Source organism: Butyrivibrio sp. AD3002, from assembly GCF_000420905.1.
Lineage (GTDB): Bacteria > Bacillota > Clostridia > Lachnospirales > Lachnospiraceae > Butyrivibrio.
Window position 1 is genome coordinate 1 of sequence record NZ_ATVV01000007.1, and the last position, 115,343, is coordinate 115,343.

Consider the following 115,343-nt stretch of genomic DNA (forward strand, 5'->3'; position numbering starts at 1 on the left):
ACCACAATATTTGATTTTAAAGAGCGATAGACGGGGCTCGAACCCGCGGTCTCCACCTTGGCAAGGTGGCGCTTTACCAACTAAGCTACTATCGCATATATATTAAGTCGCATCTGCAACGCAAGTTATATAATACACAAGGATATATGTATTGTCAACAAGAAATTTGATATTATATGCATAATATGAAAATACGCAAAAAGAAGAGTGTTGATAATGGCTATCAGGTTATCCGATTATTTGAAAAATAAATATGGCGAGAAGGTTTACAGATTATCTCTGACTTCAGGTTGTACATGTCCGAACAGAGACGGAAGCATAGTTTTGCCTGACGGGACACATCTTACCGGGGGCTGTACCTTTTGCTCGGAGGGCGGCTCCGGAGAATTTGCAGCTGACATTGCTTCTGTGGATGAACAGATAGAAGATGCTAAAAGACGAATACAAAATAAAACCGATGCGAGGAAGTTCATAGCATATTTTCAGTCATATACCAATACCTATGGAGATGTAGACAGACTAAAAAAGCTGTATCTTGAGACAATCCAAAGAGAAGACATTGAGATTCTCTCTATAGGGACAAGGCCTGATTGTCTTGAAAGAGAAGTGCTTCAAATGCTGAGGGAGCTAAGGGAGATAAAACCAGTGTGGATTGAGCTTGGCCTTCAGACGATTCACGAGGAAACTGCTGAGCATTTTCACAGGGGATATACTATCGAGGTATTTGAGGAAGCATATAAAAATCTTAAAGAAGCAGGGATAGAAGTAATTGTTCATGTGATTTTCGGATTACCCGGTGAGACTAAGGAGGATATGCTGGAAACTGTAGGCTATCTTTCAGATTTGGAGCCTTCGCTTGATGGAATAAAGTTGCAGAATCTGCAGATACTGAAAGGAACTCAGATGTATGAGGAGTACAAAGAGAATCCTTTTCATATTTTGACACTGGATGAACATGCAGAATTAATTATGGAAAGTCTGAAAATGCTTCCCGGAGATACGGTAATCCACAGAATGACCGGAGATGGTCCAAGGCGACTACTTGTAGAGCCGCTTTGGAGTCTTGATAAAAAGAATGTGCTAAATACCTTAAACAGAAGGACAAAGGGGCTGCTTTAACGAGACAGAGCCCAGAATGCTACAGCACTGGCAGCAGCAACGTTGAGGGAATCAACGTCATGTGACATAGGAATTTTCACACAATAATCGCAGGCATCTATGGTCTCAGGTAAGAGTCCGTCTCCCTCAGCACCGAGGAATACAGCAAGTTTTTCGGAAGCGGTTATCTCCGGATCGTCTATGGATCTGGAATTATCACGAAGAGCCATGGCCACGGTTGAATAGCCAAGAGCTTTCAAGACCTCCATGCTTCCTGTTTCCGGAAGAAACGTCCAGGGAATCTGGAATATCGTACCCATGCTTACGCGTATTGCGCGGCGATATAAGGGATCCGTACAGCCATGAGAAAAGAGAACAGCATCCATGGAAAGTGCAGCGGCGCTTCTAACAATTGCACCTGCGTTGGTGGGATTTGTCACATTTTCAAGAACGGCTACTCTTCGCGCATTTTTGCAAACATCGTCTACAGACGGAAGAGGCCTTCTTTTCATAGCACAAAGCACACCGCGTGTGAGGTGGAAACCGGTAATGGATGTGAGAATACTGTCACTTGCAGAAAATACAGGAACTTTAAAGGGAAGAGACGCAAGTTTTTCTAAAACCAAAGAGGCTTCACCTCTGATCTGATTATTTTCGATCAGCACAGAAATCGGCTCATAGCCGGCGATCAATGCGCGCTCTATTACCTTCGGACTCTCAGCAATAAAAATGCCCGGAGCAGGTTCATTTATGCGGTATAGCTGTACTTCGGACTGCTCGCTGTAAACTGAAAGCCCGGCTGATTCAAGATTGGTTGTTTCAATTATTTGGATCATCTTTTTCTCCCTGACCAATAATAAAAAAGTATAGCACAAATTGGAAATGGCGGAATTCATCTGATAAAATAAAGAAGTTAATAAGTAATTTGAGGAGACTTTTTCTTATGGGGAATACTTTTTATTTTGGTTTTGAGCCACAGCTGATGGAATGGCTTCAAAATTTATTAGGAGAGGCCGGAGCCGGTTTTATTTCGCACTTTTCAGCACTTGGAGAAGAGACGGTCCTTCTTTTTATATTGGGATTTCTTTACTGGTGCTATGACAAGCAGTTTGGAATCTATATCGGGACAAATGCGGTATTAGGAGGGGTGCTCAATCCTCTGATAAAAAATATTGCACTAAGGCTAAGGCCCTATATGGTTCATGAAAATATTAAGTGCTTCAGGCCTGTGGAAAAATCGGGAGCTCTGGATGATATTTCTGCGCAGGGTTACTCTTTTCCGAGTGCTCATTCAATGAATTCGGCAACAGTGTACGGATCACTTGCAGGGTATCTGAAAAACCGATTTGTTCTAATAATTGCTATTATAATTCCTTTTCTTGTAGGAATATCTAGAGTAGTTGTCGGAGTTCATTATCCTACGGATGTTTTGACGGGATGGGCCACCGGTATTGCCATTGTATTCATCGTTCCTCTTATCTACGAAAAGGTCGGGGAAGAGAGACGCTCACTGTTAAATCTTATATTCTTTGCGGTATCTTCAATTGGATTTTTCTATTGCAAAACATCGGATTACTATACAGCTATGGGAGTTATGGCCGGCTTTTATCTGGCTATAGAATTTGAGAAAAGATTTGTTAATTTTGAAGAGACAAGAAAACCGCTTGAAATAATTATAAGGCTTGTGGGAGGAGCGGCTGTTTATCTGGTACTAAATACTGCTCTTAAGCTTCCTTTTTCAAAGGAATTTCTTGCATCCAACACCACGGGTGCTTTTATGGTGAGATTCATCAGGTACACAATAGTTGTGTTTGTGATGCTTGGTGTTTATCCAATTCTTTTCAAGTTCTTTAAGAAAAAAGAAAACTGAAGCCGGAGATATAAATGAGAGAGTCTGATTATACTTTTGAATCGGAATCAAAATATATATTCAAATGCTGCTTGCTGACCATAATCATGTTGGCACTTATTGTTCCGGTTATCTATATTGCAAGGTATGCCTTTCCCTGGGCAGATGATTTTACTTACGGTGCGCTGCCTCATAGGGCATTTGTTCATACAGGTTCTGTGCTTAAGGCTATAGGGGCAGCTTTTGAAGATACATTTGATACATATTTTGGATGGCAGGGGACGTATACCTCCTGTTTTCTGATGGAGCTTCAGCCTGCGGTTTTCAAGACAAAGTTCTATCACCTGACCGCATTTATTATGCTTGGAGCGATGTTTTTATCGTACTTTGCGCTTTTTAAGGTGATAGGGAAAGATGTCTTAAAAACAAACAGGATGAATTATCCGCTGTTTTTATTGACATTTCTTATCACTGTTGAACTTGTGGATGGAAAGGCAGAGGGTTTTACCTGGTATAACAGCGCCGTTCATTATACCTTTGGACATGCTTTATTTGTGCTTTTTCTGGCACTTCTTCTGAAGAATTCCTTTATTCGTGAAAAATCCATGCTATTAACAGTGCTTTCATCTCTTGCGGGATTTCTGGCTGCAGGAGTTAATAATATAACTGTTTTTGGCGGACTTCTTTTTATCATCATGGTAGTTTTGTTTGCGCTGTTAAGCCAGCTCCTGTCTGGTGACAAGGACTGCTCACATATTAAAAGAGCGATTATCCCTTCACTGAATTATTTTGTGGGGACAGCCCTGAATCTTCTTTCGCCGGGTAATAAAAACCGCATGGCAATGGCAAACTCCGTAAAAAACAGCGTATTTGTCACAGTAAGGAATTCTTTTGTACTGGGATTTCATTTTGTTCTTCGTCATATAAGTATTGAAGTTCTGGGATTTGCGATTCTCGCAGGAATCCTTATATGGAGAACTTTTCTGGAGCTGCAGAAAAAGGATGCGGTAAAGTTTAAGTTTCCTTTGCCCGGTGTGATTACAGTACTTAGTTATTGCCTGATTTCAGCTCTGTATTCGCCTTTTGCATATATTGGAAACTCAGAGATTTCAAAAGTGTACATAGAGGAGCAGCTCTCTGTTAACAGGGTATCGAATTCGGTCTTCTATGTTTTCATATTGCTTATAGTTCTGAATGTGTTTTATTTCACTGGATGGATTTTTGCAAGAAAAGAGCAGGGATATAATAGAACTCTGGTAAGAGCGTTAAGTGCGGCAACAGTTTTCGTGATAGTTGCAGCGTGTATCCGAGTGATAATTCTGTTTCCCGGAAGGTATCTTACATCCGCGGCGATTACGAGTTTGAAGGATAATACAGCGCAGCAGTACGGGGAGATTATGCAGGAAAATACGAGAAGACTTACGGGTGATGAGCAGAATGTCGAGATTTTGCCTATAACAGTCGATCCTGATATTCTTTATCCCCATGACGGCTCACCTTATAAAGACGGGGCAGTTTTATTCTATGAAAAGGAAAGCGTTTATTATAATGAATAAAATCTATACATCCTATTGACTTTTTTTAATACTATGAATAAAATATTTTTTAATTGTATAGAAAAAGCTGTGACGAAGACAGTATATATTTATAGAAAGCTTCAGAGAGCCTGCGGATGGTGCGAGCAGGTGCAAGTACAGAATATAGAAAATCACTTCTGAGCTGCATGACTGAACTACAGTAAGTCATGACGGAGTCTCCCCGTTACGGAGAATCATATAAAACCGTAAATTCGGGGAGTATGCGTAAACAGGTGGTACAGCGAGTTCAGACTCGTCCTTTTTACAGGACGGGTCTTTTTTAATCGAAAGGAGTCTCAAATGTATAAGAAGGTTGACACTGATATGAATTTTGTCGCCCGTGAAAAAGAGATCGAGAAATTCTGGAAAGATCAGGATATTTTCCAGAAGAGCGTAGATACTCGCAGCAAGGGTGAGATGTATATGTTCTATGACGGACCGCCGACTGCAAACGGTAAGCCGCATATCGGACACGTGCTCACACGTGCTATCAAGGACATGATCCCGAGATACCGCACAATGAAGGGTTACACTGTTCCCCGTAAGGCAGGCTGGGATACTCACGGTCTTCCGGTTGAGCTTGAGGTAGAGAAGCTCCTCGGTCTTGACGGAAAAGAGCAGATTGAAGAATACGGTATGGAGCCCTTCATCAAGAAGTGTAAGGAATCCGTATGGAAATATAAGGGAATGTGGGAAGATTTCTCTGGAACAGTTGGTTTCTGGGCAGACATGGATCATCCCTACATCACCTATGATGATAACTTCATCGAGTCCGAGTGGTGGGCTCTTAATGAGATCTGGAAGAAGGGTCTTCTTTACAAGGGCTTCAAGGTAGTTCCTTACTGCCCTCGCTGTGGTACACCTCTTTCATCACACGAGGTTGCACAGGGCTATAAAGTGCTCAAAGAGCGCACAGCTGTTGTTCGCTTCAAGGTTAAGGATGAGGATGCATATTTCCTTGCATGGACAACCACACCCTGGACACTTCCTTCAAACATCGGTCTTTGCGTAAACCCTGATGAGAAGTATATCAAGGTTAAGGCAGCAGATGGCTATACATATTACCTCGCTGAGGCACTTGCTGATACAGTACTTGGATCACTTGCCAAGGAAGAGGGTGAGAAGGCTTACGAAGTTCTTGAGACTTATGTAGGTACTGACCTCGAGTATAAGGAATACGAGCCTCTTTACCAGTGTGCAAAGGATGAAGCAGACAAACAGCACAAGAAGGCGTTCTTCATATACTGCGATAACTATGTAACGATGTCAGATGGTACAGGTATCGTACATATCGCTCCTGCATTCGGTGAAGATGATGCTCGTGTCGGAAGAAAATACGATGCTCCTCTTGTACAGATGGTTGACGGCGAAGGTAAGCTTAAGCCTGAGACACCTTTTGCCGGAATGCGCTGCAAACCCACACAGAAGGAAATGGATGAGGGTGCTATCAGTGCGGATCCTGAAGTACTTAAGGATCTCGATAAGAGAAGTCTTCTCTTCTCAGCACCTAAGATGGAGCATGATTATCCTCACTGCTGGAGATGTAATACACCCCTTCTTTACTTTGCACGTTCCTCATGGTTTATCAAGGTAACAGAGGTTAAGGATGATCTCATCAGAAACAACCAGGAGATCAACTGGGTTCCCGAATCAATCGGTAAGGGACGTTTCGGTGACTGGCTTGAGAATATTCAGGACTGGGGTATCTCCCGTGACAGATACTGGGGAACACCTCTCAATATCTGGGAGTGCGATGACTGTGGCCACCAGCTTTCAGTAGGATCAAGAAAAGAGCTTGCTGAACTTTCAGGAGATCCTTCTGCTGAGACTACAGAGCTTCACAGGCCTTATATCGATAAGTTTGAGATCACCTGCCCTAAGTGCGGCAAGAAGATGCACAGAGTTAAGGAAGTTATCGACTGTTGGTTCGATTCAGGTGCAATGCCTTTCGCTCAGCTCCACTATCCTTTTGAAAATAAGGAGCTCTTCGAGAAGCAGTTCCCTGCTCAGTTCATCTCTGAGGCTGTAGACCAGACAAGAGGTTGGTTCTACTCACTCCACGCAGAGGCAACACTTCTTTTCAATAAGCCTGCATTTAAAAATGTTATAGTACTCGGCCTTGTGCAGGATGAGAACGGACAGAAGATGAGTAAGTCAAAGGGCAATGCGGTTGATCCGTTTGAGGCTCTTGAGAAATACGGCGCAGATGCAATCAGATGGTACTTCTATACAAACTCTGCTCCCTGGCTTCCTTCAAGATTCGCAGGTAAGACAGTTCAGGAAGGACAGAGAAAGTTCCTCGGAACACTTTGGAATACCTATGCATTCTTCGTGCTTTATGCAAATATCGACGGATTTGATGCTTCCAAGTACACACTTGAGAAGGACAAGCTCACTGTAATGGATAAGTGGATTCTTTCCAAGATGAACACCATGATCGGTGAGGTTGATAAGAACCTTGAGAATTACAGAATTCCTGAAGCAGGAAAGGCACTTGATGCATTTGTTGATGATCTTTCCAACTGGTATGTAAGAAGATGCCGTGAGCGTTTCTGGGCTAAGGGAATGGAGCAGGATAAGATTTCTGCTTACATGACTCTTTACACAGCACTTGTAAACGTATGTAAGGCAGCAGCTCCCATGGTTCCTTTCATGACAGAGTCTATTTACCAGAACCTTGTAAGAACAAGTGATGCTTCAGCTCCTGAGTCAATCCATCTCTGCGATTTCCCTGAGGTTGACAGCAGCTTCATCGATAAGGAACTCGAGGAGAACATGGATGAAGTACTTCAGATCGTAGTTCTTGGCCGTGCTTGCAGAAATGCAGCTGCAATCAAGAACCGTCAGCCTATCGGACAGATGTATGTTAAGGCTGAGAAGACAGTTTCTGAGTTCTATCAGGAGATCATCGAGGATGAGCTGAATGTTAAGAAGGTAGTCTTTGCGGATGATGTAAGAGATTTCACAACATACACCTTCAAGCCTCAGCTTAAGACAGTAGGACCTAAATACGGTAAGGTACTCGGCGGAATTAAGGAGTATTTGGGATCACTCGACGGAAATAATGCAATGGATGAGCTTAAGGCTAACGGAGCTCTTAAATTTGAAGTTAACGGAACAGCAGTTGAGCTTACTGAGGAAGATCTCCTCATCGATATGGCTCAGAAGGAAGGCTTCGAGAGTACAGAGGATCATGGCATCACAGTAGTTCTTGATACCAATCTTTCAGAGGAGCTTCTTAACGAGGGCTTCATGTATGAGGTTATCAGTAAGGTTCAGACAATGCGTAAGGATTCAGGCTTTGAAGTTATGGATCACATCAAGCTGTCTGTAAACGGTAATGACAAGATTGCTCAGATCGTTAAGGATAATGCTGATTCTATTTCAACCAAGGTTCTTGCTACTGAAATCGTATATGACAATGATGTAGCAAACGCTAAAGAATGGGATATCAACGGCGAGAAAGTAACTATCGGTGTTGAGAAACTGTAAATAAAAAAGCCCCCGGCAGTGTGGTTTCCACAAAAAGCGATTATGCGTATTTTGCAACGAGCTTTTTGTGGGAATTACACCGTCGGGGGGCTTTTTTATGTCGGGTTATTATATCAGGTTTTCGTCCTTTACAATCTTAACGATTCTGCTGGTTCCAAGTCTGTCAGCGCCAAGCTCCATGAACTTTTCAGCATCAGCAATACTTCCAATTCCGCCTGCAGCCTTCATTTTTACGTCAGGACCAACATGCTTGGCAAAGAGTGCGATGTCATCAAATGTAGCACCTGCAGTAGAGAAGCCAGTGGAAGTCTTGATGTAATCAGCCTTAGCCTCTGTAACAAGCTCGCACATCTTAATCTTTTCTTCATCTGTAAGGAGGCAGGTCTCGATGATAACTTTAAGGATGTGGTCACCGCAGGCAGCTTTGATTGCCTTGATTTCATTCAGAACATAGTCATAATTCTTAGCTTTAAGTTCACCGATATTGATAACCATATCGATCTCATTTGCGCCTTTTTCAATAGCATCCTTTGTCTCGAATACCTTTGTCTCGGTTGTCATGTTTCCGTTGGGGAAACCGATAACTGTGCAGATATTGAGCTTTCCGTTTGTGTAGTCATGAACGCGCTTGATGTAGCAGGGAGGAATGCAGATAGAAGCTGTCTCGTATTTCATGCCGTCATCAGCAATCTCTTTTATCTGATCCCAGGTTGCTTCCTGCTTTAAAAGTGTGTGATCACAGTGATTTAAAATTGTTTTGATATCCATTTCATATCCTTCTTTCTTTATTGATAATCCTTCAAAAAACTCATATTTTTAGGACCAAAGCCCAGGGGCAGTAATTCAGCAAGCTTGAATATTTTGTAGTTTTTTGGATCGTTTGTACCAAGTATTACCTCAAAGGTCTCGGGATCAACAAATTCATTGAGCGCCTGTCTGCATACTCCGCAGGGAGCGCAGATCGGAAGTTCTTCCTGATTATCGGGACCACCTACAATAGCGATTGCTGTAAAATCCCGCTCTCCTTCACTTACTGCTTTGAACAGTGCTGTTCTTTCTGCGCAATTAGTTGGTGTGTATGCAGCATTTTCAATGTTACAGCCAAGATAAACCTTTCCGTCCTTCGTAAGGAGGGCGGCACCTACGGCGTGGTGCGAATAGGGTGTATAGGCCATTTTTCTGGCCTCAAGAGCCTTTGAGATAAGGTCTTCATGTGTCATGTCAGTACCTCTGCATTATGTTATTTAATGTCACATCCCTAAATTATTGGGACATAACAGCTGGCATCAGCGCTGTCCCTTATCGTAAGGGATACCTTCAGCCTTAGGAGCTCTGGAGTTCTTGGAAGTAAATGCAAGAACGAGCAGTGAAATCACGTAAGGCATAATGTTATAAACTGTTCCTGAAATCGGAAGTGCGTGCAGGAAACCGATACCCATGTATACGTTTGATAAGGATCTGAAAACAGCAAACAGAATTGCTGACCATGCTATTCTCTCGGGCTTCCATTGACCAAAGATCATAACCGCAAGAGAAAGGAAGCCGGCACCTGCAACACCGTAATCAAAATGCCAGGTTGAGTTAGCGGCAGCGATGTAGATGATACCGCCGATTCCTGCAAGGAATCCGGAAATGATTACACCGGCATATCTCATTTTGTATACATTAATACCAACTGAATCTGCTGCATGAGGATGCTCACCGCAGGCACGAAGTCTTAACGCAAACTTGGTCTTGTAAAAGACAACTATAGCAATTACAAGAAGTAATGCGGCTACAACAACAAACCATGATAGCTGCAAAGGTCCAATGCTAAACATGAAGGCATCATGTCCTCTTACATAGTCAAGTTTTGCTGAGAAATCAGAACCGTTTGATCTTGCAGTATTAAATGCCTTGATAATAACTGTTGCAGCGGCTGTAGCAAGCATGTTAAGCGCTGTACCGATAAGAGTCTGGTCCGCATTAAAGTTAATACAAGCGACAGCTATAAGCAGTGATGAAACCATGCCGGCTAATGCAGCGGCGATAAGGGTAAGTGATATTATGGTGAACTTCGATGCATCGGAAGGGAGAAGCACCATTACCATAGCACCTGCCATGGCACCGAATACCATGATACCCTCAAGACCCAGGTTGATTATACCGCTTCGTTCTGAGAACATACCGCCAAGAGCAACAAGAATCAAAACGGCGGAGAATATAAGTGTGTACTGAATAAGTAATGCCATATCCTTACACCTCCTTCTTGCTAGTCTTTTTTGCGGGCTTATTGAGTATTGTCTTGAAGAACAGTACGAAGCCGCACAGGTAAATGATTATTGCTATCATCAGATCTGCAACCTGAGGGTTGTAATAATTTGTATTAAGATACTGTCCGCCCTGAGTTATATAGGTTACGAACAGACCGGCAAATATTGTTCCTATAGGATGAAGACCGCCGAGGAAAGCAACAGCTATTCCTGAAAAGCCCATTCCGGGAACTGAGGAAGCAATCTTGTAATGCTCAATGCCTGTGAGATAGTAAAGTCCTGCAGCAAGTCCGGCGATGGCACCTGAAATCATAAGGCTAAGGATGATATTTCTCTTAGCATTCATTCCGGCATATTTAGCAGCATCCTTGCTGTGACCTGTTGCCTTGAGCTCATAGCCGAAGGTGGTCTTGTTGAGAACAAAGAGAATCAGAATGGCTATGATAATTGTGAGAGGAACGGCAATTGTCATATATTTGTTTTTACCGAAAAATCCGCTCATAAAGGCAGGCAGGAGACTTGCCCCCTTAACGTTATGGGTCTCTGATTTAGTAGTATCCATAACGGTCTTATTGCCGAGAATAATGTTGCATATATAGAGTGCAATCCAGTTCAGCATGATACCGGCGATAACCTCGTTGACATTGCAATATGCTTTGAAGAAACCGCAGATACAACCCCATACAGCTCCTGCAAGAATTGAACAGAGTATGCATAAAAACCAGTTCCAATGAAGGGCAAGCGCGGTGTACAGGCAGGCAATTATGCCAACTGTATACTGACCGGCGCATCCTATATTGAAAAGACCTGTCTTGAATGCGAACAGAATAGCTTCAGCACAGAGGATTACAGGTACGGATTTTACCAGCACCGATCCCAGTGCACTCATCAGTTTCTTCTGGTTACCGGCAAATTTAAAGAAATTTCGAAGGATTGCAAACATTCCTTCTGCCGCATGCTCGGGATTCATCAGAAGAAGAATTATATATCCGAGAAAAATACCGAGTATTGCACATAGAACGGATGCAAGCAGAGTCTGAAATCCGGGTTTTTTAAATATACTTGTCTTTTCGTCCACGATTATGCCTCCTTTCTTGTGTCACGCTTAGCGCCGGACATGTAAAGTCCGAGTTCCTGAAGGGTCGTAGTCTTGGGATCGACTTCACCGACTATTTCACCTTCGTATATAACAAGGATTCTGTCAGAGAGATTCATGACTTCATCCAGTTCCAAAGAAACAAGAAGGATAGCAGTTCCTGCATCGCGTTCCTTTACGATTTCTTCATGTATTGTCTCAATAGCACCTACGTCAAGACCTCTGGTGGGCTGAACCGCTATAAGAAGCTTGTGGTCTTTATCCATCTCACGGGCTATGATGGCTTTCTGCTGGTTACCACCTGACATGGATCTTACGATAGTTGAAGAACCCTGTCCGGAGCGAATATCAAATTCCTCGGAAAGTTTATCCGAATATTTTCTCATCTCAGCCTTCTTTAAAAGACCGTTCTGAGAAAACTTCGGCTCGAAGTATCTCTGGAGGATCATGTTCTCCTCAAGGGTATAATCGAGGATTAATCCGTGTTTATGTCTGTCCTCCGGAATATGGCTCATACCATGTGTGTTTTTGTAACGAATGGACTTGTCGGTGATATCCTCGCCAAGAAGAGTGATCTTACCGCTGGAGATATTATCGAGTCCCGTGAGGGCACCAACAAATTCTGTCTGTCCGTTACCGTCGATACCGGCAATACAAACAATCTCACCGGCGCGAACGTTGAAGGATACATTGTGCACAGAGTCGTTGGAGTGGAGTTTACTTTTTACACAAACATTTTCAACCTTAAGTACTTCTTCTGCAGGCTTTGCTTCGCTCTTTTCAACAGCAAATTTGACGTCGCGGCCAACCATCATGGAAGAGAGTTCTTCCTTAGTAGTGCTCTTAACGTCTACAGTTCCGATATATTTACCTTTTCTGAGAATCGAGCAGCGATCTGCTACCTGCATGATCTCATTGAGCTTGTGGGTGATGAAAAGAATGGACTTTCCTTCAGCGGCAAGTTCCTTCATGATTTTCATCAGCTCGTCGATCTCCTGAGGAGTCAGAACAGCAGTGGGCTCATCGAAGATCAGAATCTCATTGTCCCTGTAGAGCATCTTCAGAATTTCAACTCTTTGCTGCATTCCTACGGTAATATCCTCAATAAGGGCATCGGGATCAACCTTAAGATTATATTTATTCGAGAGTTCGAGAACCTTTTTTCTGGCATCCGCTTTTGTCAGAAAACCAAATTTGCTTGGCTCGGACCCAAGAATGATATTGTCTAAAACAGAGAAAATCTCAACCAGCATGAAGTGCTGATGAACCATTCCGATGCCGAGAGCAGTAGCATCGTTGGGATTGGCAATTTTAACTTCCTTGCCGTCTTTTTTGATCACACCTTTTTCAGGTGTGTAGAGACCAAAAAGAACACTCATAAGTGTTGACTTTCCGGCGCCGTTTTCCCCCAAAAGTGCATGGATTTCGCCGCGCTTTAGCTGCAGAGTAATATCGTCGTTAGCTATTATGCCGGGAAATTCCTTCGTGATATGCAACATTTCAATTACATAATCTTCCATAAGTAGCACACCTTTCTGTATTTTTTGCATGAAAAACATGAATTCCGACCGGAATCCGTTCTTAAAATATAGTTTATCATTTTTTAGTGTGCGAAAAAAGAGTTTTGGCGTCCTTTGGGCAATAAAAAAGCGCCTTTCCCAAAACGGGAAAGACGCCTTAAATTAGTGCTTATTCAATTAGTGGATGTTGTCAAACTCGTTTACAGTGATGTCTGTAGCGGGCATAGCATCGATATCGCTTGAAACTGTGATATCACCTGCATACATAGAAGCTACAAGAGTGTTGTAATCATCAACTGTGAAGTTTTTCATTGACCATGTATCTGTAGGAAGCTGTACATAGTTGAGAGATGCATCATCACCTGATACAAGACCAAGGTTCTCGATCTTGCCTGCGTATGAATCCCACTTACCTGCGAAGAGGTCTGTAAGAGTTGAGTTAACTGTTGCAGCAAGACCCTTCATAGCAGATGTTACGCAAACACCATCGCCATAGAGACCATCGATTGTTCCGGGCTGATCAACGTCAACACCAACAACCTTGCCGCCTGTCTTCTTAGCAGCTTCGCCTGCAGATGTGAAGATACCGCCGCCGCATGCGAATACGATCTCTGTGCCGCCCTGATACCATGTATCCATAACAGCTGTTACAGACTCGTCACCGAAGAACTGTCCGCCGTATACATAGTTAACTTCTACGTCAGATGTGTTGCCAAGATCCTTTGCAGCATCGTTAGCACCCTGAACGAAACCGTAACCGTAACGGATAACTGCAGGAACTGCCATACCGCCAAGGAAACCAAGCTTTGTGTAGCCTTCCTTAACTACAGCGTAGCCAGCCATGTAACCAGCAAGCTCTTCCTGGTATGTGAATGAGCAAACGTTTGAAGGAAGCTCGTCCATGCCAGCGCCTTCGAAATCACCTGCGCTGCAGTCAAGAGCGATGATTGTTACATCGGGGTTCTCTTCAGCAACAGTTGCGATCATCTCAGCAAAAAGATAACCGGGAACGATGATTACGTTGTAACCGTCAGCTACAGCGTTGTCGAAAGCAGCAACACGTGCTTCGTTTGAATCTTCTGTGGGTTTGTAGTACTGATAGTCAACACCCTGAGCCTCAGCGAATGCCTTTGAAGCCTCGTATGTTGTCTGGTTGAATGACATATCTGTGATGTCACCGGAGTCTGTGATCATAGCGATCGAATAGTCTCCTGAAGCCTCTGTAGCTGCATCAGCTGCCTCTTCAACAGCGTCTGTACCCTCTTCAGCTGCCTCTTCAACAGCGTCTGTACCCTCTTCAGCTGCCTCTTCAACAGCGTCAGTAGCTTCTTCAACTACCTCTTCTGCAGTATCAGCAACTTCCTCAGCGGCTGACTGTGCTGTGTCTGCTGCGTCATTTGCGGATGAGCCGCCACAAGCAACAAGGCTGAACGTGAGTGATGCTGTAAGCATCATAGCAAGTAACTTTTTCATAATGTTTTTCTCCCTTTCTTTTTAAAATAATTAAACATTATAAACGTGTAACTGTGAAATAAAATCACAGCTAAATTCATTATAAGCAAATATCTTATTTTTCTCAAGTTATAATAATTTTTGTATAAATACAGTGTTTATATGATGTTTATTTTTCCTTAACTAGTAAGATGTATGATTTTGCGATACAATAAGTGGGTAATGACATCTATCAGAGGAGGGTGTTTTATGAAGAAAAAGCAATTATCTTTTGACAAGGAACTGTTCAAACGAAGTGTTTTATATAATGTAAAAACACTTTATCGTAAAACTATCGAAGAGGCTTCACCTCAGGAGATATTCCAGGCTTCGGCTTATGCAATAAAGGATGCGATTGTTGATCACTGGATGACAACACAGAAGGCTGCCAATGAGCAGGATCCCAAGATTGTATATTACATGTCCATGGAATTCCTGATGGGACGTGCGCTTGGCAACAACCTGATAAACCTGCAGGCATATAAGCCCGTAAAGGAAGCACTCGATGAACTTGGCGTAGATATAAATGTGATAGAGGATCAGGAGCCGGATCCCGCGCTCGGAAACGGTGGTCTCGGAAGACTTGCCGCATGTTTCCTTGATTCGCTGGCTTCTCTCGGATACATGGCATACGGCTGCGGTATCAGATACAAATATGGAATGTTCAAGCAGAAGATAAGAGACGGCTACCAGGTTGAGGTGCCCGATAACTGGCTTGAGTTTGGTAATCCCTTCGAACTTCGCCGCCCGGAGTATGCTAAGGAAGTTAAGTTCGGCGGTTATGTCAATGTATTTGTGGATGACAGGGGACGAAATGTATTCCGCCAGGAAGGCTATCAGTCCGTAAGGGCTATTCCCTATGACCTTCCTATCGTAGGCTATGGAAACGGCGTGGTTGATACTCTCAGAATCTGGGATGCGGAGCCAATCAACTGCTTCGAGCTGGATTCCTTTGATAAAGGTGATTATCAGAAGGCTGTAGAGCAGGAAAACCTTGCCAGCCAGCTTTGCGAGGTTCTTTATCCCAATGATAATCATATTGCGGGAAAAGAGCTAAGACTTAAACAGCAGTATTTCTTCATTTCAGCTTCTGTGCAGACCGCCCTTAAGAGATATTTAAGACACCATGATGATATAAGTAAGTTCTATGAGAAAGCAGTTTTCCAGCTTAATGATACACACCCGACGGTTGCGGTAGCAGAGCTGATGAGACTTCTTATGGATGAGTATTATCTGCCCTGGGATACGGCATGGGATGTAACCATGAAGACCTGCTGCTACACCAACCATACGATTATGGCAGAGGCTCTTGAAAAGTGGCCGATAGATCTCTTCCAGAGACTTCTTCCCAGAATTTACCAGATTGTTGACGAGATCAACAGAAGATTTGTTGACCAGATCATGCGTCAGTATTCAAATCTTCCCAGCATAGATGTGCAGGGAAAGATCCGCAGTATGGCTATCCTTTATGATAATCAGGTAAAAATGGCTCATCTTGCAATTGTCGGTGGTCATTCAGTTAACGGCGTTGCAAGGCTCCACACAGAGATTCTTAAGAAGAGAGAACTTAAGGATTTCTACGAGATGTATCCTGAAAAGTTCAACAACAAGACCAACGGTATTACCCAGAGACGTTTCCTTATGCATGCAAATCCTCTTCTTGCCGATTGGGTTACAGAGCATGTGGGTGAGGACTGGATCACCGATCTGTCACTTATCGGCGGACTTAAGAGTATCGCCGGTGATAAGAAGGCTCAAAAGGAGTTCATGGATATTAAGTTCCAGAACAAGAAGCGTCTTGCAGCATATATCAAGGAACATAATGGTGTTGATGTAGATCCGAAGTCAATTTTCGATGTTCAGGTTAAGAGACTTCATGAGTATAAGCGACAGTTCCTGAATATACTTCATGTAATGTATATATATGACATGATTAAAGCTCATCCCGAGATGGATTATACGCCCAAGACCTATATTTTCGGTGCAAAGGCGGCAGCAGGATATCAGACAGCAAAGCTCACAATCAAGCTTATAAATTCCGTTGCCGATGTGATCAATAATGATCCTTCCATTAATGGAAAGCTGAAGGTTGTATTTATAGAAGATTACAAGGTATCAAACGCCGAGCTGATTTTTGCTGCAGCGGACATTTCCGAGCAGATTTCCACAGCTAGTAAGGAGGCTTCCGGAACGGGTAACATGAAGATGATGCTTAACGGAGCAATCACACTTGGAACCCTTGACGGAGCAAATGTGGAGATGCTTGAGGAGGTTGGAGAGGAAAATATGTTTATCTTCGGACTGACCTCTGAGGAAGTAATAGCATATGAAAAGAACGGCGGATATAATCCCGGTGAGATTTATGACAGGGATCCAAATGTTAAAAAGACGCTTGATCACCTTGTAGACGGAACCTATTCCAAGGATAGGGAACTTTTCAGACCGCTTTACAACATGCTTCTTAATACCATCAATTCCAATAAGGCAGATCAGTACTTCATCTTGAAGGATTTTGAGCCCTACATTGAAGCACAGAGAGCTGTATCGGAAGCCTACAGAGATTCCAAGAAGTGGGCTAAGATGGCAATTATGAACACTGCATCTTGCGGTAAGTTCTCATCAGACAGAACCATTCAGGAATATGTTGATGAGATATGGCATATAGATAAACTGGATATGTCAAAAGTCTGAATAAATATTCACACCGACTGGCTAAATCTTGGCCAGTCGGTTTTTAATGTAATTAAATATACCCAAAAGGTGCATTCTAGTGGTACAATGGTTCAAAATCTAAGAGATAAATGGCTATGTTAAAAGGAAAGGCAGGAACGGGAATGATCAAGACGTACGATGGCGGTGCTTATCTGGTTGGCGGAACAGAGCTTATTGCTGATGATGCCGAGGCTTTAAAAAGCGTTGCAGCTAAGACCGGAAAAGAAACTGACAAAAATGAAGCAAGAAAAAATACAATTGCTTACGGAATTTTAAGTAATCATAATACATCAGGCAATATGGATAAGCTTGAGATAAAGTTTGATAAGCTTACCAGCCACGATATTACTTATGTAGGTATTATCCAGACAGCACGTGCATCGGGACTTGAAAAGTTTCCTATTCCCTATGTACTTACAAACTGTCACAATTCGCTTTGTGCGGTTGGCGGTACAATTAATGAAGATGACCACATGTACGGTCTCACCGCAGCTCAGAAATACGGCGGAATATATGTACCTCCTCATCAGGCGGTTATCCATCAGTTCGCAAGAGAAATGCTTGCAACAGGCGGCGGAATGATTCTTGGATCCGATTCGCACACAAGATACGGTGCTCTCGGAACCATGGCTATGGGTGAAGGCGGACCTGAGCTCGTAAAACAGCTCCTTAATCAGACCTATGATATAAATATGCCCGGAGTAGTGGCAATTTACCTTAAGGGCGAGCCCATGCATGGCGTGGGACCTCAGGATGTGGCACTCGCAATTATCGGCAAGGTATTCGGCGATGGCTATGTAAAGAATAAGGTAATGGAGTTTGTGGGTCCCGGAGTTGCATCTCTTTCAGCTGATTTCCGTATTGGAATCGATGTAATGACCACAGAGACCACATGCCTGTCTTCAATCTGGCAGACAGATGATGAGATAAAGAATTTCTATGATATTCACGGCAGAAGCGGAGATTACAAGGAGCTTAAGCCCGGTGATGTTGCTTATTATGACGGCGTGGTAGAGGTTGATCTCAGCACTATAAAGCCCATGATCGCTATGCCTTTCCATCCCAGCAACACCTATGAGATTGAGGAAGTAAATGCTAATCTGGCTGACATTATTGCGGATGTTGAGAAGCGCGCAAAGGTAAGCTTTGGAGATAAGATAGAATATTCTCTTAAGGAAAAGATAAAAGATGGTAAGTTTATGGTAGACCAGGGTGTCATCGCAGGCTGTGCCGGCGGCGGATTTGAAAACATCTGTGCTGCAGCTGATATTCTTGAGGGAAGATATACAGGTAACGACAGATTTACACTTAGCGTATATCCTGCATCAACCCCGATTTTCATGGAGATTGTGAAGAACGGAGTAGCAGCTAAGATCCTTGAGACAGGAGCAATACTTAAGACTGCGTTCTGCGGTCCTTGCTTTGGTGCCGGAGATACACCCGCAAATAATGCGTTCAGTATCAGACACTCCACCAGAAACTTCCCCAACAGAGAAGGTTCTAAGGTTCAGAACGGCCAGATTGCTTCGGTTGCACTTATGGATGCAAGATCAATTGCTGCAACAGCTGCTAACCAGGGTGTACTTACACCTGCTACAGCATTTGACGGTAAGTTCAATAAATATACATATCACTTTGATAAGGAAATATATGCAAACCGTGTATTTGATTCAAAGGGTAAGGCTGATCCCAGTGCAGAGCTTCAGTTTGGTCCCAATATCAAGGACTGGCCGAAGATGACAGCACTTCCGGAGAACCTTGTTCTTCGAGTTGTTTCCGAGATCCACGATCCGGTTACCACAACTGACGAGCTCATCCCTTCAGGTGAGACAAGTTCTTACCGTTCAAATCCTCTTGGACTTGCTGAGTTCACACTCTCAAGAAAGGATCCTGCATACGTAGGACTTGCCAAGGAAATCAGAGAAGCTCAGACCGCACTTATGGAGGGCAGTGATCCCGAGGCAGCATGGCCTGAGCTCAAGGAGGTTATGGCTTCTATAGTAAAAGAGTATGCTGATGTAAATAACTCTAACGTCGGCTTTGGCTCAACAATTTTTGCAGTTAAACCCGGCGATGGTTCCGCAAGAGAACAGGCAGCTTCCTGCCAGAAGGTTCTCGGAGGTTGGGCTAACGTTGCCAATGAGTATGCGACAAAACGCTATCGCTCAAACCTTATCAACTGGGGTATGCTTCCGCTTGTTATTGACAAGGGAGAGCTTCCGTTTAAAAATAAGGATTACATCTTCCTTCCCGGTATCAGAACCGCTGTTGAGAACAAGGCTGATACAATCAAGGCTGTTGCCGTGTCCGGTGGAAAGCTTACTGAGTTTACAATGACACTTGGTGATCTCACCGACAATGAGAGAGAGATAATTTTAGACGGATGTCTTATAAACTATAACCGTGCAGGAAAGAAATAATGAATTGTTTTAGAAGACTTACCGCGATAGTCATGAGTGTCTCACTGGCGTTCATGGCTGTTGGATGCGGGAGTACTAAAAATACAAATAACGTTAAACCGGAGCAGGAAGCGCAAAGCAGCGACCCTGCTCCAAATGTCGTATATGATGTTCCCACTATAGTACCAAGCGCCCTGGTGGATCAGAACGGGTACAGAACCGGCGCTGAAAAAGTCGTGACCTTTAAAGGCAGCGATTTGCCTGAATTGTTCTATATATATAATCTTGAAACCGACGAACTTGCCTATACGGGGCAGATGCGTGACACAAACTATGAAGAAGACGGTGAGGAGATAAAAGAAGGTTATTTTACGGATCTGGTTGAGGACGGAACATACTATATTTATGCTGATAATATAGGAAGTTCCTACTCTTTCAGGATTAAGAATGACCTATATGGTGACATTTTTCGTCAGGCTTTAAGAACGTACTACACCAACAGATGTGGTATGTCACTTTCGGAGGAACTTGCGGGAGAGGATGCACATGCTGCCTGTCACACCAAAGAGGCTCATCTTCAGGAGGATCCGGATAAAACACTGGACGTATCGGGGGGATGGCACCTCAATGCCGAGGCAGACAGAGAGGTTGAACTTGGCTGTAAAATTGCTCAGAATCTTCTGCTTGCCTACGAGATGAAGCCTGAATCCATTCCGGATGATATCGGAATACCGGAGAGCGGGAATGGTATTCCCGACATTCTTGATGAAGTGAGGTATGAAATCGAGTGGCTCATGAAAATGCAGGATGAGCGCACCGGAGGCGTTTATGGTGCCGCGCTTACCGTAAGAAATGAGTCTGAAGATCTGATGCAGGCGCAGGTTGAGGTTACCCCTGTAACCATGGATGCAACTATCAGATTTGCTACATTGCTTGCTGAATTCAGCTTTTTATATCAGAGCTATGATTCTGATTTTGCAACCAAATGTCTGAAGTGTGCCGACAGAGCCTACAGCCTGTATGCAGGGACAGAGAATGTCAGGGAAAAAACCGAAGGCTTCTATGCTGCGGCTCAGTTGTATCGTGCTACCGGAAGTTCGGATTATGAGCAGGTTTTGACATCATATTTTGAAAGCGGGAAATACTCATCTTTATTTGAGGAGAATGAGGATATTTTCCTTGGATGTATCACATATATTTCAACCAATCAGAAAGTAAATGTGGATATTTGCTCAAAAATAATGAAGCTCCTTATGAAAAAGACAACAAGTATAGTTGATGCAGCAAGGAGTTCCGGATTCATGGTCACAAGCAGGGACCATGCACAGCTTCTCGATGATATGAGAACGATAACAATTACCGACCATATAATATATAATTATGAGTATACTACTATCATTGAGAACCACGCCCATTACCTTATGGGACGCAATCCCGAGGCGGTGAATTATATTACTGACACGACGGAGCGTACTTATCTGAACACGGATGAGGGCATGGGAATCATGAACCAGCCGCTTTTAAATGCGATGTTTATATTTATGCTCAATGTTATAAAAGAGTAAAAGCATGAGGATTTTATGAATACAGAAATTGACGGATTAAATATTAATTACCGCGATGAGGGCGAGGGTCCTCTTCTTATCCTTCTCCACGGATGGGGCTCCAATGTGGATCTTTTTGATGGTATTTTCAAGTTTGCTTCCAAGAAGTACCATGTAGTCGGCATGGACATGCCGGGGTTCGGAAAAAGCGATGAGCCTGCTGAGCCCTGGGAAGTAAGTGATTTTGTCACCTTTGTTATACATTTTGTTAAGAAGCTTTTTCCCGATGAAAAGGAGATAATGTTCCTCGGACATTCAATGGGTGGCAGAGTTATCATAAAAATGATAGGCACTAAGAGTGAGGAGGAGCTTGGATTTAAGATTCCCAGGGTTATTCTCACGGACAGTGCGGGAATAAAGCCTGTGCCGTCAGGAAAACAGTCGGCAAAAACAAGGAGATACAAGTTTTACAAGAACTTACTTATAAAGACAGGAATAGCAAAGATATCTCCTGGTACACTTGAGAACCTTAAGAAGAAATTCGGCTCGGCGGATTATGCTGCGGCATCGCCCGTAATGAGGAACAGTCTGGTAAAGGTTGTAAACGAGGATCTTGCGCCCTACATGCCCAAGGTGACTATGCCGGCACTTCTTATATGGGGAGATCAGGACACGGCAACCCCGCTTTCTGACGGACAACAGATGGAGAAGCTTATGCCGGAGGCCGGACTTGCAGTTATTCAGGGAGCAGGACATTATTCTTTCCTTGATAATCAGTATTTATTTAATAAGATTCTGGGAAGTTTTTTGAAAATTGAGATGTAAATAACACTTGCCGATAAAACCGGCGGATGAGGGGTTATATGAATACATTTTTACTTATTCTATATTTTGCAGCATATATTGCGGTAACGGTTTTGGGTCTTAGATATTATACCCACATGTTACAGCTTTCATCATATCAGTTTCAGGGATATTTCAGGTTCCTCAGATCAAAGCCCCACAGATACGGACTTCATGTGGGCTTTTTATGTGTGACAATAATAGGCGGAATGCTTGGAAGTAATAAGGCAGGAAGCGCTTTCAGAATTCTTTCCCTGCTATTTCTTATTTTCCTGATCTTTCAGTATATTCCAAAGCCTGCAAAGAAGAAGTTTGTGGTAACAAAGAGGGTACAGAGACTTTTTGTGACCTATGCGGTGCTTTTCCTGATTTTGGGAGTGATAGCGGTATATCTTTATTTTACCGGGGTACAGACTATATCCTCTATTTTTATAGCAACATCAAAAAGTGTATCCAATTTTACTGTTGAAGGCAGTAAAAAGAGGATTGCTGCAGGTATCATTTTTGCGTCATTTGTAGGACTTCTTCCTCTCGTTACGGCCCTGTGTAATCTGATAAATAAGCCTATTGAGAAAAGAGTTAATGACTGGTTTATTCATGATGCTCAGAGAATGCTTCAGGAGCATCCCGGATTAAGGATAATCGGAATTACCGGAAGCTATGGAAAAACCAGCGTAAAATACTATCTCTGGACTCTTCTTTCAGAGGGCTTTCGTGTTTTAATGACGCCGGAGAGCTTTAATACGCCTATGGGAGTCGTTCGTACAATAAGAGAACAACTCACACCTATGCACGAGATTTTCATTTGCGAGATGGGAGCAAGACATGTGTATGATATTAAGGAGATAACCGATATTGTACATCCCGATGACGGAATATTGACTTCAATAGGGCCACAGCACCTTGAGACCTTCCATTCAATTGAGAATATAATTGATACAAAATATGAACTGTTTGACGCTGTTCAGGAAAAGAGCAGACAGGGACTTAAGTTTGCAAACGGCGACAATGAGCTTATCAGAAATAATATGCGTCATGAGAATGTCGTGCTTTACGGCGTGAGTGAAGGCTGTGATTACAGAGCCACAGAGGTTAAATATTCACCTGACGGAGCATCGTTTAAAGTGACTGCACCTAACGGAGAAGAAGCAGAATTTTCGATGAAGCTTCTAGGAGAGCACAATGTTACCAATGTTGTCGGAGCGATAGCCATGGCTCATACAATGGGTATTCCGATGACAAAGCTCAAGATGGCGGTGAGAAGAATTACTCCTGCTCCGCACAGACAGGAGCTACTTAAGCATGGAAACGTATCGATTATTGATGATGCGTATAACTCAAATCCCATGGGAGCGAAAATGGCTCTTGATACACTTTCAAAATTTGAGGGAAGTGTTAGGATTCTTGTGACACCGGGTATGGTTGAACTTGGAGAGAAGGAAGCCGAGTATAACAAGGAATTCGGCAGACAGGCAGCAGATGCAGCGGACTATATTATTCTTGTCGGAGCGGATCATGTAAAACCCATAAAAGAGGGTGCGCTCGAAGCCGGTTTTTCAGAGGACAGACTTTTTGTGAAGACTACCTTAAAAGAGGCTACTGATCTGATGTATGAGATTGATGCCGGAAAACCCAAGGTAATCCTTCTTGAGAATGACCTTCCGGATAATTACACCTGATGGATTTGCAATATTTTCTCAAGTCTATATAATGATTTAGAGTGTTAATTGGATTTTTGAAAGGAAGTGTTAATTTTGAAATTAAAGCTGGCAGTTCTCTTTGGAGGAAAAAGTACGGAGCATGAGATTTCAATCATCTCTGCAATCCAGGCTATAGGCTATATGAACAGGGATAAGTATGATATTGTGCCTGTTTATATGACAAAAGAGAACGATTTTTATATTGGTGAGGATATTGATAAGATCGAGGAATATACACATATTCCGGAGCTTTTGAAGAAGAGCACAAGGGTAGTTTGGATTAAGGATGGCAATAAGATCAATCTTGTCCGTTACCCCATGAAGAAGTTTGGTAACAACGTTATTACAAGTGTTGATATCGCGTTCCCCATTGTGCACGGAACCAATGTTGAGGATGGCGTTCTTACCGGATTTTTGCAGACACTTGGTCTGCCGGTTGTAGGATGTGATGTTCTTTCATCCGCTGTCGGCATGAATAAGTACGTTATGAAAACCGTTCTTAAGGACAACGGTATATCTGTTCTTGATTGTAAATGCTATACATGGACTGACTATGAGGATCCCGATGCCCTTATGAACAGGATTGAGGGTGTATTCAAGTATCCCGTTATTGTAAAGCCCATTAACCTTGGATCAAGTATCGGTATTTCCAAAGCGAGCAACAGAGAAGAGCTTACAGAAGCACTGGAGCTGGCTTTTGAGTTTTCAAAGAAGATTCTTGTTGAGCCCGCAATAGTGAAGCTTAAGGAGATAAACTGTTCAGTTCTCGGTGACTACGAGGAGGCAGAGGCTTCAGAGTGTGAGGAGCCTGTAAACTCAGACGAGATTCTTTCATTTGAGGATAAATATATCGGTGGCTCAGGAGCAAAAGGCGCAAAGAGCGGCGGAGCAAAGAGTGGCGGTTCCAAGGGAATGGCCAGCCTTAAGAGAAAGATCCCCGCTGAGATTACCAATGAACAGAGAAGTGAAGTTCGCAAGATGGCAGTTGATGCATTTAAGTGCCTTGGATGCAGCGGAGTTTCCAGAATAGACTTTATGCTTGACGAAGAGACAGGAAAAATCTATCTCAATGAGATAAATACTATCCCGGGATCATTATCATTTTATCTTTGGGAGCCTCTTGGCAAGAAGTATTCCCAGCTTCTTGACGACATGATCGACATAGCGATCAAACAGGATAGAGAGAATCACAAGCTTGTATTCTCCTTTGAGACGAATGTTCTTGAGGGTGTTAAGCTTGGCGGCGGTTCCAAGGGAAGCAAAACCTCATAATGAATAAAAAAAGATAAGACGCTTTATACAAGCGCCTTATTTTTTTCATATGTTTGTTTAATTATGTTGTAGCAGTAGGTCTCGATGTTCTTTTTATCATTGGGATCGAGCTTATCCAGATAGATGGGCTCACCATATTCCAGAACGACATGCGACTTTCTTAAAAAAGGAATGTGGTCTTCAAAGATCGCATTTGAGTTGTTGATTGTCATAGGAACTATGGGGCATCCGGTTTTCTGAGCGATCTTAAAGCTTCCCTTGTGGAAGGGGAGCATCTCGTCGGTGCCGTTTCTGGTGCCTTCGGGATAAATCGTTATTGATATGCCGTTTTTCACCTTATCAATTGCAGAAAGAATTACCTGAAGGCCCTGTCTTATGTCGTCTCTGTCAAGGAAGAGACAGTCCATATTTCTCATCCACTGCGAGAGAATCGGAACTTTTAATATTTCTTTTTTGGCTATATAACCTGTAATTCGCGGAACTCTGGAATAGCTTAGAACTATATCGTAATAGCTTCTGTGGTTTCCTACATATAAAACCGCTGTATCCTTCGGGACATTCTCTTCTCCTATCACGGTAAGCTTGGCGCCTGAAAGAAATGCGACACATCTAAATGCCCAGCTTACTATGCGAAGGGATGCGACCTTCTTGGCATTCAGATTGAATTTGCCGACAATCCACAGCACCAGGTGCATGACAATGCTGCAGAGAAAAAAGATAATTAAAAACAACAGAACTAAAATAAAACGTATCATAAAAACTCTCCGATTAGTGTATAGTATAGATATTATATCATAATAAAGGAAATAACATGATTCTTATTAAAAATGGCAGGCTTATGGATCCTGCAAGTAAAACAGACGGATACAGAGATATTCTTATTCATGAGGGCAGAATAGCCAAGATAGGGTTTTGCGGAACTCTGGATGATATGGCTGCTGAAGCCATGGCATATTATGCCGATAGCGATCCTCAGGGACAGCTGTGTGAAATAGATGCCGGAGGAATGATAGTTGCACCCGGCCTTGTGGATGCGCACGTCCATTTCAGGGATCCCGGTTTTACAAAGAAGGAGGATATTCATACCGGTGCGGAAGCAGCAAAACACGGCGGATTTACCTCTGTTGTAATGATGGGTAACACTGAGCCGCACATGGATAACCCCGAGACTATAAGATATGCTCTTGAAAAGGGGATGGAGACAGGTATACGCGTCTTCACCTGCGCAAATATTACAATGGGGATGAACGGTAATGAGCTGACGGATATGGAAGGTCTTCTTAAGGAAGGCGCAGTACTGTTTACCGATGACGGGAAGCCGATAACTGATGAAAACATCATGCGAAAGGCCTGCCTTGAATCTGCAAGACTCGGAAAAGTGCTCAGCCTTCACGAGGAGAATCCGGAGTTTATAACCGACAACGGAATAAATGCGGGAGAAGCTGCCGAGCTTCAGGGACTTAAGGGTTCACCCAGAGAAGCAGAGATATCCATGGTAAAAAGGGATATAGAAATAGCAGGTGAGACCGGAGCACATATTACAATCCAGCATATAAGCACGAAGGAAGCCGTGGATATGGTGAGGGAAGCAAGAAAAACCAATCCGAGAATCCATGCTGAGGCTACGCCCCATCATTTCACATTAACAGATGACGCGGTAAGAGAATGGGGAACCATGGCTAAAATGAATCCGCCCCTCAGAAAAGAGGAGGACAGGCTTGCTATTATAGAAGGGCTGGCAGACGGAACGATTGAGACGATAGCAACAGATCATGCTCCGCATACTGCCGAGGAAAAGGCGGCGGAATTTTCAAAAGCGCCAAGCGGAATAATAGGTCTTGAGACATCGCTGGGGCTTGGCATAAGAGAACTGGTACAAAAGGGACATCTGGATCTTATGACGCTGCTATCCAGAATGACCTATCAGGTTGCCAATATTTATGAACTTGGAGCCGTGGGCAGGATCTTTGAAGGCGGCCCGGCTGATCTGGTCATTTTTTCTGAGAATGAGACCCGTAAGGTTGGGGAGAAATTTGCTTCAAAAGCTTCAAATTCTCCGTTTATCGGTCAGGAACTTCCTGGAAAAATATATTACACCATATGCGGAGGCAGGGTGTACGACATAAATTCAAATTCATAAGTATACGCTTAATATACGGAGGAAAGAAATGTCTAAAAAGAAAAAAATAGACGCGGTAGTGCTGGAACAGAGGGTGCTTGCGGACGGAATAATGGATATCACTATTGAAACAAGCCTGGCGGAGGATGCAAATCCGGGCCAGTTTGTCGGGATTTATCCAAAGAATAAGTCCACTCTTCTTCCAAGGCCCATAAGTATCTGTGAGTATGACAGGGAAAACGGAAAACTCAGAATAGTATACAGAATAGCAGGAAGCGGCACTGCAGAATTTGCACTCTATCAGCCGGGAGAAAGCATAAGTATTCTTGGGATTCTGGGAAATGGCTTTCCGCTTGATAAGGCAGAAGGAAAGCGGGTTCTTATCATAGGCGGAGGAATCGGTGTTCCGCCGCTCCTTGGTCTTTCAAAAGCCCTTCATGAAGGGAATGAGGGAGTAAAAGCCGGGTCGGTTACTATGGTAATGGGCTACAGGAATTCGGACAATTTTCTTGCGGACGAATTTAAAAAGTACGGAAATCTCCTTATTGCCACCGAGGACGGAAGCGTAGGGACTAAAGGTAATGTCATAGACGCCTGCAGAGAGAATAAGGTTCAGGCAGATATTATCTATGCCTGCGGCCCTATGCCCATGCTTAGGGGAGTGGCAGCTTATGCTGCGGAAATAGGTGCAAAAGCTTATATAAGCCTGGAGGAGCGTATGGCCTGCGGAGTAGGCGCTTGTCTTGGATGTATATGCAAGACGAAGAATACAGATGAGCATTCACATGTAAACAACGCACGAATATGTACGGATGGACCGGTGTTTGATGCAGATGATCTTGAACTTTAAAATGTAAAAATTTTTACGAGGTGAGATTAGAATGAATACAGCAGTTACAATTGCAGGAGTTACTTTTAAGAATCCCGTAATGACCGCATCCGGTACCTTTGGATCCGGCATGGAGTACTCGGAATTTGTAGATCTGAACAGACTTGGCGCCGTTGTTACAAAAGGTGTTGCCAATGTGCCGTGGCCGGGAAATCCAACACCGAGAGTGGCGGAAGTATATGGCGGAATGCTAAATGCCATTGGACTTCAGAATCCCGGAGTGGATGTAATGATAGAGAGAGATCTGCCTTTTCTTAAGGACTTTGATACTAAAGTTATTGTCAATGTGTGTGGGAAGAGTACGCAGGACTATGTGGACGTTGTCGAGAGGCTTTCAGATCAGGATTCGGTTCATATGCTTGAAATCAACGTATCCTGCCCCAATGTTAAGGAGGGCGGAATAGCTTTCGGGCAGAATCCGGATGCTTTATTTGAAATCACAAAAGAAATCAAAAAGCATGCAAAACAGCCGATCATAATGAAGCTCAGCCCGAATGTCACAAGCATTTCAGAGATGGCTAAGGCTGCAGAGGCAGCAGGGTCGGATGCTATTTCACTAATAAATACAATTACCGGAATGAAGATTGATATTTACAGGAAAACCTTTGCCATAGCAAATAAAACCGGCGGTTTGTCGGGGCCTGCCATAAAGCCGGTTGCTGTTCGCATGGTATATGAGGCTTCACATGCGGTAAAAATCCCGGTTATCGGAATGGGTGGTATAGCGACAGCAGAGGATGCCATCGAATTCATGCTTGCAGGAGCATCTGGGGTAGCAGTAGGAGCTATGAATTTCCATGATCCTTATACCACGATAAATGTGATAGAAGGTATTGAGAGATATATGGAAGAGCAGAATATATCGGATATTAATGAAATAATCGGCGCAGTGAAATAAGTATTCACCACGCCGGTAGAGTTTAAATAATTACATATTATCCGGAGTAAAGGATATCCTTACCTTTGAATCCGAGATTTTATCGCCGTCCAGCTGCAGTTCATACTGTACATGGGCGGTGATTTTTTTTGGATTTTCTTCAATCATGAGATGCCTTGTTATGGCAGTCATTTTCATCAGGCCGTAGGGAGTCTTATAGTCGGTGTCCCAGGTTTTTCCCAGTGAAAAATACAGCTCCGAATCCAAAGCACCGGTCTGAACCATGCGAAGAAAGCCCTCACCGATCTCAAGCCTGTGGGAAGTAACTGCAGGTGCCTCTCCGGGAGTATCTGACATATCTTCCGTATATGTGATTATGTAGGTGGTTCCCTGCTGGTCGCAGCTTGCCGGGAACTCCTGCTTTATTATTTCGGGAGTTCCGTCGCCGTGATCGTGGGAGCCGACGATTTTAAGTGTTCCGTTCATTCATACTCCGTTTTATAAAAATATAATTGTAATGGACTTATAAATTTGAGCTAATGGGCTTTGTCAGGAAAAGCTCAGGGGCAATACCTCTGCCTTGGAGTTCCTTTATGGCGTTATTTGCGCTGACAAGATCCTTATTCTCAAAAATACCGAATACTGTAGGGCCGCTTCCGCTCATGCGTGCGCCTTTCGCGCCGTTTGCCAGAAGAATCTGCCTTATTTCCTCTATAACAGGATATTTTCCGGATGTAATAGGCTCTAAAACATTGCCGAGGCGATCAGTTATTCCGGTAAGGTCGCCCTCTTCTATGGCGGATTTTATTCCGTCAATGTCCGGATGCTCTGCAATGGGTGCCGAATCAAGAGTCGTGTAAGCCCAAGCGGTTGATACATCAAGAAGTGGCTTTGCAATTACAATATGACAGGAGGGCATGTCGGGGAGAGCTGTAAGTTCTTCTCCTATTCCTTCCGAAAGGGCGGTACCACCCTTTATGCAGTAGGGAATGTCCGCACCTTTTTTTACTGCAAGGTCACATAACTCCTCGGTATTAAGACCGAGATTCCAGAGTTCGTTAAGTGCAATGTATGTCGCAGCAGCATCGGTGCTTCCACCGGCCATTCCGGCAGCCATGGGTATGTGCTTCTCAAGGCGGATAGTTACACCCAGGTCTGTGGCATTACAGTGAGAACGAAGTTGATCAGCAGCCTTATAGATCAGGTTATGTTCGTCCGTGGGAATTCTGGGATCCGATGTCTCTATTACTATTTTATTATCGTCTCTTTTTTCAAAAGAAAGATCGTCTGACAGGTCAATGCTCTGCATGATCATTCGCACGAGATGGTAGCCGTCATCACGTCTTCCGATTACGTCAAGGCCTAAATTTATTTTCGCGTATGCTTTTCTTGTGATCAATAGAATATCCTCCTTCAATCATCAAACTGTAAGTATCATACCATACTTTATAAATAGTTTACATTTTGCGGAGAAGTATATGGTAATAGTACAAATTTTATAATTATTTAATTGAAAATAGCTAAAAAAATACTTAAGGTTAAATTGAAAAGAGTCGATAAATAAGATGAGTAATACTGTAAGTATGCCTTGGCATACCAGTCGTATCGGCGTCAGATCATTTGGCGTAGAAAAGGAGTTCATATGGGCGTAAACGGAGTTACGGGTGTAGACCAAACCACGTATTACGAGCCGACGACGACCGCAAAGGTAGCAGAATCAACATCTGAGGATAAAACAGCGAAAACCGCTGAAGCAAAAGATACCGGAAAAGCTGCGGTTTATGAGAAGTCGGATAGTGTGGCAGCACCTACAACCAATAAGACTTACACAAAGAACGAAGCAGTTGTCAATATGCTAAAGAGCGACCTGGAGGAAAGAACCAATCAGCTGAAGGATATTGTATCCCAGATGATTTCCAAACAGGGAAACGCCATCGGAAAAGCCGATGATATCTGGTCTTTCCTTGCAAGCGGCGACTATACGGTTGATGAACTTGCAAAGAAGAAAGCGCAGGAAGAGATATCTGAGGATGGTTATTGGGGCGTAAAGCAGACCTCACAGCGTATTCTCGATTTTGCAAATGCTCTTACAGGCGGAGATCCCAGTCAGATCGAAAAGATGCGCTCAGCATTTGAAAAGGGATTTAAGGAAGCAACCAAGGCCTGGGGCAAAGAACTGCCGGATATTTCAAAGCAGACCTACGATGCAGTCATGAAGGGATTTGACGAAATGGCTGAAAAGAATAATGAAACAACTGCTGAGACCGGTGAAATTGAAGCATGATTTTTACAAATTAAATATTGAATAATGAAAAGGACTGTGAGCATATGCCACAGTCCTTATTTTGTAGTATTTTATTAAAGTATCGGATTACTTAAGGGGCTTTGCGCCGGCCTTCTCCTGAGCTCTGGAAATGAGATCCTTCCAGAATCCCTTTTTCTCTTCCTTATGAGCAACACCGCCGCGGATACCCTTAACACCTATAACATAGATTCCGCTCACATCAGCCTTAACTTCCTTTTTAACAGGTACAGAATCAAAGATCTTTTCATCGCAGACAAGATTCATGATCTGGGGACCAACCTTAACCTTAAGGATCGGAAGCTTGGAACGACGAAGAAGCTTGGGAGTGTTCTCCAAAACAGCAGAAGGAAGACCTGCCTCATTGATCTTCATACGCTTTTTATCAATGACGAGCATGGAAATGCTCTGCTTCATAGCCTCCATCTGTGCCTGCTGCTCTTCCTGACGCTTCTGGGCTTTCTTACCGAGAATGGTCAGTACAACAAGACCTATAATAAGAACTGCAATAATTACTAATAATACGATTAATACCGGATTCAAAACATTCCTCCAAACTATACAAAAAACTGATTGTTGCGACTAGCGAAAAACATCGCGCAAAAAGTATTTTATCATTGAATGCGGTTACAGGCAACAAAATACTTTAACATAAGTAGAAACTGTGCTAGTATTAAAAAAGTTTGATTTTTGTTTTCAAGGAGTAAATGTTATATGAAAAAAATAGTGTCAGTTATGATGGCTGCGGTAATTGCTGCGGGAGCACTTACAGGATGTGCCAAGGCAGGCAAAAACGCCGATGCTGCATACCTTAAGGATATTAAACTTACAGATTATGTAAAGCTTGGAGAGTACAAGGGATTGTCCATAGAAGTTGCATCCCCTGAAGTTACAGACGAAGAGGTTGAGCAGTACATGCAGTATATAAGCTCTTCCATGAAGGCTACTGTTGAGGTAACAGACAGAGCAGTTCAGGAGGGTGATACAGTCAATATCGATTATTCCGGTAAAAGAGCAGATACCGGCGAGGTATTCGATGGTGGTACTGCTGAAGGATATGATCTTACAATAGGCTCACATTCTTTTATTGATGGTTTTGAGGACGGTCTTATCGGAGCACAGATTGGTGAGACAAGAGATTTGAATCTTACTTTCCCTGAGAATTACGGCGCTGCCGAGCTTGCCGGTGCAGATGTTATTTTCACGGTAAAGGTCAACAGCATAAAAGTTAAGCCAGATCTTGACGATGCTTATGCAGCTTCACTTGGAATAGAGAATGTATCTACTATTGATGAACTTAAGGCATATCTTAAGAGCAGACTTCTCGAGGAAAAGCAGACAGATTATCAGAATGAAGTAAATAATAAGATTCTTGAAGCTGTTACCAATAATTGTAAATTTTCAGAGACTCCTGCTGCAGCCCTTGAGCGCTTTAAGGGATTGTACACAGATCAGGCAAATCTTGTTGCATCATATTATTCAGCAAATTACGGTACCAATTATTCAACAGACCAGGTTCTTTCAATGCTGATGTCACAGGATGGCTTTACAGGAGAGCAGGAAGAGTATCTTGCAGATAAGTCGGTTGAACTTGCAAATCAGTTCATAATGCTTGGAGCAATTGCTGAGGCTGAGGGTATTGAGGTAACAGAGGACGAACTCAACGAGAAGCTTAATACCGATATGGCTAATGCAAATGCTACTGCCGAAGAAGGTAAGTCGGTTGCCAGCCTTGATGAGTACAAGAAGACAGTTGATGTTGAGAATGTGAAGGAGAATCTCCTTACAAATAAAGTTATTGAGTTCCTTGCAGCAAATGCAGTTGTTACAGAGCCTACAGCCGATGCGACAGAGGCCGACAGTTCAGCAGAGACTGATGAAGCAGCACAGACAGACGCAGCAGAGGAAGCAGAAAGCGCAGATTGATCCGAATAACGGACAGATACGGAGGTATATATGGAACTGACAGATATCAGAGAGCTCTTTGCAGCTCCGGAAAAATATGCAGATAAAGAAGTGACGGTTGGCGGCTGGATCCGTAATATTCGTGATTCTAAGACTATCGGATTTGTTGTATTAAATGACGGTACATATTTTTCACCCCTTCAGGTGGTTTATTCTGATGAGCTTAGCAACTTTGCAGAAGTAAGCAAGCTCAATGTAGGAGCAGCTATCATTGCTACAGGTAAGATCGTAATGACTCCTGATGCAAAGCAGCCCTTCGAGATGCAGGCAACAGGTATTGAGATCGAGGGACCTTCAACTCCCGATTATCCGCTTCAGCCTAAGCGTCACTCTCTTGAGTATTTGAGAACACTTCCTCATCTTCGTGCAAGAACAAACACATTTGAGGCAGTTTTCAGAGTTCGTTCACTTGCAGCATATGCTATTCACTCATTCTTCCAGGAGAGAGGCTTCGTATATGTTCACACACCGCTTATCACAGGTAGTGACTGTGAGGGTGCAGGTGAGATGTTCCAGGTAACAACAATGGACCTGAACAATGTTCCCAAGACTGAGGACGGAGAAGTTGATTATTCAAAGGATTTTTTCGGAAAGCCGGTAAACCTTACTGTTTCAGGACAGCTTAACGTTGAAACCTATGCATTTGCATTTAAGAATGTTTACACATTTGGCCCCACATTCCGTGCAGAGAACTCAAACACAACACGTCACGCTGCTGAGTTCTGGATGATCGAGCCCGAGATGTGCTTTGCAGATCTTAAGGATGATTGTGACTGTGCAGAGGCTATGCTTAAGTATGTTATCAACTATGTACTTGAGAATGCACCTGCTGAGATGGAGTTCTTCAACACATTTGTAGATAAGGGACTTATCGAAAGACTTAAGAATGTTGCAAACAGCGATTTCGGTAGAATTACATATACCGAGGCGGTTGAGCTTCTTAAGAAGCACAATGATAAGTTTGATTACAAGGTAGATTGGGGTTGTGACCTCCAGACTGAGCATGAGAGATATCTCACAGAGGAGATTTTCAAAAAGCCTGTATTCGTAACTGATTATCCGAAGGAAATCAAGGCTTTCTATATGAAACTTAACGAGGATGGCAAGACTGTTGCAGCTGCTGACTGTCTTGTACCCGGAATCGGTGAGATTGTCGGTGGAAGCCAGAGAGAGGATGATCTCGAGACTCTTGAAAAGAGAATGGATGAACTTGGCCTTAAGAAGGAAGATTATCAGTTCTATCTTGACCTTCGCCGTTACGGTTCAGTTCGTCACGCCGGATTCGGACTTGGTTTCGAACGTTGCGTAATGTACCTTACAGGTATGGGCAATATCCGCGACGTTGAGTCCTTCCCTCGTACAGTAGGAAACTGTGAGCTGTAATTCGAGCATAATATCTGAATAATCAAGCTGCTTCATTTTCTATGAAAAATAAGAAAATGAGGCGGCTTTTTTGATATAATAAAATAGAATAAGAGTTTTGTTTTTTTATGGGGAATAAATGAGAAAATACACATTTAAAGCATATAAAAAATATATTTGTGCAATTATGGCGGCAGTCTTTGTTTTGAGCTCCGGCAGCACCGCTTTCGCTACGACCAGTAAGGAACTTAAGGAGCAGCAAAAGGAGCTGGAAAAGGAGAAAAAAACTCTGGAAAAGCAGCAGGATGCCATTGAATCAGAACAGCAGCAAAGCCAGAGCGGTCTTGACAATGCAAACAGGGATATCAGCAATATTCAGGGAGAGCAGGCTGAAATCCAGGAAGGCATTAATGCTGCAAATGAGGAACTTACAGGCCTGCTCACAAGTATAGATCTGATTCAGTCCGATATTGAGGATACTCAGGTAAAGATAGAGAAGACTCAACAGGAATATGATGAGGCGAAGTCTCAGGAAGAAACACTTTATGATGCCATGAAAAAGCGCATAAAGTTTATGTATGAAAAGGGAGAGTTCTCCTATGCTGAGCTTTTGTTACAGGCGCAGAGCGTCGGAGATATGCTCAACAAAGCCGGATATGCCGAGGAACTCTATGATTATGACAGAACAAAGCTGTCAGAGTTTGTTGCGGTAAAGGAGGCTGCTCAGCAATACGGAGAGGAGCTTGAAGAAGCAAAGTCTGAACTTGAGACCTCACAGTATGAGCTTAAAGAGGAACAGGCTTATGTTGAGACAGTTATAGACCAATATAAGAAGCAGTATGCAAACTTTGATGTGCAGCTTGCAAAGGCGAGACAGAACGCAGCCGTATATTCCGAACAGCTAAAACAGCAGACCTCGCAGATAAGGGATTTGCAGGCTAAGATTGATGCAAAGGATGCTGAAGTAAAAAAGACAAAGAAGGCAGCAGACGAAGCCGCATCCAAGGAAGTGGAAGAGGCTAGAAAGAAGAAGGAAGCAGAAGAGGCTGCAAAGAAGAAGGCGCAGGAAGAACTCGCAAAGAATACTGCCACCGACGACGATGATGAGGATGATGACGACGATGATGCCGGACAAAGTAGTGCATCTACAGCAAGCAGTGAAGCTCCGTCAGCCCAGGCTTCAAATACAGCACCTGCTCCTGCCGGTTCTGCAAGCGGACAGAATATAGCAAATTACGCCTGTCAGTTTGTCGGCAATCCTTATGTTCCGGGAGGAACCAGTCTTACAAACGGTGCAGACTGTTCGGGATTTGTTTATGCTGTTTACAAAGCATTTGGAATCACTGTCCCGAGAACTTCCTATTCTCAGGCAACCTATGGCCGGGAGGTTTCATATCAGAATGCCCAGGCCGGGGATGTAATTTATTACGGCGGACATGTCGGAATCTATCTGGGCGGCGGAAGAATTGTTCATGCAAGTACCGCCAGAACCGGAATAAAATACGAGAATGCAACCTACAGAACAATACTTACAATTCGTAGGTTTGTGGGATAAATAAGCCTTCTCCTATGGAGAAGGTGTCAGCGAAGCTGACGGATGAGGGTAAAACGTGGAATGGAATAAACTTCTTTGCGGAGACAGAATCCGCCCTATTCAAAAACGAGAGGGGTCACAGGATCTTCGCAGTGAATTTGAAAAAGACTATCACAGAATAATAGGAAGCGCTTCTTTCAGGAGGCTTCAGGACAAGACCCAGGTATTTCCGCTGGATCAGTCCGATTTTGTGCGGACAAGGCTTACGCACTCTCTGGAGGTTTCCTCCTTTTGCAAATCTCTTGGACAGAACATAGCAAGGAAAATATTAACGCAGATAAAGGACGAGAGCTTTGATCCGTCCTACCAACAGGATATCTGTGACATTTTGCAATGCGCAGGACTTTTGCATGATATAGGGAATCCGCCTTTCGGTCACTTCGGAGAGACCGTGATAAGGGAGTGGTTTAAAGATAATTTGCCAAAACTTCGTTTTTCAAAAGACACTGTTGGGAGTGGTACAGGTTTTGAAGAAGGGAGACCGCTTACCGAGATTCTGAATCCTCAGATGCAGAACGATTTTTATAATTTCGAGGGTAATACCCAGGCGCTTCGAGTGGTAAGTAAACTGCATTACTTAGTTGATGAGCACGGAATGAACCTTACGAAAGCTCTTTTGGCTACCATTATAAAGTATCCCGTTTCATCGCTGGATGTTGATAAGAAGAACCCTGATATATGCTGTCACAAGATGGGTTATTACTATGCGGACAGAGAGCTTTTTAAGGACATAGAGGATTCCTGCGGCTTAGGCGGAAGACGTCATCCGCTGACATATATTCTTGAGGCAGCTGATGATATAGCATACAGGACAGCTGATATAGAGGATTCTTATAAAAAGGGAAGAATCAGCTTTGACATGCTGGTAAGGGAGCTTGAGAAGAGATGCTACGAGGATCAGTCGGATCATGTGTACAGAGACCTCATCGGAACATTGAAATACAGATACGGCAAGGGAATCGAGCATGGAGTAAGTGATCCGGGCGGATATGCGGTTCAAAATTGGATCATTGCTGTGCAGGGAAGGCTTATTTATCTGGCTACGGACAGCTTTGCTGAGCATTATAACGAGATCATGGATGGATCCTTTGGCTCAGAACTCCTTGAGGGTACCGAAGGGAAACATATTGTGGATGCCCTGGGAGAAATTGCCGTAAAATATGCATTCAATTCGGAGCCGATATTAAAGATTGAAGTGAGTGCGGATCAGATTCTGACCTATCTTCTGGACAGACTTGTGCCCGCGGCAATAGGCTATGATACCGGAAATAAGCTGCGTCCTATAGATTCCAGGATGATGTCGTTCATATCGGATAATTATAAAAAGATATATCACATTTATTCTGAGGGAAAGACAGAGGATGAAAAGCTTTATTTGAGGCTTCTTCTTGTGACTGACTATGTATGCGGCATGACTGACAGTTATGCGAAGAGGTTGTATCAGGAATTGAACGGACTAATATAGATTTGTGATATATCTGCAGGCTTGCTTTTTTTTGCTATTGCATTTATTGTAATTTAAGCGATAAACAGAATTTTTCACATCAATGATGAAAGAGGAAAATATGGATAAAGAAATGGTAGTGGTCCTGGATTTCGGCGGACAGTACAATCAGCTTGTAGCCCGTCGTGTCAGAGAGTGTAACGTTTACTGTGAAATCTATTCCTACAGAACGCCTATCGATCAGATTAAGGCGATGAATCCCAAGGGAATTATCCTGACGGGTGGTCCGAACTCCTGTTATGAGGAGGGAGCACCGACCTACACTAAGGAATTGTTTGAGCTTGGCATTCCGATTTTGGGATTGTGCTATGGCGCCCAGCTTATGATGCATGTGCTCGGAGGCAAGGTTGAGAAGGCACCTGTAAGAGAATACGGTAAGACGAATACTTTTATAGATGGTGCTAAAGATACACTTTTTGCAGAAATTGAGGATGAAACCATTGTCTGGATGAGCCATTTTGACTATATCAGCAAGGCTGCACCGGGATTTGAGATTGTTGCGCATACAGCGGACTGCCCTGTTGCTGCAGCAGCCTGTGAAGAGAAAAAACTCTATGCTATCCAGTTCCATCCTGAGGTTCTCCATACAGTTAAGGGTAAAGAGATTCTCTACAATTTTGTAAGAGGAATCTGCAAGACAGAAGGATCCTGGAGAATGGATTCTTTTGTGGAAAATACAGTAAAAGAGATAAGAGAAAAGGTTGGAGACGGCAAGGTGCTTCTTGCTTTATCGGGCGGTGTTGATTCATCAGTTTTGGCAGCACTTCTTGCAAAGGCTATCGGCAAGCAGCTCACCTGCGTGTTCGTTGACCACGGTCTTCTTCGTAAGAATGAAGGCGATGAGGTCGAGGGCGTATTTGGCCCTAATGGAAATTTCGATATTAACTTTATCCGCGTAAATGCGGCAGAAAGATATTATGCAAAGCTCAAAGGCGTTGAAGAGCCTGAGAGAAAGCGCAAGATTATCGGTGAAGAGTTCATCAGAGTCTTTGAGGAAGAGGCCAAGAAGATTGGAACGGTTGATTTCCTCGCTCAGGGAACTATTTATCCCGACGTTGTTGAATCAGGCCTTGGCGGTGAGTCCGTTGTGATTAAGTCTCACCACAATGTCGGCGGACTTCCGGATTATGTCGATTTTAAAGAAATTATCGAACCTCTTCGTTCACTGTTTAAGGACGAAGTTCGTAAGGCTGGACTTGAGCTTGGACTTCCCGAGTATCTTGTGTTCCGTCAGCCTTTCCCCGGACCGGGACTTGGAATTCGAATAATCGGAGAGGTTACAGCCGAGAAGGTTCGCATAGTTCAGGATGCCGATTATATCTACAGAACAGAGCTTGCTGAGGCGTTCAAGGAAGGCAAGATGCAAAAGCTTCCCGATCAGTATTTTGCAGCTCTTTCAAATATGAGATCTGTCGGAGTTATGGGTGATGAGAGAACCTATGATTATGCAGTAGTTCTCCGCGCCGTTGAGACAATCGACTTTATGACAGCCGAGGCTTCAGAGATTCCTTTTGAGGTATTACAGCGTGTTATGAGCCGTATCATCAACGAGGTCAAGGGTGTCAACAGAGTAATGTACGATCTTACAAGTAAGCCTCCGGGAACGGTGGAACTGGAGTGAAAATTCTGTAAATTTCAAATATTGTATTGACAAAGAGTTTCAATTAGCATAATGTAGTAGTTGCTTGTGACACTGTAAACTATTTTTTCAGAAAGGAGGTAAACGCAATGATTAAGACTAGGCATAATGATGTACTGAACATGGTAATTGTGGTTACCTCGCAGAAGTTTGCCAAGTAATTCTATAAGGCTTATTTTGGCGTGGTATCCGCTCAGGAGACCACGCCTTTTATATTTTTGGGCACATGCGCGCGATGTGCTGCAGGCGATAACTAGGCGATAGGGTCTCCGATCCTGTCGCTTTTTGTTTTGCGCACAACTGTGCGTTTGTAGATATAGGGGTGAAACAATGAAAAAGTATTTGATAAAAAACTGGTGGCGATACCTGATCGGAGGAATCTCTCTGATCTGCAGCACCGCAATTGATGTAATGCTGCCTTTCGTTACCCTGTCCATGGTTGACGACGTCATCGTGGGCAGAAATATGGATATATTCAGGAGAGACATTATTCTCTTCGTAGCAGCAGGTCTTGGAAGAGCCTTCTTCCAGTTTATTAAGGAGTTCCTGTGCGACATGTCAGGATGCCGCGTGGCATCGGGCCTTAGAAAAGACATGATGAAGCACATATTCTCCCTGAACAAGGGCTATTTTGACAAGAACAACACCGGCGAGCTCATGGCAAGAGTCAAGGACGATGCCGGATCAGTATGGGATCTTACGGGATTTGTGGGCATGCTTTTGACTGAAGCAACCGTTTATTTCATAGGCGTTGTAATCTGTATGATCACACTAAACTGGAAGCTCAGCATAATCCCGCTGGCATTTATGCCTCCTCTTGCATATGTGGCCCTTCACCTTGAGAAAAAGCTCGGCAAGGACTACGACGAGATCAGCGAAAGAAATGCCGATCTCACCAAAGTTGTTGAAGAGAACATCTCAGGTGTCAGAACTGTAAAGGCATTTTCTGCCGAGGGCCTTGAGATGAAAAAGTTCGATGAAAAGAACGAAGCCTACGGCGATGCGAACAAGCAGTTTGCTTCCGATCTTGCGGACAGCGATCCTCTTATCGGCCTGATCCCCAAGATTATGCAGGTTCTGGTGGTGGCCATTGGCGGCTACGCAGCCATCAAGGGCAGCATCACCTACGGAACTCTTGTTGCATTCGTGTCATATTCAATCCAGGTAGTATGGCCCATTGAAAACCTTGGCTGGATGCTTTCCCTGGTTTCTCAGGGTCTTGCAGGCTACAAAAAAATTAACAAGGTTATGAAGACCGAGCCCGAGATCACAGATACTTGGGCAAAAGAGCTGCATAAGGAGGGTAACAAGTCGGGTGAGATCAGCTTCGATCATGTGAGCTTCAACATTGACGGCAAGACAATCCTGAACGATGTCAGCTTTAACTTAGGAAAAGGTAAGACCCTTGGAATCATGGGTGCCACCGGTGCCGGAAAGAGCACCATCGTAAACCTTATTGAGAGGTTCTACGACGTCACAAGCGGCAGCATAAAGATCGAGGGAAAAGACATCAAGAAGATGCCCCTTAGTGATGTAAGAGCTTTTTCCTCGGTTGTAACGCAGGATGTATTTCTTTTCTCGGATACCATCACTGAGAACGTCAGACTTGGATTCAAGGACACAATGGACTTAAGAACCGTTAAGTCAGCCATCAAGAGTGCTCACGCTCAGGAGTTTGTCGAGAAGATAACCGACAGCTATGACGCTGTCATCGGAGAAAGAGGCATCGGCCTCTCCGGAGGGCAGAAACAGAGACTTTCCATTGCGAGAGCTCTTGCCAAGAAGGCAGATCTTCTGGTGCTGGATGATTCTACATCCGCACTGGATATGGAAACTGAAGCAGCAATTCAACAGGAGCTTCAGGAAAAGAATGATATGAGCAAGATCATCATCGGACACCGTATTTCTTCAGTGAAGGATGCCGATGAGATCCTTGTACTTGAAAACGGAAGGGTGGCCGAGAGAGGAACCCACTCTGAGCTCATCAGAAAAGGTGGTCTGTATTACAGCACATATGAGGCTCAGTATGGAGACTACCACAAAGCTATGGCTGCCTGCGAATAAGGAGGTGCATATTATATGGCAATAAACAGCACCAGAGAGGATGAGGATTTAAAGGAGACCCTAAAGCTTGATGTATTGGGGCGTCTTCTTAAAAATCTTTTGGAATATAAGGGAAAGATTGCGCTGGTAACAATACTTATACTGATCACAGTAGCAATCTCAACCACCTATCCTCTGCTGATTGAAAAAGTAATAAACGACGAGATCATAGACAAGAATGTAAAAGGCCTGTTCATTATGGCAGGTATTATGGTAGCCATGGCTCTCATACACTACGTAGCCACCAGAATATGGAGGCGCATAATGGCCACCATTTCCAATGATATGATAAAGAACATCAGAAGAAGGCTCTATGTTCACATTCAGGAGCTGGGAGTGGATTTCTTTGATCAGAGGCCTTCAGGCAAGATTCTGGCCAGGGTAACCGGAGACGTAAATGCTCTTAAGGAAGTTCTCTCCAGCACTATTACAACCCTGGCTCCCGAGGCCATAAGCCTTGTGGTGATCCTGGCAATAATGATCATCAAGAGCCCTGTCCTATCTCTTTCTGCGGCAGTGGCAGTTCCCATCATCATGCTGGGCCTGTTCTTCTGCGAGATTCTTGCCCACAAGAGATGGCAGAAATGGAAGAAGAAGGACTCCAACATGACAGCCTTTATCCACGAGGGTATAGAGGGCGTGTCGGTAATTCAGAGTTTCAACGCTCAGGAGGAATCCTCCAGAGAGTTCAACGGAATAGTAAACGAAGTCATCCATGCCTTCAGATCCGCAGTTCTCATCGCCGACCTGTACAGTCCCACCATTGAGATTGCAGGCGGCCTTGGAACAGCAACTCTGTATTACCTGGCTGTGACAAAACTCGGTGTGACACAGGAATCACTGGGAACTCTGTCGGCCTTCGTATTGTATCTGGGAATGTTCTTTAGTCCCATTAGGAACCTTGCCAGTTACTACAACAAGCTCATAACCAACCTCTCATCTGCAGAGCGAGTTTATGAGATAATGGACATGGAGCCTCTGGTAAAGGATGGCGAAAAGGCTATTGATCTTCCTGAGATCAAGGGCAATGTGGAATTTGATCATGTAACCTTTGCTTATCCTGATGAGCCCGATGTGGACATTCTCCACGATGTGAGTTTTACAGCTGGGCAGGGTGAGACCATCGCACTTGTTGGTCCAACCGGTGCAGGGAAGACAACCATTGTCAGCCTTCTTAGCCGCTTTTACAACACCAAGGCGGGAAGAATTTTGGTGGATGGATATGACATCAGCAAGGTTACCATCCAGTCTCTGAGAAATCAGTTTGGCATCATGACCCAGGACAATTACCTGTTCTCGGGAACCATCAGGGACAACATCAAGTACGGAAGACCCGATGCCACTGATGAAGAGATGATAGAAGTTTGCAAGGCGGTTCACGCGCACGACTTCATCAGCAAGCTGGAGAAGGACTATGACACCGTCATAACCGAAAGGGGCGGAGGACTTTCCAACGGCCAGAGACAGCTGGTGGCTTTTGCGAGAACTCTTTTGACGGATCCCAAGATACTGATCCTGGACGAGGCCACAGCCAGCATTGACACCGGAACAGAGATCCTGGTTCAGCAGGGAATCGAAGAGCTTCTTAAAAAGAGGACTTCCTTTGTGGTGGCCCACAGACTTTCAACCATTAAGAATGCGGACAAGATCTTTGTCATCGACGATGGCGGAATTCTGGAGTGGGGTGACCACGAGAGCCTCATGGCAAAGAAGGGCGCTTACTACGAGCTGTACTCCGCTCAGTTTGTGAAAGCCTCATAAAAATGAGAACGAAAACAATTGGAAGGAAAAATGAAAATGGAACTATGGGATGCCTATGATGAGCTAAATGTCATTTCAGTCTGTTTTTTGTATAATTGAGAAGATATGGATTGATGGAAAATCTGGCGATGCTAACATGAGTATATAGAAAAACGGAGGCGGTTGTGGGAGATACACATTTATATCTTATCTTAAGTGTCACATTGGTTGTGATACTCATAGGCTGCATTGCCATCCTGATAAGAAATTACATGAAGCTGATTGCCAGGAATGATGCCCTTCGCGAAAGTATCGATAACCTGTGCAGGCTGAATGACAAACTCAGAATGGACAGACACGACTATCTGAATCATTTGCAGATTGTGTATGGCCTGATGGAGCTTGAGGAATATGAGGAAATGAATTCATATCTCAGGAAGGTTTACAAGGAGTTGCTTAAAACAGGAAAAGCTGTAAAGACGTCAAAGCCTGCGATAAATGCACTTCTGGCAGCCAAGTCGGCGGAGGCAGAAGCAAAAGAGATTGAGTTTCTGATTGAAGTCAAATCTGATCTTAAAAAGCTGAGTATTGAAGACTGGGAGCTGTGCAAAGTCCTTTCCAATCTGATAGACAATGCTGTTAAGGCGCTTGAGGATTTTGACAGCGGAGAAAAGACGATCAGAGTGAACATTACGGAAACGCCTGAGAGATACATTTTCGATGTGGAGGATAATGGCCCTGAGATTCCGGAGAGCATAAGAGAGAGTATTTTTAAAAAGGGATTTTCTACCAGGAAAGAAGAGGGCCATGGAATGGGGCTCGCAATCGTATCCGAAATCTTGAATAAGAGCGGTGGAGACATTGAACTTTCGTCAGACGAAGAAGAAACTGTCTTTACCGTAAGCTTTGAAAAAGGAGAATAGTTATGGGAGCAGTTCAGATATTGGGAGTGCTAGCCCTGATAATAGGGATACTTCTGATAGGTGTCGAATTCTATATGCCGGGCTTTGGATTTCCGGGGATTGCCGGCATCATTTTTACCGCAGCAGGTATCTTTTTAACCGGAAGAAATGTTCAGGAACGAGTTATTGTGGGCGTGATAGCTATCGTTGTTATAGCAGTAATGCTGGTGATAAGCATCATAGTATTCAGTTCAAAAAAGATAAAATCACCGATTAAGCTTGATGAGGACCTGCGGGGCAAAAACCTGTTTATCGATGAGAAGGACATGGAGTATCTTATCGGGAAAAGAGGTGTTGCCATAACGGACTTAAAACCCTCCGGAAAAGGTGAATTTGACGGAGTTAAGTTTGATATTCTTTCTGAAAATTATTATATAAAAAAGGATTCACCCCTTGTTATAACAGAAGTAAAAAACAACAGGATAATGGTTGAGGAGGATAAGTAAAATGATGGCAACTATAATAATAGCGGCAATAGTAATCATACTGATAGCAGCGTTTTTTGCAGTGATACCGGTAGGAATGTGGATTTCAGCAGTAGCCAGCGGAGTAAAGATAAGTATCTTTTCCCTGGTGGGAATGAAGCTTAGAAGGGTAAAGCCTGCCAAGATAGTTAGCCCTCTTATCAAGGCGACAAAAGCGGGCATCAATGTTACAACCAATCAGCTTGAAGCACACTATCTTGCAGGCGGAAACGTAGACAGTGTGGTAAATGCTCTTATTGCAGCAGAAAGAGCCAGCATGAACCTTTCTTTTGAGCAGGCATCGGCAATTGATCTTGCGGGACGTGACGTTTTTGAAGCGGTAACAATGAGCGTAACCCCGAAGGTTATTGAGACACCTCAGATCTCAGCCGTAGCAAAAGACGGTATAGAGCTTCTTGTTAAAGCCCGTGTGACTGTCAGAACCAATATTGATCAGCTTATCGGTGGCGCCGGAGAGGCAACTGTGCTGGCAAGAGTAGGAGAAGGTATCGTAACTACTGTTGGCTCGGCTACAACGCACAGCAGTGTTCTTGAAAATCCCGATGATATTTCCAAAGTTGTTCTCGAAAAGGGGCTTGATTCCGGTACAGCCTATGAGATCATGTCCATTGATATTGCTGATATCGATATTGGAAGAAATATCGGTGCTAACCTGCAGAGCCTTCAGGCGGAGGCCAACACCAAGATTGCACAGGCCAAGGCAGAGGAGAGAAGGGCAATGGCTGTAGCTCTTGAACAGGAGATGAAGGCAGAAGTTGTTAAGGCGGAAGCAGATATTCCAAGAGCGATGGCAGAAGCTCTCAGGTCAGGTAATCTTGGAGTTCTTGATTACTACAATCTCAAGAATGTTCAGGCAGACACGAAAATGAAGAATGACATAGGAAGCGGTATTGCCGAATATGTCGAGACTAAGAAGGACAAGAACTAAGTTTACCGGGTAATACGGAAAAGAACTATTAAGGGGCGAAGATATGATAAGAGTAATGGTAGTTGAGGACGAGGAGCAGATCAGGAATATTTTAAAGAAGATGATAGAGAAGACTCCTGATTGTGAAGTTGTATCCTCCTGCGGAAATTTTGCTGCAGCTATCAGCGACTTTATCAGACTTCGCCCCGATGCAGTTTTCATGGACATAGACCTTGCGGGTGAAAGCGGCCTTGACTGTGCCAGGGCTATCACCGAAGTGGATCCGAAGGTGAAGATTATTTTTGCAACAGCTCACAGCGAGTACATGGCTAATGCCTTTGAAATATATGCTTTTGATTATCTTGTAAAACCCTTCGACCTGGAGAGAATCGGTAAGACACTTGGCAAAATAAAGAGTATGTCGTCCGGGAATGCTACCGGTTCCAATGGTGCTAAAACAGAGACCGGGTATGAGAAGCTGGTTATTCGTGGCAAAGAAGAGATAAACCTTATAGATACTAAGGATATCATAATGATAGAACGGTCCGATGGCATCTGCAGAATAGTGACCGGGGACGAGATTTTTCTTACATCAACGTCTCTATCCTCTATCCAGGATAAGCTGGATCCCGACAAATTCATGAGATGTCACAAGTCATATATCATAAGAGTTGAAGCGGTCAAAAAGCTTGAGGTATACGGCAGGTGGACATATACAGTAACTCTTAAAGATACCGATGAAACTGCGCTTATGACCTCGGAAAAATATAATGAGATGAAACAAAAGTTTTGTGGGTTTTGAAATATGTATTATCACGCATCACCGTTTGGGAACACTTCCAGGCTGGAGCCTAGAATTTCTAATCATGGAATCACTTTGATCTATTTTTCAAGAAAAAGAGAAAATGTGCTTGTCTATCTTAGTAATGCAGTAGAGAAGTATTGCAGAGAAACAGGCTTTGCTTTTGATGGAATCTGGCAAAAGTGGGGACCATATGGTTTTGATAAGGAGGGGCGTCTTTGCTTAGAGGAGTATTATCCTAATGCCCTTGAAGAAACATATAGTGGCGTTTCGGGATACATTTACAGCGCTTCTGAGATAGAGAATTGAGAAAGGAAAATTAAGAACTAATCATGTTCAAAGAATACTATGAAAAGCTGTTGGAGCGGATATCCATTGATTTTAACTGTACCCCGGCAGATTTAAGGGAAAAGAAGATTATTATCACGAAGCCCGCTTTGAATGAGGGGAGAAGGAGTTACAGCCCGGGTATGCCATTCCTCGAAATGGCTACTCTCGGAGATAGCACTGTCATCATGGCAGATGAATGCCTGCAGGATTTCCTGAAGGAGCTGATAAAAGATAAGGAGGCGCATCGTCTGTTTGAATTTGATAATCTTCTGAAGTTAAATGAAGAACTGAAACCGTATGGCTACCAAATGAATCATACGCATCACATGTTCCTGCCCTGCTGTGATATCAAGGTGGAAGAGCGTTTCCGTGTTAAATGGCTATATAATAGTGAAATAAGTCAGTTTTACGGTGATTCACGCTTCCCGAACGCAATTGCTTATCCTGAGCCTTGTCCGGTTCGGCCGGACAGGATCGCAGTCATTGCGCTTGATGGGGATAACATTATGGGTATGGCAGGCTGTTCTGAAGATGCACCACACTGGCAGCAGATAGGAATTGATGTTTTACCTGAATACCGGTCAAGAGGGATCGGATCCTATCTTGTGACTCTGCTTAAAAACAAGATTATTGAAATGGGCGATGTTCCTTTCTATGGGACAGCGACAGCAAATATTCAGTCACAAAACGTTGCCATTAAAAGCGGCTTCAGACACGCATGGGTGGAAACCGAGGCTATGAAGGTCTAAAAAGCTACAAAAGACATATAATCTGTATTTGACTTCGCCCTTGGGGCATGCTTTATCATTTTCTAAAAATATAAACATCAGGGAAGGTCTCCTATGAATATTGATGACTATATCGAGTTATACAAAAAAGATGGTTACATTAAGGAAATGAGAAAGCATGTTGGACATGCTCCTGTGATGACCTGTGCCTGCGGTGTGATAATTGAAAATGACGAGGGCGAAATCCTTTTACAAAAGAGGCAGGATAACGGGTGCTGGGCCATTATAGGCGGAGCCATGGAAATGGGTGAGACTTTTGAAGAAACCATCAGAAGGGAAGCCTTGGAGGAATCCGGTCTTACGCTTGGAAAACTTGAGGTGTTTCAGCTCTATTCGGGGAAGGACCGCATAATACAATATCCTAACAGTGACATATGTTTTGGTCCGGGAATAGTTTTCATCACAAAAGAATACACCGGTGATATCGTGAATGATCCCGGCGAGGTGATGGAGCACAGATTTTTTGGAAAAACTGAGTTGCCTGAAAATCTAAATGAGTACGATAGAAAAATTATCCTTGAGTGGGTTAACAGAGGCTAACTGGCGGAGGAGAGCAATGCATTTTGACAAATCTCACAACTACATTGGATGGCTCAGAAGCAAGGTCGGCCATGAAAAAATAATGCTCGTATTTGCAGGCGGCTGTATCTTCAACGATAAGGGAGAAGTTCTCCTTCAGAGAAGAGGAGATAGTAACAAATGGGGATTTCCGGGAGGTGCTGTTGAACTTGGTGAAACACCTGAAATGGCAGCAGTACGCGAGGCAAAAGAAGAGACCGGACTTGATGTTGAAGCAGGTAAGATAATCGGAATCTATACGGATAGCGATATTGAATATCCCAACGGAGATAAGGCTCACAGTATTTGCATAGCCTATGAGTTAAAAGTCGTAGGCGGAGAATTATTCTGTGATCAGGAAGAGACATTGGAGCTTAGGTATTTTTCAAAAGAGGATAAGCCGATTTTGTTTTGCAAACAGCACGAAGAAATGTGGCAGGATATTTTTAGTGGAAACTGTTGACAAGAAAAATGTTTGGTGTTTGAATAATATTTAGCGTTTGACAAAAACTATCGGAGGTATGAAAGGAATGCGGAATAGGTAATATTGATTCATAAATTTGCAATATGCAGATTGAAAAGGTCATCAGAGAATGGCTTTTTTAAGCACGGATCATATTATCTTGAACACATTTTTCATAGAGCCGATTGGTCATAGATTATCAGTACCGTGGCCCTTGATTTATCAGGGGCGTTTTTAGTTCTGATATATTAAGTGAAAATAGCATGCTGCTCATAATGTAGCGGTATGTGGTGTTAAGGGATAATGGATCCGTCTGCATAATGCAGGCGGTTTTTTTGTGTCGCGGAAGTTGCAATTTATGACAGGAGGACGTATGGAAACGAAAACAAAGAATCCCTTATGGACGAGGGATTTTACAATAATAACTATAGGCAGCGTGATTTCAATGTTTGGAAATAGTATGGCAGGATTTGCCATGAGTCTTATGGTGCTTGACTATACAGGGTCAACAATGCTGTATGCAGTATATCTTATGACCTATACTGTGCCAAAGCTGATTGTACCCATAATATCAGGTGCAGTACTCGACAGATTTTCCAGGAAAAAGATGATATATACCCTGGACTACACTATGGGAACTATCTATCTGCTGGTTGGCATTCTTCTTATGAGAGGGTGGTTCAGCTTTCCATTATTTGCACTTTTCAGTCTGCTAATAGGCTCGATAAGCAGTATATACATGGTGGCTTATGACAGCTTTTATCCGCTTCTTATAACGGAGGGGAATTATTCAAAGGCATACTCTATAGCAAGTGTGCTTGAGACGCTGGCGATGTTCATGGTTCCTGTAGCAACCTTTTTATATAATCTCGTGGGCCTTGGTCCGTTACTTCTTGCAAACGCAGTGTGCTTCCTAATGGCAGCAACACTTGAAGTAAATATAAAGGCTGAGGAGAAATATATAGAAAAGCAGAGCATGAGACAGGATACTAAGGATATGGGGCATGTAGAGAGAATGCTCTTTGATATCAAGGAGGGTTTCTTATATCTTTTTTCGGAAAAAGGACTGCTTGTCATTGCTGTTTATTTCTTGTTTAGTGCTATGGCAGGAGGGGCTTCTGATGTAATATGCCTCCCATATTTGAAGAGTCACTACAAAAACGGAGAATACCTTTTCATGTGTATTTTCGGGATGAGCTTTTTAGGAAGAGGACTTGGAGGGATGTTCCACTACAGGAGGAAGCTCCCTGCAAAATACAAGTTTTATATAGCTCTTTTGGTGTACATAATCATAGGCGTTTTTGAGGGATTATATCTATATGTGCCTGTGAAAATTGCGATGGGGCTTGGCCTTATTGTGGGAATCGGAGGAGTAACCAGTTACACAATCAGAATCTCTTCAACTCAGAGCTATGTTCCGGATGAGACAAAGGGCAGATTTAACGGGGCTTTTCAGGTTCTTAGTACATCAGGTGCACTTCTAGCGCAGCTGATGGCCGGTGTTCTTACAGTCTATATGGATCAGAGGGCTGTGCTCCTTTTGTTTGAGCTTCTAAGTGTGTTTGCGGCCATAGCTTTTGTGGGAACTAACAGAAAATATGTAAAGCCAATCTATAACAGAAACATGTAATTAAAAGGAGGTACTATGCCCAGACGATTACTTATAAAAGCAGAAAATATAGTTCATTCCTACGGCGAACAGACTGTTCTTGATTTTGACAGATTTTATTTATACGAAGGTGAAAAGGTAGGTCTTGTTGGTGTAAACGGAGCAGGGAAAAGCACTCTTTTGAAAATTCTATCAGGAGAAATAGAACCGACTAAAGGGACAGTTTACAGAGACTGTGAGCCATTTTATTTTGAGCAGTTTGGTATGGCGGCGGTCTATGAAACAGACTATGAGGAAGCAGGAAAAATGGGAGTCAGCGATCAGCTCTGGCAAGAAAATGTCAGCGGCGGCGAGAATACAAGAATCAGACTGGCGCAGCTTTTTTCAAGCCCTCAGGCGGTAGCTTTCCTTGATGAGCCAACCTCAAACCTTGATTTTGATGGGGTGGAGCTTTTAAAGAAAAGACTTAGAGAAATTGAAACAATGGTTATCATCAGCCATGACAGAACCGTACTCAATGAGCTATGCGACAGGATTGTTGAGATATCCTTTAGTGAGCTTCAAAGCTATAACGGCAATTATGATGATTATGTTGTTCAGAAGGAAGAGCAGTATAAAACACAGCTCTCGGAATATGAAAACTATCAGTCTGAAAAGAAAAGATTGCAGAATGTTTACACTCAGAAGAAAGCCAAGGCAAAGAAGGTTGAGAAAAAGCCAAGGAACATCACTGCAAGTGAAGCTAAGGCACGGGCCCTTTGCGGAAACAGGAAACCTGAGGATAAGGCGAGAGGAATTGAGAAAAGTGCATCCAATGTCTTAAAAAGGATAGAACACATGGAGGTCAAGGAGAAGCCAAAGGAGGAACCGACTGCAAGACCGGACTTCAGGCTGACAAATCCTCCAAGGAATCCAATTGTCATACGAGGCGAGCATATTAACTTTTCATACGACGACAATGTGATACTTGATGATGCGGATTTCATGATAAAAAACGGAAGTAAGGTGGCGCTTCTTGGAAGTAACGGTGCCGGTAAGACAACACTGCTGGAACTCATAGCAAATAGATATATGGTCTACGTAGTTCCGGGGGCCAAGATCGGATACGCCAAGCAGAACATGTCGCAGATAGATTATGACCGGACAGTGCTTGAAAACATAAGAAGGGTAAGTATACAGACAGAAAGCTTATCACGTATAATATTATCCAGGTTACTGCTTACTGAAAAAGACATGAACAAGAAGGCATCACAGTTATCCGGAGGAGAGAGGATGAAGCTTTCCTTTGCGATGCTTTTTGTGTCGGATGTCAATTTGCTCATTCTTGATGAGCCTACAAATTATCTTGATATTCCTTCGGTTGAGGCGCTTGAAAAGCTGCTGATAGAGTATGAAGGGACACTTCTTTTCACATCGCATGACAAGATGTTTGTGGACAGGATTGCAACAGAGAGACTTTACGTTGAGAATGGGAAAATAGTAAGTGATATGCAAAAGAAATAATGTGCTAAGAGGAGGTTCATCATGGCAGTTAAATTCATGCGTACAGGACAACAGGGAATTCTGGTATGGGATGAGGAGACAGGCTACAGGTTCGGTATAGATTTATTCTTATCCGATATGGAGGGCAGACAGGTAAAGACCCCGTTCGATATCGAAGCTTTGAAGGATGTTTCCCTCTTTTTCGGAACTCATGACCATATAGATCACATAGATAGAGATGCCTGGGTAAAAATTGCTGGGATTAATTCCAAGGCAAAATTTGTAGCACCTAAGTACTTTGAAAAGACTTTGCCCGATGAACTTGGCATAGAAAAAGAACGGTTTATTTTTGTGGATGAAGAATACTCTGCGGATGTAGATGACCTGCACATAGAGGCAATTCCCGCAGCGCATGAATTTCTTGATACTTCGCCGGAGGGGCTTCACCCGTATCTGATGTATATAGTTACTTTCAGTGGAAAGAAAATCTGCCACATGGGAGACACCTGCCTCTATGAAGGGGTATATGACAAGCTAAGGAAAAGCGGCCCCTTTGATGTCATGTTCCCTCCGATAAACGGGCGGGATGCAGTGAGACTTAGAGATAACTGCATCGGAAATATGACATATCAGGAGGCAGCAGATCTGGTGGGGACTTTAAAGCCGGCACTTGCCGTTCCGGGACATTACGATATGTTTAAGTTCAATGGTGCTGATCCAAACGAGTTTAAGGACTATGTGGAAATAAAATATCCGGGTCAAAAAGTGATGATCATGCAGCCGGGTGAGGAATTTGAGTTATAAAAGAAAAGCGCACTTTTAAAGCATTATTTGACAGTAGCAAGGCAAATAGTGAGAAGAGTTTTTTGCAAAACTAGGATAAGTTAATAATGTAAATACAGATAAGTTTCTTTTCACGGGAGGACCTATGCTTAGACCTGACAAAATAACAGAGGCCGGACGCTTTAACAGTTTTGATAATAACGAAATATTACTTGGAAAAAAGAAAAACCACCTTCCTGCAATGGGGTGGAACAGCTGGAATGCCTTCGGAAGCGGTAATACCGAAGCACTGACCAAGGCAATGGCAGATAAAATGGTAGAGCTGGGCCTTGATAAGAAAGGTTATCAGTATGTAGTTTTGGACGATGGCTGTTATAACCCCGAGAGGATTGACGGAAAGCTAGCTGCGGAACCGGTGAAGTTCCCGGGTGGTTTTAAGTCTGTTTCCGATTATGTCCATGCTAAAGGTCTTAAGTTTGGCATGTACAATGATATAGGTGTAAAGACCTGCTCCGGAGCAAGGGTTGGCATTTGCGGATACGAGGATGTGGATGCAAAAAGCTATGTTGAATGGGGCGTTGATTTTATGAAGGTTGATAATTGCTATTATCCTTTTGATAACGCTACTTTTTCAAATTCAGAGAATGCTGCATACACCTTTACGCCTGATATCAGAGCGATAAAAATATGCGGAAAGAAAAGCGAGATTCTTAGCGCCGTATCCGATGGCAGAATAACCGGTGATCGTGCTCATGCAGAAAAGGATTATGTGACGGGGCTCGGAACCTTCGATGGAACGGGACCGGATGCTTCTCCCGTGGGAGTCAGAAGCAGTGAACTCATTTTTGATTATGAGCCCTCTGCTGATAATAAGACAGATAATAATGAATACCAGATCTTAGTGGAATACAGGTCCTCAAAAGAGGAGGGTCGTGGTGACTGGCTTCAGCTTGCAGTAGGTGATGAGTATTATTATGACGATTTTCTTACCAAGGGACTTGATGCGGAGCTCTCTGATAAGAATTTGAATGATCCCGATAACAGAAATAATCCCGTGGATAACAATATGCCGGATCTGGACGGGGAAGAAAATAAAGAGGCTGCAGATAAGGAATTCATCTGGAGTGAGCCTGTTACAGTCAAGCTTGGTGATGGTATTAATCATATCAGGATTATGAATCACAGAAGACAGGAAAACACTCTTAATTCATATTCCAGAATCCTGAAGGCACTTAATGAAGCTGCTCCTGGACACGATATCATCTATTCTGCCTGCGAATGGGGTAAGAGTCATCCGCAGAACTGGGCTTACAAAGTATGTGACAGCTGGAGAATCCTGAATGATATAACATTCCGGGTAGGAAGTGATGGAGATCCCGGGCACGGCGACTGGAAGGATGATTATACTCCAAGTGTGACGACGCAGTATAACAAGGCAGTCATAATGGATGAGTTCGCAGGTCTTGATAAGGGCTGGAACGATCCCGATATGCTGATGATAGGCATGGACGGACTTGATGAGATTCAGTGCAGAACACATATGACACTGTGGTGCATGATGAATTCGCCTCTTATGCTGGGACTTGATCTTAGAAGAGTACAAAAAGGTGACTGGATCTATAACATAATCGCCAATGACGATGCTATTGCAATTAATCAGGACTCTCTCGGAGTTCAGGCAAAGAGGGTATTTTCAACTCTGGCGAAGGAGTGTCCTGACAAGGAATATATTCGCGATATAAACCGTGTGGATATTCTTGTTAAACCGCTTAGCGGGGACAGATTTGCAATAACCTTTGTAAATGTCAGCGAGGAAGATAAGAAGGACTCTTACAGTATTACCCATAAGGAAATTCAAAAGTTCCTGGGAGATAGGATAAAATCAGCAGATAAATATCTTGTAAAAGATATTTGGACAGGAGAAGAAACCGAGAATGACACAGGTGTATTTAAAGTAGACGGACTTAAAGCCTGTGACCAGGTTACGATTGTTGTGACTCCTAAAGGCTGATTATATAGGTAAAATGACGACTGAAGCATTCATAGATTATTTAACAGAAGAATACCGTGGCGATACAGCCGCTTTTTGGAAGCATATGATGGCGGATAATTCAGAAGAGATGCTGATGCAACCTGTCACAAAGAAAAAAGCGGCTCTGATATTGCACGCCATGATGAGGGATTCACTTAATATAAAGGATGTTGACTGGGATAAGGCCAAGAAACTAAAGGATATCTATGATTGCCGCATCTGTGCTAATGCTGTTGCACAGGTAATTGAAAGAGGTCTTATAGAACCGGAGAAGCCGGACTTATTCGGAATGCAGATTCCCATGAAGGATGAAGAATTACTGAGCGCTGTGAAAAAGCTTATCATATAAATATAATGCTATCTTTAGATAATTATTAGATTTATCTGTTACAGTAATAATATACGTATTGTGGCATGCTATGCGATTTCAATAATGAGGATTGGAGCATGAGAGCACAAAGTATAAATCATTACGGTTACGATAAAGAAACTAAAGAGGAATGCACAGAGCTTATAAACGGAACCAATAGAAAACATGTGATGATTCTGAATATATGGTTCTTTATAGTGAATGTGCTGTGTATTATATTCTCAGCGTTTGATATTTTCAGCGTAAACCAGAGCGAGATGAGACTGTATATTGTTTATGCAGTTGTTTCTGCTGTGTTTTTTGTGGTGTGCAAGACCTATGGAGCGAAACCAACTACCGGAAGAGTGACGGTTCTGGTAGTCGTAAATATGCTTATATGGATGGCCTATTCCATTCAAATATCAATTGATCAGCCATACATGGCAGCTACACTTTTCATGGTCATGCTGGTTGTATTGTCTTTTTCTTTTATTTCAACCATGCTAAGGACATTGGCAGGCATAGCATTGTGCTGCGGATGTTTTCTCTATTGTTCATTTAAAATCAAAGCAATTTCCATCGCAGAGCAGGATTTATATAATGTAATTATTTTCGTATCACTTTCAATCGTACTGCACTTCGCCTTTCAGAGGACCAGAATGCAGCAGTTTGTCACGATGCAGAAAAATATACAGATTCAGCGCGAGCTGGAGATAAAATCAAGTTTTGACGCGCTTACGTCTTTGTTAAACAGAGGGCGTTTCTTCTCCCTTGCAGGAAATATCCTTTCAAATCCCCATGATGAATATATTGCAATATGTCTTCTCGACCTCGACGAGTTCAAACAGATAAATGATAAACTTGGGCACCAGATGGGCGATAAGGCTATCCAGATAGCGGGACAGACAATTATCGAGGGCCTCGGAGTGGATATGACAAAGAAGTGGACTTTTCAGGAAAAGGTTTTGAAGGAAGGAATCAGTTTTCCCGGAAGGCTTGGCGGTGATGAATTTATAGTGTTTATAAGAGGGAAGAAGAACAGAGAGGAAGTTACGGAGCTTCTTCAAAATATGCTCAGATCACTTAACAGTGTAGAAGTAGGAGATCTTCACGGAATACATGCATCTCTTGGGGTGACCGAGATAACAGAAAATGACAGAGACATAGATGTTGCATATAAGCGTGCTGACGAGGCCCTGTATGAATCCAAGCGGGCAGGAAAAAATCAGATACGTTTTATGGACGCAGAAGAATAAAGGCAGGGAGGTAGATTATGAATTCAAATGAGATCAACCTGCTGATATTTTTCATAATAATACTGCTAATGCTCACAGCAATTACTCTGCATGAAAACTATACCAGGAAAAAGCGCACGGCAGCAATTCTTGAGATACTGGTTGGAATTATTGAAGCGGGAAATCCTAATCTCGACGGACATTCTCTCCATGTGCATAATCTGACGATGGTATTATATGAATTTATGCCTTTCAGATACAGATTACAGGTCAGCCAGATTGACCTTCACTATGCGTCGCTTCTTTTGGATATAGGTAAAAATGGCATACCTGATTCGATAATGGAACATGCGGGGAAGCTTGGACAAAATGAGTGGGAGATAGTAAAGAAGCATCCTGATATAGGAGTAAATATGTTAAAGGATGTGCCCGGGATGGGGAAAACTCTTTCCTACATTCTGTATCATCATGAAAGAATTGATGGTAAGGGCTATCACCAGCTGACAGGGGAACAGATTCCCCTCGGAGCCAGAATGATTGCGGTGGCAGATGCTTATTCTGCCATGACAATGAATCGCTTGTACAAAGCTACTTTGCCCTACGCTGAAGCTACATCCGAACTTCGATTAGCAGCCGGTACACAGCTTGATGAGAATCTTGTAAACATTTTTTGTAATATACCGATGAGTAAAATTGATTCCTGCATGGAGGATGTCAATCTCAAAATGGAAAGATATCCCAACGCCAGAAAGGGGAGTATAGGTGTATGAAGTGGAAGAGAATGCTTTCCGCCATACTGACAGTAATGGTGCTAATATGTGCGATGTCCTGCGGGAAAAAGCAGGATAAGCAAAACGCATCGGGAGTGGATCCGGAGACGGCGCCTCATATAACATTGGCGCTAAGAGCCGGTATTTACTCCGATGCGATAAAATCCTGCCTCATTCCGTTCGAAGAAGAGAACCAGGTCATTTGTGATGTGCTGGAACTTGGAGAAGAAGAGCTTCACAAAGGTATTCTTGAAAATGCATCGAAGACTGAAGGGCAATATGATCTTTGTATGATAGACGGATCCTGGAAGGCAGAGATGACCGCAAATTCATTACTGTTAAACCTTTCCAAAGAAGGATATGAACTGGACGATGACATTATAAAAGCTACCACGACTATCTGCTACGATGGAAATGATATATATGTTGCGCCTTTTTACGGCAATGTGACCGTTCTTCTTTTCAATAAATATAACGTGGAGAAAGCGGGATATAATGTTGAACAACTTTCATCCCTTGAAGAGATATATCAGGTGTGCAAGGCTTCACAGGATAAAGGGAACCTGGGGTTCATGTACAGGGGCGATTCCGAGAACAATTATGTGGTGGATTTTCTCCCGATTCTCAGATCCTACGGCGGGTGGGTTGTTGATGAAAATAACAAGCCCACGGTAAATACAGAGGAATTCAAGAAAGCGCTCAATTTTTATATGCAGCTGATTGCTACAGGAAAATCGGAAAGCAGAGATGATCTTATAATGGCGATCGACAACGGAGCAGCTACTATGGCGGTAGGCTGGCCGGGGTGGTATACGCCTACAAAGAGATCAGCATCTGACTACATTGCACTTACGGGAAAAGCGTTCAGTGACTCTGAAGGGTATAATGCAAATGTATATGGTATATGGACCATAGGTGTTCCTGTAAATAGCCAAAATAAGGAATTGGCAGTGAAGCTTGTTAAGTATCTGATGGACCCTCAAGTGCAAAAAAGTACAATAGAATACGGAGGCGTTCCCTGCAGATACTCATGCCTTACTGATGAGAAGATTCTGGCAGATAATCCTCCGCTAAAAGCGGTCTGTGCTGCTCTTGAAAACGGTGTTTACAGACCTGATATGGAAGAGTGGACCGATTTTTATACAATACTCGGAAATAAGATGGAGCTTATCATAAACGGGGAGAAAGATATAGACGAAGGGCTTTCTGAGGCACAGGCAGAGCTTGAGGAGATGCTCCGTAAATAATCTATATCCTTGCAACTATGCCGAGCTTTGCGTGCATGAGCTTTTTGTTTTCATACATTCGCTTATCGGCAAGCAGATAAACACTGTGAGAGTTTTTCTGCTCCACTTCAGTGCTGAAGGCATAACCGGAAGCTACGCTTCTTCTGTAGCCGGGATACAGAACATTTTTCACCTCAAGCGCGTCTTTAAGCCTTGTTAAAAGAGTATCCACTTCATCAAAATGTTCCTTTTTGAGAATTGCCACAAACTCATCGCCACCTATCCTGGCGATGAAAGCTTTGTCATCAAAACACTGTTTAAGAACCTGAGAGAATTCCAATAAATATTTATCTCCTGCGGCATGTCCGTCGCTATCGTTAATTTCCTTAAGGCCGTTAAGATCAAGACTTACTATGCAGTAGTCGTCATCGCTTTTGTCCAAATCTTCCAGATACTTATCATAGCGTGATCTGTTTGGAAGATCTGTCAGTCCGTCTGCATAAGCAAGGTGTGTCAGAGACGCATACTCTTTTCTCATGGCGAAGGATTCCGACAAGTAAATGAAATAGTTAATGAGGTTTGCGAAAACGAATATCAGTCCTGCCATCGGAATCATGCGTATTGTCAGGAATGATGGGGGAACAATATTCCTTATTTCCAGAGAAAAAGCGGCATAGTTGATTATGTATGACAGAGAAAAAACAGAAAGACCGAGTAACTGTATTACCTCGGCAGGCGCAAGCTTTTTTTGCTTAAAATCTTTAAAGAAGATGATAAGCATGAAGAAGGAACATATTATGGATATGCACTGAAAATACGGCAACGTGCGATTCATATGGATGACACCTGTGAAATGAAGCACGATAAGACCTATACAAATGAAGGAACTGGTGCAGGACACTACCATAAATATCCAATCGCGGTAGTGCTGTTGGATGCAGCCGACAATAAGGTAAGTAAGAGGCACCATAAGATAAAGGGAGACATACTCTAATTCGGTAGCTCTGCTTTTGGTATCTATGAAAAAATCGACCAGTCTGAAATAACCAAGTACCCACACTCCCAGATTAATAAACAGGATCGATACAAAGAGTTGGGAAAGAATACTGGGCATTGTCTTGTAAAAACCTAAAGTAATGATTAAAAAGGCTGCACCGAAAATTATCAGGAAAACTCCCGATGCAAGAGGAAACATATTTCTAAATATATAGGAGCGCATGACATCGTGATAATCGCCGTATACAGGCGGCAAGTAAAAATTATAGAAGCTGTCTTCTTCAACATAGAGGACGAGCCGCAGCTCCATAGGATGATCCTTTTCCGGAACAGGAACAACATGGAAACTACAACCTATATATTCTCCTTTTTCCAGCAAGTCTTTATACTCCGAACGGATGAGCTCGTTATCAATAAACAGGTCGTATGCAGAATATCTTGAAAGAAACATAAAGGTGGGAAACACGAAAGCGTTACTTGCAGGAATAGTTCTTGAGAGCACAATAATATCACCCTTCTTTGACCTAAAGTTGAGAGCCCTAGGGATGTCATAAAGAGAGACATTCTCGAAGCTTTCTTCGTTAAATTCAACAGACCATTCTTTATCAAATGTGTATATCTTTCCTGCATTAGCCGGATAGAATAAAAAGTGGCATATAGTTACAAGAAGCAGGAAGGTAAGAAGTGCAATTATAAGGAATTTGATTCGTTTAATCATCTGCAGGTACACCTCCTTCCTTCGAGGGTGTATTGCCCATTATGTCATTTACAAATCTTCCGATCTTGGAAGAATGATGCTTATCTTTTTCTTCATACATGCGGTTATCGGCAAGCACAAAAACATCGCCGGCTTCGCCACCTTGAACTTCACGGCTGTAGGCGAAACCACAGGATGCGGACAGATTTAGGTTTGTCTCATGACTGTTGAAAGCATTAAGTCTTTCGCGCAGGTCATTTATCATTTTTTGGCATATTCCTTCCTCGGGATTCTCTACTGCCACAAGGAATTCATCACCGCCGGTTCTCCCTATCAAAGCTGCACCGGAAAAAGCCTGCTTCATGATGTCTGCGAAGGTCTTTAATATTCGGTCACCCTCCTGATGCCCCAGTGTATCGTTGACAGGCTTTAAATTATCCATATCAATAGAAATGATGGCAAATTTTCCATGTACAGATGCCATGTATTGCATACATTTGGCACGATTCATAAGGCCTGTCAGAGAGTCGGTATAGGCAAGACCCTCAAGGTGCTCCTTCATGTAGACTGAGTTAATATGCTCTATTCCGTGATAGAAATAGAATACAAACAGGCAAAGTACAAAGCACAAAGCGCCTATAGTCATAAAGTTGATATCAGCGTAAGCTTCTCCGCCTGCTAAGAGAAACTTAAGCACATTGTACTTTATGATATCAATGACAGAGCAAACTATGAAAAGGGCAAGACCCAGCACGAGAATGCTGTCTGAAGTCATTCCAACGTATTCCGGACTATTTCTTCTGTTATGATAATGCTTTATCACATCGGTAATAATCTGCGGAAGCTCTATTATTGTTTCTACAATAGCCAGAATGTGAAGTGTGGGTACAAAAATATTAATATGGATAATTCCGCTTATATGTAAGATGGTGGTAACTATCGGGAAAAGCGCATTTATAGCTATCAGAACCTTATTTAGATTGGTGTTAAGGCTTGGATGCGATGAAATAAGAAAGGCAATAATAGCAAAAGGAATAGAGTACAGAGAAAAGTACTCTAGGAAATTGAAGAAGGCTTCATAATCCGAAAGGAAGCAAAACAGGTCGTTAAAAGCAAGGTTGTAGGCACCAAGGAAAAATGCTATCAGTGAAGTGAAGATTAGTGACAGATCATGTCCGTGGTACATATACAGATACGAGGAAAGTGTCAGTAAAAGAAAAGCAAAGACTATCTGGAAACCGCCTATGAACAGAGGGAGGCGCTTTTTCTGCAATAAGTGCCGCTCGAGCTCAAATCTGTTTCCGTAGTAGACCGGTGAAAGACCGGAGAATGCATCATCTTCTGTGACATCGAGTCTGATTGTCAGAGTTTTTCCGGCATATTGTTGCGGATTTTTAATTGGAACAATATTAAAGTGCTTGGGGAGGAGTCTTCCCGCATCATAGAATTCTTTTCCATAGTTATAGATTTCCTCATCATCTATATAGACAGTGACTACCGAGAGGATAGTTCTGAACATGATACAAGCAGATGGCACCTGCCCTGAAGGGAACGAGGTGCTTATTATCACAACATCGCCCTTTTGGGAATCTCCTATATTCAGATCTTCAAGAGATGCATCATCTGCATGAAAATTTCCATGCTTTACAGACCATCCGTCTTCCAGGGTGGTCATATGATAGGTGTTTGGCGTGGTCATAAATGAGCTGCCAAAAAGAATTAAAATTACCGGTATTACTACCAGCAAAATGGGCAGCAGCCACACGTTTATATGTAAATAATCGCGAAGTCGCATAGCTCTCTCCTGATAATAAGTATATCAATAAAAAAAGCAGTCTTTTATAAAAAAACAGTTATATTTCTGAATTTTGTATTACCAGAAGAAGTAAAAAGACCTCATCCGAGTGATGGATGAGGTCTGAGGATTTTTAAAAGCTCCCGCTGCTTCCGCCGTGGCTTGTTCCCGAAGAACCTGTATGGGTTGAAGAACCGCCGGTATCCTTTGGCTTAGCATGCTTTGACAGAGTTTTTCTTATAAATCTGTCGTGGTGTCCGGTTAGGGACAGACCATTTTGTGAATAATTCGAAGCTCCGGTTTCTCTGTGAACCGTGTGGAGCTGCGCAATAAATATGAAAAGCGGAATCAGTGCAAGTAAAAGACCTGCAAGAATACAGATTCCGAGTTTCCCTGCTGTGAAGGTGTGGGAGTCAATATCATCCTGAAGCTTTCTGCTGCAAGCAGAGATAAATTTATCGAAGGAGGAGTAATAATTTCCTGCCGATAAATCGCTCTTGCAGGCATCAATAAGGTCTTCCTGATCTGAATCCGAGTACACCTGTATTGCAGAGCCGGTTGTTGTAATATGCCATTGTCTGGAGGTTATATCAATCAGGAAGAGAATTCCGTCGTGTTTTTCTCCAATGCCATAGCCGTTATAATCGTAAAAATCGTCGGCATAGGCCTCTACATCGCGGCTTCCGAGACTGTCTACGGTAACAATGACAATGGCGGAATTATACTCGTTTTCCACCTGATAGATATGAGTTGCCAGAGCGTTCTCTTCGTCATCCGTCAGCAGATCGGCGGCATCGACTACAGGGAAAAGTGATCCGTCTACCGTATAAACGGGATCCACAAGACCCTCGGTGCCGGCCTTAACATTAAACGACAGGATGACAGGCAATGCCAGAATGAAGCATATCAGCATGGCCGTAATAATATTCAGTTGTTTTTTATGATTCATATTCCTATCCCTTAATGTATTATTAGCTGATAACGATGAGACAGATGATTATGGAAATAAGTGTAAATCCAAGCGCTGAAAGGATATAGAGTACGGCAGCTCGTCCCTTACTTACAGGAAGGTTGCCGACAAATTTACCGCTCTGACCGTTCATTGCGAACAGATAGTTGTTTCCGTTCCAGGAAGTGTTTAACAGCCATACCGGATAGAGCGCATATTTGTGTGAAAGACTGCGCACCTGTTTGTTTCTGGTAATGGGTGTTACTGATGAATAGCCGGTTACGGTATTTCTGATATCGTTTTCAACCGTGTTCTCCATACGATTCACGATGTGCGTCTTGGTTTCCTCTACATCAACGTCGTATCTGTTTGCAAGAAATCCTGCAAGATATCCGCTGTTGAAGGGAACCGCCTCGGAAAAGTTGAAGGGTTCGATGGATTCCATAAGATCATCGGGCATCTCTTTTGAAGCGTCATGGGGTACATGACTGAATTCTTCGTGACCGGATCTGTCAACCTCGTAAAAGCTGGTTTCCGTGTAATTGTAGTCGCTGTCACTCCAGGTTCTGACCTTTGTTGCTTCGAATCTGTAGTCAGCATCTATCTTTGCATCATAAAGCCAGTACGGAATATAAATTCCGCGAATTTTGTCTATATGATTCTGCGCAAAGAAAACCCTGGGTAAAAGCAATTTTCCTTTAACATAGCCGGCATAGCTGTCCATGGCGTCCTGCTTGCTTTTCTTAAACGGGATGACATAGTTGGGGCGAAGGTCACCGGCGAACTTTTCTTTTACAACAACATTGTTACTGCAAAAAGGGCAGGTGAGGGATCCTTCAGTCTCAGAGGCGACTATCTCACCTCCGCAGGACTGACAGGAATACACCACCATACCATCGGTTTCGCCGGGTTTCCATTCTGTGCCTTCCGAAAGCCATTCATTGCTGTCTGCTTTTGCATCTTTGTCCTGTTCCTCCTGTCTGGGGGCTTTGTAATCACTAACCTTTATTTTGGTGTCGCAATAAGGACAAAGCAGCATCTGACTGCCGGCATCAAAATTCATTACCCCTCCGCACGAGGGGCATTCATATTCGGTTAATCCCATAGATAATTTCCTAAACTATTATTTCTGCCGATAATTATGGTCTGGGCTGACCACAATTTGAACAGAATTTTCCGCTGTTAACAGTTCCGCATGAGCATGTCCAGTCTGCGCTGGGCTTGGGCTGACCGCAATTTGAGCAGAAATTGCCGTTGTTGACGGTTCCGCATGCGCATGTCCAACCACCCTGGCTCTGAGGCTGCATCTGAGGAGCTGCCTGTGCAGGCTGTGCCTGCTGCCCCATAGCGAAGAGTCCGGCTGCGTTTGCACCGCCTGCCTGCTGTGCCATGTTCATTCCTGCAAATGCCATCATAGGACCTGTTGATGTGTTCTTAGCGGCATCCTGCATAGCCTGTGCCTGTGCGCCTACAAGAGTAGCGGCTGCCATGTTGGGATTTGAAAGAACAGCATTCTTCTGAAGCTCTTTGATCATCTTTTCATCTTCTTCAGAAGCGTTTACGGAGTTGATACCGAATGTGGAAATTCTGATTCCGTAAGTGTCGCCCCATTTAGCTGAAAGAACTTCGTTCAGTGCATCAGCGATCTCTGTGGTGTGTCCGGGAAGAGCACTGTAACGAACGCCTGTCTCTGAAATCTTTGCAAATGCGGGCTGAAGAGCTGTGAGAAGCTCACTCTTTAACTGAGATTCGATGTTTTCTCTCTTGTACTCTCCTGTGAAGTTTCCGCAGAGATTGGTATAGAAGAGAATGGGATCTACGATCTTGTAACTGTATTCACCATGGCAACGGATGGAGATATCAACGTCGAGGCCGATGTTTTTATCTACAACACGGAAAGGAACCGGATTAGCGGTACCGTACTTGTTGCCGATGATATCCTTGGTGTTGATATAGTAAATGCGCTGGTCGTTAGCGGCATCTCCGCCGAAACTGATACGCTTACCGATCTTTTTAAAGGTTTCCTTGATGTTGGAAGAGAGGCTTCCGTAGAAGAGAGAAGGCTCTGTGCTTACATCATATACGAACTCACCGGGCTCAGCGCAGATTTCAGTTACTTTTCCCTGATCAACGAGAATCATGCACTGCCCGTCAGCAACTGCTATTATTGAACCGTTGGAAATGATGTTATCATTACCCTTGGTGTTGGAGCTTCCTCTGCCGGTACGCTTAACGCCCTTAACGGCAAGTGTGTCAGCAGGAATAGCATCACAATAGAAATAGTCTCTCCAGGAATCAGCGAGAACACTTGAAGCAGCTCCGACTCCAGCTTGTAAAATACCCATACAAAAATTTCCTCCTTTTAAATTAAGTTTTACCTTTTTATATTGTGGTCTTTTTTGTCAGACCATTATTGAATACTGATAAAAATTATACCACAATTAAGATATAATTATAAAATAAGATGTACAAATTAAATGGGGTTAAGTTGCCAATTGCAGCGATGAAAGAACATATGAAACTGTTATACAATGGAAAAACATACAATATCAGCAGAGGGACGCTACTCTCCGAGCTATTTAAGCGCGAAAATATGGATATTCCTATGGTCTGCGCAGGTATGGGAAGATGCGGAAAGTGCAAGGTGAGGTTTGTCAGCGGTGCCCCCAGGGCGACTTCAGCTGACAGCTCGTTTTTTAGTGAGGATGAGATAAAAAGTGGCTGGAGACTGGCTTGCAGAGCTGTAATTACAGAGGATGCTGAGATTGAGACTGATCTTTCCACTGCAAAAGAAGATAAGGCTTTCAGTATAAAGGAGGAGAGCAGAGAGGATAAGTGCGAGGATCTTTCGTCCGGAAACTTTGTTGCAGCCATAGATATCGGTACCACAACGATTGCAGCAGCAATCATATCGCCAAAGGACGGGAATGACATCATAAAGAAGGCAGTAACCATGAATCATCAAAGAAGTTACGGCGCCGATGTTATAAGCAGGATCAAGGCGGCAAATGAGGGCAATGCTGATGTTTTGAGAAAGCTGGTAACGGATGATTTGAAGGGACTTCTTAAAAATGTAGCCTTAAAGGAGGTCGTGATTGCCGGGAATACTACCATGCTTCATTTATTGGTGGGGGATTCCTGTGAGGGTTTGGGAATTTCTCCCTATAAACCCGTAAGACTTTCATATCCGGAGATGAGCTTTTCTGAGGTACTTGGAGTCACATTCGAAGAGAAAGATATTTATGATGAAACCGAATGCAGAATAATGCCAGGTATATCTGCTTTTGTTGGAGCGGATATCGTATCCGGTATGTATGCCCTTGATTTTTATAAGATACCTGAGGGTAAAACCTATATGCTTATTGATCTTGGAACAAACGGAGAGATGGCAGTTGCGGACTCCCAAAAAATAACTGTCTGCTCGACGGCAGCAGGTCCGGTGTTTGAGGGAGGCGGTATATCCTGCGGTATGGCCGGAGTTTCGGGAGCCATAGAGCATGTAAAGATTGATAAAGAGAAAAAAACCGCGGATTACAGGACGATAGAAAATACAGAACCTCTCGGAATCTGCGGAAGCGGAGTACTTGAACTTGTATCCGAACTCAGAAGATGCGATATCGTCGATGAAACAGGTCTTCTGGCGGATGAATATTTCGAAGAAGGTTTTATATTATATAAGGATGAAAAAAAGACGATTTCTTTTTCGCAGAATGATATTCGTGCTCTGCAGCTTGCAAAGGCTGCGATAAGAAGCGGGATAGATACCCTGCTTTCGGAACATGGCATTACTTCCGCAGATGTGGATAAGGTATATATTGCCGGAGGATTCAGTGAACATCTTGATATTGATATGATAAAAGCACTAAAGATGTTACCGGAGGAATATATAAATAAAAACATAACAGAGTGCGTAGGTAACACTTCGCTAAAGGGCTGTATAAAGGCGCTCGGAGATTGTGATTATCAAAAAAAGATCACTGATATTGCAGCCCGTTCGAGTGAGATTTCATTGGCAGGTACAGATACCTTCGGAGAGAGTTTTATTTCAGCTATGAATTTATAAATTGATTTATGTATCTGTTATACTTATAATAGAACGATAGGAACCACGAAACGAGATTAAGAGGTAAGCAATGGATAACAATTATAATAACAATAATGGGGCAGGCGGAGAAGGCGGTCCCAAGAAACAAAATATATTACTGCTGGTTGTTGCTGCGCTTGTGTCAGTGCTTTTCATGACATATTTCATGCGCGCGGTTACAGGTTCCAGTAATAAAGAAGTAACTTATTCCGAGTTTATTCAGATGATCGAGGATAAGAAGGTTGAGAGCGTAGTGATCGAGAGTGACCGCATCAACATTATCCCCAAGGTAAGTTCTGATGAGCTTAAGTTCAATCCCTTCTCCGGTTCGACCACGGTTTTGACATATTATACGGGTAAAGCCGAGGATGATTCCACACTTACGAAGAGACTTCTTGATGCAGGAATTCCGGTAAGCAGTGAGATTCCGGATTCTTCGAGTGCGATCATCTCCTTTGCCGTTTATTATGTTCTTCCGATTTTGCTCATGTGGCTGATTCTTTCATTTGTGTTCAGACGCATGTCGAAGGGCGGCGGTCCGCTCGGTATCGGTAAAAACAACGCTAAGGTTTACATGCAGCGTGAGACAGGAGTTACTTTCAAGGATGTAGCGGGCGAGGATGAAGCAAAAGAATCTCTTGTTGAGGTCGTTGACTTCCTTCATAATCCCGGCAGATACGTTAAGATCGGCGCGAAGCTTCCGAAAGGTGCTCTTTTGGTAGGACCTCCCGGAACAGGTAAGACACTTCTTGCCAAAGCGGTTGCGGGTGAGGCACACGTTCCTTTTTATTCACTTGCAGGATCTGACTTTATTGAGCTGTATGTCGGTGTCGGTGCGAGCCGTGTTCGTGAACTTTTCGCAGAGGCCAGCAAAAATGCGCCTTGTATTATTTTCATAGATGAGATTGATGCTATCGGAAGAAGCCGTGACAGTAAGTACGGCGGCGGAAATGAAGAGCGTGAGCAGACACTGAACCAGCTGCTTTCAGAGATGGATGGTTTTGATTCTTCAAAGGGTGTCCTCGTTCTCGGAGCTACAAACAGACCTGAGATTCTTGATAAAGCGCTTCTTCGTCCCGGACGTTTCGACAGACGTATCATTGTTGATAAGCCTGATCTTAAGGGCCGTGAAGAGATCCTTAAGGTTCACTCCAAGGATGTTAAGATGGATGAGACCGTTGATCTTAAGGGAATCGCCCTTGCTACCAGCGGTGCTGTAGGTTCAGACCTTGCCAACATGATCAACGAGGCAGCCATAAATGCAGTTAAGGCTCACAGAGAGTATGTTTGCCAGCAGGATCTTATGGAGGCCGTTGAGCAGGTACTTGTTGGAAAAGAGAAAAAGGACAGAATTCTCAGCAAGGAGGAGAGAAAGATCGTCTCCTATCATGAGGTCGGACATGCCCTTATCAGTGCGGTTCAGAAGAATACTGAGCCTGTTCAGAAGATTACAATCGTTCCCAGAACCATGGGTGCACTCGGATATGTAATGCAGGTTCCCGAGGATGAGAAATACCTTGAGACCAAGGATGAGATCATTGATGATATCATTGTTTCGCTCGGCGGACGTGCGGCTGAGGAAGTTATTTTCAACACAGTTACAACAGGTGCTGAGAATGATATTGAGAAAGCTACCTCAATGGCCAGAAGCATGATAACAATGTTCGGTATGAGTGATAAGTTCGGACTCATGCAGCTTGAATCAATACAAAACAGATATCTCGACGGAAACAGAGTGCTTAACTGCAGTCCGCAGACTGAGTACGAAGTCGACGAAGAGGTGAAAAAGCTTCTTGCCGACTGTTACGAGAAGGCAAAGCAGATCATTCGCGATCACATTGATACCATGGATAAGATCGCACAGTTCCTTATTGAGAAAGAGACCATCACCGGTAAGGAATTCATGAAGATTTATCGTGAGGTAGAGAACATTCCCGAACCCACCGAGGAAGAGATGGAGGAGGCAAAGCACGGAAGAATCTATGCTACACGTCCCGAATCCGCAGCGGTTGGAGAGAATGTTCCGATCAAGGAGAAGGAGAAGAAGGAGTCTGTTTCTGCAGAGAAGGAGCCGGAACCCGTTCCTGTTACTTCTGAGCAGCAGCCACAGCCCCAGCAGGGATATATAAACTGGCAGCAGCCTCAAGACGCTACCAATGGTCAGTCGCAGCAGAGCACGACATCTTTCGGACTTCCTACATACGGCCAGCCTACATATGGCCCGGGCGGAGCATCCTATGCCTCCAAGCCTGAGAAGAAGGAAGAGAATGAGGATACACCTACAGGTGGTGGACGCTTCTCACATATGCCTGACAATTTTGATAATCAGAATTAAGAATTTTTGTGAAAAGACAAAAATGTATGTAAGAATCCAGAGGGCTGTCGCGTAGCGGCAGCCTTTTTGATAAGATGTAATTATGGAAGAGAAATTTAATGTACAGGAAGAACTGAAAAAGCTCCCGAAACAGCCGGGGGTTTATATAATGCGTGATCAGAATGACACGATAATGTATGTTGGGAAGGCAGTGAATCTCAATAACCGGGTGCGCTCCTACTTCAGGAAAATCGTGGGCCGCGGGCCGCAGATTGACCGCATGGTCCAGCAGATTGCTCGCTTTGAGTATATCGTCACTGATTCAGAGCTGGAAGCGCTTGTCCTTGAGAATAATCTGATCAAGGAAAATTGCCCCAGATACAACACGATGCTGAAGGATGACAAGACCTATCCCTACATAAAGGTCACTGTTTCCGAGGACTTTCCCAGAATCTTATTCTCCAGACTTATGAAGAAGGATAAGTCCAAGTATTACGGTCCGTTTACCAGTGCGGCAGCAGTTAAGGACACCATAGAGCTGATAAACAAGATATACGGCCTCAGAACCTGCAACAGAGTTCTGCCAAGAGACATAGGTCTGGACAGACCCTGCCTTAACTATCATATGAACAGATGCTCTGCGCCCTGCGACGGAAAAATCTCAAAGGAAGAATATGCCGAGAGGATACGAGGTGCTCTGGACTTTTTGGAAGGCAATTATACTCCTATTATCAGGGATCTGACTGAAAAGATGGAGGCAGCGGCGGAGGAGCTGAATTTCGAGAAAGCAGCAACCTACAGGGATCTTCTTACCAGTGTAAAACAGGTGGCACAGAAGCAGAAGATGACTGATTCAGCCATGGAGGACAAGGATATACTGGCCATTGCAGCAGATGAGAATGATGCTGTGGTGCAGGTCTTTTTTGTCCGAGACGGAAGGCTTATCGGAAGAGAGCATTTCTACATGACGCATGTGTCCGAGAATCCCACAAATGAGATATTGCTGAATTTTGTAAAACAGTTCTATGCCGGAACGCCTTTTATTCCGAGAGAGCTCATGCTTCCCGAAGCCATAGAGGACATGGAGGTAATTGAAAAATGGCTCACTCAGAGAAAAGGGAGCAGAGTTTATCTAAGTGTCCCGGAGAGAGGGCAGAAGGAAAAGCTGATGGAGCTTGCAGCTCAAAATGCAGAGCTGATTCTGAGTAAGGACAAGGAGAGACTAAAGCGCGAAGAAGGCAGAACAATAGGAGCTGTAAAAGAGATAGAAAAACTTCTGGGGATCAATGGAATTATCAGAATGGAGGCCTACGATATCTCCAATATCAGCGGTTTTGCCAATGTCGGATCGATGGTTGTCTATGAGAAGGGAAAACCAAAGCGCAGTGATTACAGGAAGTTCAGGATTAAATCCGTCACAGGCCCGGATGACTATGCATGCATGAAGGAAGTACTCACCAGAAGACTTATGCATGGCCTAGAGGAAAAGCACGAGCTTGAAGTGCGCGAGATAGATGCGAGATACGGCAGCTTTACAAAGTTTCCCGATCTTATTTTGATGGATGGTGGAAGAGGCCAGGTAAATATCTGCCTGCAGGTTCTTGAAGAACTGGGAATTACTATTCCGGTGTGCGGAATGGTTAAGGATGACAACCACAGGACCAGAGGACTTTATTTCAATAATGAAGAGCTCCCGATAGACAGACGTTCCGAGGGCTTTAAGCTCATAACAAGAATTCAGGATGAAGCACACAGATTTGCGATAGAGTACCATCGTTCTCTTCGAAGTAAATCACAGGTAAAGAGCTCCCTTGATGAGATTCCCGGAGTGGGTCCTGCCAGAAGAAAAGCTCTTATGCGCCATTTTAAATCCATAGAAGATATCAGAAATGCAGATATAGAGACGCTTAAGCAGGTTCCGGAAATTCCTGAAAATGCCGCGAAACAGATATATGATTTCTTCCATTCTTAAGGATGCGGGGAGGCATGAAATAATTGTAAAAGCCCAGTGGGTGTGCTAAACTGTGGTAAGTTAAAAGGGGGTATCTCATGGCAACGGTAAAGCTAAAAACTGTCATTAAAAAGATGGAGCTTGAAAACCTCACCCCGGAGCTCGATGTTTCCAAGATTCGAATTCATCAGCCCGATATCAACAGACCGGCTCTGCAGCTCGCAGGCTACTTTGAGCATTTTGAGGCTACAAGACTTCAGGTTATAGGATTCGTAGAATATTCATATATGGAATCCATTCCCGCAGAAGATAAGGAGCGGGTATATCGCGAATTTTTATCCTTTGACATTCCGTGTGTCGTTTTCTGCAGAAATCTGATACCGGATCCGATGTTCGTAAAGATGGCGCTTGAGGAGAAGGTTCCGATAATGGTAACTAAAAAGCCTACATCATCATTCATGGCTGAGATCATCAGATGGCTTAATGTGGAGCTTGCTCCCTGCATTTCCATCCACGGAGTTCTGGTTGATGTTTACGGCGTAGGCGTTCTTATAACAGGTGAAAGCGGAATCGGTAAATCCGAGGCTGCGCTTGAGCTTATTAAGAGAGGTCACAGACTTGTGTCCGATGACGTGGTGGAACTGCGTAAGGTAAGTGATGTGACACTTATAGGAACAGCTCCCGATATCACGAGGCATTTTATTGAGCTTCGAGGAATCGGAATCGTGGATGTAAAGACACTTTTCGGTGTATCCAGCGTCCGCGACACACAGAACATTGACCTTGTTATCAAGCTTGAGGAGTGGGATAAGGACAAGGAATACGACAGACTTGGTCTTGAAGAGGAATATACAGAGTATCTTGGCAACAAGATAGTTTGTCACAGAATTCCGATTCGTCCCGGCAGAAACCTTGCGATTATCTGTGAGTCCGCAGCAGTTAACCACAGACAGAAGATGATGGGCTACAATGCTGCTCAGGAGCTTTATAACAGAGTGCAGAATTCGCTCACCAAGGGTCATGATGACGACGATTGATAAATAGAAAATAATAAATAAGAATAATAAAAAGGAAGCAGTGTAAATGGAAAACCAGACATCAAGTTTAGTAGAAAGATATGTATTCGGAGTTGATATAGGCGGAACTACCGTAAAAATCGGACTCCTTGATATGGACGGTCACAAGATAGAAGTGTGGGAGATTCCTACAAGAACAGAGGACGAGGGAAAAAATGTTCTCCCTGATATCGCTGAGGCGATCAGAAATAAGATGACCGAGAGAGGAATAAAGGATTCACAGGTAGTCGGAGTAGGAGCAGGTGCACCCGGCCCCTTCGGCGATGACGGAACAATCTTCAAGGCTGTTAATCTCGGCTGGAGTGAGTTCAATATGAAGGATGAGCTTCACGATCTTGTTAAGATTCCCGTTAAGTGCGGTAACGATGCCAATGTAGCTGCACTCGGAGAATATTGGATGGGCGGCGGCCAGGGCTACAAGGATATGCTCATGGTTACACTCGGAACAGGTGTAGGCGGAGGAATCATCCACAACGGCAAGATCTTTAACGGTGCTACTGGTGCCGGCGGAGAAATCGGTCATATTCATATCAATGACGATGAGACTCTCGTATGCGGATGCGGACATAAAGGCTGTCTTGAGCAGTATGCAAGTGCGACAGGCGCAGTTCTTCTCATGAATAGATTACTTGAAGAGAGCGATGAGGAGTGTGTTCTTCGCGGTACAGACTTCATGTGCAAGGACATCTTCGATGCAGCAAAGAAGGGAGATAAGCTTGCTAATGAAGCAATTACACGCTATGGCGAATATCTCGGAAAAGGTCTTGCAATGATAGCATCCACTATCAATCCTGAGATCATCGTATTTGGCGGCGGAGTTTCAAAGGCAGGAGACGTTCTTTTTGATCTTGTTCGTCCTTCATTTGAGAAGTATGTATTCCCCGGCGCAAAGAGAACAAAGTTTGCTCTTGCAAAGCTTGGAAATGATGCGGGAATCTTCGGAGCAGCTAAACTGGTTTTGGATTCGGTTTCAAAAAATGAAAATTGATTTGGATGTAAAACTTTCGGAGATTATCCCGAAGCAAAACATTATAAAAAATGAGATTATGAGCAGGCACACCACGTTTCGCACGGGTGGGCCTGCCGATTATTTTGTAAAGGTAGGAACAAAAGAGGCTCTTTCAAAGCTGATAAAGTTTTTTCATGAGGAAGGGCTGACCTTTTCCAAGGACTATTATATTCTCGGAAACGGAAGCAATCTCCTTGTTTCTGATGAAGGATACAGAGGAATAATCTTGTCTCTGGAGGGAGAGTTTGCGGAAGTTGTTCCCGAGAGTGACACTGTTATAAGAGCAGGAGCGGCAGCACTTAATGTAGCTGTTGCTAATCTTGCCAGAGATAAAGAACTTAAAGGCTTTGAATTTGCTCACGGTATACCGGGTTCTATCGGCGGTGCACTTGTGATGAATGCCGGAGCTTATGGCGGTGAGATGAGGCAGGTTGTCCGCTCTGTAACTGCTATTATGGAGGATGGTACCGAGAAAATTTTTAGCCGTGATGAGCTCGAGTTTGATTACAGGACAAGTGTATTTAAGAGAATTAATTGCGTTATAACCGATGCACTTATTGAACTTGAAAAAGGAAACAGAGCAGATATTGAAGCTCTGATGGAGGATCTTAAGAGTAGGCGTGTCTCCAAGCAGCCGCTGGAGTATCCAAGTGCAGGATCAACATTTAAGAGACCTGAGGGATACTTTGCGGGAAAACTTATAGAGGATGCCGGACTTAAGGGCTACAGTGTAGGGGGAGCACAGGTCTCCGAGAAGCATAGCGGGTTTGTAATAAATACCGGTGATGCTACTTCGGATGATGTATATAGGCTTATATGCGACGTCAGAAAAAAGGTAATGGAGTCTTTCGGAGTTGAACTATCTCCGGAGGTAATACTTTTGGGAGAATTTAAGGCATGAGAATTGTAATCGTAACGGGAATGAGCGGGGGAGGAAAATCTACAGCTATACATATGCTTGAGGATGCGGGGTTCTACTGTGTAGACAATCTGCCTCCGGCACTGTTTGAGAAATTTTCAGAGCTGATAACGCAGCCAGACAGTGAGATCACGAAGGTTGCAGTTGGTCTGGATGTAAGATCCGGCCAGAGGTTTGAGGATGCTCCGAGAGTTATTGAAGAACTCAGGGAAAGAGGACTTCCTGTGGAGGTGCTTTTCCTGGAGTGCTCGGATGCGGTTTTAGTAAAGAGATACAAAGAATCAAGAAGAAGGCACCCGCTCTCTCCTGAAGGAAGAATTGAAGATGGTATCAAGAAGGAGAGGGAGCTTCTTAAGAAGCTTCGTTCGCAGGCAGATTATATTATAGACACTTCTCAGCTGCTTACCCGTGAATTCAAGACGGAAATGGACAGGCTGTTCGTTGCAAATGAAAAGCGCGGTAACCTGATTTTGACGGTATTGTCCTTTGGATTTAAGCACGGAATTCCATCGGATGCCGATCTGGTATTTGATGTTAGATTTTTGCCCAATCCGTTTTATATTGATGAATTAAAGCATCTTACAGGAAATGATAAGCCTGTTCAGGACTATGTTAAGAGCTTTCCGGAGTGCGAACAGTTTCTTGAAAAACTGAAGGATATGCTGGAATTCCTTGTTCCCGGTTATATTAATGAGGGAAAATATCAGCTGGTGGTTGCCATCGGATGTACCGGTGGTCAGCACCGATCTGTTACAATAGCAAATGAAATATATGAGAGATTAAAAGAAGCGGAGAATTTCGGGGTAAAGATTTATCACAGAGATTTGAAGCATGCAAGGTGATATGGATGTCATTTTCCGGTGATGTTAAAAATGAACTTGCAAAGCAGATAGCGACATCGAGGCATTGTCAGCTTTCTGAACTGGCGGCGATTGTTTTGGGCTCCGGTTTGATACGGTGCTCGGAAAGCGGCATGTACACTGTGTTTTTACAGTCAGATGCTGCGGCGCAGTCGAGAAAGTTCTTTACAATCCTAAAAAAAGCATTTAATATAGAGGCTAGCGTGCTTGATAAAATGCCCGAGGAGCATGCAGGAGGCAAGGTTTACCTGCCTGTTCTTAGTGGAACAGAGGAGATTTCATCAATTCTTAAGTCCATTCATCTTATAGATGATACAGGAAAAATCAGGACAGCAGATGATGGAATCAGTCACAGACTGGTTAGACAATCCTGTTGTAAGAGAGCATTTTTAAGAGACACTTTTTTGTGTATTGGTTCAGTAAGTGATCCGAGTAAATCATACCATCTCGAGTTTGTATGTACATCCGAGAGAATGGCGGATGACTTAAAAGAGATGATAGAGAGCTTTGACATAGAGGCGCGAATTGTCATGCGCAAAAAATACTATGTCGTATATATTAAAGAGAGTACTGCTATAGTAGATCTCCTTAATGTTATGGAGGCTCCCGTAAGTCTCATGAATATGGAAAACGAGCGTATAGTTAAAGAGATGCGCAACTCCATAAACAGAAGGGTTAATTGCGAGACGGCCAATATCACAAAAACAGTCAATGCAGCATCGAGACAGACCGCGGATATATTGTTTTTGAGAGACCATTACGGATTTGAGAATCTTCCCAAGGGACTCGAAGATATGGCCAGGGTCAGGCTGCAATATCCTGATGCAACATTGTTAGAGCTTGGAAAATATCTGGATCCGCCGGTAGGCAAATCCGGGGTTAATCACAGGCTAAGAAAGCTCAGCGAACTCGCGGAGAAAATACGAGGCTGAGCGAAGCTGCGTTCTTTGCAGTTAAGAGGAGGAAATTATGACAACAAAATCTATCGAGATCAAGCTTCCGGGTGGACTTGAGGCACGTCCCGTTGCCGAGTTGGTTCAGCTTGCAAGCCGCTACGACAGCACACTTCACATCGAGGCACAGTCCAAGAAGGTGAATGCCAAGAGTATCATGGGCATGATGACACTTAACCTTAATTCAGGTGAAGAGGTTACAGTGATTGCTGATGGCTCTGATGAGGCAGATGCAGTTGCAGGAATGGAAAGTTTCCTTATGGGAAATTTACAGCTCTCATAAGATAATATTGTTTGAATCCTATGGAAAGCCCCGGTTATATTCATTATAATGAATGTAATCGGGGTTTACTTATAAACATAAGTGGAGGCAGTATGAACAAAAAAAAGATGCTTTTTGTCTACAATCCCAAAGCAGGCAAAGAGCGTATCAGAAGTAATCTGCTGGACATAATTGATATATTTGCAAAGGCCGGATACGAAGTGACGGTTCATCCTACGCAGGAGCAGGGTGACGCAATAGAGGCTGTTAAAAACAGAGATAGGGGATTTGACATTGTCACCTGCAGCGGAGGAGACGGCACGCTCGATGAAGTTGTCAGCGGCATGTGGATGTCTAAGACTCGTGTGCCCATAGGATATGTTCCTGCAGGATCGACAAACGATTTTGCAATGAGCCTTGGGATTCCGGCTGCTATGCATGCATCTGCCGAGGCTATTGTCACCGGCAGGGAATATGCCTGTGATATCGGAGTTATGAATGGTGAAACCTTTGTGTACATAGCTGCGTTCGGATTATTTACGGATGTATCCTATTTAACCAAACAGGATATAAAAAATGTTCTCGGACATATGGCGTATATATTTGAGGGTGCCAAAAGGCTTTCGGAGATCCGTTCATATCATATGAAGGTTACGACGGATGACATGGTCATAGAGGATGATTTTGTATTCGGAATGGTGACCAATTCCATTTCGGTAGGAGGATTTAAGGATATTACCGGGAAGCATATAAAGCTTGATGATGGCGTTTTCGAAGTTACTCTGGTAAAATTCCCCGACAATATGCTTGATATGAGTAATCTCATGGCAGCCCTGTTAAACCGTGATATAGATACGGAGCAGATGTACTGCTTTAAGACGAGCCATCTTGTCTTGGAATCCAAGGAGAGTATAGCCTGGACAAGAGATGGTGAGTTTGGCGGAGAGCATACCTATGTTGATATTAAAAATGAGAATAAGGCACTGAAAATCATGGTGCCAAATAAGAATTAGTGATTGTTTCTGCGAACGGGTAAGGAATTTGCCCGTTCATTTTTTGTTCATAAAACGTTTAAAGACTATTAACGCCAGATTATTTCTTGGACATTTCTTTTATGTATACTAAAGATGTCAGATGAAGAAAGGCAATACCAATTAAAAAATAACTTTTTCATAATAAGCCAAGGAAACAAAAGTTTCCTTGGCTTCCTCCCTTTTATGGGGCTCTTTATAATGTCTCCGGCTCAGGATAATCCACACCAAAGGTTTCTACTGTTACTTTTTCCATAACCTGATCTGTTGTAGGTCTGTCCATCCAGTCAGTCTCGGTCTCGGCAATCTTGTTTACGACATCCATTCCCTCGATAACTTTTCCGAATGCAGCATATGCGCCGTCCAGGTGAGGAGCGTTCTTGTGCATGATAAAAAACTGTGAGCCTGCGGAATCAGGTATCTGTGTACGCGCCATGGAAAGAACACCTTCTGTATGAAGAAGATCATTCTTAAAGCCGTTCTGTGAAAATTCACCCTTGATAGAGTAACCCGGGCCGCCCATACCTGTTCCTTCGGGATCTCCGCCCTGAAGCATGAAACCTTTGATCACGCGGTGGAAGATAACACCGTCATAGAAATTGTGGTTAATAAGTGAAATGAAATTATTTACTGTGTTGGGGGCAATTTCAGGATAAAGCTCGGCTTTGATCACATCGCCGCCTTTCATGGTAATAGTTACGATAGGATTTTTTGTATCAGCCATTTTTCTCTCCTTTTTGGTTTTTCGTGGTAGAAATGTGCGATTAATTATACAATATAGATGAGGTATAGAAAAGTTGCTTAGGGAAATCATTTTTTGCTTAAAATATCATACAGATGTAAGTATAAGCGAGAAGATAAGAAGCGCCGCTGATTATCTTGAGGATGAGGGGATTCGCTGCCAGATAGTATATCCTGAGCCTGAGATAATGACAAAGGAGGGGCTTCTTCTCGGAATAATGGAAAACGATTCAGAGCATTCCCTTAAGGATATCCTGTTTTTGTCGGACTCCTCGGAACTCTCGGAGATACTCCTTGGAAGCGGAGCCTATGTTGTGGGTTTGCAGCATGAGGAGAATCCCGGTGAAGGTTTTCCGGGCTTAAAATATGTGTTTACGGATATTGATGAAGTCGGCTTTGATTCTTATGAGAAGGCCTATCAGAGATATGCGCGTATTCCGTGGACAATACTCGAAACGAAGAGATGCATCATCAGAGAGACCACTGTCGAGGATGTGGACGCTTTTTACGAGATATATGCCAATCCCGAGATGACAAGATATATGGAGGGGCTTTTCAAAAATCCCGAGGACGAAAAGAAATATCAGGCGGATTATATAGAAAAGGTGTACGGCCTTTTGGGATTCGGAACCTGGACGGTTGTGAGAAAGGAAGACGGCAAAATAATAGGCAGAGCGGGCTTCAGTGTCAGGAACGGCTTTGATGACGTGGAGCTGGGGTTCCTCATTGGTACGGATTATCAGAGACAGGGCTATGCTTATGAAGTGTGCGAGGCAATCCTGAAATACGGAAGGGAAGTTCTTTTGTTTGAAAGGATAATTGCTTTCGTGAAGGCTGAAAATCTTGTTTCCATACATCTTTGCGAAAAGCTCGGCTTTGAGAAAAAAGAAGAGGTTGAAATAGAAGAGAATATTTATGGGGAGGAGTACCATGATGGGGTAAAAGTGGCTCCGTCAAGGGCTCAGTTCGGTAAATATATAAGAATGGTGCTTGCTATTTGAATTTTTTTCAGTTACCATACATTTGAAGAAAAGGGATAAAAATTACGTAGTACCCAGGATGTATAGGAGGTATGGATGAGTTCTATGGATTTGTTTTCGTTAATTGCAGGGCTGCTCGGAGGACTGGCTCTGTTTATGTATGGTATGAATGTAATGAGCGGTGGGCTTACCAAGGCGGCCGGCGGTAAACTTGAGGCGGCCCTCAGTAAGGTGACAAGCCATCCTGTCATTGCATATCTGTTTGGTGTGGGAGTCACTGCACTGGTTCAGTCTTCATCAGCTTCAACGGTTATGGTTGTCGGTCTCGTTAACTCCGGAATCATGACACTAAAGGAAGCGGTCAATGTTATACTCGGTGCGAATCTGGGTACAACATTTACGGCATGGCTGCTCAGCTTGAATGCCATAAGCAGTGATAACTTTCTTATCAATCTGTTAAAACCCACATCGTTTACCCCATTTTTGGCTATTATCGGTATCGTTCTTTATATGTTTTCCAAGAGCGATAAGAAGAACAACATAGGTCTTGTTCTCATCGGCTTTTCTGTGCTGATGTTCGGAATGAGCATGATGTCCGATGCTGTTTCTCCGCTTAAAAACAATGCGGGATTCCAGAGCGTACTCATGACTTTCAGCAATCCTTTCATCGGATTTTTGGTCGGTGTATTTTTCACTATGGTAATTCAAAGCTCCGCCGGGACCATCGGTATCATGCAGGCTCTCGCCGCGTCGGTGCATATTCCGTACAGCGTGGCTCTTCCCGTTGTAGTAGGTGCAGAAGTGGGAACCTGTATTACAGCTATTCTGTCATCACTGGGAGCTAACAAGAACGGTAAGAGAACGGCTCTTATGCATTTGTATTTCAACATCATAAAAGCCGGTTCTTTTATGATTATTTTCTATATTATTCATTCGTTTGTTCACTTTGCGTTTATGGATCGTACAGCGGGCATGGTTGGAATAGCTTCTATTCATACGCTGATCAACCTGGTGGCTACTCCGCTTATGCTTCCGTTTGCAGGACTTCTTGTGAAGATGGCATATGCCTCTATTCCGATAGATGACAAGGAGAGAGAGGAGCAGGAGGAGATGCAGGGAATCACCAAGTTGGATCCCCGATTCCTTACGAATCCGCCCTTTGCATTGGAGCAGAGTAAGCAGGTTGCCATGGATATGGCAGAATTTGCGAGAGAGGGTCTGGAAAAAGCTATACCGCTTCTTGAGAACTACAACCCTGAGGTTGCGGATGAGGTCAGACGACTTGAGGAAAAGGTTGACCGCTACGAGGATCAGCTTGGTACATATCTTATGCAGATAAATAACCACCATCTGGCCGAGATGGATTCAAGGCTTCTGTCCATTATTCTTCACTGCATAACGGATTTTGAGAGAATAAGCGATCATACTTTAAATATTGCGCAGATAGCCCGCAATATGAATGAAAAGAAGGAACATTTTTCATCAAAGGCCAGCGAGGAGATCAGGATATTCTCCAATGCTGTAAGGGAGATTGTTGACCTGTCCTTTACATCTTTCCAGAATCAGGATCTCAAGCTTGCACAGTCGGTTGAGCCTCTTGAGGAAGTAATTGACGGACTGAATATGGAAGTTAAGAGGAGACATGTAAGACGTCTTCGCAAAGGAAAGTGTACTATAGATATGGGCTTTAGTTTGTCCGAGCTAGGTACGGACTATGAGCGTATTGCGGATCACTGCAGTAATATTGCCGTATGTCTCCTTGAAGTCAGCGAGGGAATGTTTGATACACATGAGTATATCGAACACCTCAAGGAAGAGAAGAATCAGGAATTTGAGAAAGCCGTTGATCTATATGAGAGAAAGTACAGACTTCCCGCTATGAAGAAGGGCTTCGAGGATGAGGATGAAATAGATCCTTCATTCGCTGAAAACCATGCAGTACTTGTGGATATCATGAAGTCTGAGGACGAAGAGATCATAGATGAGGCTCTTGCGGCAGCAGGCGTCAAGAAGGATAAGCTGTCCGAAAAGGTTAAGGATAAGCTGTCCGGCAAGCCCAAGGACAAAGAGAAGTCAAAGGACAAAGAATCCGGAAAAGATAAGAGTAAATCCAAGGATAAAAAAGATAAGAAAGAAAAAACGAAGAAGTCGAAAGAAGAGAAGTCAAAAGAAGAAAAAGTTAATGAAGACGATGTAAAAGAAGAAAAGGAATAAAAATGAGTACAAGAATTATTGAATTAAAAAGAAGTGTATTTGAGAGTAACGATGAGAGAGCAGATCTCCTTAGAAAAGAGCTTAAGGATAAAGGGATTTTCCTTTTGAACCTTATGTCTTCACCGGGATCAGGAAAGACCACAACTCTCAAGGCAACAATCAATGCACTTAAGGACAAGTATAAAATCGGTGTTATGGAAGCTGATATCGATTCCGATGTTGATACCAAGAAGATTGCAGAGACCGGAGTAAAAGCAATTCAGCTCCACACAGGCGGTATGTGCCATCTTGATGCTGATATGACAAGACAGGGCCTTGATGCCCTTGTAGAGGGAGATGTTGATCTTGCTATCTTAGAGAATGTAGGAAATCTTGTATGTCCTGCAGAGTTTGATACAGGAGCTTCCAAGAATGCGATGATCCTTTCTGTTCCGGAAGGTCACGACAAGCCCCTTAAGTATCCTCTTATGTTCAGCATCTGCGATGTTGTTCTTATTAACAAGATTGATGTTGCTCCTTACTTTGATTTTGATCTTGAGAAATGTAAGGAATACATTCACATGAGAAATCCTAAGGCTGAGATTATTCCTATCTGCGCCAAGACAGGTGAGGGAGTGGATAAGTTTGCAGAGTGGCTCAGCGCTCAGGTTGAAGACTGGAAGAAGTAATGACACAAGGACGAATTCATTCAATAGAAACCTTCGGTTCAGTTGATGGACCGGGGGTTCGTTTTATCATATTTTTAAAAGGCTGCAATCTTAGATGTAAGTATTGCCATAATGCGGACACCTGGAATCCGGAATCCAATGATCTGAGGACGGCAACTGAAATCCTGGATAAAGCTGAGCGCTATAAAGGTTACTGGGGAGATGAGGGCGGAATCACAGTCAGTGGAGGTGAGCCGCTTTTACAGCTGGATTTTCTTCTGGAGCTTTTCAAAGAGGCAAAGGCAAGAGGAATAAATACCTGCATTGATACTGCTGCGCAGCCATTTACCAAAGAGGAACCATTTTTTTCGAAGTTCAAGGAGCTCTTGGAGTATACCGATCTTCTCCTGGTGGATATCAAGCACATAGATAATGAAGAGCATATAAAACTCACGGGAAAATCAAATGAGAATATTCTTGAATGCCTAAGATATCTCTCGGAAACAGGTAAGCCTGTCTGGATAAGACACGTGCTTGTTCCGGGAATCACGGATAATGACGATTATCTGAAAAGAACGAGAGAATTCCTTGATACGCTTACAAATGTTAAGAGAGTAGATGTTCTTCCGTACCATTCTCTTGGACAGTATAAATGGGAAGAACTGGGAATCCCTTATCAGCTTGAAGGCGTGGAAGCTCCAAGCCCCGATCGCATCGAGAACGCGGTTAGAATTCTAAGAGAATGATCTACGCCTTCCCCTTGGGGGCGCACGACGTCCGGGGGACGTCGGCTTTGCGCGGACCGGAGCGGAGCGGAGACAGGTGGCGCGAAGCGCCGGATGAGGGGATAAAAATACACAATAGAAATACAATATATGTTAAAAAATTGCCAAAGTTGACAAAAGTTATCAACTTTGGCTTTTTTTCGCGGTTTTAGGTTGAAATATATAACGGTATGTGTAAAAATACCAATCGGGTGTCAAAGTTTAAATATACATATTGTGGTTTATGATTTATAATACACAATATATGGTGGTTTTGACTTTGGCATGCAATTCTTTCCTATTATGTTGCTTTTGCAACTTGCAATAGATTTAGAGGGTGGTATCGGTTTTCAAGAAAGAGAGGAGCAGATATTATGAGAGAACAGTGGAGAGGATTTAAAGGCAATAAGTGGACTGATGAAGTTAACTTAAGAGACTTTATCCAGAATAACTATACAATGTATGAGGGAGACGAGAGCTTCCTTGCAGACGCTACAGAGGCTACAGATAAGCTCTGGGGCAGACTTCAGGAATTGCAGAAAGAGGAGCGTGCTAACGGTGGCGTTCTCGAGTGCGAGACAGAGGTTGTATCAGGTCTTACAGCATATGGCCCCGGCTATATCGACGAGTCCATGAAGGATCTTGAGACTGTTGTAGGTCTTCAGACTGACAAGCCTCTTAAGAGAGCATTCATGCCTTACGGCGGTATCAAAATGGCTGAGCAGGCTGCTGATACCTATGGCTTCAAGGTAAATGAGAAATTCCACAAGATTTTTACTGAGTATCACAAGACACACAATCAGGCAGTTTTTGATGCATATACACCTGAGATGATGGCAGCTCGTCACAGCCACATCGTTACAGGACTTCCGGATACATACGGCCGCGGACGTATCGTCGGTGACTACAGAAGAGTGGCACTTTACGGTATCGACTTCCTTATCGAGCAGAAGAAGGAAGACTTCTCACTTTGCGGATGCGGCGTTATGACTGATGATGTTATCCGTCAGAGAGAAGAGATCGCAGAGCAAATGAGAGCTCTTCGCGGAATGAAGGAGATGGCAGCTGTTTACGGATTCGATATTTCACAGCCTGCTAACAATGCAAGAGAAGCAGTTCAGTGGTTATACTTCGGATACCTTGCAGCTATCAAGACACAGAACGGTGCTGCAATGTCAGTTGGACGTGTTTCTACATTCCTTGATATTTATATTGAGAGAGACCTTAAGGAGGGTACACTTACTGAGTCTGAGGCTCAGGAGCTTATCGACCATCTTGTTATGAAGTGCCGTATGGTTAAGTTTGCTCGTATCCCCAGCTACAACCAGCTCTTCTCAGGAGATCCGGTTTGGGCAACACTTGAGGTTGGCGGACTGGGAATGGACGGTCGTCACATGGTTACAAAGAACGACTACAGATTCCTTCACACACTTGAGAACATGGGACCTTCACCTGAGCCCAACCTTACAGTTCTCTATTCAAGCAGACTTCCCAGGAACTTCAAGAAGTATGCTGCTAAGATTTCAGTTACAACATCTTCTATCCAGTACGAGAACGATGATGTTATGCGTCCTGTATGGGGTGATGATTACAGCATTTGCTGCTGTGTATCAGCTACTCAGACAGGTAAGGAGATGCAGTTCTTCGGAGCAAGAGCTAACCTTGCTAAGTGTCTTCTTTACGCTATCAACGGCGGTAAGGATGAGAAGTTCCTTGACAAGCAGGGTAACCACATGCAGGTAGGTCCTGAATATGCACCTATCACATCTGAGTACCTTGATTATGATGAGGTTATGAAGAAGTACGATAAGATGATGGATTGGCTTGCAAGCCTCTATGTAAATATCCTCAATCTTATCCAGTATATGCATGATAAGTACTATTATGAAGCAGCTGAGATGGCTCTTATCGATACAGATGTACGTCGTACATTCGCTACAGGTATCGCAGGCTTCTCACACGTAGTTGACTCACTTTGCGCTATCAAGTATGCAAAGGTTAAGACTGTAAGAGATGAGTCAGGTCTTGTTGTAGATTACAAGATCGAGGGAGATTTTCCGAAGTACGGTAACGACGATGAGAGAGCAGACGAGATCGCTGTATGGCTCCTCAAGACTTTCCTCAAGAAGGTTAAGAAGAACCACACATACAGAAACTCAGAGCCTACAACATCTATCCTTACAATTACTTCAAACGTTGTTTACGGTAAGGCTACAGGTGCTCTTCCGGATGGAAGACCTGCATTTGCTCCTTTTGCACCCGGTGCTAACCCGGCTTACGGCGCAGAGCAGAGCGGACTCCTTGCTTCACTTAACTCAGTAGCAAAGCTTCCTTACGAGTATGCGCTTGATGGTATCTCAAATACACAGACCATCAATCCCGGTGCACTTGGTCACGACGACGATGAGCGTGCAGACAGACTTGTAAACGTAATGGACGGTTACTTCGATCAGGGAGCACACCACCTCAACGTTAACGTATTTGGTGTTGAGAAGCTCAAGGACGCTATGGAGCATCCTGAAAAGCCTGAGTATGCTAACTTCACAATCCGTGTATCAGGTTACGCAGTTAAGTTCATCGACCTCACTCGTGAGCAGCAGATGGACGTAATTAACAGAACTTGCCACGAATCCATGTAATATTCGAATGAGTACGGCGCCCCGGATATATATGTCCGGGGCGCTTGTTTTATTGGAAAAGAATAAAAAATGTGATAAACTAAAGGTTGTTCTAAAAGTTTCTTAAAGACAAATCCCGCAAATTCGGGAAATCTCCAAAGGAAAGGTGGTGGTTTTATGAAGAAGATTAAACATGTAAGTAGCGATAATCCTCTGCCTCGAAGTACAAACTTAATAAAAAACCACACCGAAAGGAGATTCCCATGGAAGAAAATACAATCATTGACGTAATCCGTGAACTCCTTGAGAGCAAGCAGTATACCAAGCTTCGTCAGACTTTTGCTGAGATGAATACTGCGGATATCGCTGCTATCATGGACGACATGGAAAATGAAGACTCATTAAAAATGTTCCGCATCCTGCCAAAGGACATGGCTGCGGACGTATTTGCCAACCTCGAAATTGAGGATCAGCAGTACATTATTCAATCTCTGTCCGATAAGGAAGCCGGTAACATCATCGATAACCTGATGGCCGATGATGCGACAGACCTTTTGGAAGAGATGCCTGCAAGTATTGTAAAGAAGATTCTTGCGAACGCAAGACCTGATACAAGAGCGGATATAAACCATCTGCTCAGATACCCTGAGGATTCCGCGGGCTCCATAATGACAGTGGAGTATGTTGACCTCAAGGAATACATGACGGTTGAACAGGCTATTGCCAGAATTAAGAAAATCGGTCTTGATTCGGAGACAGTAAATACCTGTTATGTTGTTACGAATCAGAGAATACTGGTCGGTACCGTAGCCCTTCGCTATCTGCTTATTAAGGACGACGATGAAAAAATCGGCGACATCATGAATACCCATGTCATTAGTATCAACACTATGACTGACCAGGAAGAAGCTGCCAACATGTTCAAGAAGTACGACTTCACAGTGATGCCCGTGGTTGATAACGAGAACAGAATGATCGGTATCATCACCATCGATGACGTTGTCGACATCATTGAAGAAGAGGCTACCGAGGATATCGAGAAGATGGCAGCTATCATCCCTTCCGATAAGCCATATTCGCGTATCGGTATTTTGGATGTATATAAAAACAGAATGCCATGGCTTCTGTTTTTGATGATAAGTGCAACCTTCACGGGAGCTATAATTACAAAGTTCTCGGATGCGTTATCCGCTTATGTGGTACTTACAGCCTACATACCTATGCTGATGGATACGGGTGGTAATGCCGGTTCGCAGGCGAGCGTATCAATTATTCGTAGCTTGTCGCTTGGAGAGATAGAATTTGCGGACCTCTTCAAGGTTTGGTGGAAGGAAGCTAGAGTTGCGGTACTTTGCGGCGTTACGCTTTCAGTTGCAAACTTTGTTAAGCTACTTGTCATAGACAGACTTGCAATCCCTGTAGCTGCAGTTGTCTGCCTGACACTTGTTATTGTAGTAATTATTGCAAAGAGTATCGGCTGTCTTCTCCCTATGTGCGCAGACAAGCTTGGCTTCGACCCCGCAGTAATGGCATCACCTATGATCACAACAATTGTGGATGCGATCTCACTACTGGCGTATTTCACTATAGCAACGCAGTTGCTGCATTTAGCTGTATAGAATAAAAAACGCCCCGGGTAATATATCTCTCTACAAACCTCATTGCAAAGAACGCAAGAATCGGTTTGTATTGAGATATATCACCCGGGGCTTGTCCTTTTAATTATTTAGAATACTTTAATTTCTTTACTATCAAAAGCCGCAAACGGACCGGGGATGGTGGCAGGATCCCTGTGTGCTCCGAAGTAATCCTTGTCGAAGGTGATCGGAGATCCATCCGGATTTTCGAAGTACTGTTCAGGCTCAAAAGCTTTTCCGAGTGCTTCGGTAGTAAGAATATTGCAGGAGAAATCTCCGAGCTTTCCGAAGAGATCTGACTTAATATACCAGCTGCCCTTTTTCTCCACTACTGAAACGGACACTTTGGACTTCTTATCTACAAGCTTGTTCTTTTCCTTCTTGTAAACATTCGCGCCACCGAAGTATGCGTTGCCGTCAATCCAAACAGGAAGATGGCCAAAGTGCGCTTCTGCAAGTCCACCCATGTCGGGATGCTTCTCAAAATCAAACTGATCCATCCAGTCCTCGTAGGTCGGGAAGATGTCAAAAGGTGCTGTTCCAACTGCCTCGTAGTCGGCATCCGCAGCGGTCTTCTTTTTATCATGAATCTTGTACTGCTGCAGGAAGATGTTGTTGTAAATTCTGTCATCGCCGTGGAGAATCGTCATGAAGCCGGCAACCTCGGTGCGGTGACGGATGTGGTAAGGTGTGTAGCGAGGCTCTCTCTGCCCTGAAACAATGCTGTCCACACCTGAGTTAATAAGTGAAAAGCCGCCAAGTATCAGATTGTGGATTACAGCAATACCTTCACTCGGAATTGTTATGGCAACTGGCGAGAGGAGGATATTGTTATCAATAAGAGTAGGACCGTGACCCACCTCAATAAAGACATCTGTGTTGAACATGGCACCGGGAGCCTGCCCAAGACCTTCCGGACGGCAGTTGTCATGCATGAAGTTCTGGGTTACTCTGGCACCCTGAGCCTGCCAGTCAAGCCAAACACCCATAATACAATTGTGGATATGGTTTCGTCTTATAGTCACATCAATGGCAGCATGGAGCTTTATTCCTGCGGTTTCCGCGCCACCAAGCTGCTGTGAATTGCATACGTGGTGGATGTGGCAATCCTCGATGGTGGAGAATACTCCGCCCATACGGCCGACGATACCGGTCTGTTCGCAGTGGTGAATGTGGCAGCGTCTTATGATATGGTGGCCGATTTTTTCCTTGAGCCATCCATGGAACTGGCCGCGGCAAACGGCGTCACGCTCCATCTGAGTGGGACTCTTTACATGATTCTTGGTGAAGTACATGTCGTTTTCGGGATCGAGATATTTTCCGAGAGAGATACCGCAGCATCGGCTCCCCCAGATTTCGCAGTCCTCGATTATCCAGCCCTTGCTCCAGTGAGGGCCTATCATACCATCCTGGTAAGCTGCAGGCGGAGCCCAGGTGGTAGCTGCTTTGTTGATGTTAAAGCCGCTGACGGTTATATAATCCACATGGTTTTTGTCAGGCATGAAGCAGTTTCTTCTGACAACGATTTCGGTCTTTTCTTTATTAGGATCAAGCTTATGAAAATTGGCATAGATAACTGTATCATCGCCATCCTGCTCTGTGTACCAGAGAAATGATGCCTCCTCCTGGTTCCAGGCAAAGGGATTGGCTTCGGCTTTCTCGCACTCCTTTAGAGAGTCTGTCTCGTGCATCATTACGTCATTAAGGAAAATGGAGCCTGTATGACGGATCTTGGGTGAGAAATACCAGTCACCGTAAACCCTCTCTATATAAGGGTTATAATCTCCAAAAATGGTATTATTTATTCTTGCGCTCCATACATTTCCCTTTACCTTCTTCCAGCCTGTAAGTGGTTCCGCACCGGTGATCACTGCTCCCAGAGGCTCGGTGGAGCGATAAGTAATCCGGGCATCCTTTTCTCCTTTGTTCTGAGGGATGACCTGCTCTCTGTAGATACCGGGTTTGACAAGTATCTCATCTCCTGCTACAGCAATCTTTGCTGCATCGTTTATATGTCTGAAGGGCCTTTTTTCGCTTCCATCGCCGTCGCGGAAAGCGGATGCGTCAACATAATAAATCATTCCTTTTTCCTCCAATAATGTGTTTGATTAAACGTTAAACTTAATTTTTTTTATGTTACGATTAACAGAGCGGATTGTCAATAATATGCACAACAAATTATGAAAAAGAGCAATAATTTTATACATATTACCAAATGTTGTAGTTGACATAAGTTAAAAAAGTTAATAAAATTATCCTGTAGTTAAACGATTTACTTAAAAAGTTTTCGTCAAATAACCCAAACAATATTGACTGGAGCTCAAATGGTAACTCTCAAAGAAGTCGCAGAAATATGCAATGTTTCGGCGGCCACGGTATCAAATGTTATAAACGGTAAAGCGAAGACGAGTGAAGCAACCAGGAAGCGTATCTTACAGGTTATCGAGGAAACAGGTTATAAACCAAACTACATGGCAAAAGGACTCCGGACCAATCGTACGAAAATAATCTCGATTGTTACCGAGGATATAGCACAGTTCACGTCTCCCCCGATAATCGAGAGCATAATGGAACAGTGTGAAAAACATGATTACCATGTATACGTTCATAACCTTCGTCTCTATGACAGATGGCAGGATACCTGGTATGACCAGGATAAAGATTATCATTCTGTTCTGGATCCGGTGTTGCAGGATGTTCTTTCGGCCAGGGCTGAAGGCGTGATTTACCTTGCGGGACATACAAGAATTATCAATTTTTACAAAGATAATTTTAATCTTCCTACAGTCATGTGCTACTCACTGTCGAATTCACCGGCAATCCCGTCGGTGGTTATCGAGGATGAGAAAAGCGCCTATGAAGTAACATCTTACCTTGTAAAGAACGGGCATAAGCGCATCGGATTCGTTGGAGGAAGGGCTGAAAATATACATACAGCTCAGAGACTATTGGGATATCAGAGAGCACTTTTTGAAAACGGCATTCTTTTTGATCCGAATCTTGTGTATTACGGAGATTGGAGCAGAGAGTCGGGGTACGAGGGTGCTAAGACACTTCTTCCTCAGGGAGTGACAGCATTTTTTGGTATTTCGGATAAGATGACCGGTGGAATTTATGATTATCTTATCGAGTGCGGACTTCAGATAGGAAAAGAGATTGCAGTTGCCGGTTTTGATAACGAGAGTATTTCGGAATACTTCTATCCGCCGCTTACAACTACGACACTCCCGCTTGCGGAGATAGGAAGGATAAGCGCAGATTTGCTGATAGATATGCTTGAGAATGATCAGCCTGAAGAATTACCTGCGGAGCCTAAGGTTGTAAGGATACCGTGTTCGATGGAAATAAGAAAATCTGTATGTAGAAGATGATTTGGGTGGAGGTGCAAGTTGACTAAGAAAAAAGCTTATTCATTAAAGTTATTTTTGATGGTGCTGCCGTTTATAGTGCTGGTTATGCTCTTTTGTTATTACCCGCTGTATGGATGGCTCTACGCATTCTATGATTACAAACCGCCGAAGACTTTGGCAAACAGTGCGTTTGTAGGCTTTAAGTGGTTTAAATCTCTTGTAAGCAGTGATGTAAAGATCAAACAGATCATTCAGGTTCTGAAAAATACCTTTGCAATGAGCGGACTTACGCTCGGAACGAGCTGGCTCCCCATGCTGTTCGCAGTATTTCTCAATGAGATCAGGGGCGTGAAGTTCAGAAAGTTTGTACAGACAGTCACAACACTTCCTAACTTTGTCAGCTGGGTTATGGTATATTCCATCGCATTTTCATTATTTAACAGTACAGGTATGATGAATTCCCTTCTTATGAAAATGGGTGTCATCAGTACTCCGATACTTTTCCTTCAGTCATCAGAGCATGTGTGGTTCACACAGTGGTTATGGCTTACCTGGAAAAACCTGGGCTGGGCGGCAATTATGTACATCGCGGCAATTTCGAGTATTGACGATGAGATGATTCAGGCCGCAAGAGTTGACGGTGCGACCAGAATGCAGATTATCTGGCATATTACAATCCCGAGTCTGTTGCCGACATACTTTGTTCTTCTGGTTCTGAACGTTGCAAACTTCCTGAATAACGGAATGGAGCAGTACTACGTATTCCAGAACGCGTTTAACAAGGATTACATCCAGGTTCTCGACCTGTACGTGTATAACATGGCAATGGGTAGTGGTGGCTACTCCGTATCGGTTGCAATCAGTATGCTGAAGAGTCTTGTCAGCCTTGTGCTTCTTTTCATAGTTAACAGAGCTTCCAAGACAATTCGCGGCGAGAGCATCCTGTGATCGGAGGTGGAAGATGGCTATCACACATACAATGACAGGATTGGTGAATAAGATGACAGATAAAAAGAAAGAAATTCCTCAGCAGAAGAGTAAGATGCATGTAAGTGCCGGAGACAGAGCGGTAGAGATTGTATGCTACATAATTTTTGCAATAGCTGCATTCCTTTGCCTGTATCCTTTTTATTACATCGTAATCAATACAATAAGTGCGAATGATATAAGTGCGAGAGGTGATGTACTTTTCCTTCCACAGAGCATTCACTTCCACAACTACATATCCGCATTCAGAATTGAAGGACTGCCTCAGGCTTTCAAGATTTCGCTTATGAGAACAGTTCTCGGTACCGGCCTTACTGTTTTTGCTTCTGCTTTTCTGGGATTTATGTTCACCCAGGAAAAAATGTGGGCAAGAAAAATCTGGTACAGATTTGTGGTTGCTACTATGTATTTCAATGCAGGTATCATACCCTGGTACCTTGTTATGAAGCAGATGCACCTTACAAATAACTTCCTCGGATACATCCTTCCCGCGATTGTATCGCCCTTTAATCTGATTCTTACAAAGACCTTTGTTGAGTCGGTTCCGAAGGAACTACAGGAAGCAGCTGAGATGGATGGTGCGGGAGTGCTCACCGTATTCTTCAGAGTCATCATTCCCGTAATCAAGCCCATCATGGCAACGGTTGCAATTTTCTCAGCAGTAAGCCAGTGGAACGCTTTCCAGGATACACTGCTCCTCATGACAGATACCAAGCTGTATCCTTTGCAGTTTGTGCTCTATCAGTACCTGAATCAGGCGAGCTCACTTGCATCGCTGGCTCAGAGCACATCGAGTACAGCATCACTTGCAGCTGCTGCAGCTACTGCACAGACCACAACCAGTGTGCGTATGACAATTACAGTTATCGTAGTACTTCCGATCATGCTCGTATACCCGATCTTCCAAAAGTATTTCGTAAAGGGAATTATGATAGGAGCTGTGAAGGGCTAATGTAATATGCCTTCTCCCTTTGGGAGAAGGTGTCAGCGAAGCTGACGGATGAGGGTTTCGAAAATATCTCCCATGGGGGTATAGATAAAACTTTATGAAAAAAGTGAAGGAGGAAAAAATTATGAAACTGAAAAAACTTTCATCTCTGGCACTTACTGCAATGCTTACAGTAAGTATGCTCGCCGGATGCGGCGGTGGAAGCACAGGCGGTAGCACAGATACCGGCAGTGCAGGCGGTGCAGAGACAAGCACAGAAGCAGGCGGCTCAGACGCTGCTGAGGCTACTGATGCAGGTGAGAGCACAGAGGCAGGCGATACTGCTGAAGCAGCTCCCGCAGCAAACCATGACGAGACCTACACTGTAGACTTCTACAATGTAGCAGCTAACTTCCAGGGTGTTCAGCCCGGATGGTACGGCAAGATCGTTAAGGACAAGTTCAACATGGATCTTAACATCATCGCACCTCAGGTATCAGGTGACGGAGCTGCTCTTTATCAGACAAGATGTGCAGCTGGCGCACTTGGTGATCTCATCATTCTTGATAACGCAGATGCAGCAGAGTGCGTAGAGTCAGGACTTATCCATGACCTTACAGATGCACTTTCAAAGTATCCTAACCTTATGAAGTATGAGAAGCAGATCAAAGACTTCAACTCACAGGTTGGCGACGGATCCAAGATTTATTGTATCCCGCTTGAAATGAACAACAATGGACCTACAGATTACAAGCAGCTTCACGTTTATTCTTATCCTCGTATGGGATGGGATATGTACAACGAAGTTGGTGCTCCCGAGCTTAAGAATCTTGATGACCTTCTTGATTGCTTAAAGAAGATCCAGGATGCTCATCCGACAAACGAGAACGGCGATCCCGCATATGCAATCAGCATGTGGAAGGATTGGGATTCTCAGTACATGGAGAACGTTGCTCAGCTTACAAAGTGGTATGGACAGGAAGTTAACGGTTCCGTTCTTATCGGTACAGACAACAGCATAGCTCCTATCACAGATAAGGATGGCGCTTACTACAAGATGCTTAAGTTCTTCTATCAGGCAAATCAGATGGGACTTGTTGATCCTGATTCCGCAACTCAGGACTGGAACTCAATCGTTTCCAAGATGCAGGATAAGAGAGTTTACCTCTACTGGTACAGCTGGCAGTATGGCTTCTGGAACAGCCCTGCAAGAGGCGAAGAGGGAACCAACTATGTTGAGATTCCTGTAGCAGACACAAACCTTTACCAGGCATCTGACACCTACTATGGTGATGGACGTGTTCTCTGCGTAGGTTCTCAGGTTTCTGACGAGAACTTTGACAGACTTATGGAGTTCCTTGACTGGTATGCTTCACCCGAGGGTGTTCAGATCCAGCATGCAGGTACAGAAGGTCTTACTTACACAATCGAAGATGGCAAGTACACACTTACAGAGGATGGTCTTAACAGATTCTCAGCAGAAGTACTCGTTCCCGAGGAAATGGGCGGCGGAAACTGGAACGACGGTAACAACCAGATCAACCAGTGGATCGTAGCATCCTGTGATGTTAACCCTGAGACAGGCGAGCCTTATGCTTCTGATATGTGGTCAACAACAATCGAGATGAACCAGACAAAGACAACCAAGGAGTGGTCAGAGAAGTTTGGCGCAGCTGACGATGTTGAGTATCTCAAGAACAATGGTATGATGACAGTAGTTCCTTCAATCAATATCGCTCTTGCAATCGATACTACAGACATCAGCCTTATCCGTAAGCAGTGCGGCGATGTTATCAAGGATTCTTCCTGGAGAATGGTATTCGCAAAGGATGATGCTGATTTCGATGCACAGTGGGATGAGATGGTCAACCAGCTGACAGGTCTTGGATTTGACGATCTTGTAGCTTTTGATACAGAAAAGTATCAGCCTATGCTCGATGCAAGAAAAGCAGCTCAGTAATACTTCATCAGACATAACTTTTAGAAGAAAAAGTTCCGGCAGCCGGTTAAGCGGCTGCCGGATTTTTTATGCATAAATATACTTATTAAAATTTATGAGAATGAGAATAATTATACTTTTTTGCTAAACAATTTCGAGAATTTATAGGATTTTTAGAAAAATAAGCCCAAGCTTTCTTGAATCGGGGAATGCATAGGCGTAAAATAATTATACTGAAATATTATTTCATTGTTTTATCCACTTATGAGAAGGAGAACTGAAATGATTAGACAGATGAGGGAGAGACTTAGACAGAGAAAGGGATTCACACTAGCTGAACTTCTGATTGTAGTTGCTATTATAGCAGTTCTGGTTGCAATCGCAATTCCTACATTTACCAATCAGCTGGAGAAAGCAAGAGAAGCTACGGATGCAGCGAATATAAGAGCTCTTTATGCAGAGGTCGTCGCTGAGTACCTCGAGACGGGAAATCCTGTAGCTGCAAAAACTATGCCTGTACAGCAGAAAAAAGACGGCTGGCAGTCAGACATTGCATGGCCAAGCGGCATTACTGCTCCCGGCGCGAAGACTTCGGGAAGTTGGTCCGTTTCATGCGGTGCTGATGGTGAAGTGTCTATTAATTAAATTCACATAATCATTTTGAATATAAAGGCATAACATAAGCTTTGTGTTTTTAGGATTTCCATAGATTAAAGGTATTTTTATATGGATATAATTAAAAATCAAAGAGGAATATCGAGAATGGTGGTGCTGGTCGCTGTTATTGCTGTCTGTCTGATAGCAATAATCGTTTTTATAAAGCTCGGCCGTAGTACCGAAAGCGCACTTGAGGATGTGGATGAACAGCTGGTTATTACAGCTGAGCACGAGGCGCGTCTCGAATATATGCAAAATGATCTCATCACACAAGTGGTGTATGATGCGGAAAACAAAACCTTTGTAGATCCGACAATGGCAAAAAGCACAGTAGAGCCATACGGATCCTCAAAAAAGAACAGGGGTAAGTATCTGCTGATAACTATAGGCAATGATGAGACCGTTTCGTCAAAATGGGTAACTCCGTAAACGATGTGAACCGGTTTCTATGTAGGGGGAAACATGCCAAAGAAGAGAATAGGTGACCTGCTTATAGAGCGTGGTCTGATTAACGACAAGGAATTGCAGTTTGCTCTTGATATGCAGAAGCAAACCCATGAAAAGCTTGGCGAAGTCCTTATAAATAACAGAATTGTGTCTCCGGAGGACATGGCAAAAACGCTTGCCGTTCAGCTGGAGGTTGATTATATAGACCTTGCCAAGGTTAATATACCCCAGGAACTTACTAAGCTTGTGCAGAAAAATACTGCCAAGCAAAATCACTTGGTTCCTGTTCGTCAGCAGGGGGATTCACTTTTGGTAGCAATGGATGATCCCCTGAATTTCTATGCGCTTGATGAGGTCAGAAAAGCCTCTAATCTTAAGATTGTTCCGCTTATTGCCACAAATGTGGCGGTGGAGCGTGCAATAAATACGCTGTATGGCAATGAGAATGCGAAACAGGCCATTGCCGATTATAAAAAGGAGCTTGGACTTAATGAATCGGAAAAGGCTGCCGATACCTCGCTCTCCAATTTTGATTTCGTAATAACATCGAATACTATCAGCGGAGATGGTGATAGTGCGCCTACAATAAGGCTGGTTAATTCTATTATAGAGCGTGCCGTTTCTGAGCACGCATCAGATATCCATTTTGAACCAAGAGAACAGGATATGGACGTTCGTATGCGTATCGACGGTGTTCTGAGGGACATTCTTAAGGTTCCGAAGGATATCACTGCTGCAGTAATTGCCCGTATCAAGACAATGTCCGGTATGGATGTTGCAGAGAAGAGAATTCCGCAGGACGGACGTTTTGCGGTAAGTGTTCTCGGTAAGAGTATCGACATGCGTGTATCTACCCTTCCTATCGCCTGGGGTGAAAAAATAGTATGTCGTCTTCTTGATAAATCCAATACCGAAATTGATAAGGAAATGCTGGGACTTCGTGCGGATGACATGGAGAAATACGAAAAGCTCATTCACTACAAGAATGGTGTAATGCTTCTCGTAGGTCCTACCGGTTCAGGTAAGACAACAACCATGTACGCTATGCTCAATGAGCTTAACACCAGGGATGTCAATCTGGTAACGCTTGAGGATCCTATCGAGTATAACCTTGACGGATTGAATCAGGTACAGGTTAATACAAAGACGAACATGACTTTCGCAAATGGTCTTAGAGCGATTCTCCGTCAGGACCCGGATATCGTATCAGTAGGTGAGATACGTGACGGAGAGACAGCAGAGATATGCCTTAGAGCAGCGCTTACCGGACGTTTTGTTATGAGTACAATTCACACCAATGACGCAATTGGTGCAATTGACAGACTTGAGGATATTGGTGTAGAACCTTATCTTATTTCAGCAACACTTCGAGGTGTAATCTCGCAGAGACTTGTCAGGAGAGTATGTCCCTACTGCGCAGAGGAATACGAACCCCAGCAGGATGAGATTGACAAGCTCGGAATAAAGATTCAGCCCGGAACAAAGTTTAAATTCGGAAGAGGTTGTCAGCACTGCTTCAATACCGGCTATTCGGGACGAATTGCCATATTTGAAATCATGATGGTAACCCCCGAAATCAGAGACCTGATCTATAAAAAGGCAGGACGCTCTGCCATTGAACAGGAACTTAAGAAGGAAGGCAGTGATTTCGTATCACTTAAGGAGGCCGGCATTAAGCTGGTGCTCGAGGGCGTAACCACAGCCTATGAAGTTATGAGAGTGACTAATGAAAGCGATTGAGGATTTAATATGAGAAGTATTGATGAATTAGTAGCAAAAGCTAAAGCCGAAGGTGCATCCGATATTCATATTATCTGTGGCCTTCCGCCAAAGTACAGAAAAAGCGGTGACCTCGAAAACATGGAGGATATGCCCGTAACTAAGGAAGAATGTATCAGTCTCGCCAAGCAGCTTGCAAAGACGGATGAAGCTTTTAACGAACTGATGGAGACCGGTGAGCTTGATGCAGCGGATACTTTTGCTGACAGCAGATGCAGACTTCATTTGTTCAAGCAACAGGGAGTTCCTTCACTGGCGCTTAGAATTCTGGCTGAACGTATTCCGGAGCTATCCACATTGGGACTTCCCATAGGCGTTCTTGATCTACCAAAGCTCCATAAAGGAATAGTGCTTGTAACCGGTGAGACCGGGTCCGGTAAATCAACAACACTTGCAGCTATATTGGACAACATCAATCATCATTACAAACGACACATCGTAACTCTGGAAGATCCTGTAGAGTACATGTATACACCTGATCTTTGCGCAATCAATCAGCGCGAAGTCGGAAAAGATACACAGAGCTTTGCGATGGGACTTAGAGCTTCCCTTCGTGAAGACCCCAACGTAATTCTTATCGGTGAGATGCGTGACAGGGATACCATCGAGACTGCTATTACAGCAGCTGAGACCGGACATCTTGTATTCGGAACACTTCATACAGGAAGTGCGGCAGATTCTATAGACAGAATGGTGCAGGTATTCCCGGAAGCAGCGCAGCAGCAGATCAGATTGCAGTTATCAATGGTTCTTCAGGCAGTACTTACCCAGCAGCTCATTCAGAAAAAGGATGGCGGAAGGGCACTGGCTGCAGAATATATGATAGTAACGGATGCGATAAGGAATCTTATCAGAACCGGAAATACACCGCAGATTGCCAATGCTGTAGCAACAAGTGCGGAAATCGGCGGACAGACTATGGATCAGTCCATAGTAATGCTTGTAAGAAACGGACTTATATCCAGAGAGAATGCTTTGCATTATGCAGTTAACAAGGATTTTGTAAGTAGGAACATGATGTAACAGGGGGACTCATGAACAGCTACAAATACACAGCGCTCTCTACTTCAGGCGAAAAGGTCACTGGAATGCTCGAAGCCATAGACCAGCTTGAAGCAACAGCCAAGATCAGACAACAGTATAAAGCGGTGCTTTCCGTAAAAGAGGTTCAGGGGAGCAGTCTTAAAATGCCTGCTTTTCTAAATGCGGACATAGGTGGGTCAAAAATCGACCCTAAAGCATTCACCCTGATGTGCAGTCAGTTTGCCACAATCCTTACTGCGGGAATTCCGATTGCCAGAGCGGTAAAGCTTATCGGCGATAAGACCACGAACAAATTCCTGAAAAGACTTCTTATGAATGTTTTTGAGGATGTGGAGGCCGGACGTGCGTTGTCATCCTCTTTCGATGATCACGGAGAGGGAGCACTTCCTCCGACATTCTGCGAAACAATCAAGGCAGGTGAGGAAGCCGGAGATCTGGCAGGAGCTTTTGAGTCGATTTTTAAACATTTCGATAAGCAGACAAAGATGGGGGCTAAGGTTAGAAGTGCTATGACTTATCCCATGTTTGTGCTCCTGGTTGCGATTGTAGTTGTAATAATCCTCATGGTAAAGGTTGTTCCGACATTTACGGCAATCTTTGATGAGATAGGGGGACAGCTCCCTCTTCCGACCAGAATGCTGATCGGAATATCCAATTTTTTCAGCAGGAATATTCTTATTATTGCTGCAATTATCGGCATAATCATAGTTGGCTATGTTATGTATAAAAAGACTCCGGCAGGTGCGATGAATATTTCAAAGCTCCAGCTAAAGCTTCCGGTTTTCGGAAATATAGCAGAGTTGAACGCAGCAAGCCTGTTTGCCAATACAATGGCTACCATGATCGGATCCGGACTTCCGATGACAAAGGCAGTCAGTATTACTTCAAGGGTTATGACCAATGAAGTATATAAGGAAAAAGTTGCCGGAATGGTTTCGAAGATAGAAGAGGGACGAACCGTTGTCGATTCGATGAGAGAGACGCAGGTAATGCCAGATATTCTGACTGACATGGTGGGAGTCGGTGAAGAGACCGGAGAGATGAAGCACACCATGGACATCGTTGCTGCCTATTACGACAGTGAACTTGAACAGGCAGTTACAAAAGCCATAGCAATGCTTGAACCGGCGCTTTTGATATTTATAGCAATTGTTGCAGGCTTTATTGTAATTGCAATTTATTTGGCGATGTTCAGCATGTATCAGGGGATGTAAAAAAGTGGAACTTTACTACACAATATGCGTAGCCTTATTTGGGCTGTTGTTTGGTTCCTTCCTAAACTGCATGGCCATGCGCATAGTCAGGAATGAAGATTTTGTGACAGGCAGAAGTCATTGCATGAGCTGTTACCATCAGCTCGAAGCCATAGATCTCATTCCGGTATTCAGCTATGTGATAAGCGGTGGTAAATGCAGATACTGCAAACAGAAGATATCGATCAGATATCCCCTGACCGAGATGGCCTTTATGGTACTGTCGGTGGTCCTGTACATTTTTATGAAGAGGGATCCCGTACTATTTGCCGAAAGCTGGATATTGGTGGGTCTGCTTTTTGCAATGGCGATCACTGATATAGAATCTCTGGAAATACCGAATTTACTGATTCTTTCGGCAGCTGTAAGCTGGGTAATCTTTTCCGTGATAAAAATTATTACCGGAAGAATCGATTTATATACGCTTGGAATAAGGATTCTTACGGGACTTATTTTCGGAGCTTTGATGCTCATAATGAGCATCCTTGTAGATAAGCTTATTGGACGGGAAAGTCTTGGAGGCGGTGACATTAAATTATTTGCACTCCTCGGGTTATATATGGGACCTGTCCGTTCATATGAACTGCTTATATTATCCTGTGTTTTGGGAATAGTTTTTGCACTGATAAGAAAGAAGCTAATGCCAGGTTCCTCAAAGGAGTTTCCGCTGGGGCCGGCGATAGCAGTAGCAGCATACATTGTTTTGTTATTCGGAGACTTAGTAGCAGCCTGGTATTTTAAACTAATATGAGAGGGTAAAAAAATGCCAAAGAATGACGGAGTATTGGGAATAAGTGTAACACACGGTAGACTTGCTCTGACGCTTATGAAGGGCGGAATAGTACGTAAATCGGAGTGGGAAGAGATACCTGACAATATTGTTGAAGGTACTAAAATAATTTCCCAGAATCTCTTTGCGGATTTTTTGAGAGAGCAGATAAAGGAAAAAGGCATTAAGTGCAAAACGGCTGCTTATGTAATTCCGGATTCCGATATTTTTGTAAAAAATATCACGATGCCGAAGATTGCAGATGATCAGCTGAGATTCAACGTGCCTTTTGAGTTCAAGGACCTCATACAGGGAGAACTCAATCAGTACGTGTTTGATTATGTAAAAAGAGAAAGCGCCAGCAATGATGAAAACACCATAAATTTGCTTGCTTATGCGGTCCCGGTTAATTCGCTTGCAAATATACGTGAAACCCTTAAACAGGCGGGACTTAAACTTGTTAAGGCACTTCCCGAAACCTCTGTATATGAAGCACTGATCGGTGCCCTTGGAAATGAAGAAGAGATTAAAAAAGAGCGCTGCTTCATGGATATAGGAAGAAGAGCTATACGAATGATGATATTCAAAAACGGAGAGTTTAAGCTTTCGCACTTCATAGATGTCGGTGAAGATCAGGTTATCCGCGCAATTGCCGATGAGTTGAACGTGGATACCCATCTTGCGATAACCTACTTAAGAAGTCGGTATCAGGATTGCGACAAGCTTCCATCAGCAGTAAATGCATACAAGGATATTTCGATTGAAATTCTTAAGGGACTGAATTTCTATGAAATGTCCGATATGACTTCGAGACTTAAGGATATTGTCCTTTGCGGAACGGGAGCAATGACAGAGCCGCTTGTGGAAATGCTCAAGGAGCGACTCGATAAAACCGTTGTTACAATGGATGAGCTTTATCCCAATTACAATAAAGAGAAAGAAATCAATGTTACTTACGGGTCAGTCGGAGTGCTTCTAAGTGATGCATTAGGAGTTGCCACAAACAGCAATCTGGCATCTGCGGGACAGAAAAAGAAGACAAATCTCAAGGCTGTTTTCGGGACAATTGCAGCAATCTTAGTGGCAGCTTTGCTCATAGGAAAATTCGGTTTTGTTGACAGACTTAATACTCTCGCAAATGAGAGGGAGAGAGCAAACGAACTACAGCAGCAGATTAATGAGCAGAGCAAATTTATCAAGGAGTCGGAGCAACTGACACAGGAGTACTATCATTACAGCTGGGATCAGATGAGTGATGAGGAAAAGAGCAGGGTCAGCAGAGTCGACACACTTAAGCTTATAGACCTGATAGGCAGTCAGGGAATGAAGGTTAAGTTCATGGATCTCTCGTCAGAGACACTTACGATTGATCTCTTAGCAAATGATTTGGACAGTGTAAGCAAACTTACGACAGTTATGGAAGAAGAGGATATAGTTGAGAGCTGTTCTGTAGTATCTGCGAAGACACTGACTGAAGAAACGGATGGAGTTAAAACAGATGCCGGTGTGACGGCACAGATAAAGGTGCACCTTACAAAAGGATCTTCTGAAGAGGAGAATTGAAAGTGAACATACTTAATAAAGACTTCACCAAAAATGAAAAGACGCTTCTTGTGATACTTGCACTGGTAATTGTGGGAGCGTTGTATTACCTGTTTGTATTCACTCCTATCGAGAATGGAATCCATTCCGCCAGGGTTGAACAGCAGGCTCTTGAAACCGAGCTCGTAGCTACCAAGGCAAGAGTCGAAAAGATAAAAGCCATGACAGAAGAATATGATGCGGGCGGCGGAGCTTTGACAGGTTATATGCCAAGCTATAATGCAGGCAAGTCGGAAATTGATTTTCTGCATAAGATTCTTGGCAATACAACAGATTACTCTGTGAATTTCACTAATCTTACCAGGGAAGGCGATCTCATCAGAAGAGAGTTCGTCATGAAGTTTACAGCAAGAAATTATGCGCAGGCACAGGAAGTAGTTAAGGCTCTTGAAGAAAGCGAGATAAGATGCCTTGTGGGAGGCATTGTTGTATCACCTGTGGAAAGAGAACTTACGGTTCAGGATCAGGATGTGGATGTCAACCTGACAGGAACTTTCTATGAGACGTTGCAGGGCGGTACTCCCGACAAGGAGTTGCCGGAGGATGCTAATGACAACTAACAGGAAGATCCGCGAAAAACTAAATACACGCGGTGCTTCGATGATAATCGCACTGTTAATTTTTATTATCGTTACGTTTGTATCGATCGCGATTGTAAATGCGTCAATTCTTAATGCAAAACGAACCGACGCCGAAAGGTATGAGGAAAAGGCCTATCTTGCTACAACTCAGGCGATAGCGCTTGTTCAGGGCTGCATGAAGGAAGACGCGGCTTATACAAAAAAAGAGGGAAAAGATTCAGAACTGACCGGACTCGAAGGAAGCTTCGGGGATGCTGTTAAACAGATGGCGGACAGCATAACCGGTGGAAGTGATTCAGTTACAAGAAATATAAGCTTTTCATATTCAGGTCTTGATGATATGGGAAGCCTTTCCGGACAGATGACCATGGATGATTCCTACACCATAACAGTGGATGTATGGGTGGATTCCGATAAAGCGGACTATCCGCTTACACTTACAATTCCGGGATCGGCTCAGACTGTGAAACAGGAAATACCGGGTAGAAAGAATAAGGGAAAGACCAAGAGAATAACCTACGTATCCTGGTCGAAGGATGGTATGTATGTAACCGGTACGGATAATGGTTGAGGTTAAAGATGTTCCTAAAACTAAGAAAAAGGATTAAGTCAAAAAGCGGTGAAACGCTTATAGAAACGCTGTTTGCACTTCTTATAGGAGTGCTGGCACTTATAATGCTGCCGGGTGCAATTGTGGCTGCAACCAGGGCAAATAAGGAGTCTGCAGAGAATTCGGTATATACTGAAGGTAATAGTAACAATGTGGTTACAGTAACAGGTTTTAGTATAGACTAGCCAAACACACTATGAAGACTGTACAATTAAAGTTAAGACAACTTTACAGAAAAAGGATAAAAGGGAGCAGTGGCGGATTTTCTATTTTGGAAATGCTCCTTGCCATTATTATTCTGCTCCTGGCTACGCAGCTTGTGGCTGAATCCATAAGTCTTGCAAGTAAGCATTATATTCAAAGCACCAACAGATCCAAGGCTCAGATGATAGTTTCTACGCTGGCAGATTTTGTAAGATCCGAACTGACAGTAGCAAGTGATGTCATTGTTGAGGGCGGGGAAGTCTCTTTTATTGACGGAAGCGCACGCCTGGGCGGCAGATGCACACTGGGACTTGAAGGTACAACGTTATGCCTGAAAAATGCAAAAACCGGAAAGAACTATTATCCGATAGTTGGAAGCCAAGGCGGAACGCCTTTTGAATATGCGAACGGATTGTATGTAAGCAGTTTTAACATAGATTACAGTGAAGGTAGCGAAGAAGCAGGGACATTCAGCTATTCGATAGCAGTATCCGATAAAACGGGGAAAGAACTTGCGACAGGAAGATACACGGTAAAAGGTAATATTTTTACAATAGAAAATTAAGTCTGAAAGGATAAAAAATATAACGATCGGGGAGTTAGTTGTTTATGAAAAAAGTTGGGTCAACTAGAAATATTTTACGTGGAAGAAACAAATCAAAAGGATTCACAGTTGCAGAGTTGCTGATAGTAGTTGCTATTCTGCTTGCGCTTGTTGCATTTGGCGTTGTGGCCGGGATCAGGATTATAAGAAATATGAGACAGTCTCACCTTGATAAAAGAGCTGAGGCTGTTTATTATGCCGCTGAGAGCCGGATGATGGAACTGTTCGTAACAGAGAATAAGACGGAAGTCACCGAGAATGATGATGGTGAGGAAGTAACAAAAGCAGTTGTTGAGACCCTTTACAGTGCAAGAAGGTTCACAAATGAAGATGGAACCTTTGCATATATTACTTCCGACGAAGACAGTGCAGCCAAGGCGCTTTTCACAAATGACAGAACACTGGAAGTTGAGCTTGGCTCTGATTACTGGATAATTGAGTATGACCCCGTAAGCCTTGATATTTATGCGGTTATTCTGAGTGAAAATCTCGAAAAGGCAGGAACAGATCTTGCTTCCCTGACCTGTCAGAGTGCAAGCGCGCCGTTGCGCGGAACACCCGAGGACAGAATAGCTGCTTACAATTCATATGTAGGCTACTACTCCGAAGGTGCTAACAACGGAGCCGGAGCAGCGGCGAAGAGCGGCCTCAGGGTAGGAGCATGGATCCTTAACAGACGAGAGCTTCTCGGAGTTATAAAGATATCCGCTGATGAGAAGACAAGAAGAGCGATAGAGAATCTCTCATTTAAAGTATCACTTAGCGGTGAAAAGAGTGAGAGTGAAGATATAGATATCTCTGCAAACGAGATTTTCTGGCAGAACTATGCCCAGGATGAGGACAGCAACTTCCTGGAGACTGACGGTAAGACAGGAATTGTTATTACAACTTCCGATATAAGAACCACTATCCCGGCAACCTGCTTTGGTGCAGCTACTGATAATAATGGAAGATATGCCCTTATAGGATATGTAAAACTTGATTCCCTTGATAAAAAGCTCCAGTTCAAGGATATCAAGGCAGGTGGAACAGGCGGAAAGCTTGGATCAAGCATTACACCCGGTGACGATATCACTCTGTCCGTAAAGGTTTGGGATTCCGGAGACGGCAGTGCAAAATATTCGGAAAACGTGAGAGGAGCCAGTGCTATATCAGCGCCGGAGAACAGCCTCTTTGCTGATTTTGATGTCAAAAACGGAATCTCTGTAGCAGAAATTGTATACCCCCGCCATCTTCAGAACCTTGACTATGAGTTCTCACATGTTAAGGCAAATATGGCAGCAGGTGAGGGAACAGGCGGAGAAATAGCAGCAGTCCTTCTTGAGGATATTGAGTGGGATGAAGAGGAAAATCTCTCTAAAGACAAGGTTAGGAACTTTACTCCGATTAACAATGAAGAGCTGGTATCCTTTAACGGTCTCAGATTCGATGACCCGGAGGAAGCAGTTCCTCTTGGTGATGCAAACAGCATCAAGGCCGAAGATCCCGAGAAGGAAAATGGCCAGGTAGAGAATGAAGAAAGCAAATATCATTTTATTAAGGGACTTCGAATAGATACTTCCGATTCGTCCTATGCTCTTATAGGGAGCAACAGGAATATCGGTCTTTTCGGTGTGCAGCCGCATCTGACTGTAGCCAATCTCATTTTGACTGATTTTGACATTAAAAACACTGTTGGAAATCAGGCTACCGGTATGCTTGCCGGCAAGCTTGAAAATTCCACCGTAAAAAATATTTTTGTATATAACACTTTCTCGGATGCTGTAGCAAAGAAGGTTACAGGTACCGGCAGTACCGCAGGACTTGTGGGTGAAATGACCGGCACCTCGGTTGACGGCTGCGTCATTAAGAATATTGTTGTTGATTCTGCAGGAAATGCAGGAGCACTTGCGGGAAAAGTATCCGGCGGCGGAGAAATCAGAAATGTACTTGCCTATAACGGAGAATTGAGTACTACAGGCGGAGACTCTGCCCGTGCAACCACAGCAGGATTTGATGATTCGACGTATGAGATTACGGGAAGTCAGAACGTCGGTGGTCTTATCGGTGAGATGGAAGGCGGTACTTTGACCGGATGCTCAGCTGCACTTTATGTAAGAGCAGCATCAGGAAATAGCGGCGGACTTATCGGAAAAGCAGGATCCGGCGCATCCATCAATATGTGTCAGTCCGGTGGACATACCATTACAGACAGTAACGGACAGGCAGGAAAATATGATAAGAGCACGGCAGCAAATACCAGAGGAAGAGTTAATGTAATAGGAGCATCTTCCGCAGGTGGTTTTGTCGGTACATCAAGCGGAGCTACAATACAGAACAGTTATACAACCTGTTCTGTATCAGCAGCTACTGTAGGTGGATTTGCAGGCAGTGCTGACGGCGGAAACATAGCAAATTGTTATGCGGCTTGTCAGGTATTCTTTGAAAATGAAGGAACCGCAGGCGGCTTTATCGGAAGTGGCGGTGGTGGAGCTGTTTCCAATCACTATTTTGAAATAATAAATCCTACTACAGACGGAAAATATCTCAAGGGTATAGGCGGAACAGAGAAGGATGACAAGGATAAGACAAAAGCAATAGATGACGAGATTCTTGACGACAGTGCAAACGGTGAGTATGAATACAACAAATTCATGATACCCCGTTCTGACCTGACGATAGCAAGAGGTGAGAAGACTCACAGATATGAGATGGAACTTCAGCCTGCAATTTACACAATGAAGTTTGCGTCCCAGCTCAGTAACATTACATCCAATGAACTTTTCTATACAGACAGTCATTACGGAGACTGGCCTATAGTTGAGCAGCTTGTTATAAATTCAGGAACCAGTATAGCAGAGCGTCCTAAGGGACATATTGATCCCTTTGCAAAGATAAAGGCAATGGCAAGCGATATCAGTAATAGCAATCTGATAAGAACTCTTGCCGAGGCTGTGATTACCGAACCTATTCCTGAAACGGAGAAGGAAGAAACAACACAGGAAAGTACCGAACAGAACACAGCTGAACAGAACACAGCTGAACAGAACACAGCTGAGCAGAACACAGCCGGCGGAACAGAATCTACTGAAGAAGCAGCTCCTTCAAACGAGGAAGCTGCCGAGACACCTGAGGAGAGCGGCTCTACCGAAGCTTCAGTAGAAGAGAATGAAGCGGCACCGGCCGAGGCTGAAAGTACGCAGTCAGAAAGCGCAGAAAACACAGAGGAACAGGCGCCCGCAGAAGAAAACGGAAGCAGCGAAAATGCAGGTGAAGCAGAAGCAGCAGAGGCAGTTACTCCCGAGGAGAATCCGGCTGCTGAGGAGAACGCTCAAAGTACAGAGGAGATGGCTGTAAATCCTGAAGAAGCTGTCAGTGATATTATTCCTGATAATACAGAGAAATCGGACCCCAATGCTGAAGAGGCACTGACGAATTCCGGAGAAATCAAAGCGGAAATAGAAGAGGAAGAAGACGAAAGCGTTGAAGGCGTTCTTGTTAATGAGGATAAGGGAATCAGTATCTCATTCGGAAAGGATGCAAAGATTCCTGAAGGCGCTGAACTTGAGGTTATAGATATCGCGGAGGATAGCGAGGATTACGACTATGCTCAGCTTGTTAATGATGCGACAGAGGCGATGGAAATTACGACTGAAGATGTCGCAAGCGTGCGAGCACTGGATATCGCAATTGTAAAGGACGGCGAGGAGATTCAGCCTCAGGCACCTGTAACCCTGGAGATTAAAACAGAGCAGCTTTATCAGAATAATGAGCTGTTTGTGGATGACCAGATAACAGCGGTTCACATGACTGACGATGAGCCTGAGCTTATTGAAACCACGGTGACAAATGAGGCTATCGAGGAAGGAATAGTGTCCGATAACCCGGCCTCCAACGACGCGGCAGATTCGCTCAGTTTTGAAACTGACGGATTCTCTGTCTATGTTATCGTACAGCCGATTCAGCAGAAGAAAGTCTATACCACAGATGACAATGTTTACACAATCACTGTGGACTATGATAATGCATCCGGAATTCCTGCGAATGCAGAACTTGTGGTGTCTGAAGTTACAAGTGATACAGAAGAATATGCAGGATATGTGGAGGAGAGTGCGCAGGCAGCAGAAGCCGGCAGTGAGCTCATAAAGCTTGCAAGAGTATTTGATATCTCCTTTGTGGATTCGGAGAGCGGAGATACATATCAGCCCAGCAAGGATGTCAAAGTTTCAATCCAGCTGATGCAGGATGAGGTTTGCCGGGAAAATGAAGAAATAAGAATCGTTCACTTTGGTGATGAGACCAAGGTTGTAGATTCAAGTGTAAATGAAAATGTTATTGAGTTTAATACCGATGGTTTCTCAGTCTATACAATGGTTGAAATAGAGTGGGATGCTTTCGATGCTTCGCTTGCAAATAAGAAGTACTACATTTCATTTTATGACGGAGCAAATACACAGTTCCTTTCACGTACCGGAACTACTCTGACCAGCGATACAAATAAAGATAATGTAACTCCATGGGAATTTACAACTTATGCAGATGGGTATCACATTCATTATGGTGATAACTATATCGGAGTAGTTGGCACAGCGTGGGGCATTACAGATAAGAGCGGTGCAACTGTATTTACAGCAAGTGATATGGGCAATTGCCACTGGATTTGCAAGGCAAACAGCACAGATGCCCAGAAATATATTGGTTATACAGCAGCAACAACCGATTTTAATACTATAACCGGCTATACTTCTCTTGGTGGAAGAAATGACCTTCTTCTTAATGAGGCAGAAGATGTTTCCGATTCCGGTATAAATGGTGACGCATATTTCATAAGAGATTCAAGCGGAAGTAACTACCTTAAGATTGACGGAACATCTCTTGGAAGTACTGCGACCGCTTCTGATGCCACAAGTTGGGAGTTCTTATTTGTAAGAAACGGATATAAAATCCGTAAGGATACAAACTATATCGGAAAGGATCCGGCTGATCCAAATAAGTGGATTATAACCACTAACAGTGACGATGCTGCCGTATTTACAGCATGTGATATGGGAACATATCATTATGTTGCAGAAATCACAGGAGACTTCTTGGGATATAATGCCACCGACGGATTTGCAAGACGATATACGGGTGGTGTTATTGCGGATAATCAGCTGATTGTATCGGAAACAGCTGACGGAGCAGACTTCATAGATAAGACATATGATGGCAAGACGTATTATATCTCAAGAGGTGAAAAGTACTTAGATACAACTACAAACGGAACAGATAATCCTTTTGCGGCAGCACCGTGGACATTTACATTTAATGACGCTAAGGGTGGATACCTTATCCATCAGGGAAGCAATTACCTTACAGGTACGACAGCTGCACTGGGAATAACTACAACGGAGGCATCAGCTGATGCGTTTGTAGTAGGTGATATGGGAACATATCACATTATTGGTAATGCGCAGACCGCTACCAACTTTATGGGATATTCAAGTAGTTCATTCAACATGACGGAGACTGGTGCGACTTCGACTAATGCCCAGCTGATACTGTCAACGAATGTTATTGACAACGTTGATAAGGCATTGGATGGAAAGGAATTCTATGTAATTACTTATGATGGATGGTATTTAACCAATTATAACGGAGGAACTAATGAAAAGCGATATCGGCAATCAGTTCCTAATTATAAATCATATGTTTCAAGATGGACATTTACTTCTTCCGGTAGTGGATATTATATACATAATGGAAATAAGTATTTTGCTGTGAATGCTGATAAAACACTAAGTATTGTGAATGATACGACAGCAGCATCAACTTTTATTGTTAGTGATATGGGGTCTTATCATTTGATTAAGGATACTAACAATAATTATCTTGGACATAATATTTTACAGGCAGCGGCAGTAAACAAAGCGTCTATTAATGCCAGTGCAGCATTTGACTCTCAAGAGGCTAGATTTTTGCTGGTAGATGATATCAGCTTAAATGGTGATTTTATTATCTTCACCAAAAGAGAGACTGGTAACGAGTTTTATAGAGCTTTGCTTGGAGAAGTATCTCCGTATAAAGCTGGTGCACTTAAAGGAATAAATATATCAGATCCGCCATTTAAGCAAACAACATCTACAGCAACAACTATCAATGATCCAAATGAGGTGCTTACGGTTTGGCATTTTGAGAAAGTTGAAGGGCAGTTACTGCAACATTATATTTCCTGTAACGTAGGTGGAAGTACAAAATATCTTTCAATTAAGAACGGTAATGTTTCTTTATCAGACGCACCGGAAGCTTTAGTAATGGCACCTCGACTGGAGATTGGTACAGAGGGACTTCCGACTACGAGAACCTATAGAATACTAAGTACAACCATTACGGATCAGTGTCTGAGATTTAATGCAAGTAATAGAGACAAGCCATATTATGAAACAAGTACAAGTATTGAAGATATTCTTTCGTGGCATTATATTTCTTCCGCGCAACCTATGAAAACAGTTCACTACATTTATAACCAGGATCCCGGGGATAAAGGAACTGCGGACAAGTTGTCGCCTGTTGAGACAATTGTGTTCCAGGGAGACAGTATTGTATTAAAGCAGCCCAAGGTTACTAAGTATATCTCCAAGGGCGAGAAGTATACCCATGCGTATATCTTCAAGGGCTGGAGAGATACCGCAACCGGAACAATATATAATCCGGGCGATACAGTTGATATTTCCGCAAGGACGGAAAATGCCTTCGATTTCGAGTCGTTATGGGAGTATGATCCCGACACCGTAATCGTTGAATATGTGATTCCGCATGCCCAGACTAACTATGGATATCTGATTGATGCTAACGGTAACAGAATTAATGAGTTGCCTATGGCTGCAGTTGATGATAGCGGCAATGCAATCCCTGATAATACTGAGATGATTATCGGTGAAACGGAAACTCATAACTATAAAGTTCGTGATATAAGAAATACCACTGAGAGTGATTCCAGATTATATCACATGTATCAAAGGCTGAAGACCGCTGGTAATGATAATTATCGCACGTATGAGTTTAAATATTGGCAGGCAGATAACGGCGATATTATAAAGCCCGGAGATACAATCAGTCTTGAAAAATATATGAATGATGAAGGCGTAGTCACACTTACCGCGCAGTGGGTATATGAGTTCCAGAATGGAACAATGGCTAATGTCAGCTTCTCAATCATAAGGATTGCGGATGTTCCGGATAATACATATACTGACGCGGACGAACTTGTTGCTATCAGTGAGGAACTGAGTCAGTATGCTGTTCATGTGGGCGGAACCATTATGCATGGTGTAAATCCCGATGGAAGCATTCAGTATCCGGATGAGTTCAAATCACCTACTAATCCAAACGTGAAATATTGGATGATTGCACCGTATTCAGACAGGAATCTGTCGACAGAGAGAGAGGTATTAAAGACCGATAATGCCATCAGATATGAACTATATGGTGATGGATATACGGATGACGGATACATGGAGAATAAGTTCCATCAACTTGCGCCGAGATTGTCTTCGGATGTAAGAGGAACCAATAACTACGATCCAAATCCGACTACCTTAAGAAATAATGAGATACATAAATGGTCGGTTCCATATCTGCCATCGGATGAGAAAGCACTTAGTATTCTTAGAAATAAACAGCAAAAAGTATATCTGAGTAAGGCAGATGCTGATGCTGACAACTACATACCATTTGATGAGCTCACACCTGATAACTACACGCTTCGCTGGTATTTTGTTAAGTATCAGTCCAGTGATGAGATTGGATTCCATATCGATGGAAAGCTGACCAAAAAAGAGAGCTATATTACCATAACAAAAACCTTCAAAGAGCCGACAACTATTAATGCTATAGAAGGTATCATGGATAATGCCAAGAATAGCTATGATAATAATGATAGCCTGAAAACAATAGGTCAAAAGCTTACAAATGATAATAATAAGTGCTTCTATATCAGACTTGATGACAATCAAAATAAAAATCATGTTGTTAAGCTTGCCTTGTACGACAGAACCAGGAAAGATGATACGGGCAAAGATGTGGCCAGGGTGTCTGAAGGAGAACTTGGAGCTTATTCGAATATATTCGGTTATATCAGGCGAAACGACTCCACTGATGCTGATGGCAATAAGCTGGTAAAACTCACCTGGGTAGTAGCTTTCGATGAGTATGAGAAGGATCACACCTTTACATTAACAGAGAAGAATTACAACTTCACTGATGAAGTAAAGAAGGTAAGCTATGGAATTAAGCTTCAGCACAACAAGACCGGAACAGGTAATGCTGATGATGAGAAGCTTAAGGACTGGGATCCTGAAACAGATACCATCTCGACATCGCCGCATACACCTGATGTTGAATTTAATCCGGAAACAAGCGTAGCGAACAATCTGTTCAACACTTATGCACCGGGCTCGATACTAAGCATCAAGAAGGTCGACGGAAACCAAAAGAACGATGATGGCTCTGAAAAGACAATGGCTAATGTTGAGTTCAGGGTATTTGAAGTTGACGGAGATGGTAAGGAGGACCAGCTAAAACTTTATAAGCTTGATGATGGAAAGTATACGATTTTCTTTGAGAATGATGCTACAGTGGTTAACGAGGCTAAGACAGACAAGGACGGCTTGCTTGATATCACCATGGCAGCTTCCGCTAAGGAAAATAAAGTTAAAACTTATGTCATCAAGGAGACAATTCCTGAAGGCTATGTAGGTTACCAGGATTACGTAAATCCGCCGCAGTTCAAGATCACAATTGACGATAACAGCAAGATTACTTTGAAGAAGGATGATGTCAAGGTTAAGCCTGCTTACGGAAAGATTGAACCTTGCGATAAGGACTGGAAGCGTGTTGACTATGAAAACGATAAGGTCATCACAAATTACATCAAGGTTATCAACGGTGGAACCGAAGAGGTATTCTTCAAGAAGATCGACGGAGACGGAAAGGTAATAGCCGGAGCAAAATTCAAGATTTATGATACTGCCAAGACCGGTGATAATAATACGTTAGCCGATGTACTTGCCGGCAACGGAAAAGCCTACGAGAATATTACAATCAAGGATGGAGATAAGGATGTAACAACCGATGAAGTTGTATCAATCGGTGAAGCTATACCAACTTCCACCGAGGACAAGAAGGCTAATGTAATATTCAGTGTCCCGGTAGGTACTTACTACATGGTTGAGACAGCAGCGCCTAAGGACTACGAGGCAGATTACTATCTTGATAAGGATATGCCGAAGGGTGCAGATCCCGACCTGAAGGAAGGTGAGAAGTACAAGTATCATGACAAGTATGTATACAGAATTACAGTAGGTAATGATAATGTTAAACTTCTTAAGGGATATGAGAATTCCGAGGAGACTTTCGTTATCCAGAGGATGATCGATGAAGACACTGCAGACACTACTTTGGATGTTGCAAAGTACGGAATAATCAACATCAACCTGAAGAGAGGAAAGCTTCTTCTTAAGAAAGTTGATGGTGAGCAGTATCCTCTAAGTGGTAAAGAGTTTGAGATACTTAGACCCGATAAGACCGTGATAGCGTCGAGTCTTGAGGAACTTAAGAAATATCAGTCAGGCAACGGAGCGCTCGGAACGATGCAGAAGCGCAAATCGGGAGATGGCGGTGCATTCTATATCGGTAAGCTCAGTCTCGGAACCTATTACCTGCATGAGATCAGTCCTGAAAAATGGTACAAGATTGAGGTAACAGAAGTAGATGGATATGTAAAGCCGATTATTACAGATACAACAAATCCATTTACTGAATAATAAACTAATAATATGATGTAGGTGTCAAAAGGTACTTTTGACACCTACATCATTATATTCTATAAATTAAAAGTGAGCATAAGAAGATGGTCGCCCAAAGAAGAAAAAAGCAAAAAGCGCGTACAGTTATTTTGCTGATCGAATTAATCGTAGTAGTAATACTCGGTTTCATAGTATACAAAACTTTCAAACCGATTGATTATGTGAAGTATGCGGAAACGGTAGAGATTCCGGAATGGATTGATGTTCAACTGATAGATGAGGGTAATCCCTCGAGAACCGGACTTTCACTGGATGGAATAAATGATATCGTAATCCATTATGTTGGTAATCCCGGAACGACAGCGCAGCAGAACAGGGACTTTTTCAATCACGAGGATTCCAATGTCTGCTCTCATTTTGTTGTGGGAATGGAAGGTGAGATCATTATGTGTCTTCCCTTGAATGAGAGATCGGCAGCAAGTAATGACAGAAACCATGATACCATCTCCATTGAGGTGAGTCATCCCGACGATACCGGAAAGTTCACGGACGCTTCTTATGAATCATTTTTGAAGCTTACAAGATGGCTCATGAAGGAATTCGGACTAAAGAAAAATCATGTTATCAGACATTACGATGTTACCGGTAAGGAGTGTCCCAGATACTTTGTAACTCATGAGGATGCATGGGAAAAGTTTAGGGAAGACCTATAAAATTTTCATCGGGGATTCCGTTGTTGAGAGCGTTGGCACCAAGAAGAAGGATATTTTATAATTTCTTAATTGTCTCTTTTCATATGCTTAATTGAGTGCAAATAAGGCTCAGTGATAGAATTAATTTGTAAAATTGCGACCAGTATACTTGCACAAAAAGGCTTGTGAAGGGGACATAATGGAAAAGCTAAAGAGATGGCAGACGTATGTGCTTATGCTTGTCTGCATTCTCGTCAACTTAATTGGAAGATATATAGCTACCGCGCTTCAGCTGCCCTTCTGGCTGGATGCGATTGGTACTATTATTGCAGCAATTGAGCTCGGCCCTGTAGGCGGAGCTATTTGTGGTGCAAGTCTGAATATTATTACCGCATTTGAAAATCCGATAAATCTTGCGTATGCTTTGGTATCTATTGCTATAGGAATAGCAGCAGGTATCATCTTTTCAAAATCAAGAAACTATTCCTTATTCAGAGTGCTGGCAACAGCCATGTTCTGCGGACTTTTGTCGGTGTGTATTTCGACGCCCCTAAGTCTTCATTTTTATGAGGGAAGGACGGGAAATATCTGGGGCGACGGACTGATAGACATGATATCCAGGGACGTAAATGTTCCGGTAGTATGGTCATTTCTTGGAGATGCATTTGTTAATGTTCCTGATAAGGTATTAAGTGTTCTTATTGCAACACTGTTTGTGCGCATTCATATGAGTATTACGGACAGAAGAATAAAGACTGTTTCCGGAAGTATCCTTCTTTTTGCTCTGATACCGCTTGCTTCTCTTATGTTTTCCATGCAGGTAAAAGCCTTTGATATAAAGTCGGAATATGCAGCTGTTATCTATGATACCGATGACGGACTGGCTACGATGGAGATAAATGCGATAGCACAGACACCAGATGGGTATGTCTGGGCGGGAACCTATGCCGGGCTGTTCAGATGTGACGGAAATAAATTCGAGGAAGTAGTACTTGATGAGAGAATAAGTAACGTAATGACTTTGTACGTGGATACAAAGGGATGTCTCTGGATCGGTACCAATGACAGCGGAATGGCAAAGTATAACCCTAATAACGGGGAGATTCTTTTCTATACGGTTTATGAAGGTCTGTCCTCAAATTCCGTAAGACACTTCTGTGAAGACCCTTACGGAAATATGTTTGTTGCGACTGCAACAAGACTCTGCATGGTGGGAACAGATGGAAGGATAGTGGAATATCCGGACGAAGAAATAAACGGCGTGCGCTCTATGGTATGTAACGATCATGGCATAGTGGGCGGTGTTACAAATGGCGGCGAGCTTTTCTTTACAGAGGGATCTCAGCTCATAAACAAGATGAAGCTGAAGGAAGATATGGCATCTTTTTCCGCAATCGGAACAGGAGACAATAATGAGTTTCTTGTAGGCACAACCTCTGATTTTGTTGTGTGTGTTACCGTAGTAAATAAGCAGGTAATAGAGGGCAGAAGGTATTCGGTGGATGACGCTGAATATTTTAACAAGATATATTATTCCGAGGAAAATAATGGGTACTTTTACTGCTGCGAGAAGGGCAACGGTTTTATGACCAAAGAGGGAATAAGTACGAGTATGTCCGTTGCCGATTTTTCCAGCTCTATTACGGATATAACTGTGGATTATCAGGGGAACGTGTGGTTTGTATCCAATAAGCAGGGAATACTTCGATATTCCTGGAATCCTTTCATGGACATTTTTGCCAGGGCGAACGTTGATAAGGATGTTGTAAACTGCGTCCTTGTAAAGGACGGCCTTTTGTATGTGGGAACGAACAGCGGGCTTGTTACCATAGATTTAAAGACTTATTACGCAGTTCCTATTGATCATCCAAACTACTTCAAGAATGTAAGAATACATGACCTCATGGAGGATTCAC

The 115,343-nt window shown here is 43.4% G+C and carries 89 protein-coding genes, 1 tRNA gene and 1 other annotated feature (1 of these 91 running past the window's edge); of the genes, 71 read left to right on the forward strand and 19 right to left on the reverse strand.

Translation table 11 applies throughout. The features are described 5' to 3' along the window. Positions 1–22: 22 nt before the first annotated feature. Positions 23–95: transfer RNA gene (locus G596_RS0106560), tRNA-Gly, on the reverse strand. Between the two features lie 121 nt (positions 96–216). On the opposite strand from G596_RS0106560, the gene G596_RS0106565 reads away from it, so the two are divergent. After that, positions 217–1,119, forward strand: a complete 903-nt coding sequence (locus tag G596_RS0106565) for a TIGR01212 family radical SAM protein (protein WP_022761042.1) — start codon at positions 217–219, stop codon at positions 1,117–1,119. Here G596_RS0106565 and G596_RS0106570 read toward each other — a convergent pair. Beyond that, positions 1,116–1,934 (reverse strand): TrmH family RNA methyltransferase, encoded by an 819-nt coding sequence (locus tag G596_RS0106570; RefSeq protein ID WP_022761043.1) that lies wholly within the window; start codon positions 1,932–1,934, stop codon positions 1,116–1,118. The genes G596_RS0106565 and G596_RS0106570 overlap by 4 nt on opposite strands. A 107-nt stretch (positions 1,935–2,041) precedes the next feature. Here G596_RS0106570 and G596_RS0106575 point away from each other — a divergent pair, with 107 nt between their 5' ends. From G596_RS0106575 to ileS, 3 genes are all read left to right on the forward strand, one after another. After that, complete coding sequence (locus G596_RS0106575) at positions 2,042–2,968, forward strand: phosphatase PAP2 family protein (protein WP_022761044.1); 927 nt, start codon at positions 2,042–2,044, stop codon at positions 2,966–2,968. A gap of 14 nt (positions 2,969–2,982) precedes the next feature. Next, on the forward strand, positions 2,983–4,503 hold the full coding sequence (locus G596_RS0106580) for a hypothetical protein (protein WP_022761045.1): 1,521 nt from the start codon (positions 2,983–2,985) through the stop codon (positions 4,501–4,503). Positions 4,504–4,563: 60 nt separating this feature from the next. Continuing rightward, positions 4,564–4,788 (forward strand) — a binding site (T-box leader). 36 nt (positions 4,789–4,824) lie between these two features. Beyond that, complete coding sequence (gene ileS, locus G596_RS0106585; protein WP_022761046.1) at positions 4,825–8,016, forward strand: isoleucine--tRNA ligase; 3,192 nt, start codon at positions 4,825–4,827, stop codon at positions 8,014–8,016. Positions 8,017–8,124: 108 nt separating this feature from the next. On the opposite strand, the gene deoC is transcribed toward ileS, so the two are convergent. The 6 genes from deoC to G596_RS0106615 all read right to left on the reverse strand — a co-directional run bounded on the left by deoC (position 8,125) and on the right by G596_RS0106615 (position 14,357). Continuing rightward, the gene (gene deoC / locus G596_RS0106590; RefSeq protein WP_022761047.1) at positions 8,125–8,784 is read right to left on the reverse strand and encodes a deoxyribose-phosphate aldolase; all 660 of its coding nucleotides are present in this window, start codon (positions 8,782–8,784) and stop codon (positions 8,125–8,127) included. A gap of 17 nt (positions 8,785–8,801) precedes the next feature. Then, positions 8,802–9,236 (reverse strand): cytidine deaminase, encoded by a 435-nt coding sequence (locus G596_RS0106595; RefSeq protein ID WP_022761048.1) that lies wholly within the window; start codon positions 9,234–9,236, stop codon positions 8,802–8,804. A gap of 66 nt (positions 9,237–9,302) precedes the next feature. Then, a complete protein-coding gene (locus G596_RS0106600; protein ID WP_022761049.1) occupies positions 9,303–10,247 on the reverse strand; it encodes an ABC transporter permease in 945 nt (314 codons plus the stop codon). Positions 10,248–10,251: 4 nt separating this feature from the next. Next, positions 10,252–11,346, reverse strand: coding sequence for an ABC transporter permease (locus tag G596_RS0106605; RefSeq protein WP_022761050.1), 1,095 nt, complete (start codon positions 11,344–11,346; stop codon positions 10,252–10,254). Positions 11,347–11,348: 2 nt separating this feature from the next. After that, positions 11,349–12,884 carry an ABC transporter ATP-binding protein gene (locus G596_RS0106610; RefSeq protein ID WP_022761051.1) on the reverse strand — a complete coding sequence of 512 codons (1,536 nt, stop codon included), beginning with the start codon at positions 12,882–12,884 and terminating at the stop codon, positions 11,349–11,351. A gap of 177 nt (positions 12,885–13,061) precedes the next feature. Next, on the reverse strand, positions 13,062–14,357 hold the full coding sequence (locus G596_RS0106615; protein WP_022761052.1) for a BMP family ABC transporter substrate-binding protein: 1,296 nt from the start codon (positions 14,355–14,357) through the stop codon (positions 13,062–13,064). A 228-nt stretch (positions 14,358–14,585) separates the two neighbouring features. Between G596_RS0106615 and G596_RS0106620 the strand changes: the two genes are divergently transcribed. The 6 genes from G596_RS0106620 to G596_RS0106645 all read left to right on the forward strand — a co-directional run bounded on the left by G596_RS0106620 (position 14,586) and on the right by G596_RS0106645 (position 24,845). Continuing rightward, entirely contained in the window at positions 14,586–17,066 is a 2,481-nt protein-coding gene (locus tag G596_RS0106620) for a glycogen/starch/alpha-glucan phosphorylase (protein WP_022761053.1), read from the forward strand. Between the two features lie 143 nt (positions 17,067–17,209). After that, positions 17,210–19,507 (forward strand): hydratase, encoded by a 2,298-nt coding sequence (locus G596_RS0106625; protein WP_026671228.1) that lies wholly within the window; start codon positions 17,210–17,212, stop codon positions 19,505–19,507. Further along, positions 19,507–21,051, forward strand: a complete 1,545-nt coding sequence (locus G596_RS0106630; RefSeq protein ID WP_022761055.1) for a glycoside hydrolase family 9 protein — start codon at positions 19,507–19,509, stop codon at positions 21,049–21,051. Before G596_RS0106625 ends, G596_RS0106630 begins: the two co-directional genes overlap by 1 nt. Before the next feature lie 15 nt (positions 21,052–21,066). Next, the gene (locus G596_RS0106635) at positions 21,067–21,855 is read left to right on the forward strand and encodes an alpha/beta fold hydrolase (RefSeq protein WP_022761056.1); all 789 of its coding nucleotides are present in this window, start codon (positions 21,067–21,069) and stop codon (positions 21,853–21,855) included. Between the two features lie 38 nt (positions 21,856–21,893). Continuing rightward, complete coding sequence (locus G596_RS0106640; protein WP_022761057.1) at positions 21,894–23,552, forward strand: Mur ligase family protein; 1,659 nt, start codon at positions 21,894–21,896, stop codon at positions 23,550–23,552. Between the two features lie 75 nt (positions 23,553–23,627). Continuing rightward, on the forward strand, positions 23,628–24,845 hold the full coding sequence (locus G596_RS0106645) for a D-alanine--D-alanine ligase family protein (RefSeq protein ID WP_022761058.1): 1,218 nt from the start codon (positions 23,628–23,630) through the stop codon (positions 24,843–24,845). Positions 24,846–24,868: 23 nt separating this feature from the next. Here the strand turns inward: G596_RS0106645 and G596_RS0106650 are convergent, their stop codons facing one another. After that, positions 24,869–25,600, reverse strand: a complete 732-nt coding sequence (locus G596_RS0106650; protein WP_022761059.1) for a lysophospholipid acyltransferase family protein — start codon at positions 25,598–25,600, stop codon at positions 24,869–24,871. A gap of 56 nt (positions 25,601–25,656) precedes the next feature. On the opposite strand from G596_RS0106650, the gene G596_RS0106655 reads away from it, so the two are divergent. The 3 genes from G596_RS0106655 to G596_RS0106665 are packed head-to-tail and all read left to right on the forward strand — an operon-like array spanning position 25,657 to position 28,751. Beyond that, positions 25,657–26,985 carry a dihydroorotase gene (locus G596_RS0106655; RefSeq protein ID WP_022761060.1) on the forward strand — a complete coding sequence of 443 codons (1,329 nt, stop codon included), beginning with the start codon at positions 25,657–25,659 and terminating at the stop codon, positions 26,983–26,985. A 28-nt stretch (positions 26,986–27,013) separates the two neighbouring features. Then, the gene (locus G596_RS0106660) at positions 27,014–27,814 is read left to right on the forward strand and encodes a dihydroorotate dehydrogenase electron transfer subunit (protein ID WP_022761061.1); all 801 of its coding nucleotides are present in this window, start codon (positions 27,014–27,016) and stop codon (positions 27,812–27,814) included. 31 nt (positions 27,815–27,845) lie between these two features. Continuing rightward, the gene (locus G596_RS0106665) at positions 27,846–28,751 is read left to right on the forward strand and encodes a dihydroorotate dehydrogenase (protein ID WP_022761062.1); all 906 of its coding nucleotides are present in this window, start codon (positions 27,846–27,848) and stop codon (positions 28,749–28,751) included. Positions 28,752–28,781: 30 nt separating this feature from the next. Here the strand turns inward: G596_RS0106665 and G596_RS0106670 are convergent, their stop codons facing one another. Together G596_RS0106670 and ispE are read right to left on the reverse strand one after the other, a co-directional pair. Continuing rightward, on the reverse strand, positions 28,782–29,216 hold the full coding sequence (locus tag G596_RS0106670) for a DUF1934 domain-containing protein (protein WP_022761063.1): 435 nt from the start codon (positions 29,214–29,216) through the stop codon (positions 28,782–28,784). Between the two features lie 37 nt (positions 29,217–29,253). Then, complete coding sequence (ispE, locus tag G596_RS0106675) at positions 29,254–30,129, reverse strand: 4-(cytidine 5'-diphospho)-2-C-methyl-D-erythritol kinase (RefSeq protein ID WP_330361222.1); 876 nt, start codon at positions 30,127–30,129, stop codon at positions 29,254–29,256. A 243-nt stretch (positions 30,130–30,372) separates the two neighbouring features. Between ispE and G596_RS0106680 the strand changes: the two genes are divergently transcribed. Continuing rightward, on the forward strand, positions 30,373–31,014 hold the full coding sequence (locus G596_RS0106680; RefSeq protein WP_022761065.1) for a hypothetical protein: 642 nt from the start codon (positions 30,373–30,375) through the stop codon (positions 31,012–31,014). Between the two features lie 87 nt (positions 31,015–31,101). On the opposite strand, the gene G596_RS0106685 is transcribed toward G596_RS0106680, so the two are convergent. After that, positions 31,102–31,575 (reverse strand): hypothetical protein, encoded by a 474-nt coding sequence (locus tag G596_RS0106685; protein ID WP_022761066.1) that lies wholly within the window; start codon positions 31,573–31,575, stop codon positions 31,102–31,104. Between the two features lie 171 nt (positions 31,576–31,746). Between G596_RS0106685 and tig the strand changes: the two genes are divergently transcribed. The 23 genes from tig to G596_RS0106800 all read left to right on the forward strand — a co-directional run bounded on the left by tig (position 31,747) and on the right by G596_RS0106800 (position 57,741). Continuing rightward, positions 31,747–32,958: a trigger factor gene (tig, locus tag G596_RS0106690; RefSeq protein WP_022761067.1), complete on the forward strand. Its 1,212-nt coding sequence runs from the start codon at positions 31,747–31,749 to the stop codon at positions 32,956–32,958. Between the two features lie 30 nt (positions 32,959–32,988). After that, positions 32,989–34,380 carry an asparagine--tRNA ligase gene (asnS, locus tag G596_RS0106695; protein WP_022761068.1) on the forward strand — a complete coding sequence of 464 codons (1,392 nt, stop codon included), beginning with the start codon at positions 32,989–32,991 and terminating at the stop codon, positions 34,378–34,380. A gap of 118 nt (positions 34,381–34,498) precedes the next feature. Beyond that, entirely contained in the window at positions 34,499–35,914 is a 1,416-nt protein-coding gene (locus tag G596_RS0106700) for a C40 family peptidase (protein WP_022761069.1), read from the forward strand. A 55-nt stretch (positions 35,915–35,969) separates the two neighbouring features. Continuing rightward, complete coding sequence (locus G596_RS0106705) at positions 35,970–37,418, forward strand: deoxyguanosinetriphosphate triphosphohydrolase (RefSeq protein WP_022761070.1); 1,449 nt, start codon at positions 35,970–35,972, stop codon at positions 37,416–37,418. 100 nt (positions 37,419–37,518) lie between these two features. Then, entirely contained in the window at positions 37,519–39,078 is a 1,560-nt protein-coding gene (gene guaA, locus G596_RS0106710) for a glutamine-hydrolyzing GMP synthase (RefSeq protein ID WP_022761071.1), read from the forward strand. 348 nt (positions 39,079–39,426) lie between these two features. After that, positions 39,427–41,160 carry an ABC transporter ATP-binding protein gene (locus G596_RS0106715; RefSeq protein WP_022761072.1) on the forward strand — a complete coding sequence of 578 codons (1,734 nt, stop codon included), beginning with the start codon at positions 39,427–39,429 and terminating at the stop codon, positions 41,158–41,160. Positions 41,161–41,175: 15 nt separating this feature from the next. Continuing rightward, positions 41,176–42,960: an ABC transporter ATP-binding protein gene (locus G596_RS0106720; protein WP_022761073.1), complete on the forward strand. Its 1,785-nt coding sequence runs from the start codon at positions 41,176–41,178 to the stop codon at positions 42,958–42,960. 164 nt (positions 42,961–43,124) lie between these two features. Then, positions 43,125–43,862 carry a sensor histidine kinase gene (locus G596_RS21275; protein WP_022761074.1) on the forward strand — a complete coding sequence of 246 codons (738 nt, stop codon included), beginning with the start codon at positions 43,125–43,127 and terminating at the stop codon, positions 43,860–43,862. 2 nt (positions 43,863–43,864) lie between these two features. Continuing rightward, on the forward strand, positions 43,865–44,347 hold the full coding sequence (locus G596_RS0106730) for an NfeD family protein (protein WP_022761075.1): 483 nt from the start codon (positions 43,865–43,867) through the stop codon (positions 44,345–44,347). Position 44,348: 1 nt separating this feature from the next. Further along, a complete protein-coding gene (gene floA / locus G596_RS0106735) occupies positions 44,349–45,314 on the forward strand; it encodes a flotillin-like protein FloA (RefSeq protein ID WP_022761076.1) in 966 nt (321 codons plus the stop codon). Between the two features lie 43 nt (positions 45,315–45,357). Beyond that, the gene (locus tag G596_RS0106740; protein WP_022761077.1) at positions 45,358–46,095 is read left to right on the forward strand and encodes a LytR/AlgR family response regulator transcription factor; all 738 of its coding nucleotides are present in this window, start codon (positions 45,358–45,360) and stop codon (positions 46,093–46,095) included. A 3-nt stretch (positions 46,096–46,098) separates the two neighbouring features. Continuing rightward, entirely contained in the window at positions 46,099–46,404 is a 306-nt protein-coding gene (locus tag G596_RS21280; RefSeq protein ID WP_022761078.1) for a hypothetical protein, read from the forward strand. A gap of 23 nt (positions 46,405–46,427) precedes the next feature. Further along, entirely contained in the window at positions 46,428–47,174 is a 747-nt protein-coding gene (locus G596_RS23620) for a GNAT family N-acetyltransferase (protein ID WP_022761079.1), read from the forward strand. 93 nt (positions 47,175–47,267) lie between these two features. Further along, positions 47,268–47,753, forward strand: coding sequence for an NUDIX hydrolase (locus tag G596_RS0106755; RefSeq protein ID WP_022761080.1), 486 nt, complete (start codon positions 47,268–47,270; stop codon positions 47,751–47,753). A 16-nt stretch (positions 47,754–47,769) separates the two neighbouring features. Beyond that, positions 47,770–48,234, forward strand: coding sequence for an NUDIX hydrolase (locus G596_RS0106760; RefSeq protein WP_022761081.1), 465 nt, complete (start codon positions 47,770–47,772; stop codon positions 48,232–48,234). A 373-nt stretch (positions 48,235–48,607) separates the two neighbouring features. Beyond that, a complete protein-coding gene (locus tag G596_RS0106765) occupies positions 48,608–49,864 on the forward strand; it encodes an MFS transporter (RefSeq protein ID WP_022761082.1) in 1,257 nt (418 codons plus the stop codon). Positions 49,865–49,879: 15 nt separating this feature from the next. After that, positions 49,880–51,346, forward strand: a complete 1,467-nt coding sequence (abc-f, locus tag G596_RS24340; RefSeq protein WP_022761083.1) for a ribosomal protection-like ABC-F family protein — start codon at positions 49,880–49,882, stop codon at positions 51,344–51,346. 21 nt (positions 51,347–51,367) lie between these two features. Beyond that, the gene (locus G596_RS23625; protein WP_081646663.1) at positions 51,368–52,129 is read left to right on the forward strand and encodes an MBL fold metallo-hydrolase; all 762 of its coding nucleotides are present in this window, start codon (positions 51,368–51,370) and stop codon (positions 52,127–52,129) included. Between the two features lie 124 nt (positions 52,130–52,253). Beyond that, entirely contained in the window at positions 52,254–54,119 is a 1,866-nt protein-coding gene (locus G596_RS25485) for an alpha-galactosidase (protein WP_022761084.1), read from the forward strand. 13 nt (positions 54,120–54,132) lie between these two features. Next, positions 54,133–54,489: a hypothetical protein gene (locus G596_RS0106785; protein ID WP_155829176.1), complete on the forward strand. Its 357-nt coding sequence runs from the start codon at positions 54,133–54,135 to the stop codon at positions 54,487–54,489. 98 nt (positions 54,490–54,587) lie between these two features. Then, positions 54,588–55,745, forward strand: coding sequence for a GGDEF domain-containing protein (locus tag G596_RS0106790; RefSeq protein WP_022761086.1), 1,158 nt, complete (start codon positions 54,588–54,590; stop codon positions 55,743–55,745). Between the two features lie 17 nt (positions 55,746–55,762). After that, positions 55,763–56,494 carry an HD-GYP domain-containing protein gene (locus G596_RS21300; RefSeq protein WP_022761087.1) on the forward strand — a complete coding sequence of 244 codons (732 nt, stop codon included), beginning with the start codon at positions 55,763–55,765 and terminating at the stop codon, positions 56,492–56,494. Then, positions 56,491–57,741 carry an extracellular solute-binding protein gene (locus G596_RS0106800; protein ID WP_022761088.1) on the forward strand — a complete coding sequence of 417 codons (1,251 nt, stop codon included), beginning with the start codon at positions 56,491–56,493 and terminating at the stop codon, positions 57,739–57,741. The genes G596_RS21300 and G596_RS0106800 overlap by 4 nt, the downstream gene beginning before the upstream one ends. A gap of 1 nt (position 57,742) precedes the next feature. Here the strand turns inward: G596_RS0106800 and G596_RS0106805 are convergent, their stop codons facing one another. The 5 genes from G596_RS0106805 to G596_RS0106825 form a co-directional block, all read right to left on the reverse strand. After that, positions 57,743–59,434 carry a GGDEF domain-containing protein gene (locus G596_RS0106805; protein ID WP_022761089.1) on the reverse strand — a complete coding sequence of 564 codons (1,692 nt, stop codon included), beginning with the start codon at positions 59,432–59,434 and terminating at the stop codon, positions 57,743–57,745. After that, on the reverse strand, positions 59,427–61,208 hold the full coding sequence (locus G596_RS0106810; RefSeq protein WP_022761090.1) for a GGDEF domain-containing protein: 1,782 nt from the start codon (positions 61,206–61,208) through the stop codon (positions 59,427–59,429). Before G596_RS0106810 ends, G596_RS0106805 begins: the two co-directional genes overlap by 8 nt. A 133-nt stretch (positions 61,209–61,341) precedes the next feature. Beyond that, positions 61,342–62,157 carry a TPM domain-containing protein gene (locus tag G596_RS0106815; RefSeq protein ID WP_022761091.1) on the reverse strand — a complete coding sequence of 272 codons (816 nt, stop codon included), beginning with the start codon at positions 62,155–62,157 and terminating at the stop codon, positions 61,342–61,344. A gap of 22 nt (positions 62,158–62,179) precedes the next feature. Next, positions 62,180–63,220, reverse strand: a complete 1,041-nt coding sequence (locus G596_RS0106820; RefSeq protein WP_242829169.1) for a hypothetical protein — start codon at positions 63,218–63,220, stop codon at positions 62,180–62,182. Between the two features lie 76 nt (positions 63,221–63,296). Continuing rightward, positions 63,297–64,502 (reverse strand): SPFH domain-containing protein, encoded by a 1,206-nt coding sequence (locus tag G596_RS0106825; RefSeq protein ID WP_022761093.1) that lies wholly within the window; start codon positions 64,500–64,502, stop codon positions 63,297–63,299. A 170-nt stretch (positions 64,503–64,672) separates the two neighbouring features. Between G596_RS0106825 and G596_RS21305 the strand changes: the two genes are divergently transcribed. The 10 genes from G596_RS21305 to G596_RS0106875 all read left to right on the forward strand — a co-directional run bounded on the left by G596_RS21305 (position 64,673) and on the right by G596_RS0106875 (position 76,598). After that, positions 64,673–66,220, forward strand: a complete 1,548-nt coding sequence (locus G596_RS21305) for an ASKHA domain-containing protein (protein ID WP_196805200.1) — start codon at positions 64,673–64,675, stop codon at positions 66,218–66,220. Between the two features lie 70 nt (positions 66,221–66,290). Further along, positions 66,291–68,576: an ATP-dependent zinc metalloprotease FtsH gene (gene ftsH, locus G596_RS21310; protein ID WP_022761095.1), complete on the forward strand. Its 2,286-nt coding sequence runs from the start codon at positions 66,291–66,293 to the stop codon at positions 68,574–68,576. Between the two features lie 82 nt (positions 68,577–68,658). Continuing rightward, complete coding sequence (uvrC, locus tag G596_RS0106840) at positions 68,659–70,527, forward strand: excinuclease ABC subunit UvrC (protein ID WP_022761096.1); 1,869 nt, start codon at positions 68,659–68,661, stop codon at positions 70,525–70,527. A gap of 77 nt (positions 70,528–70,604) precedes the next feature. After that, complete coding sequence (gene hprK / locus G596_RS0106845) at positions 70,605–71,543, forward strand: HPr(Ser) kinase/phosphatase (protein WP_026498524.1); 939 nt, start codon at positions 70,605–70,607, stop codon at positions 71,541–71,543. 46 nt (positions 71,544–71,589) lie between these two features. Then, positions 71,590–72,570, forward strand: a complete 981-nt coding sequence (locus tag G596_RS0106850; protein ID WP_022761097.1) for an ROK family glucokinase — start codon at positions 71,590–71,592, stop codon at positions 72,568–72,570. Beyond that, complete coding sequence (gene murB / locus G596_RS0106855; RefSeq protein WP_022761098.1) at positions 72,560–73,492, forward strand: UDP-N-acetylmuramate dehydrogenase; 933 nt, start codon at positions 72,560–72,562, stop codon at positions 73,490–73,492. The genes G596_RS0106850 and murB overlap by 11 nt, the downstream gene beginning before the upstream one ends. Then, on the forward strand, positions 73,489–74,352 hold the full coding sequence (rapZ, locus tag G596_RS0106860) for an RNase adapter RapZ (protein WP_022761099.1): 864 nt from the start codon (positions 73,489–73,491) through the stop codon (positions 74,350–74,352). Before murB ends, rapZ begins: the two co-directional genes overlap by 4 nt. Positions 74,353–74,357: 5 nt before the next feature. Then, positions 74,358–75,302 (forward strand): DNA-binding protein WhiA, encoded by a 945-nt coding sequence (gene whiA, locus G596_RS0106865; protein WP_022761100.1) that lies wholly within the window; start codon positions 74,358–74,360, stop codon positions 75,300–75,302. A gap of 37 nt (positions 75,303–75,339) precedes the next feature. After that, positions 75,340–75,606 carry an HPr family phosphocarrier protein gene (locus G596_RS0106870; protein ID WP_022761101.1) on the forward strand — a complete coding sequence of 89 codons (267 nt, stop codon included), beginning with the start codon at positions 75,340–75,342 and terminating at the stop codon, positions 75,604–75,606. 92 nt (positions 75,607–75,698) lie between these two features. Continuing rightward, positions 75,699–76,598: a diacylglycerol/lipid kinase family protein gene (locus G596_RS0106875; protein ID WP_022761102.1), complete on the forward strand. Its 900-nt coding sequence runs from the start codon at positions 75,699–75,701 to the stop codon at positions 76,596–76,598. A 214-nt stretch (positions 76,599–76,812) separates the two neighbouring features. Here G596_RS0106875 and G596_RS0106880 read toward each other — a convergent pair whose 3' ends face one another. Then, positions 76,813–77,340 carry a peptidylprolyl isomerase gene (locus tag G596_RS0106880; RefSeq protein WP_022761103.1) on the reverse strand — a complete coding sequence of 176 codons (528 nt, stop codon included), beginning with the start codon at positions 77,338–77,340 and terminating at the stop codon, positions 76,813–76,815. A gap of 73 nt (positions 77,341–77,413) precedes the next feature. Here G596_RS0106880 and G596_RS23630 point away from each other — a divergent pair, with 73 nt between their 5' ends. The 6 genes from G596_RS23630 (at position 77,414) to mgtE (ending at position 86,199) form a co-directional block, all read left to right on the forward strand. Further along, positions 77,414–78,358: a GNAT family N-acetyltransferase gene (locus tag G596_RS23630; RefSeq protein ID WP_022761104.1), complete on the forward strand. Its 945-nt coding sequence runs from the start codon at positions 77,414–77,416 to the stop codon at positions 78,356–78,358. A 75-nt stretch (positions 78,359–78,433) separates the two neighbouring features. Beyond that, on the forward strand, positions 78,434–80,551 hold the full coding sequence (locus G596_RS21320) for a Na/Pi cotransporter family protein (protein ID WP_022761105.1): 2,118 nt from the start codon (positions 78,434–78,436) through the stop codon (positions 80,549–80,551). 2 nt (positions 80,552–80,553) lie between these two features. Continuing rightward, the gene (hypB, locus tag G596_RS0106895) at positions 80,554–81,219 is read left to right on the forward strand and encodes a hydrogenase nickel incorporation protein HypB (protein WP_022761106.1); all 666 of its coding nucleotides are present in this window, start codon (positions 80,554–80,556) and stop codon (positions 81,217–81,219) included. Beyond that, positions 81,219–81,944 carry a pyruvate formate-lyase-activating protein gene (gene pflA, locus G596_RS0106900; protein ID WP_022761107.1) on the forward strand — a complete coding sequence of 242 codons (726 nt, stop codon included), beginning with the start codon at positions 81,219–81,221 and terminating at the stop codon, positions 81,942–81,944. Before hypB ends, pflA begins: the two co-directional genes overlap by 1 nt. Positions 81,945–82,336: 392 nt before the next feature. After that, positions 82,337–84,601, forward strand: a complete 2,265-nt coding sequence (gene pflB, locus G596_RS0106910; protein WP_022761109.1) for a formate C-acetyltransferase — start codon at positions 82,337–82,339, stop codon at positions 84,599–84,601. Positions 84,602–84,843: 242 nt separating this feature from the next. After that, on the forward strand, positions 84,844–86,199 hold the full coding sequence (mgtE, locus tag G596_RS0106915; RefSeq protein ID WP_022761110.1) for a magnesium transporter: 1,356 nt from the start codon (positions 84,844–84,846) through the stop codon (positions 86,197–86,199). A gap of 107 nt (positions 86,200–86,306) precedes the next feature. Here mgtE and G596_RS0106920 read toward each other — a convergent pair whose 3' ends face one another. Further along, a complete protein-coding gene (locus G596_RS0106920) occupies positions 86,307–88,298 on the reverse strand; it encodes a right-handed parallel beta-helix repeat-containing protein (RefSeq protein ID WP_022761111.1) in 1,992 nt (663 codons plus the stop codon). 243 nt (positions 88,299–88,541) lie between these two features. Between G596_RS0106920 and G596_RS0106925 the strand changes: the two genes are divergently transcribed. The 18 genes from G596_RS0106925 to G596_RS0107010 form a co-directional block, all read left to right on the forward strand. Continuing rightward, positions 88,542–89,588, forward strand: a complete 1,047-nt coding sequence (locus G596_RS0106925; protein ID WP_022761112.1) for a LacI family DNA-binding transcriptional regulator — start codon at positions 88,542–88,544, stop codon at positions 89,586–89,588. 18 nt (positions 89,589–89,606) lie between these two features. Beyond that, complete coding sequence (locus G596_RS0106930) at positions 89,607–90,515, forward strand: ABC transporter permease subunit (RefSeq protein ID WP_022761113.1); 909 nt, start codon at positions 89,607–89,609, stop codon at positions 90,513–90,515. A 52-nt stretch (positions 90,516–90,567) separates the two neighbouring features. Continuing rightward, complete coding sequence (locus tag G596_RS0106935; RefSeq protein ID WP_044928151.1) at positions 90,568–91,506, forward strand: carbohydrate ABC transporter permease; 939 nt, start codon at positions 90,568–90,570, stop codon at positions 91,504–91,506. Between the two features lie 121 nt (positions 91,507–91,627). Beyond that, on the forward strand, positions 91,628–93,442 hold the full coding sequence (locus G596_RS0106940; protein ID WP_022761115.1) for a sugar ABC transporter substrate-binding protein: 1,815 nt from the start codon (positions 91,628–91,630) through the stop codon (positions 93,440–93,442). Positions 93,443–93,703: 261 nt separating this feature from the next. Beyond that, positions 93,704–94,066, forward strand: coding sequence for a competence type IV pilus major pilin ComGC (locus G596_RS23635; RefSeq protein WP_022761116.1), 363 nt, complete (start codon positions 93,704–93,706; stop codon positions 94,064–94,066). An 81-nt stretch (positions 94,067–94,147) separates the two neighbouring features. Next, positions 94,148–94,507 (forward strand): hypothetical protein, encoded by a 360-nt coding sequence (locus G596_RS0106950; RefSeq protein WP_139176218.1) that lies wholly within the window; start codon positions 94,148–94,150, stop codon positions 94,505–94,507. A gap of 33 nt (positions 94,508–94,540) precedes the next feature. Further along, a complete protein-coding gene (locus tag G596_RS0106955; RefSeq protein ID WP_022761118.1) occupies positions 94,541–96,265 on the forward strand; it encodes a GspE/PulE family protein in 1,725 nt (574 codons plus the stop codon). 9 nt (positions 96,266–96,274) lie between these two features. Continuing rightward, on the forward strand, positions 96,275–97,327 hold the full coding sequence (locus G596_RS0106960; protein ID WP_022761119.1) for a type IV pilus twitching motility protein PilT: 1,053 nt from the start codon (positions 96,275–96,277) through the stop codon (positions 97,325–97,327). A gap of 11 nt (positions 97,328–97,338) precedes the next feature. Next, entirely contained in the window at positions 97,339–98,562 is a 1,224-nt protein-coding gene (locus G596_RS0106965) for a type II secretion system F family protein (RefSeq protein ID WP_022761120.1), read from the forward strand. Positions 98,563–98,566: 4 nt separating this feature from the next. Beyond that, positions 98,567–99,352 (forward strand): prepilin peptidase, encoded by a 786-nt coding sequence (locus tag G596_RS0106970; RefSeq protein WP_081646667.1) that lies wholly within the window; start codon positions 98,567–98,569, stop codon positions 99,350–99,352. A gap of 12 nt (positions 99,353–99,364) precedes the next feature. Next, on the forward strand, positions 99,365–100,933 hold the full coding sequence (gene pilM, locus G596_RS0106975; RefSeq protein WP_022761122.1) for a pilus assembly protein PilM: 1,569 nt from the start codon (positions 99,365–99,367) through the stop codon (positions 100,931–100,933). A 2-nt stretch (positions 100,934–100,935) separates the two neighbouring features. Then, on the forward strand, positions 100,936–101,532 hold the full coding sequence (locus tag G596_RS0106980) for a type II secretion system protein M (protein WP_022761123.1): 597 nt from the start codon (positions 100,936–100,938) through the stop codon (positions 101,530–101,532). Beyond that, the gene (locus G596_RS0106985; protein ID WP_022761124.1) at positions 101,522–102,124 is read left to right on the forward strand and encodes a hypothetical protein; all 603 of its coding nucleotides are present in this window, start codon (positions 101,522–101,524) and stop codon (positions 102,122–102,124) included. The genes G596_RS0106980 and G596_RS0106985 overlap by 11 nt, the downstream gene beginning before the upstream one ends. Positions 102,125–102,132: 8 nt before the next feature. Next, entirely contained in the window at positions 102,133–102,348 is a 216-nt protein-coding gene (locus G596_RS0106990; RefSeq protein WP_022761125.1) for a type II secretion system protein, read from the forward strand. 11 nt (positions 102,349–102,359) lie between these two features. After that, positions 102,360–102,932, forward strand: a complete 573-nt coding sequence (locus G596_RS0106995) for a hypothetical protein (protein WP_139176222.1) — start codon at positions 102,360–102,362, stop codon at positions 102,930–102,932. A gap of 44 nt (positions 102,933–102,976) precedes the next feature. Beyond that, positions 102,977–112,753 (forward strand): prealbumin-like fold domain-containing protein, encoded by a 9,777-nt coding sequence (locus G596_RS0107000; RefSeq protein WP_022761127.1) that lies wholly within the window; start codon positions 102,977–102,979, stop codon positions 112,751–112,753. 131 nt (positions 112,754–112,884) lie between these two features. Continuing rightward, positions 112,885–113,448 (forward strand): peptidoglycan recognition protein family protein, encoded by a 564-nt coding sequence (locus G596_RS0107005; RefSeq protein WP_242829170.1) that lies wholly within the window; start codon positions 112,885–112,887, stop codon positions 113,446–113,448. 178 nt (positions 113,449–113,626) lie between these two features. Continuing rightward, positions 113,627–115,343, forward strand: partial view of a ligand-binding sensor domain-containing diguanylate cyclase gene (locus G596_RS0107010; protein ID WP_022761129.1) — the 5' portion only. 2,102 nt of this gene lie beyond the right edge of the window; the window shows 1,717 of its 3,819 coding nt (coding positions 1–1,717); the start codon lies at positions 113,627–113,629; its stop codon lies off the right edge, out of view.

What these genes read in the sequence shown, in the direction of transcription:
- G596_RS0106565 (WP_022761042.1), top strand. Translation starts at nt 217, where the DNA reads ATGGCTATCAGGTTATCCGATTATTTGAAAAATAAATATGGCGAGAAG.
- G596_RS0106570 (WP_022761043.1), bottom strand. Translation starts at nt 1,934, where the DNA reads ATGATCCAAATAATTGAAACAACCAATCTTGAATCAGCCGGGCTTTCA.
- G596_RS0106575 (WP_022761044.1), top strand. Translation starts at nt 2,042, where the DNA reads ATGGGGAATACTTTTTATTTTGGTTTTGAGCCACAGCTGATGGAATGG.
- G596_RS0106580 (WP_022761045.1), top strand. Translation starts at nt 2,983, where the DNA reads ATGAGAGAGTCTGATTATACTTTTGAATCGGAATCAAAATATATATTC.
- ileS (WP_022761046.1), top strand. Translation starts at nt 4,825, where the DNA reads ATGTATAAGAAGGTTGACACTGATATGAATTTTGTCGCCCGTGAAAAA.
- deoC (WP_022761047.1), bottom strand. Translation starts at nt 8,784, where the DNA reads ATGGATATCAAAACAATTTTAAATCACTGTGATCACACACTTTTAAAG.
- G596_RS0106595 (WP_022761048.1), bottom strand. Translation starts at nt 9,236, where the DNA reads ATGACACATGAAGACCTTATCTCAAAGGCTCTTGAGGCCAGAAAAATG.
- G596_RS0106600 (WP_022761049.1), bottom strand. Translation starts at nt 10,247, where the DNA reads ATGGCATTACTTATTCAGTACACACTTATATTCTCCGCCGTTTTGATT.
- G596_RS0106610 (WP_022761051.1), bottom strand. Translation starts at nt 12,884, where the DNA reads ATGGAAGATTATGTAATTGAAATGTTGCATATCACGAAGGAATTTCCC.
- G596_RS0106615 (WP_022761052.1), bottom strand. Translation starts at nt 14,357, where the DNA reads ATGAAAAAGTTACTTGCTATGATGCTTACAGCATCACTCACGTTCAGC.
- G596_RS0106620 (WP_022761053.1), top strand. Translation starts at nt 14,586, where the DNA reads ATGAAGAAAAAGCAATTATCTTTTGACAAGGAACTGTTCAAACGAAGT.
- G596_RS0106625 (WP_026671228.1), top strand. Translation starts at nt 17,210, where the DNA reads ATGATCAAGACGTACGATGGCGGTGCTTATCTGGTTGGCGGAACAGAG.
- G596_RS0106630 (WP_022761055.1), top strand. Translation starts at nt 19,507, where the DNA reads ATGAATTGTTTTAGAAGACTTACCGCGATAGTCATGAGTGTCTCACTG.
- G596_RS0106635 (WP_022761056.1), top strand. Translation starts at nt 21,067, where the DNA reads ATGAATACAGAAATTGACGGATTAAATATTAATTACCGCGATGAGGGC.
- G596_RS0106640 (WP_022761057.1), top strand. Translation starts at nt 21,894, where the DNA reads ATGAATACATTTTTACTTATTCTATATTTTGCAGCATATATTGCGGTA.
- G596_RS0106650 (WP_022761059.1), bottom strand. Translation starts at nt 25,600, where the DNA reads ATGATACGTTTTATTTTAGTTCTGTTGTTTTTAATTATCTTTTTTCTC.
- G596_RS0106655 (WP_022761060.1), top strand. Translation starts at nt 25,657, where the DNA reads ATGATTCTTATTAAAAATGGCAGGCTTATGGATCCTGCAAGTAAAACA.
- G596_RS0106660 (WP_022761061.1), top strand. Translation starts at nt 27,014, where the DNA reads ATGTCTAAAAAGAAAAAAATAGACGCGGTAGTGCTGGAACAGAGGGTG.
- G596_RS0106665 (WP_022761062.1), top strand. Translation starts at nt 27,846, where the DNA reads ATGAATACAGCAGTTACAATTGCAGGAGTTACTTTTAAGAATCCCGTA.
- G596_RS0106670 (WP_022761063.1), bottom strand. Translation starts at nt 29,216, where the DNA reads ATGAACGGAACACTTAAAATCGTCGGCTCCCACGATCACGGCGACGGA.
- G596_RS0106680 (WP_022761065.1), top strand. Translation starts at nt 30,373, where the DNA reads ATGGGCGTAAACGGAGTTACGGGTGTAGACCAAACCACGTATTACGAG.
- tig (WP_022761067.1), top strand. Translation starts at nt 31,747, where the DNA reads ATGAAAAAAATAGTGTCAGTTATGATGGCTGCGGTAATTGCTGCGGGA.
- asnS (WP_022761068.1), top strand. Translation starts at nt 32,989, where the DNA reads ATGGAACTGACAGATATCAGAGAGCTCTTTGCAGCTCCGGAAAAATAT.
- G596_RS0106700 (WP_022761069.1), top strand. Translation starts at nt 34,499, where the DNA reads ATGAGAAAATACACATTTAAAGCATATAAAAAATATATTTGTGCAATT.
- guaA (WP_022761071.1), top strand. Translation starts at nt 37,519, where the DNA reads ATGGATAAAGAAATGGTAGTGGTCCTGGATTTCGGCGGACAGTACAAT.
- G596_RS0106715 (WP_022761072.1), top strand. Translation starts at nt 39,427, where the DNA reads ATGAAAAAGTATTTGATAAAAAACTGGTGGCGATACCTGATCGGAGGA.
- G596_RS0106720 (WP_022761073.1), top strand. Translation starts at nt 41,176, where the DNA reads ATGGCAATAAACAGCACCAGAGAGGATGAGGATTTAAAGGAGACCCTA.
- G596_RS0106730 (WP_022761075.1), top strand. Translation starts at nt 43,865, where the DNA reads ATGGGAGCAGTTCAGATATTGGGAGTGCTAGCCCTGATAATAGGGATA.
- floA (WP_022761076.1), top strand. Translation starts at nt 44,349, where the DNA reads ATGATGGCAACTATAATAATAGCGGCAATAGTAATCATACTGATAGCA.
- G596_RS0106740 (WP_022761077.1), top strand. Translation starts at nt 45,358, where the DNA reads ATGATAAGAGTAATGGTAGTTGAGGACGAGGAGCAGATCAGGAATATT.
- G596_RS21280 (WP_022761078.1), top strand. Translation starts at nt 46,099, where the DNA reads ATGTATTATCACGCATCACCGTTTGGGAACACTTCCAGGCTGGAGCCT.
- G596_RS23620 (WP_022761079.1), top strand. Translation starts at nt 46,428, where the DNA reads ATGTTCAAAGAATACTATGAAAAGCTGTTGGAGCGGATATCCATTGAT.
- G596_RS0106755 (WP_022761080.1), top strand. Translation starts at nt 47,268, where the DNA reads ATGAATATTGATGACTATATCGAGTTATACAAAAAAGATGGTTACATT.
- G596_RS0106760 (WP_022761081.1), top strand. Translation starts at nt 47,770, where the DNA reads ATGCATTTTGACAAATCTCACAACTACATTGGATGGCTCAGAAGCAAG.
- G596_RS0106765 (WP_022761082.1), top strand. Translation starts at nt 48,608, where the DNA reads ATGGAAACGAAAACAAAGAATCCCTTATGGACGAGGGATTTTACAATA.
- abc-f (WP_022761083.1), top strand. Translation starts at nt 49,880, where the DNA reads ATGCCCAGACGATTACTTATAAAAGCAGAAAATATAGTTCATTCCTAC.
- G596_RS23625 (WP_081646663.1), top strand. Translation starts at nt 51,368, where the DNA reads ATGGCAGTTAAATTCATGCGTACAGGACAACAGGGAATTCTGGTATGG.
- G596_RS25485 (WP_022761084.1), top strand. Translation starts at nt 52,254, where the DNA reads ATGCTTAGACCTGACAAAATAACAGAGGCCGGACGCTTTAACAGTTTT.
- G596_RS0106785 (WP_155829176.1), top strand. Translation starts at nt 54,133, where the DNA reads ATGACGACTGAAGCATTCATAGATTATTTAACAGAAGAATACCGTGGC.
- G596_RS0106790 (WP_022761086.1), top strand. Translation starts at nt 54,588, where the DNA reads ATGAGAGCACAAAGTATAAATCATTACGGTTACGATAAAGAAACTAAA.
- G596_RS21300 (WP_022761087.1), top strand. Translation starts at nt 55,763, where the DNA reads ATGAATTCAAATGAGATCAACCTGCTGATATTTTTCATAATAATACTG.
- G596_RS0106800 (WP_022761088.1), top strand. Translation starts at nt 56,491, where the DNA reads ATGAAGTGGAAGAGAATGCTTTCCGCCATACTGACAGTAATGGTGCTA.
- G596_RS0106805 (WP_022761089.1), bottom strand. Translation starts at nt 59,434, where the DNA reads ATGATTAAACGAATCAAATTCCTTATAATTGCACTTCTTACCTTCCTG.
- G596_RS0106810 (WP_022761090.1), bottom strand. Translation starts at nt 61,208, where the DNA reads ATGCGACTTCGCGATTATTTACATATAAACGTGTGGCTGCTGCCCATT.
- G596_RS0106815 (WP_022761091.1), bottom strand. Translation starts at nt 62,157, where the DNA reads ATGAATCATAAAAAACAACTGAATATTATTACGGCCATGCTGATATGC.
- G596_RS0106820 (WP_242829169.1), bottom strand. Translation starts at nt 63,220, where the DNA reads ATGAATTTTGATGCCGGCAGTCAGATGCTGCTTTGTCCTTATTGCGAC.
- G596_RS0106825 (WP_022761093.1), bottom strand. Translation starts at nt 64,502, where the DNA reads ATGGGTATTTTACAAGCTGGAGTCGGAGCTGCTTCAAGTGTTCTCGCT.
- G596_RS21305 (WP_196805200.1), top strand. Translation starts at nt 64,673, where the DNA reads ATGAAACTGTTATACAATGGAAAAACATACAATATCAGCAGAGGGACG.
- ftsH (WP_022761095.1), top strand. Translation starts at nt 66,291, where the DNA reads ATGGATAACAATTATAATAACAATAATGGGGCAGGCGGAGAAGGCGGT.
- uvrC (WP_022761096.1), top strand. Translation starts at nt 68,659, where the DNA reads ATGGAAGAGAAATTTAATGTACAGGAAGAACTGAAAAAGCTCCCGAAA.
- hprK (WP_026498524.1), top strand. Translation starts at nt 70,605, where the DNA reads ATGGCAACGGTAAAGCTAAAAACTGTCATTAAAAAGATGGAGCTTGAA.
- G596_RS0106850 (WP_022761097.1), top strand. Translation starts at nt 71,590, where the DNA reads ATGGAAAACCAGACATCAAGTTTAGTAGAAAGATATGTATTCGGAGTT.
- murB (WP_022761098.1), top strand. Translation starts at nt 72,560, where the DNA reads ATGAAAATTGATTTGGATGTAAAACTTTCGGAGATTATCCCGAAGCAA.
- rapZ (WP_022761099.1), top strand. Translation starts at nt 73,489, where the DNA reads ATGAGAATTGTAATCGTAACGGGAATGAGCGGGGGAGGAAAATCTACA.
- whiA (WP_022761100.1), top strand. Translation starts at nt 74,358, where the DNA reads ATGTCATTTTCCGGTGATGTTAAAAATGAACTTGCAAAGCAGATAGCG.
- G596_RS0106870 (WP_022761101.1), top strand. Translation starts at nt 75,340, where the DNA reads ATGACAACAAAATCTATCGAGATCAAGCTTCCGGGTGGACTTGAGGCA.
- G596_RS0106875 (WP_022761102.1), top strand. Translation starts at nt 75,699, where the DNA reads ATGAACAAAAAAAAGATGCTTTTTGTCTACAATCCCAAAGCAGGCAAA.
- G596_RS0106880 (WP_022761103.1), bottom strand. Translation starts at nt 77,340, where the DNA reads ATGGCTGATACAAAAAATCCTATCGTAACTATTACCATGAAAGGCGGC.
- G596_RS21320 (WP_022761105.1), top strand. Translation starts at nt 78,434, where the DNA reads ATGAGTTCTATGGATTTGTTTTCGTTAATTGCAGGGCTGCTCGGAGGA.
- hypB (WP_022761106.1), top strand. Translation starts at nt 80,554, where the DNA reads ATGAGTACAAGAATTATTGAATTAAAAAGAAGTGTATTTGAGAGTAAC.
- pflA (WP_022761107.1), top strand. Translation starts at nt 81,219, where the DNA reads ATGACACAAGGACGAATTCATTCAATAGAAACCTTCGGTTCAGTTGAT.
- pflB (WP_022761109.1), top strand. Translation starts at nt 82,337, where the DNA reads ATGAGAGAACAGTGGAGAGGATTTAAAGGCAATAAGTGGACTGATGAA.
- mgtE (WP_022761110.1), top strand. Translation starts at nt 84,844, where the DNA reads ATGGAAGAAAATACAATCATTGACGTAATCCGTGAACTCCTTGAGAGC.
- G596_RS0106920 (WP_022761111.1), bottom strand. Translation starts at nt 88,298, where the DNA reads ATGATTTATTATGTTGACGCATCCGCTTTCCGCGACGGCGATGGAAGC.
- G596_RS0106925 (WP_022761112.1), top strand. Translation starts at nt 88,542, where the DNA reads ATGGTAACTCTCAAAGAAGTCGCAGAAATATGCAATGTTTCGGCGGCC.
- G596_RS0106935 (WP_044928151.1), top strand. Translation starts at nt 90,568, where the DNA reads ATGACAGATAAAAAGAAAGAAATTCCTCAGCAGAAGAGTAAGATGCAT.
- G596_RS0106940 (WP_022761115.1), top strand. Translation starts at nt 91,628, where the DNA reads ATGAAACTGAAAAAACTTTCATCTCTGGCACTTACTGCAATGCTTACA.
- G596_RS23635 (WP_022761116.1), top strand. Translation starts at nt 93,704, where the DNA reads ATGATTAGACAGATGAGGGAGAGACTTAGACAGAGAAAGGGATTCACA.
- G596_RS0106950 (WP_139176218.1), top strand. Translation starts at nt 94,148, where the DNA reads ATGGATATAATTAAAAATCAAAGAGGAATATCGAGAATGGTGGTGCTG.
- G596_RS0106955 (WP_022761118.1), top strand. Translation starts at nt 94,541, where the DNA reads ATGCCAAAGAAGAGAATAGGTGACCTGCTTATAGAGCGTGGTCTGATT.
- G596_RS0106960 (WP_022761119.1), top strand. Translation starts at nt 96,275, where the DNA reads ATGAGAAGTATTGATGAATTAGTAGCAAAAGCTAAAGCCGAAGGTGCA.
- G596_RS0106965 (WP_022761120.1), top strand. Translation starts at nt 97,339, where the DNA reads ATGAACAGCTACAAATACACAGCGCTCTCTACTTCAGGCGAAAAGGTC.
- pilM (WP_022761122.1), top strand. Translation starts at nt 99,365, where the DNA reads ATGCCAAAGAATGACGGAGTATTGGGAATAAGTGTAACACACGGTAGA.
- G596_RS0106985 (WP_022761124.1), top strand. Translation starts at nt 101,522, where the DNA reads ATGACAACTAACAGGAAGATCCGCGAAAAACTAAATACACGCGGTGCT.
- G596_RS0106990 (WP_022761125.1), top strand. Translation starts at nt 102,133, where the DNA reads ATGTTCCTAAAACTAAGAAAAAGGATTAAGTCAAAAAGCGGTGAAACG.
- G596_RS0106995 (WP_139176222.1), top strand. Translation starts at nt 102,360, where the DNA reads ATGAAGACTGTACAATTAAAGTTAAGACAACTTTACAGAAAAAGGATA.
- G596_RS0107000 (WP_022761127.1), top strand. Translation starts at nt 102,977, where the DNA reads ATGAAAAAAGTTGGGTCAACTAGAAATATTTTACGTGGAAGAAACAAA.